The sequence below is a fragment of the Mycolicibacter senuensis genome (genome assembly GCF_002101885.1).
GTDB lineage: Bacteria > Actinomycetota > Actinomycetes > Mycobacteriales > Mycobacteriaceae > Mycobacterium > Mycobacterium senuense.
Window position 1 is genome coordinate 1 of record NZ_LQPS01000054.1, and the last position, 112745, is coordinate 112745.

The following is a 112745-nucleotide window of genomic DNA, read 5'->3' on the forward strand; positions in this document are numbered from 1 at the left end:
CCCCGGAACCGCCGCCTCCGCCGCAGCCGGGTACCGCAACGCAGCCCTGACCTCCTAGAGCTTGCGCAGCCGCAGCCGGTTGATGGAGTGATCGGCATCCTTGCGCAGCACCAGCGTCGCCCGTGGCCGGGTGGGCAGGATGTTCTCGACCAGGTTGGGCCGGTTGATCGAGCGCCAGATGTCGCGCGCGGCCGCCACCGCCTGCTGGTCGTTGAGGCCCGCGTAGTGGTGGAAGTGCGATTCGGGATCGGCGAACGAGGTGGACCGCATCGCCAGGAACCGGGAGACATACCAGTGCTCGATGTCTTCCACCCGGGCATCGACGTACAACGAGAAGTCGAACAGGTCCGAGACCATCAGCGTGGGCCCGGTCTGCAACACATTGAGGCCCTCGAGGATCAAGATGTCGGGGTGACGGACCACTTGTTTGGCGCCCGGGACGATGTCATAGCTCAGGTGTGAATACACCGGCGCGCACGCGTAGTCGGCGCCGGACTTCACCGAGGTGACGAAGCGCATCAGCGCGCGCCGGTTATAGCTTTCCGGAAATCCTTTGCGATGCATCAGGTTCCGGCGTTCCAACTCCTGGTTGGGGTAGAGGAACCCGTCGGTGGTGACCAGGTCCACCCGCGGGTGGCGGTCCCAGCGGGCCAGCAAGGCCCGCAGCACGCGGGCCGTCGTCGACTTGCCGACGGCCACGCTGCCGGCCACGCCGATGATGAACGGCACCGGGCGGTCCGGGCTCTGGTCGTTTTCGCCCAGGAACTCCGCGGTGGCGGCGAACAACTGCTGGCGGGCGGCGACCTGCAGGTGCAGCAGCCGGGCCAGGGGCAGATAGACCTCTTCGACTTCGAGCAGGTCGACCTGCTCGCCGAGGCCGCGCAGCGCCACGACCTCTTCTTCGGTGAGCGGCATCGGCGTCGACATACGCAGCGTCCGCCATTGACGTCGGTCGAACTCCACGTAGGGACTCGGCTCGCTAAGCCGCCGCATGACCATACAGTCTTGCAGCAGGCTCGACCGTTAGCCTGATCGGGTATGGAGCCCGCCGCATTGATCCGTGAATACCTGCTGCTCGGTCTGCGCTTCGACCGGATCGAGCCGGGTTATGTCGACGCCTTCACCGGTGACCCGGCACTGCGCCGACTCGTCGAGAACGAGCCGATGCCCGACCCGGCCGTGCTGTCCCAGCAGGCCGAGAAGCTGCTCACCGAACTGCCGAGTGGTCTGGAGCCGGAGCGCGCCGACTACCTGCGGGTGCACCTGCGGGCGCTGTCGTGCGCGGGGCGCAAGTTCGCCGGGGAGCAGGTCGGTTTCGTCGACGAGGTGCGCGACTACTTCGATCTGACCGCCATCGGCAAGGGCGACCCCGACCGCTACCGGCAGGCGCACGCCCGGCTCAGTGAATTGCTGGGTGGCGCCGGGCCGCTCGCCGACCGGTTGGCCGCCCACCGTCGCGCCGAGGAGATTCCGCCCGAGCGGTTGGAAGCGGCTATCCACGCGTTCTCCTCGGCGCTGCGTGACCGGGTGCGCATGCAATTCCCGCTGCCGGAGTCCGAGGTCATCACCTACGAGGTCGTCACCGACAAGCCGTGGTCGGGGTTCAACTACTACCACGGTGACTACCGCTCCACGGTCGCCGTCAACGCCGACCTCAAACAGCTGATGTCGAATCTGCCCAGACTGGTCGCCCATGAGTCCTACCCGGGCCATCACACCGAGCACTGCCGCAAGGAGGCCGGGCTGGTCGCGCACCTGGGCCAGGCCGAGCAGACCATTTTTCTGGTCAACACCCCGCAATGTCTGATGGCCGAGGGTCTGGCCGACCTGGCGCTGCACGCCGCGGTCGGACCCGGCTGGGGAAGTTGGGCCGAAGAGATCTACGCCGACCTGGGGCTGCGGTTCGACGGCGAACGGGCCGAGGAGGTGTCGGAGGCCGCCGCGGCGCTGGCCGAGGTGCGCCAGGATGCGGCGCTGATGCTGCACGACGAGGGTCGCGACGTCGACGAGGTGGTCGACTATCTGCGCCGCTGGCTGCTGGTCACCGACGAGCGGGCCCGCCAGACGTTGCGGTTCTTGTCGTCACCGCTGTGGCGGGCCTACACCTCGACCTACGTGGAGGGCTACCGGCTGCTGCGTGCCTGGCTCGACGTCCGGCCGGCGGGGTCGAGCCTCGCCGAGCGGTTCGGGCGGCTGCTCGACGAGCCGCTGATCCCGTCGTCGCTGCGGGCCGAGCTGCCTCTATAGACTGACCGGCGTGACTGCCGCACCGGATTCCCGCCCCGCCTCCACGATGTCTACGCCGCTGGCCGAGCTCGACCCGGACATCGCCGAGCTGCTCGGCAAGGAGCTCGGGCGCCAGCGCGACACCCTGGAGATGATCGCGTCGGAGAACTTCGTGCCGCGTGCGGTGCTGCAGGCGCACGGCAGCGTGCTGACCAACAAATACGCCGAGGGGCTGCCGGGCCGGCGTTACTACGGCGGCTGCGAGCACGTCGACGTGGTGGAGAACATCGCCCGCGACCGCGCCAAGGAACTGTTCGGCGCGGAGTTCGCCAACGTCCAACCGCACTCGGGCGCACAGGCCAATGCCGCGGTGCTGCAGGCACTGATGGAGCCGGGGGAGCGGCTGCTCGGCCTGGACCTGGCCAACGGGGGACACCTGACCCATGGGATGCGGCTGAACTTCTCCGGCAAGCTTTACGAGAACGCCTTCTACGGCGTGGACCCGGTCACCCACCGCATTGACATGGACGTGGTGCGCGCCCAAGCGCTGGAGTTCAAGCCGAAGGTGATCATCGCCGGCTGGTCGGCCTACCCGCGCATCCTCGACTTCGAAGCCTTCGCAGCCATCGCCGCCGAGGTGGACGCCACCTTGTGGGTGGACATGGCGCACTTCGCCGGGCTGGTCGCCGCCGGGCTGCATCCGTCGCCGGTGCCGCACGCCCAGGTGGTCTCGACCACCGTGCACAAGACCCTCGGTGGGCCGCGATCCGGGCTGATCGTCGGCAAGAAGGAGTTCGCCAAGCAGATCAACTCGGCGGTCTTCCCCGGTCAGCAGGGCGGTCCGCTGATGCACGTGATCGCCGCCAAGGCCGTCGCGCTGAAGATCGCCGGCACTGCCGAGTTCGCCGAGCGCCAGCAGCGGGTGCTCTCCGGCGCCAAGATCATCGCCGAGCGGCTGCTGGCCGCCGACGTGGCCAAGGCCGGGGTGTCGGTGGTCAGCGGCGGCACCGACGTGCACCTGGTGCTGGTGGACCTGCGGGACTCGCCGCTGGACGGCCAGTTGGCCGAGGATCTGCTGCACGAGGTCGGGATCACCGTCAACCGCAACGCCGTCCCCAACGACCCGCGCCCGCCGATGGTCACCTCCGGGCTGCGGGTGGGCACCCCGGCGCTGGCGGCCCGCGGTTTCGGCGACACCGAGTTCACCGAGGTCGCCGATATCATCGCCACCGCGCTGGCCGCCGGGTCGGGCGCCGATATCGCGGCGCTGCGGGCCCGGGTCACCAAGCTGGCGCGGGACCTCCCGCTCTATGACGGCTTGGAGGACTGGAAGCTCGCCTGAGCGGCTGCGCGCGGTTTCCGGACACGCCGGTTACCCGAGTTGACAAGATAGTGTGAATTCGGGTTACAGTTACTTTCATGGCTGAACGTCCCGTTGCTAACGCGCTGATTCGCGAGCTGGAGCCGGTTGTGGCCGCGAACATGGTCCGCCACATCGACACCGTGGACCCCTGGTACGCGCACGACTTCGTGCCGTTCGAGCAGGGCGAGAACTTCGCCTTCCTCGGCGGCAAGGACTGGGACCCGTCGCAGGTCAGCCTGCCCAAGGTGATCACCGACGCCTGCGAGGTCCTGCTCATCGAGAAGGACAGCCTGGCCGGCTACCACCGCGAATTCGTCGAGCACTTCATCCTCGAGGACAAGTGGGGGCGCTGGATCGGTCGGTGGACCGCCGAAGAGCACCTGCACGCCATCGCGCTGCGCGAATACCTGATGGTCACCCGGGAGATCGACCCGGACACCAACGAACGCGTCCGCATGGAGCATGTGCAGAAGGGCTACCGCGCCGACCAGTACAGCCAGGTCGAGACCCTGGCGTTCATGGCCTTCTACGAACGCGCCTGCGCCGAGTTCTGCCGCAACCTCGCCGAACAGATCGAGGAACCGGTGCTCAAGGGTCTGATCAACCGGATCGCCGGTGACGAGGAACGCCACGAGGAGTTCTTCGCCAACCTGATCGCGCACTGCCTGGAGTACGTGCCCGACGAGACGGTGGCCGCCATCGCCGCCCGCGCCGCCGAACTGAAGGTGGTGGGCGCCGAGATCGACGCCTACGCCGACCGGCAGGCCGGAATCGCCGAAGCCGGCATCTTCGGCGATGACCAACTGCGCCGGGTGATCTCCGACCGGATCAGCGCCTGGGGTCTGACCGCGCACCCCGATCTGAAGGCGTTCGCCATCAGCTGACGAGCTCCGGCGCGTCTGCGCGGCGCGCAGGCGCCGACGGGGGTACCGTCGCAAGCGATGGCTAGCCACACGCTCTGCCGTCTAGGCGGCACCACCGGTCGTGATTACGACAGGACCGGCCCCGGTTCTGGTGCTGCGTTCCCCGTCGATCTGCTCGCGCGGGGTCGCGCGCGCCCTCACCGCTGGAGCGCTCAGTGCCTGATATCCGGACGTATGTGCTCGACACCTCTGTGCTGTTATCGGACCCGTGGGCCTGCACCCGGTTCGCCGAACACGAGGTCGTCGTCCCGCTGGTGGTGATCAGCGAGCTGGAGGCGAAACGCCACCATCACGAGCTCGGCTGGTTCGCCCGCCAGGCGCTGCGCCTGTTCGACGACATGCGATTGGAGCACGGCCGTCTTGATCAGCCCATTCCCGTTGGGACGCAAGGCGGTACGCTGCACGTCGAACTCAACCACAGCGATCCTGCGGTGCTGCCCTCAGGGTTTCGCACCGAGGACAACGACTCGCGGATCCTGACCTGCGCCGCCAACCTCGCCGCCGAGGGACGGCGAGTTACCTTGGTGAGCAAGGACATCCCGTTGCGGGTCAAGGCAGCTGCGGTGGGTCTGGCCGCTGACGAATACCACGCCCAGGACGTCATCGTCTCCGGCTGGACCGGTATGGACGAGGCCGAGGCATCCGTCGACGACATTGACGCCTTGTTCGAGGACGGGGAGATCGACCTGGCTGCCGCTCGGGATCTGCCGTGCCATACCGGAGTACGGCTGCTCGGTGGCAGCTCGCACGCCTTGGGCCGGGTCAATGCCGCCAAGCGGGTGCAGTTGGTCCGGGGCGACCGGGAGGCCTTCGGGCTGCGCGGACGCTCCGCCGAGCAGCGGGTCGCGCTGGATCTGCTGCTCGACGAATCGGTCGGCATCGTCTCGCTGGGCGGCAAGGCCGGCACCGGTAAGTCCGCCCTTGCGCTCTGCGCCGGCCTGGAAGCAGTCCTGGAGCGGCGGACCCAGCGCAAGGTCGTGGTGTTCCGACCGCTCTACGCCGTCGGCGGCCAAGAGCTGGGCTACCTGCCGGGCAGCGAGAACGAGAAGATGGGGCCGTGGGCCCAGGCGGTGTTCGACACCCTGGAGGGTCTGGCCAGCCCGGCGGTGCTCGAGGAGGTGCTGTCGCGCGGCATGCTCGAGGTGCTGCCGCTGACCCATATCCGGGGCCGCTCACTGCACGACTCGTTCGTGATCGTCGACGAGGCCCAGTCGCTGGAGCGCAACGTGCTGCTGACGGTGTTGTCGCGGCTGGGCACCGGGTCGCGGGTGGTGCTCACCCACGACGTCGCCCAGCGTGACAACCTGCGGGTCGGCCGCCACGACGGGATCGCCGCGGTGATCGAGAAGCTCAAGGGTCACCCGCTGTTCGCGCACATCACGTTGCTGCGCAGTGAGCGTTCGCCGATCGCCGCGCTGGTCACCGAGATGCTCGAGGAGATCAACGGCCCCGATCTGCGTTGAGGCTGCGTCCAGGGCGGGGCCTACTCGCACTTCTGCGCATTCGTGTCAGCATAAAAGACTTGGCGGCGCGCGCCTGGGCACACGTTGGGCGGGCACCCGTTGGAAATGCGATCATAGGGCCCAACGATCCGTTTCCGTGCGGGGCAGACGCGTAAATGGCTCCGACCGCTCGCTGCCGGACCAATGACTAACGGAGGCTGCATGGCCCGGTCTGACATCAAGCATCGACTGGGCCCTTACCGCGACCCGGAGATCGACCCGGCGGTGTTCGCCGCGACGCGCCGACTGCTCATCGAACGCGGTTACCGCGGAACCTCGATCGATGCAATCGCCGATGCGGCCGGGGTCAGCCGACCGACGATTTACCGCCGGTGGCCGTCAAAGGCCCATGTGGTATATGACGCTGTATACCCTCCCAGTGCGCCGAAGGTGGAACCCTCAGCGGAGCCGTTCTCGGAGATCACCGGCGCGATTGCCGGCATTCTCGCTTTCATGTCACAACCGGAGGCAAGAGAGGCGTTTCCGGGCCTCTTGGCCGACATGCGCTCCGATCCTGAGTTGAAGTCCAAACTCGGTGAGCGACATTCGGTTGGCGTCAGCGCCGCCTTCGAATCGCTCGTGGAACGCAACTCCGACACGCTACGCCACGTTGACGCCGGCACGTTGCTCGACGTCGTCTCCGGTGCGGCGATCCATGCGATGTGTATTCGGGATGTGACCGATCTGGATGCCTACATCGAATCGCTGACGGACCTTCTCTTGTACGGCATCTTGAAACGGTGAAGCAATGGTGCGGCACATCGCCTCCGAGTCGCCAGGTGCTCTAGAAGCCGAGCAACTGGTCCACGAGGTCCATGCCCATCGCAAAATCATGGCTGGCCATCGCGGCGATCTGAGCTAGGGATTCCTGCGCTGCCGTCGCCAGTTGCCAAAGGTCGGGGGTGTCGTGCACTCCCGTCACCAAAGCGAACTGGATAGCGTCGCGCGCGTTGAGAAGACCCGCCGTGATGCTGGTACCGGGATCGAAGATGGTCTGTGCGAACACCGACGCCAAGCCATCTGGAGCCGCGAAAGGCTGAGCCAAAGCGGAGAACAACTCGACGCTGTTGCCGGATGACATACCGTTGTCTATCGACTGCAAGGTTTCGGCGAGTGCTCTCGCGCCTCGTGCCATAGCTAAAATCAGCGAGTACTCCACCTCTTTGAAAGCCTGCGGCAGTGCCTGCACGACCGCGCTCATACTGCCGAGCGGGTTGCTGATGATGTTCTGGATGGCTGTCGAGGGATCGAAGATATCGGTGAATCGTTCGGCCAGTGAGACGTAGGAATCCTGCGTCCCGAACAGCTGATCGAAGGTTCCAGAACCTATCGCGGCCTTGATGTCGTCGATCTGGAGATTTGTAGTGATCCAGCTGGAGTCCTTACTCAAGGAAAGAAGATTGTCCAGCGAGAAGGCGCGCAACTCGAGTTGTGCGGCGAACTCCTCCGGTGTGACAACCGGAGTGTCGGCCGGCAAATAGTCTCTGATGTCGCCGACTGGTACTACTTCGGCTTGGAGCGGGTCAGAAGGTATCGGCCCCTCCGGCCCCTGTATGCGAAGGAATATCCCGCCACTGCCCAAGCCCCCTGTGTCGAGCCAGTTCGGGACACCGGGATTAGTCGCACTGATTACATAGTAGGTATTTCCATCGGTGGCTTGGAACGACTGGATATCGTTGAGACTGGTCTGCGAGTACTGGAACGGTAACAAACGGCCCACCGGGTCGGAGAGCTGGATGTTGTAGTACGTGGCATCAATCTCAGGGGCTTTGAGGATGAGCGCTTGCCCCGGTTCCAGATTGAAATTTCCAAATGACATGAATTGCCCTGGAAGGCCGCCATTGATGTTTGTCGGTATAAACGGGATGACTCCGTTGTCGGGCGTCGGCAAGTTAGGTGGCGGGGTGTAGAAGACCTGCGAATTGAGGTTATGCTCCGGCAGTTCATCGGCAATCCGGCCGAGTAGCGTCGCGACATCGCTGTCAGACAGCGGGGTGTACAGGGGATCGGATGGAGCGATGTCGGTGCGTTCGATCGTTAGTGCGCCGGGGCTGGCAGTCCAGTCGTGGACGGTGTCGCGAATCCAGATCCCGGTGGCGCCGTCCGAGTCGATCCAGTTGCCCTCTGTTGGTATGGGGCTGACGGTTATCGTATAACTTCCGTCGGAATTCGGTGTCAGGTCCGCGAGCTGAAGCCCATTGCCGGGCGGCGAATTTACGTTACTCGGGGAGAAGTCATACTGCGAAGTGATATTGAAGTCGACGGTACCGGACCCCGGCGCGAAGTGGATGACATAGGTTCCGTCAGGCTGAGTGAAGACGAAGTTGAATATGTTGTCAGGGTTCGCTTGGCCTTCGATCTGGATGGGGTTCCCGCCAACTTCGGTGGTCATGTAAGGGAACCGTACCGTCGGGTCGGTCGGATTCATTTGGGCCAAAGTGCCCAGCAGTTGGAAATACGATATGTCCTGGATGTAGCTGGGGAGTTGGGCGATGCGATCGGGCGTCATGAACGGCAGCGCACCATTGACGCCGATGAGCTGGTCCTGTATCTCTGCGATCAGATTGCTCACGTCGATTGCGGACATCGAGCCCGAGTCTGCCGACGTCAACATGACTGCCGGACTGCTGGTCTGGCCGGCCAACGCCGATGGCGGACTCACGAGCGCGAGGGAGCCGACCGCTATGGCTACCAGGGTGCTTCGGCTGCGACTACCGCCGCGGGTTCTCGCCTCTGCCGCTCGTAGGACTGCCATGGCCGCGACCTCCTGCGCAATAGTGTTAGCGTGTTGTCATTACAGGTTGTAACGTCATGTGACTCTAGCCACACCTCAGTTCGCGGCGCAAGAGGAAGCTGAGGAAAATATCGGAACCTCCCATGAGGTAGGGGACCTGTGGGCTCATGGCTGCGGCCGGTACCGATCTGCGCCAGGAGATTCAGTCGCCGGGATCTTGGGCCTCGGTAGGCTGCCGGAGTGGCAAAACGTGCGCGTGCCGGTGTCATTGCGATCGTCGTCGCGTTGCTCGGTGCCTGCACGAGTCACGCGCAGGAGGCCGCGGCGAACCCCGTGGACTGCGCCGTCGTCAAGTGTGTGGCACTGACCTTCGACGACGGGCCCTCGCCCTACACCGACCGGCTGTTGCGGATCCTCAACGACGCCGACGCGCGCGCCACGTTCTTCCTGATCGGCAACAAGGTGGCGGCCGATCCCGGCGAAGCCGCGCGGATCGCCGAGGCCGGCATGGAGATCGGCAGCCACACCTGGGAACACCCGAACATGACCGAGATCCCGGCCGCCGACGTGCCCGCGCAGTTCGCGAAGGCCAACGACGCCATCCACTCGGCCACCGGTGTCACACCGACGCTGTGGCGCCCACCGGGCGGGCTGACCGACGGTGCGGTGAATGCCCAGGCCGCCAAGTTCGGGCTCGCCGGCATCCTGTGGGACGTCATCCCCTTCGACTGGATCAACGACGCCGACACCGCCGCCACCCGATACATGCTCATGACCCAGATCAAGCCCGGCTCGGTGGTGCTGTTCCACGACACCTATTCGTCCACGGTCGATCTGGTTTACCAGTTCCTGCCGGTGCTCAAAGCCAATGGCTACCACATGGTTACCGTCGGCGAGTTGCTCGGCCCGCGAGCACCGGGCAGCGTGTACGGGGGCCGGGAGAACGGGCCGCCGGTCAAGGAGCTGCACGACATCCCGGCCGGCGACATCCCGGGCTTGCCGGCCACGCCGTCGCCGCCGCCCATGCCGAACTTCCCGATCACCGACATCGCCGGCGCGAATTCGGGGGGACCCAACAACGGAGCGTGACAGAATCGGCACGCATGACTGACTTCACCAGACGTGCGATTCTCGGTCGATTCGCTGCCGTCGGCGTCACCGCCGCGGCCACATCCGCGCTAGCCGCTGCATGCGAGGACAAATTATCTGTCGGCGGGGCCGTGACGACCGACAACAAGGTCAAGCCGGCCACGGAGGCGACCAAGGCCGCCAACGCCGGGGTCAGCAACGCGCTGCCGTTCAACGACCGCGGCGACTTCGAGGACGCCCAGCGCAATCTCATCGCGCGCCCCGAAACCCTGACCATCAAAGATGCCGACGGCAAAGTCGTCTGGGAGTTGGAGAGCTACAAGAAATTCATCGGTGACGACAAGCCGGCGCCGGACACCGTCAACCCCAGCCTGTGGCGCAATGCGCAGCTGTGCATGAACTACGGCCTGTTCAAGGTCGTCGACCGCATCTACCAGGTGCGCGGCTACGACCTGTCGAACATCACCTTCATCCAAGGCGACACCGGCTGGATCGTGTTCGATACGTTGATCTCCCCGGAGACCGCGCATGCCGCACTGGATCTGGCGAACCAGCACCTGGGGGAGCGGCCGATCGTCGCCGTCGTGCACAGCCACTCGCACACCGATCACTATGGAGGGGTGCGCGGCATCATCAGCCAGGGCGACGTCGACACGGGCAAGGTCAAGGTGATCGCGCCGGCGAACTTCGTCGAAGACGTCGTCGACGAGAACGTGATCGCCGGCAACGCCATGTCCCGCCGCGCGGTCTACATGTATGGTGCGTTGCTGCCGCGCGACGCCCGGGGCGGGGTCAATGCAGGCCTGGGGCAGACCATTTCGACCGGCAAACCCACCTTGGTGATCCCCACTGACATCATCAGCACGACCGGGACGAAGCTGACCGTCGACGGCGTCGAGATGGTGTTTCAGATGACGCCCGGCACCGAGGCGCCCACCGAGATGAACACCTTCTTCCCACAGTTCAAGGCGATGTGGATGGCGGAGAACACCACCAACACCATGCACAACCTGCTCACGTTGCGTGGCGCGCAGGTGCGCAACCCGCTCATCTGGGCGGCGTACATCGACGAGACCATCCGGCTGTACGGGCCGCAGACCGAGGTGAAGTTCCAGAGCCACCACTGGCCGATGTGGGGCAACGCCAAGATCATCGACTACTTCAAGCGCCAGCGTGATCTGTACAAGTACACCCACGACCAGTCGGTGCGATTGATGAATCAGGGCTATGTCGGCTCCGAGATCGCCGAGGATATCGCGCTTCCGCCCGAGCTGAACGACTTCTGGCCGAACCGCGGCTACTACGGCACGCTGCGCCACAATTCCCGCGCCGTCTACCAGCGGTACATGGGCTGGTACGACGGCAATCCGTCCTCGCTCGACGACCTTCCGCCAGCCGACGCCGCCGTCAAGTACCTCGAATACATGGGCGGGGAGGACGCGGTGCTCCGGAAGGCCAAGGGCGACTTCGACGCCGGCAACTACCGCTGGGCCGCGATGGTGCTCAAGCACGTCGTGTTCGCCAACCCCGACAGCGTCGATGGCAAGAACCTGCTGGCGGACTGCTACGAGCAACTCGGTTACCAGGCCGAGTCCGGGCCGTGGCGTTCTGAGTATCTGCAGGGGGCGGCCGAACTACGCGCCGGGGTACCCGACATCGCCGCCACCGACACCGCCAGCCCGGACACCATCCGGGCGATGCCCCCGGAGAAGTTGTTCGACTATCTGGCGGTCCGCCTCAACGGGCCCAGGGCCGCCGGCAAGAAGATCACCCTCAACATGAAGTTCACCGATCTGAAGTCCGAGTACGGCCTCACGGTGGAGAACGCGGTGCTCAACTACGCGCCCGAACCGGTACCCGGTGCCGACGCCAACTTGACCCTGACCAAAACCACGCTCGATGACATCGAACTCAAGAAGCTCACCTTCGACGAAGCCCTCTCAACGAACAAGATCACCATCGACGGCAACCGCGGCGCCTTCGACGAGTTCATGGGGCTGCTGGATACGTTCCCGTTCTGGTTCAACATCGTCACGCCTTGATCCCGCTAGCATCGCGCGGTTCTTGACACGGTGACACAAAAATATAGTCTTTGTGTCAACGGAGTCGAGGAGGCCTCACATGACGGCAGTGGCCGACAACGTCACCAGCATCGACCGCGCCACGCGCGTTCGCCCCAAAGTGATGGCCGAGTTCCGCAGGCATTCCGGCAGCGTGCTCACCGGCCTGTTCGGCGCCGCCGCCTTCGACGAGGTGGCGTTGGTCCCGGTGGCCGCCGCGGTGGACAAGACCGGGCGCTTCGAGCGCAATTTCACCGACCGGGCGATCCGCAGCGGATTCTCGGCGCTGCTCGCCATTTGGGGTGACGCCGAAGACCGCGCCGCCGAAGGCGAACGGCTCAAGCGGATGCATCGCGACGTTCACGGCCACGGCAAAGGCGATTTCGCCGACGTCCGTTACAGCGCACTGAGCCCGCGGCTGTGGAACTGGATCGCCGTCAGCGGCATGTTCGTGACGCTCAATTCGTTCACCCCCGTCACCGGAATCGAGTGGAACGACGCCGAACGGGAGGCCGCCTACCAACAGTTGCTGGAGGCGTTCCGGGCCATCGAGCTACCCGGCAAAGCCGCCAAGTTCCCGCCGACCTACGCCGAGGCCGCCGCCTACTACGACGAGATGGTGCGGACCGGCCTGCAGGCCAACCCATTCCTGGACCGGGTCACCGCCGGCCTGGGCAGGCTGCCGCTGCCGTCGGCGCTGCCGGCCCCGGTCCGGGCCGCCGCAGGCCCGCTGTGGTCGGTGGTCAGCGCGGGAGCCGGCCGGGTGGTGAAGATCTGTTCGTTCGGGATCATGCACCCCGGCGTCCGCGAGCTGACCGGCTTCCGTTGGCAGCCCCGCCACGACGTGGAATTCGACTTCTACACGCACTTGGCGCAATTGGCGTGGCGGGTGCTGCCCGATCGACTCGTGCTGGTGCCGCTGGCCTACAACCGTTTGCAGTACGAGAAGCTGGTGAAGCTGCACCGGTCGGTCGCGCTGGACTCTTTCGCGCCCTCCGGCTGCCCGATGGGATGACACACTGGTAGCGATGTCATCGCGACGAAGTACCGCGAGCCCGGCCGAGCAGGAGGCCGCCATTCTCAAGGCGGCCGCCGAGGAGGTGGGCCTGGTCGGGGTGGGGCGGGCCAGCCTCGACGTCATCGCCCGCCAAGCCGGAGTCAGCCGCAGCACCCTGTACCGGCGTTTCCCGACCCGGGACGCGCTGATCACCGAGCTGGGCCGCCGGGCTTTCGACAATGCGATGACTCGGTTGCGCACGGTCGCGGTGGATTCCGGGCCGCGCGATGCCGCGGTGGCGGCGTTCTGCGCCGGATTGCGATTGCTCACCACCGATCCTGTGGTGCGAAAGCTGCTCCGGCTCGACGGCGGCGTACCGATGATGGCCGGGATGTACCGGGAGGCGGAGACCTTCCTGTCCGGCGCCTCGAGCGCGATGGCCAAGGCGTTGCGCGCCGCCGGTGCCACCATGCCCGACACCGACCTGGTGGCCGCCGCCGAACTGCATGTGCGCCTGGCCGCGTCGATCGCGCAGGTGTCGACGTCGGTGCTCGATCCGCGGGATGACAAGGCGGTCAGCGGTTACGCGAGGAAGTTTCTGGCACCGCTGGTCTGGTAGGGGAGGAACCGAGCGCAACGACCATCCCGGCCGCGGCGAGGGACATCGCCCCGATCACCCACAATCCGGCTTTGCTGTCGCCGGTCAGATCGGTCAGCCAGCCCGTCACATACGGGCCGCCGAAACCGCTGAGGTTGCCCAGCGAGTTGATCAACGCGATGCCCCCGGCCGCTGCCGCTCCGGTCAGGAACGTCGACGGCAGCGCCCAGAAGACCGGCATGGCGCACATGATCGCGCACGTCGACACCGTTATCGCGGCCATCGCCAGATACGGGTTGGCCATGTAGAGCGCCGCGGGGATGCTGACGCCGCCGATGATCGCCGGGATTGCCACATGCCAGACGCGTTCGCCGGTCCGGTCGGCGTGGCGTGCCCACGGCACCATCACGACGGCGGCCACAGCCCAGGGAATCGCGGTCACGATACCGCGCCCGATCAGGCTCAGTCGGCTGCCGTACTGCTGCTCGAACCCGGCGACAATGCTGGGCAGAAAAAACCCGACGGCGTATAACCCGTAGACGATCCCGAAGTAGACGAATGCCAGCGCCAGCATCCGGGGATGACTGAGTGCCTTCTTGAGCCCCCAGTGCCGACCGGCCTCAGTCGTTGCGCGCTCGTTCGCCAATGTCGTTTCCAGCCATTGCTTCTCGTCGTTGGAGAGCCAGTGTGCGTCCGCCGGGCGGTCGGTGAGATAGAACCAGCACACGAACGCAAGAGCGATCGCCGGCAGGCCTTCGGCCAAGAACATGAAACGCCACCCGGCGAGACCGAAAACCCCGTGCCCCCAGTCGATGACAAGCGAGGACAAGGTCGAGCCGATCGCCGTCGAGACCGGCACCGCCACCATGAAAAGCGAGATGGCCCGCGACCGCTGTTTCTGTGGGAACCAGAACGTGAGATACAGGATGATCCCCGGGAAGAAGCCGGCCTCGGCCACCCCGAGCAGGAACCGCAACACCACGAGCGTTGTCGCGTTGGGGACGAAAGCGATTGCGGTGCTCACGATCCCCCACGTCAACATGATCCGGGCCAGCCACCGGCGGCCGCCGAACCGGTGCAGCGCGATATTGCTGGGAACCTCCAGCAACAGGTAGCCCAGGAAGAAGATCCCCGACGCGAACCCGAACATCGTCGCGGTCATGCCGAGTTCGTCGTTCATGCCGTTGGGGCCGGCGAAGCCGATGTTGACGCGGTCGAGGTAATTGACGAAGTAGAGCAACGCCAGAAACGGGATCAGGCGACGAGTCACCTTCGCCATCGCCGCCCGGCCCACCACGGGCCCAGCGGACCCGACCGGTTCGGCGGCCATGAGGTTGCTTAGGCGTCCTTCACCTTGGCCATCGCCAGCACATCGAGACGCTTGTCGAGCTCGGCCTCCGAGAGGTTGTCGCCGATCAGCCCGCGGTCGATCACGGTCTGGCGGATCGTCTTGCGCTCCTTGAGCGCCTGCTTGGCCACCGCGGCGGCCTCCTCGTAGCCGATCGCGGAGTTCAGCGGCGTCACGATCGACGGGCTCGACTCGGCCAGCTCGCGCAAGTGCTCCTCATTGGCGACCAGCCCGACGATGCAGCGCTCGGCGAACAACCGCGAGACGTTGGTCAGCAGCGTGAAGGACTCCAGCGTGTTGCGGGCCATCATCGGGATGTAGACGTTGAGCTCGAAGGCGCCGTTGCCACCGCCCCAGGCGATCGCCGCGTCGTTGCCGATCACCTGCGCCGCCACCTGGGTGACCGCTTCGGGCAGCACCGGATTCACCTTCCCCGGCATGATCGAGCTGCCCGGCTGCAGGTCGGGCAGCTGAATCTCGGCCAGGCCGGTCAGCGGGCCCGAGCCCATCCAGCGAACATCGTTGGCGATCTTGGTCAGCGACACCGCAATGGTGCGCAGCGCCCCGGACGCCTCGACCAGGCCGTCGCGCGCCGCCTGGGCCTCGAACGAGTTCGCCGCGGTGCGCAGCTCGGGGATCCCGGTCTCGGCGACCAGCACCTCGACCACCTTGGCGCCGAAGCCCTCCGGGGCGTTGAGGCCGGTGCCGACGGCGGTGCCGCCGATCGCGAGCTCACCCAGCCGGGGAAGGCAGGCGCGCACCCTTTCGATGCCCGCCTCGATCTGGCGGGCGTAGCCGGAGAACTCCTGGCCCAGCGTCACCGGCACCGCGTCCATCAGGTGGGTGCGGCCCGACTTCACCACGGTGCGCCACTGCGTGGCCTTGGCAGCCAGCGCGTCGTGCAGCTCCTGCAGTGCCGGGATCAGGTGGCGCACCGCGGCTTCGGTGGCCGCGATGTGGGTGGCGGTGGGGAAGGTGTCGTTGGACGACTGCGACATGTTCACGTCGTCGTTGGGGTGCACCGTCACCCCGTTGGCGGCCGCGATCGAGGCGATCACCTCGTTGGTGTTCATGTTGGAGCTGGTGCCCGAACCGGTCTGGAACACGTCGATGGGGAACTGGTCGTCGTGTTTGCCGTCGGCGATCTCGGCGGCCGCGGCCTTGATCGCGTCGGCCTTCTCCCGGTCCAGCAGGCCCAGGTCGGCGTTGACCTGCGCGCACGCGCCCTTCAGTAGGCCGAGCGCCCGGATCTGGGTGCGCTCCAAGCCGCGGCCGGAGATCGGGAAGTTCTCCACCGCGCGCTGGGTCTGTGCGCGCCACAATGCGTTCACCGGCACCCGGACCTCGCCCATGGTGTCGTGTTCGATGCGGTATTCGGTGTCGCTCATAGGTTCTTCAGTCCTCGCTTGACGTCGTCAGGGCAGGGGGTAGGCGGCGTGGGCGTCGCCGGTGAAGTCGACCGCCGAATACTCGTTGAGCTTCGACAGCCGGTGATAGGCCTCGATCATCCGGACGGTGCCGGACTTCGAGCGCATCACGATCGATTGGGTGGTGCAGCCGCCGGGGTAGTAGCGCACCCCGTTGAGCAGGTCGCCGTCGGTGACCCCGGTGGCGCAGAAGAACACGTTGTCGCCGGAGACCAGGTGTTCGGTGGTCAGCACCTCGTCGAGGTCATAGCCGGCATCCAGGGCCTTCTGGCGTTCGGCGTCGTCGGTGGGCGCCAGCTGGGCCTGGATCTCCCCGCCCATGCAGCGGATCGCCGCGGCGGCGATGATGCCCTCGGGGGTGCCGCCGATCCCGGCCAGCATGTCGGTGCCCGACTCGGGCCGGCACGCCGCGATCGCCCCGGCCACGTCGCCGTCGGTGATCAGCCGGATCCGCGCCCCGGCGGCCCGCACATCGTGGATGAGCTGCGCGTGTCGCGGCCGGTCCAGGATGCACACCGTCATATCGCGCGGGGACAGGCCCTTGACCTTGGCGACGGCCTTGATGTTCTCGGCGATCGGTTTGGTGATGTCCAAGACGTCGGCGGCTTCGGGGCCGACCGCGATCTTGTTCATGTAGAACACCGCCGACGGGTCGAACATCGCGCCGCGCTCGGCCACGGCCAGCACCGAGATGGCGTTCGGCATGCCCTTGCTCATCAAGGTCGTGCCGTCGATCGGGTCGACGGCGAAGTCGCAGTCGGGTCCGTCGCCGTTGCCGACCTCTTCGCCGTTGTAGAGCATCGGCGCGTGGTCCTTCTCGCCCTCGCCGATGACCACCACGCCACGCATCGACACCGAGTTCACCAGTTCGCGCATCGCGTCGACGGCCGCGCCGTCGCCGCCCTCCTTGTCGCCGCGACCCACCCACCGGCCGGCGGCCATGGCGCCGGCCTCGGTCACCCGCACCAGCTCCAAGGCCAGGTTGCGGTCCGGAGCTTCTCGTCGAGATGGTCCCGTCATGCCAGTCACGGCTGTTGATTCTCCCAGAGCCGGATCAACACCACTGAGCTGGGATACTGGCAACGTGACCTCTGAGCCCCCGCAGCCGGCCGTTCCGGCATCCCGCCCTGGCCCAAGGCCCGCCAAGCCCCGTCTGTTGCAGGACGGCCGCGACATGTTCTGGTCGATCGCCCCGCTGGTCCTGGCCTGCTTGCTGCTGGCCGGACTGGCCGGGACCTGCTCCTTTCGCCCCGGTGGCATGTCGGCCGGACCGGTGCCGTCCTACGACGCCGTCGCCGCGCTGAACGCCGACGCCCAGACGCTGGGATTCCCGGTCCGGCTGCCGGCGCTGCCGGAAGGCTGGCAACCCAACTCCGGCAGCCGCGGCAGCATCACCGACGGGCGCACCGACCCGGCCGGCCAGCGGCTGCGGGCCGTCACCTCGCGGGTCGGTTACGTCGGCCCGACCGGGATGTACATCAGCCTGACCCAGAGCAACGCCGACGAGGCCGCGTTGGTCGAGTCGATCCGTCCGGGGCTGCACCCGACCGGCACCGAGGACGTCGACGGCACCCGCTGGGTGGTGTACCAGGGTGACGGCGACCCGGTGTGGACCACCCGACTGACCGGAAAGGCCGGAGCCGCCCAGCTCGCGATCACCGGCGCGGGGGGAGCTGAGCAGTTCCGCGTGCTGGCGGGCGCCACCCAGTCGCAGGCACCGTTGTCCGACCACCGAAGGGATCGCCCGTGACCGCACCCGAAGCCGACCTGACCGGCTGGACCCCGACACCGTTCACCGGCGGCGGGTTCACCCACGACGTGTACCGCAAGGGCACGGGGCCCGGCGTGGTGCTGATCCCGGAAGTTCCCGGAATTCACCCGGCGGTGCTGGGGCTGGGCAACCACCTGGTCGACAACGGGTTCACCGTGGCGATCCCGTCACTGTTCGGTAAGCCCGGTAAGGCGATCACGCCCGGCTACGCGCTGGGCACGATCGCCCGCCTGTGCGTGACGCGCGAATTCGCGGCACTGGCCACCAACGCGCAGCGCCCGGTAACCGGCTTCCTGCGGGCGCTGGCCCGCGACCTCAACGAGCACACCCCCGGCAAGGGCGTCGGGGTGATCGGACAGTGCTTCACCGGGGGCTTCGCGTTGGCCGCCGCCGTCGACGACGCGGTGTTGGCGCCGGTGCTCAGCCAACCGTCGGTACCGTTTCCGTTGACACCCAAGCAGCGCCGTGACGCCGGACTCTCCGACGTCGAGTTGGGGGTCATCGCCGACCGCGCCGCCAATGAGGGACTGTGCGCGATCGGGTTGCGGTTCAGCGAGGACTGGATGGTGCCGCGGGACCGCTTCGGCACGCTGAAGGCCCGTCTCGGTGACGCATTCGAAGTCATCGAGATCGATTCGTCACCCGGCAACCCGGACGGTATCTCCCGGTTGGCGCACTCGGTGCTCACCGATCAGGTACGGGAGGTCGAGGGGCACCCGGCGTACGAGGCCCGCAAGCGGGTCGTCGAGTTCCTCACCGAGCGGCTGGCTCCGTAGCGGCCTTGCGTCGCAGCCGCCACTTTCGGCGGCTCTTCGGCTCCTCGTCGCCGGTCTGCATCTCCACACCGTGATACACGGCCAGATAGACGTCGATGGTGGTGACGATGATGATCATCAGCACCGGACCGATCACGATGCCCCAGAAGCCGAACATGCCGATCCCGGCGAACACGGCCAGCAGCATCAGCGCCGAATTGAGCCGGGCATCGCGCGGCACCAGGATCGGGCGCAACACATTGTCGATGTTGGTCACCACGATCAGGTGGAACGCCACCACGAACACCCCGCCGACGACGTTGCCGAACAGCGCCATGCCGATACCGAACGGCATGGTCACGATGCCCCCGCCCAGCGGAATGACCGACAACGCGGTCAGCAGGATCGCGAAGATGAAGAACGCCTGGTGGAATCCGCCGATGTAGATCGAGGCCGCCCCGGCCACCCCCTGGCAGAACGCGATCACGAACTGCCCGCCGACGGTGCCGCGCACCATCGACCCCATCTTGGCCAGGTACAGATCGGTGACCTCGGCGCCGAGCGGGTTGAGTTGGCGGATCAGGGTCTGTAGTTCCTCCCGGTGGGTCAGCAACGCCAGGAACACGTACAAGAAGATGATCGCCGCGGTGATCGCCCCGACGACGCCCCCCACGGCGCCCTGCAGGACCTGCAGCAGCAGCTCCCCGCCGCGCTGCGCCACGTTCACCATCGCCTCACGCAACGTGTCCATCGTCAGCTGGACGTGCACGAACGGAATCCGCTCCAGCAGACCGTTGACGAACTTCAGCACCTTGTCGCCGAGCGCGTTGGGGTCGGTGGCCTGCACCCAGTCCGCGACGTCATTGGCGGTGCGGGTGATCTGCACGACGGCCAAAAAGATCGTCAGCCCGACCGGCACGATGACGGCGACCAACGCCGCCAGCAGCGTTCCGGTGGCCGCCAGCCCCGCCGGCAGTCGCCGGCACAGCACCCGGAACAGCGGAGTGAACAGGTAGGCGCCCACCGCGGCCACCACGATCAGCACGAAAAAAGTGCGCAGGAAATACGCGCCGAACGCCAGCGCGATGACGGTGAAGACCGCCAGCGCACGTCGCTGGGTGGGACTGAAGTCGGAGTTCACGGGCGCGGGTCGCCCCATTTCGCGGTGATGGCGCCCCACGGGTCGGCGAACTTCTTGCCGGTGCGGAAGTAGGGGGCGCGCCACCCCAGCACCAGCCGGGCCAGTGGGGCGACCACTCGCAGCAGGTACCGCGCCGGGCCGGCCTGCGCCGCCGTCTCGGTCAACATCTGCGGCCACGAGTGGTGCTGGAAGCCGAGCGCGTCCTGGGCGCGTCCGGAATCCATCCAGTCGGTGCTGAACCAGTCGTCGTCGCTGTCGGGGTCGCCGGGCAGGCCCGCGGGCAGCCCGTTGACCAAGCCCATCGCGGCGGCCATCGCCGGCGCCACATCGCGCTGCAGCCGGCGGTGCGTGTCGTCACCGCCGATCAGCAGGGTCTCGCCGATGACGGGTGCGGTGGTGGCCGCGACGAAAGCCGCGGCGACGTCACGGACGTCGACGGTTTGCAGCCGGCCGTCGGCCGGCAGCAACTGCTCGAAGTAGAGGCTGTCGAGCTTGGCGTAGGGCCCGGGGTCGGTGGTGAGCACTCCGCCGAGCCGCAGGATCACCCAGTCCAGCTGCGAGTCGCGCACCAGCCGCTCGGCCTGCACCTTGTGGTCGCCGTAGATGTCGGCGGGGTTGGTCGGGGTGTCGGCGGTCAACACCCCCGCGACCGTGTGCGGATTGCGGGAGCCATACACCGCGATGCTGGAGGCCTGCACGAAGCGGGGCGGGTCGGGCTGGCGGGCCGCCGCGGCCAGCAGATGGCCGGTGGCCTCGACGTTGACTTTGCGGGCCAACTCGCGGCGCAGATAGATCAGCGGCGGGATCACCGCGGCCAGATGGATGATCGCCACCGGGTCGACGGCGCCGACGAGCTCATCGACCGCTGCCGGGTCGGTGAGGTCGGCGTAGCGCACCGTTACCGACTTCGGCAGCTTGGCCGCGGCTTCGCGGTTGGCCGGTATATCCAGATCGGTCGCCACCACGTCTCGCCCGTCGGCCACCAGCCGTCGTACCACCGCCGAACCGACCAGACCGAATGCGCCGGTCACCAGCACCGTATTCACGGGCACCTCCTCAACCCCCGCGATCTTTCCGTGAAAGTGCGGTCCGCGGTACCCCTTGGGAAAAACCGGCTGGCGACCCGACGGGGGTTACTCCGGATGCGGCTCGGCGACCACGGTCGCCAGGTGCGGATGCGCTTCGGACTTGACCCGCTCGAAGAGTTCCTTGTAGTAGGGCAGGCAGGCGGTCATCGCCTGCTCGGTGGTGAACAGCGGCTGATAGCCCAGGTCGCGGCCAGCCTTGGCGATCGAGAAGTAGTTGTTGAGGTAAAGCCGTTCCACCGCACCGGGTTCCAGCAGCGGTTCGGGAAACCCGAACCGGAAGTGCAGCCACTGCCACGCCACCATCACGTCGCGCACCATCCGCCCCGAGGCCCGCAACCTCGGCCAGCGCTCGCCGCACGCCTCCATGACCGGCCGGGCGAACTCGAACATGTTGATCGGTTCACCGTCGTTGATGAAGTAGGCCTGGCCGGGTGCCGTTCCGCCCGGGACCAGATGTTGTGCGGCCAGGATGAATCCGTGAATCAGGTTGTGCACGTAGGAGTTGTCGAGTTTGGCGTTCTTGCTGCCGATGAGCACTTTGACGTGGCCGGCCACCACACTTTCGAACAGCTTGCGGAACATGGTCTGGTCGCCGTTGCCCCAGATGCCCGACGGCCGGATCGAACACGTCAGCATGCCGTCAACGCCGTTCTCGCCCAGCACGAACTTCTCGGCGACGACCTTGGTCTCGGTGTAGAGGTCGTTGTACTTGGTGGTGTAGGCCATGTTCTCGTCGCCACCGGAGATGGCTTTACCGCCCATCACCACACTGTTGGATGCGGTGTAGACGAAGCGCTTCACCCCGGCCCGCTGACCGGCCTGAACCAGATTCTTGGTGCCGTCGACGTTGACCGCGAAGCTGCGCCGCCGGATCTCATCGGTGACCTTGGCGCCGCCCTGCAGATCGATGATCGCGGCGGTGTGGAAGACGGTGTCGATGTCGGTGACCGCCCGGGCGACGGTCTGCGGGTCGCAGATGTCGCCGTCCAGCTTCTGCAGGTTGGGGTGGTCGGGCAGCGGTGACGGCGCCCGGTCGAAGGACCGCACCTGGTAGCCCTGGTCGAGCAGCGTCTTGACGAAATTGGTCCCGACGAAACCGGAGCCCCCGGTGACCAGGACCCGGCCGAGCTCAGTCGTCAGTGATGGATCACCCATCGGGCGAGCATAACTGAACGTGTTTCAGTTCCGGTGGGCTTCCAAGGGTGCACGTCATGCCCGTTCGTCCTCGCCGGTCTCGGCGGCCAGGGCCTCCTGCACCCGGCGGCGGGCCCCAGCCAGGTGCTCTTCACATCGCTTAGCCAGCTGTTCGCCTCGCTCCCAGAGGCTCAGCGAGGCGTCGAGATCCAATCCGCCCTGTTCCAGTCGCTGCACCACCTCGATCAGCTCGTCGCGACAATGCTCGTAGCCGAGATCACTAACGGGCCTCGTGGGGGCGGGGTCGTCAGTTGCCATCGTGGTGCCCTTCACTGGTAGCGGCGATTGCTCCGTCGGCGACCCGGATCCGCAGCTGGGTGCCGGCCGGAGCGCCCTGCACCGACCGCAGCACCTGCGGCGGCCCGTCGGTGCCGACGGTCTGGACGACCGCGTAGCCGCGGGCCAGGGTGGCGGCCGGGCCCAGGGTAGCCAGCCGCGCCGACAGGTGCCCGACCCGTTCGGCCTGTACGGCGATCAATCGGGTGATGTCGCGGCGTACCGCGGCCAGGGCACGCCCAACCTCCTCGGCGCGCTCGGTCAGCGCCCGCAGCGGATCGGCCAGCACCGGGCGACTGCGTAACTGGGCCAGCACGCGCTCCTCGCGCACCACCCAGTTGCGCACGGCTTGTGCGCTGCGCCGGCGCAGGTCGTCGACCAGTGCCTGCTCGGCCGACGCGTCCGGAACGATCTTCTTCGCCGCGTCGGTGGGGGTGGCCGCGCGCAGGTCGGCGACCAGGTCACACAGCGGGTTGTCGGGTTCGTGGCCGACCGCGCTCACCACCGGGGTGCGGCATGTCGAGATGGCCCGGCACAGGGTCTCATCGGAGAACGGCAGCAGGTCCTCCACGCTGCCACCACCGCGGGCCAGCACGATCACGTCCACGTCGGGATCGGCGTCCAATTCGTGCAGTGCCTCGACGATCTGGGCCACCGCGTTGGGCCCCTGTACCGCGGTGTTGCGCACCGCGAAGCGCACCGCCGGCCACCGTGCGCCGGCGACCGTCATCACGTCCCGCTCGGCGGCGCTGGCCCGGCCGGTGATCAGCCCGATGGTGGCCGGCAGGAACGGCAGCTGCCGTTTGAGCCGCGGGTCGAACAACCCCTCGGCGTCCAGCAGTCGGCGCAGCCGTTCGATGCGGGCCAGCAGCTCGCCGATTCCGACAGCGCGAATCTCGCTGAGCCGCAAGCTGAACGTGCCCCGCGCGGTGTAGAAGTTGGGTTTCCCGCAGACCACCACCTGGGTGCCCTCGGTGAGTTTGACCGGGGCGCCGGCCACCAGCTCGGGGGTGCACGTCACCGTCAGTGACATGTCGGCGGCGGGATCGCGCAACACCATAAAGACCGTGCGGACCCCGGGGCGCAGGTTGATCTGGGTCAGCTGGCCTTCCACCCACACCGAGCCGAGCCGGTCGATCCAGCCTTTGACCCGGATCGCGACCGCGCGAACCGGAAACGGGTTCTCGGCGGAGTTGCCCGGTGCGGGGGCACTCACTTCGTGGTAGTGCGGGTGATCCTGTTGGCCAGCAGCGTCTGGAACGGTGCCCGCGCCTTGGTGGCCTCCTCGTAGCCGAGCAGGGTCTCCAGCTCGTCGATGCTGAGCGAGGCCAGCCGGGCCCGCAGCTGGGCCAGGGTCAGGTTGCCGTAGTCGAGCTCGTCGACCAGGTCGGGTGTGGGCACGGCCGCGTCCGTCTTGCCCACGCCCGGTGTGACGTCGGTCTCGTCGCGGGGAGCGGGCCGGTCATCGCCGCCCTCGCTGAACGAGTACAGCGCGAAGCGTCCCTCACTGCGCGGGCCGGAATCGGCGTCATCGAAACCGTCGAAAGCCGCCGTGTCGGCGAAATCTGCGCCGTTGACGCCGTCGTCGGTGTCTTCGTCGAAGGTGGCCCACTCCGGCTGCTCGTCCTTCGGCGGGAACAGTGACTCAAGGGTGGTGTCGCCCTTGTTGACCAGCTCAGCGATGTTCTGCTGCCAGCGCATCACAGCGTGCGCGGCCTGGCTGGCCAGTGTCATCGGGTAGGTCAGGATGGTTTGCGGCAGCTTCATCGTCTCCTCGACGGCGACAGTTGCCGCGCCGACCAGAAGCCGGACGCCAAAGGGTGCAGTAGCCATGGCCACCAGCCTGCCTTACCTGCCGTTCATCGCCAAGTACCGAGGGGGGCGTGCGTGAGCTGGCGGTCGCCCGACGCCAGACCGTACCCTGGGTGCCATGTCCCCCACCCTCGATTTGGAGACCGTTAATAGTCCAGGCAGGTCCGCCGCGTCGCTGGGCGCCGCCCCGGCCGGTAAGCGGGTGCTGCTGGCCGAGCCCCGCGGCTACTGCGCGGGCGTCGACCGGGCCGTCGAGACGGTGGAGCGGGCGCTGGAGAAGCACGGTGCACCGGTGTATGTCCGCCACGAGATCGTGCACAACAAGCATGTGGTGGACACGTTGACCAACAAGGGTGTGGTCTTCGTCCACGAGGCCGACGAGGTGCCCGAAGGCGCGATGGTGGTGTTCTCCGCGCACGGTGTCGCACCCAGCGTGCACGATTTGGCGGCCGACCGCGGCCTGCGCGTCATTGACGCGACCTGCCCGCTGGTGAACAAGGTGCACAACGAGGCCAAACGGTTCGCCCGGGACGGCTACGACATCCTGCTGATCGGCCACGCCGGCCACGAAGAGGTCGTCGGGATCATCGGTGAGGCCCCCGACGACGTCCAGCTGGTCGACGGTCAAGACGCGGTGGCCTCGGTGCAGGTGCGCGACGAGAACAAGGTGGTGTGGCTGTCGCAGACCACGTTGAGCGTCGATGAGACGATGCAGACCGTGGTCAAGCTGCGCGAGCGGTTCCCGAAGCTGCAGGACCCGCCCAGCGACGACATCTGTTATGCCACCCAGAACCGGCAGACCGCGGTCAAGGCGATGGCCCCGGAGTGCGAGCTGGTGATCGTCGTCGGATCGCGCAACTCGTCGAACTCCAACCGGCTGGTCGAGGTGGCGCTGGGCGCCGGCGCCGACGCGGCCCATCTGGTCGACTACGCCGACGACATCGACCCATCGTGGCTCGACGGGGTGGAGAGCGTCGGGGTCACCTCCGGGGCTTCGGTGCCCGAGATCCTGGTCCGCGGCGTGCTGGAGCGGTTGGCCGGGTACGGCTACGAGACGGTGTATCCGGTGACGACCGCCAACGAGACGCTGGTGTTCGCGCTGCCCCGGGAGATCCGGCCCGACCGACGCTAGCGCCGATCGCTGGTGTCGCGCCGACCGGGCGCAGCTCAGATGTCGTACTCCCAGGAGTCGAATTCCCCGGTCCGGGGCTGGCGGGATCGGGTGCGGGGCTCCCTGCCAGTTTCGTCGTCGCCGCCGGTCCGGTAGCGCACCCGCGAGACCGGGTGGTGCGTGCTGCCGGCGCCGTTGCCGCGACCGGCCGGTGGTGGCTGGCGCCGGCGGGGTAGCGACTCGGGTGCCTCGGAGGGCTGATAGCCGCGCGCCCGGGGATCCCGGTCGGCTCTCGAGCGCGGTTCAGGGCGTCGTCGCGGCGCCTCGTCCTGCCAGTCAGGAGCTGGGCGCCGCCGCCGCGGCAGCGGTTCATCGCGCAGGTCGGGTGCCGGGCGCCGCCGGCGCGGGCGTTCGGTCGCCGGCACGTCGTCCATCGGCGGCCGCACGTGGCGGGAGCGCGACGGGACAGCTCCGTTCGCTCCACGGCGACGCTCGCCGGAGCGGGCGGCCGGACGGCCCGAGGTGGTCTTTCGGGCGGCGCGCCGTGCTTCCGGGGTGGCCCGCCGCGGACGGTCGCCGGGGCGTCGTTCGCGCGGGGCCCGGGCTGCCGGCGGCTCGATGGCGTGGGCGGGATTGCGGCTCAGAGCCGCGGTGAGCAAGGCACTCAGCTTCTCGACGACCGCGGGCCGCCGGCGTGGGGCGGCATCGTCGTCGGACACGGGTGTCGTCGCGCCGCTCAGCATGCCCAGGTACCAGCGGACCATCCCGAGCAGCAGCACGGCTGCGGCCGTGAACAGCATCAACGGGAATCGCTCGATCAGCGGGTATCCGCAGTTGATGAGGATGGCCTTCACGCCCGGGAATCCGCCGCCGCGGAACAGCCAGTAGGCGGCCGGCACCGTGCAGAACAGGATCAACGGGGGTTGGACGACGGCGGTGAACACCGCCGATTGCCGCACTGTGAGCACCGCGGCGATGCAGCCCATCGCATACAGTGCGGAGAAGACGATGCTCAGTTCCTTATCGCCGGAGCCGGCGTCGAAGGCCACTCCGACCGCGGTCGCGACTACCGCCACCGCCACCGCGCCCCACCACGGAAAACCGGCGGCATTGGGCAGGATCGAACGGTGGTCGGCCGCTACCGCCGACGTGTCCCGCTGCGCTGCCACACACTGACGGTACCGGCTGGCGTCGGCGGCCGTGCATCGTGGCACGCTCTACACTTGGCTCCCTGTGAGCTTGAGCCTGGGAATCGTGGGGTTGCCCAACGTCGGGAAGTCGACCCTGTTCAATGCGCTGACCCGCAATGATGTGTTGGCGGCCAACTACCCGTTCGCCACCATCGAGCCGAACGAGGGCGTGGTGCCGCTGCCGGACCCGCGGCTGGCCAAACTGGCGGAGATCTTCGGCTCCGAGCGGATCCTGCCGGCGCCGGTGACCTTCGTCGACATCGCCGGGATCGTCAAGGGTGCCTCGGAAGGGGCCGGACTGGGCAACAAGTTCCTGGCCAACATCCGCGAGTGCGATGCGATCTGCCAGGTGGTACGGGTGTTCTCCGACGACGACGTGGTGCACGTCGACGGCAAGGTGGATCCGGAAGCCGACATCGAGGTGATCGCCACCGAGCTGATGCTGGCCGACATGCAGACCCTGGAGAAGGCGGTGCCGCGCCTGGAGAAGGAAGCCCGCAACAACAAGGACCGCAAGCCGATGCTGGAGGCGGCGGTGGCCGCCCAGCAGATCCTCGACAGCGGCAAGACGCTGTTCTCGGCCGGGGTGGACCCCGCGCCGCTGCGTGAGCTGAACCTGCTGACCACCAAGCCGTTCCTGTATGTGTTCAATGCCGACGAGTCGGTGCTCACCGATTCCGCGCGGGTGGCCGCGTTGCGTGAGCTGGTGGCGCCGGCCGACGCGGTGTTCCTCGACGCCAAGATCGAAGCCGAGCTGGCCGAGCTGGACGACGAGTCGGCGATGGAGCTGCTGGAGTCGATCGGGCAGACCGAGCGCGGCCTGGATGCGCTGGCGCGGGCGGGTTTTCACACGCTGAAGTTGCAGACCTATCTGACCGCCGGGCCCAAGGAGGCCCGGGCCTGGACCATCCATAAGGGCGACACCGCGCCCAAGGCGGCCGGGGTGATCCACACCGACTTCGAGAAAGGCTTCATCAAGGCCGAGGTGGTGTCCTACGACGACCTGGTCGAGGCTGGTTCGATGGCCGCCGCCAAGGCCGCCGGCAAGGTGCGCATGGAGGGCAAGGATTACATGATGGCCGACGGGGACGTGGTGGAGTTCCGGTTTAACGTGTAACGTTATTGACGTTGGTCGTTATACGATGACGTGGTGATCAGATCGTTCGGCGACAAGAGCACCGAACGAATCTGGCACGAGCAGTACGTGAAGGGAATTGATCGACCGCTTCAGCGGGCGACGCTGCGCAAGCTCGAACTGCTTCATGCGGCCAGCGACTTGGAGGATCTGCGGATCCCACCGGGGAACCGCTTGGAACGACTAGTCGGGGGCCGTCGCGGCCAGCACAGCATCCGGGTGAACGCCGAGTGGCGCGTCTGTTTCGTCTGGAGAGAAGGAGGTGCAGATGATGTCGAACTCGTCGACTATCACTGAGAGCGATCTGATCGATCCGATCCACCCGGGGGAGATCCTGCTGGAGGATTTCATCGAGGGGTTCGGCATCACGCAGAACAAGCTCGCCGTCGCGATCGGCGTGCCGCCACGCAGGATCAACGAGATCGTGCACGGCAAGCGAGGCATCACCGCTGATACGGCAATCCGTCTTGCGCGGTACTTCGGGACGTCGGACGAATTCTGGATGAATCTGCAGTCCAACTACGAACTGAGGCTCGAACGGAAAGCGCTGCGCGACAAGGTCGCCGCGATCACTCCGTTTAAGTCGGGGTAGTGGTGCCCGTATCTGCCGCGTCGAATCCGTGGCCGGTATGGGCTCCGTCTGTGACCTGAGCGCGACGGCGGCAGGGCAGGCTCGTGGTCATGACAGTGGTTGAGCTGATCTATCTGGTGGCAGCGCTGCTGTGGATTTTCGTGGTGGTCGCAGCGCTGTGCGTCGGAGGCCACTACCTGCTCAAGCTCCGGGCCAGGCGGCGTCGCGTGAACGGCTTGATCGACGGTGTGCGGCTGTTCATTGCGGGCGCCGTCGGCCCATACCGAGCTGTGGCAGCGGGTAGCGCAGCCATTCTCCAGAGGCTGGTTGGTGGATTCGCAGCGGATGACCGGGGCAGGATCAGTTGATGATCTCGTCGAGCCCGGCCGCCCGGAGCGCGGCCAACCGGACCCGCCACTCCTGAAGTGCGTCCGGCGTCAACCGTGGCCAGTCGTCGATCTCTTCGACGATTCGGAGCGGGTGGCGGCTGCGATAGGACCGAGTGGGATTGCCAGGGAACTTCTTGTCGGTGACGTTCGGGTCGTTCTCGAACTCGCCGGTCGGCTCGACCCGAAACACCCGCGGCGTGCCGTTGCCGGCCGCGAGCTCGGCCGCTAGCCCGGCGCCGTCGAGCAGTGCGGTGAAATAGATGTGGTTCATGATGATCGTCGGACGGTAATTCGACGCGAACCCCGCGGTTAGCAGGTCGTCGAAGCGAAGATCGGCTTTGGTTCCGTGGAAGAAGGGACCCTCGTCGAGTACGTCGCTCATCGTCTCCGAGAATATCGGCTTGCGTTCGCCGGGCGTCGTTGTCGGACGTCGGGACTAACCTGCATCGGGTTATCGCACCCAGAGCCGCCCGGAGGACCGAATAAGTTCATGTCGACGCGCATCATCACCGCCGACGTCCAACGACTGGTCGGCTTCTACGAGCTGATCACCGGTGTGGCCGCGGTGTGGGGCAACGAGCTGTTCGCCGAGATCCCGACGCCGGTCGGCACGCTGGCCATCGGGAGTGTCAAGACGGTGCCGTTGTTCGGCGACGGATCCGCCGAGCCGGGAGCCAACCGCAGTGCGATTGTGGAGTTCCTCGTCGAGGACGTCGACGCTGAATACCAGCGGCTACGCGAACACCTGACCGAGGTCGTGACCGAGCCGACGACCATGCCCTGGGGGAACCGGGCGTTGCTGTTCCGGGATCCGGACGGCAACCTGGTCAACTTGTTCACCCCGGTCACCGACGCGGCCCGGGCCAAATTCGGGTGCTGAGCCCGGCTACCAGATGACGGCGAGACCCGCGGCGGTCAGGGTCAGCGCGCCGGCCGCGTAGAACAGCGCCCGCGGCGCGTCACCACCCGAGCGGCGTTGCCGGGCCCGCCCGATGCCGAGCACGGCGCCCAGGGCGACCAGGATCACCAGTTTGGTCCCGATCTTGGGGTAGTTGAGCACCACGTCGGCCGGCCAGGGTGCTGCCAGTGCGAGCCCGGTCAGCAGCGACAGCACCACGCCGTAGTCCATCAGCGGGGTGAGCTGGAAACGCCGCTCGAAGCCTTGAGCGGCCAGGGCCCCGAAGATCACCGCGAATCCGACGATGTGCAGAAGCACTATTACGTGCCGTAGTACGTCCACGCTGCCCAGGTTAGCCCGTGGCGGAGGCAAAAGACATTTCGATCTCGGCGACGGCAACGGTTTCGTTCGCCGGTGCCGTCACTATTGTTGGCTGGCATGACTGCTTCGACCACCCGGCTGGCCGCCGTCGTCGCCGCCACCAGTGATCCCGCCGCCGCCGATCCGGCCACCTCCCAGGTCGTGTTCCAGGCCTCCGCCGTCGCCCATGATGCGGTTGCCAGCACCATCACCATGGGCCGCTACAGTGCCGAGGTCGACGAGCCGCCGACGCTCGGCGGTGAGAACACCGCGCCTAACCCGGTCGAGTACTACCTGGGCTCACTGTTGTCCTGCCAGATCGTCACCTGGCGGTACTGGGCCGAGAAGCTGGGCATCACGGTCGACGAGATCACCGGGCGCGCCGAGGGCGATCTGGACGTGCGCGGCTTCTTCGGCCTCGACGACTCGGTGCGGCCCGGCTTCAGCGAGGTGCGGGTGGTCATCACGGTGACCGGCCCGGAAACCGAAGAGCGCTACCGAGAGCTGCATCAGGTCGTCGAAAAGCACTGCCCGGTGCTGGATTTGACCATTAACGTCACACCGGTGCGCAGCAGCGTCGAAGTCGGCGGCAGCCGGTGATCTTCATCGTGGTCAAATTCCGGACCAAACCGGAGTGGGCTGAGCGCTGGCCGCAATTGGTCGCGCAGTTTACCGAAGCCACCCGGGCCGAAGAAGGCAACCTGTGGTTCGAGTGGTCTCGCAGCCTGGATGACCCTGATGAGTACGTGCTGGTCGAGGCGTTCCGCGACGGCGACGCCGGCAGCTCACACGTCAACAGCGACCACTTCAAGAAGGCCATGGCCGAGATGCCGCAGGCGCTGGTGTCGACACCGAAGATCATCAGTCAGCAGATCGAGGCGACGGATTGGTCGCCGATGGGTGAGCTGACGGTCGACTGACAGCGGCCTCCGCGACGCGCTGCGGCGCCACCTGGCCGCGCTCGCTGCCGACGATGACCTACAGGCGTACGCCAGGCAGCCCGTTACGGACGAGGAGAACGCCTTCGCCGAGGTGGCCGACTGGGGGCCGGCGGAGGATTGGGCGGACTGGGCCGATGCGAAACGGTGAACTGTGGTTCGCCGCGACACCCGGCGGCGACCGACCGGTGCTCATTCTCACCAGGGACCCGGTTGCCGAGCGGATCGGATCGGTGGTGGTTGCGGCACTGACCCGCACCCGCCGCGGCCTGGTGTCGGAATTGGAATTGACCACCGTCGACGATGGCGTGCCCAGTGACTGCGTCGTCAACTTCGACAACATTCACACGCTGCCGCGTTCCGCGTTCCGTCGCAGAATCATTCGGCTTTCCCCAGTGCGTCGGCAGCAGGTGTATCGCACGCTGCGGGTGAGTACGGGGTGTTGATTCAGGGAACGACGACGATCTCGCGGCCCAGCTGGTATCCGGGTGTCAGCGGCAGGATGTCACCGCTCCAGAACTTGCCGGGGTCGAACCAGTTGGCGTCCTTGTCGGTCGAGAGCAGACCCATCTCCTCGTAGGTGATGGCCACCGTCTCGGCGCAGTAGGCGGTTTGCAGCGCGACTCGTGACTTACGGGCTCTGCGGCGCTGGCTGACTTCGCGAACCTTGCGGTCCAGCACCGGGATTCCGCGGGTCCAGTCGCCCGCGGTCGGCAGCCGGCCGCGCAACCACCGGCCGGTGAGCCGCGCCGTGGTGGGAAACGCGGTGCCGTCCATCCGGGCGATCACCTGCAGTAACCGGTCCTCCTGTTTCCGGGTGATGGTTCCGTTGAGCTGACGGAACCAGCAGCGCTGCTGGTAGCGGCCCGTCCACTGTTCGACGGAGGCCCGCGCGTCGTTGAGTTGCACACCGCGATGGTTGGTGCCCGTCCAGTAGTCGAGCAGCTTGTCGCCGAGTTCGGCATGCCAGATCAGCGGCGGCAGGTCGTCGAGCGCCACTGTCATCCCGACGTGATTGACCGGGGCGTTGGACAGGGTTTGGATGGCGCGATCCGGGCCGGAGCGGCCACGGAACAGCCAGATGTCACCGGTGCGGGTCTCGGCCAGTGCGCGTTCCAGAGTCACCGTGTGTTCGTCCACGACAGCACCATAAGGTGTGTTCGTGCGCAGCATTTGGAAATGGATCGGCCTGGCGGGCGCGGTCGGCGTCGCAGCCGGGGGAGTGCTGGTGGTGCGGGATCAGCGCCGCAGAAGGGCCTACACACCGGACGAGGTACGTGCGCGGCTGCATCAGCGGCTGGCCGAAGCCGGCGGTTCAGCGAGGCTCGACGGAGGAGAGCTGGAGCTGGGACCGCCGCATGAGCCCGGCGGCGACGACTGATTGCAGCTGTAAGGAGCGCCATGAGAATGACCGCGGTTCTGACGCAGATTGCGATCACCGGCGTGATAGCGGGCGGGTTGCTCGCAACGCCCGCCGGCCACGCCACCCGAGCCGCGGTGACTCCGCTGTCACACACCGCGATCATCGTCGGGGGCACCACCCAGACGACGCCGTCGGCGACACTCGCACAGACCGCCGCGGAGCTGTTCCTCAAACCGCTGGGCTTCGACGTGGACGGCAATTCCGCGGTATGCGTGATCGGCACCGACGCGTGTGACGCCCCACTACAAGTCCTGACGACTCCGGCGCTCGTCCAGCAGGGGCACAGCAGCTTCGCGGCGGCAGCCGAGATCGTCCGAGCTGTTGAGGCGCACTTCGCCGCCGATTCGGACACCTACGACGCCGAGAACCCGCTGTTTGTATTCGGCTACTCGCAGGGCGCGACCGCCGTCACGATCGCGATGTCGCAACTGGCTCACAACGGAATCGACTCCGACGCGGTGCATTTCGTGACCATCGGTGACCCCTACACGCCCAACGGCATTCTGTCGCATCTCGAACCGGCCCTGGAATCGCTGGTCGGCCCGCAGCTCGCCCCCGGCATCATCAAATTCTTCGACTACTTCATCGATTTCATGATGCTGCCCGAGCTCGACAAGACACCTGCGGATCTCTTCCCGGCCACCGTCTACACCCTCGACAATGACGTGATCGGCGACTTCACCGGCGCTTTCGGCCAGGGTGGCCTGTGGGGCGCGTTGCAGGGTTACCTTGTCAACCACGTCGAATACCTGGGTTTGACACCGGAACAGATCGCCGACGCGACCACCACGGTCGACGGTGACGTGACCTATGTCAACATCTCCGGCGACATCGACCACTCCGCCGCCTGGCTCAACGCCGTGGATCACGGCATGTTCGACAGCGGGCTCTGGGAGAGCCTGTACAACACCGCAGTCGCCTTCGCCTACAACCTCTTCGGCGGGATGGAGCAGTTCTTCACCGACTGGCTCGGGATCGATTGGGGCGGAGTCGAAGAGACACTCAACGTCTGGTTCTGAGCCGGCTCGGCTCGGTTCGCCTAACCGATATCCACTGCGTAGAGCCGGTGGGTTCCGGCGAAGCCCTTCAGCTCGGCGTCGCGGCCGGCCCCGACGGTGATGTCCTCGCAGTCCTGGACGGCGTCGCGCACCGGTCCGCTGATCAGGATCTGGGCGCCGTCGGCGGCGGCGGCCACCCGGGCGGCCATTGCGACGTTGCGCCCGAACAGGTCGTCGCCGCGGCGCACCGAGCGGCCCATGTGGACGCCGATCCGGACCCGGATCGGGTGCTGCGGTTTGCGGCCGCGCCGCTGCTGCAACGCGCGTTGAATGTCGATGGCGCAGCGCACCGCGGGCTCGGGTTGGGCGAACGCGATCATGTACCCGTCGCCCTGGCTTTTGACCACGTGCCCGCGGTGCTCAGCTACGGTGCGCTGCACCATGTCGTCATGCCGGGCGATCAGCTTCACCCACGCCCGGTCACCGATCCGCTCATTGAGGGCAGTGGACTCCTCGATGTCGGTGAACAGGATCACCACATGCCCGTCTGGCGTGAGACGGGCCAGATCAGGGCGTTCCACCTCCGCCCAATCGGCGAGTTCTTCGATCGAACTGCGCACCGCGGCGCCGAATCCCTGCTTACGCACCAGGTTCGCGGTCTGCCACACCGTTTTGACGGCTTCGCGTCCACCGGACAGCAGCAGGTTTCGGGTGTCGACCCGTTGGCGCAGTGCCTCGGCCTCGGCCCGGGTTGCCCGCAATCGTGCGGTCAGCACGACCAAGGCGAGTGCTTCGGCGACCGCCACCGCTGCCAGCACGCCGGCCGCGAGCAGCGGCGGCGTCAGCCAGTCGATGCCGAACATTCAGCTGGACACGAACTCGACGACGGCCGCGCTGAACGCATCGTTGTCGTCACCGGCCGCGGTGTGCCCGGCCCCGGACAATTCGACGAAACGCGCACCGGGAACCTTGGTCAGAAAGTCCGCCACGCCCTCGGCGCTGACCACGTCGGACAGCTTGCCGCGGATGAGCAGGATCGGGATCCGCAGCGCGATGGCAGCCGACTCCATCTTCTCGGTGCGCAGCGCCGGGTCGTCGCCGGGCTTGGTCATCAGGGCCGGATCCCAGTGCCAGTACCAGCGCCCGTCGCGGAACCGCAGATTCTTCTTCAGGCCCTCCGGGCTGCGGGGCTTGGTCCGGTGCGGCAGGTATTCGGCCACCGCGTCGGCGGCCTGCTCGAGCGAGTCGAAGCCGTCGACGTGGCTGAGCATGAAGTCACGGATCCGGGCGCTGCCGTCCTTCTCGTAGCGCGGCACCACATCGACCAGCACCAGCTTGACCACCCGCTGCGGCCCGGCCTGCTCGGCGACCAGGATTCCGGTCAGGCCGCCCATGCTCGCCCCGATCAGCACCACCGGTCGGCCGATCGCGTCGATCACCGCCAGCGCGTCGGCGGTCAGCGTCTCGATGGCGTAGTCGGCATCGGGTGCGCGGTCGCTGTCGCCGTGGCCACGGGTGTCGAGGGCGACGACGTGATAGCCCCGGTCGGCCAGGATCTGGCCGGTCTTGTGCCAGGAAAGCCGATTCTGGCCGCCCCCGTGCAGCATCATGATCGTCGGGGTCGCTGCAGCGGCATCCCGGTTCCACTCATCGGCGATCAGCGTGACTCCGTTGACGCCGTCGAATTCGACGGTCTGGGCTGTGCTCATCAGGAGATGGTAGACAGTTTGGGTAATGGTGGGTGATGACAACGCGGACGTCGGGCAGCGTCGCGCACTGATCGCCGGGCTGATCGGGGTGCTGATGACGGCGGGCGTGCTCGGCTGGCTCGGGTTCCGCGCCGAAGCGGCCCACAGCGCCGTCGCGCAGCGGGAGATGTTCCTACAGGCGGCCCGGCGGACGGCGATCAACCTGACTTCGGTCGATTACCAAGACGCCGAAGGTGATGTGCAACGCGTCCTCGATTCGGCGACCGGCGAGTTCCACGAACGGTTCGCCGCCCGGGCGCCGTTGCTGATCGAGACGGTCACCCGGGAGCGGTCACTGGCGGTCAGCGCGGTGAGTGAGGCGGGCCTGGAATGGCAGTCCGACGACGAGGCGCAGGTGCTGGTGGCCGTCAGCGTCGCATCCACCCACCTGGGCGGTCTGCGCGAGCGGCCGCATGAACTGCGGATGCGGATGACCGTGCAGCGGGTGGGCAAGCAGGCCAAGGTTTCCGACATCGAGTACGTCACATGAGGCGGCTGGTCTATGGCGTGCTGCCGGGACTGATCCTGGTCGCGGCGCTAGCGGCCGGGTGGGCCAGGTGGTACGAGGGATCGCACCGCTCCGACGAGCTGATCCGTGACGAAACCATCGCGGAAGCAACCGAATTCACGGTTGCGGTGCTGTCGTTTCGGTCCGACACGGTAGAGCGTGACCTGTCCGGCGCCGAGTCGTTGATGACCGACGGTTTCCGGGAGATCTTCGCGGCGCGGGCGCGCGACCTGATCATCCCCGACGCCAAGGCGCGCAAGGTCACCGCGGAAGCCGAGGTTCTCGCTGCGGCGTCGGTGTTCGCCACACCGAGACGCGCTGCGGTGCTGGTCTTCGCCGACCGTACCGTCACCGTCGGCTCGGACGAGGCCGTCGAGGTCGAGTCGAGCTACCGGGTGGCATTGCAGAAGGTCGACGGCCGCTGGCTGGTCGCAGATTTCGAGCCGGTCTGAGGGGCAGACGATGAGTGAACCGCGCTGGATCGACGTGACGGCGCCCGGGGTGTCGCTGCGGGCACTGAGTTGGGGTGAGCCGGGAAATCCGGTGGCATTGTGCCTGCACGGTTTCCCCGACACCGCCTACGGATGGCGCCGGGTGGCGCCCCGCCTGGTCGCGGCCGGATGGCACGTGGTGGCGCCGTTCATGCGGGGCTATGCCCCGTCGTCCATTCCGGACGACGGCAGTTATCACATCGGGGCGCTGATGCATGACGCGCTGCGGGTCTACGAAACGGTCGGTTCGACCGGCCGTGATGTGGTGATCGGTCACGACTGGGGTGCGATGGCGGCCACCGGACTGGCGGCGTTGCCGGACAGCCCGTTCACCAAGGCGGTGATCATGTCGGTGCCTCCGGCGGCGGCGCTTCGCTCGGTCGGGGCGGCGGACGGCGTCGTCATGGCCGGTCTCCTGCCGGCGCAGCTGTTGCGCAGCTGGTACATCGGCTACTTCCAACTGCCGTGGCTGCCGGAGCGATCCTCCTCCTGGATACTGCCGCGGCTGTGGCGGCGATGGTCGCCGGGCTATGCCGCCGAGGAGGACCTGCGCCACGTCGACGCGGCCATCGGGACACCCGAAGGCTGGCGGGCGGCGCTCGGACCCTACCGGGCGTTGCGCAGCGTCCGGGTGCCCGATCGCTATGCCGAGCTGCACCGGCACTGGCTGGAGCTGCCGCGGTTGCCCAGCTTGTATCTGCACGGGCGCACCGACGGCTGCATGACACCGGCCTTCACGCGGTGGGTGGATCAGGCGCTGCCGGCCGGCAGCGCGGTGGCCGTGGTCGAACACGCCGGGCACTTCCTGCAACTCGAGCGGCCCGACGAGGTGGCCGACCGGGTGCTGCACTTCTTCACCTGATGAGCGGGGGCCCGCGCGGACACCGGATGGCCGCGGTCGACGCCCAGTTCTACTGGATGTCGGCGGCGATCCCCAGTGACCAGTTTCTGCTGTACGCCTTCGCCGGAGTCCCGGCCGACCTCGACGGAGCCGTCGCCCAGCTGGCCGGCCGTGCCCGGCAGAGCCCGCACCTGACCCAGCGGGTCGAGGAGGCCGGTGCGCTGGGCTACCCGCGGTGGGTGCCGGCGTTCGATCACATCGGGGGTGTTCGGCACCGCGCCCCCGAGGACAGCTGGGCCGGCTGCCTGGACGCGGTGGTGGGCCTCACCGGCGACCAGCTCGACGTCCGCGCGGCGCCCTGGCGCCTGCATGTGTTCGCGCCGGTGCACGGTATCCCGGGCCACCGCGGCGCCGGCACGGTCGCGGTGCTGCAGGTGGCGCACGTACTCGCCGACGGCGCGCGGGCCTCGGCGTTGGCCGCGTGGCTGTTCGGGCGCGCCGCGCCGGTCGCGGCGGTCGACACACCGGGCTCCCGACTGCAGCCGGGTTCGCTGCCCTGGCGCGCCGTCGTCGCGGCACGCTCCCACCGCCGCCGGGACCACGACACCCGCGCCGGCCTGCTGCCGCCCCCCGTCGGAGACCGGCCCCCGCTGGTCACCAACAACCCGCCGGCCGGCCGTCGCGCGGTGCGCACGCTGGTGCGACGGCGAGCCGAACTGAACGGGCCGACCGTCACCGTGGCGGTGCTGTCGGCGGTGTCGGCGGCGCTGTCGGGGTATCTCGACGAGCCGTGCGACTCGCTGGGCGCCGAGGTCCCGATGGCCAAGGCCGGTGTTCGCTTGGCGAACAACCACTTCGGAAACCTCAGGGTCGGGCTCTATCCGGGTCACGACCGGGCCGCCCGGATGGCGGCCATCGCCGCCGACATCACCAACGGTCGGCTTCGCAGCGGGCATCCCGCTTCGGTCGCCGCCGACCGGGCGTTCGCCGCGACGCCGGCGGCGCTGTTGCGCTGGGGCGTCGAGAAGTTCGACCCGCAGACCCGGCCGGTGCGGGTGTCCGGCAACACCGTGGTGTCCAGCGTGTATCGCGGAGCGCCCGACCTGCGTTTCGGGGAGGCACCGGTGTTGCTGACCGCGGGGTTTCCCGCGCTGTCCCCGGCGATGAGCCTCACCCACGGTGTTCACGGCATCGGTGAGACCGTGGTGATCAGCGTGCACGCCGCCGAGTCGGCGATCAACGAAATCGACGTATACCTACGATTACTGGATGCGTCGTTGTAGTTTGGGGCACATGGTCACTGCTGCAGATGTCGCGTTGCTGATCCTGCGCCTGGTGCTGGGCCTGACGCTGGCGGCGCACGGTTTCAACAAGTTCTTCGGCGGCGGACGTATCCCGGGAACCGCGGGATGGTTCGAGAGCATCGGGATGAAGTACGGCAAATTCCAGGCGGTGACCGCCGCCACCGCCGAGATCGCGGCCGGCCTGGGATTGGCTGCCGGCCTGCTCACCCCGGTCGCTGCCGCCGGCTTCGTGGCGCTGATGTCGGTCGCGGTATGGACCGTGCACCGCGCCAACGGGTTCTTCGTGCTCAACGAGGGCTGGGAGTACAACCTGGTGTTGGCCACCGGCGCCGTCGTGGTGGCGATGCTCGGTCCCGGCCGGCTCAGCCTGGACCACCAGATCTTCTGCCGCTGTTGGCTCAACGGCTGGACGGGTCTGCTGATCGCGGTCGGCCTGGGGCTGGCCGGAGCGATCGGCCAGCTGCTGCTCTTCTACCGGTCGCCGACGGTCACCGGCGAGTAGGGCAGTCCGCTGCCGGCGTTCTCGTCGACCACCACCCGCCGGCCGAGGAACGGGAACGCGCGCTGCGGACAGGCCTCTCGGTCGCAGATCTTGCATCCCGCGCCGATCGGCACCACCGTGGCCTGGTCGTCCAGGGCGACCCCGGTGGAATACACGAGTTTGTCGGCATGCGCCAGATCGCAGCCCAACCCGACCGCGAACGTCTTGTGCTGCCCCAGATAGCCGCGTCCCTCGGGCGGTGTGGTGGTCGCGATCCAGAAGTATTTGCGCCCGTCGGGCATCTGCGCGACCTGGGTGATGATCCGGCCGCGCTGGCTGAACGCATCGTGCACCACCCACAGCGGGCAGCTGCCGCCGACCCGGCTGAAATGAAAGGCGGTGGCCGACTGCCGCTTCGAGATGTTGCCGGCCTTGTCGGTGCGGACGAAGATGAACGGCACCCCGCGCCGGCCGGGTCGCTGCAACGTCGAGAGCCGGTGGCACACCGTCTCGAATCCGACCTCGAAGCGGCGCCCCAGCAGGTCGATGTCATAGCGCAACTCGGTTGCCGACCGGTGAAACTGCCGGTACGGCAGCAGAAAAGCGCCGGCGAAGTAGTTGGCCAACCCGATCTTGGCCACCCCGCGGGATTCCGGGCTCAGCGACTGGTCTTGGGCCACGATGTCGGACATCAGCTCCTGCTGCGTCAGCAGTGCGAGCTGGGTGGCGATCTGGAAGGCGCGCTGGCCCGCCAGCAGCCAATGCGCGATGCGCAGTACCCGGGTGACCGGGTCGAAGACGCGTTTGGTTCCCGCCGGCAGGTCGTCGGCGATGGCGACCGTGATGCCGAAGTGTTCGGCGAGCAGCGTCGACAGCTGAATATCCAAGCCGCCGAAACGCATTCCGGTCTCTTTGAACAGCTTCTCGGCCACATCGTCGAGCTCGGCGATGTAGTTGCTGCGGTCGTAGAAGAAGTCCCGGACCTCCTCGAACGGCATCGGGTGGGCCACGGCCTGGGCCACCTCGCCCGACATTCGTGACCGGTAGGATTCCAATTCCTCGGTGGCGCTACGTAGTTGACGGTGCATGGTCAGCAGGCTGGTGCCGATATCCGGCATGCGCGCGACCAGTTCCTCGATCTGGCCGTCGCTGGCGGCGTGTTCGCCGGCGGTGGCGGTGAACATGTCCCGCAGGTCGGCGACCAGCCGGGCATCGGAGTCCCCGGAGAAATACTGGGCGGGCAGGCTGAACCGGTCGGTGAGCGCCAGCAGCACCGGAACGGTGATCGGCCGCTGGTCGTTCTCGAGCTGGTTGACGTAGCTGGTCGACAGGTTCAGTGCACGCGCCAGCGCAACCTGGGTCAGGCCGCGCTCCTCCCGCAGGCGTCGCAGCCGAGCCCCGGCGAACGTCCGGGTGGTCGAGGGTGCCATGTGCCGCAGCTTAGCCCGTCGGGTATTCGCAAGGTTTGCAAAAAACGTGGCGAAGGGATGCATTAGTACGCATTTACGGTGCCTTTCGGCAGATAGACACTGTGCGTAGGGTGTGGATTATGCAGCTTCACGACGTCAAATCCCGCCGCAGCGCCGAAGACTTCCCCCGCTCCGAGCACCTCGCCACCAAGATCGCGCAGGTGGCCGCCGACCCGGTGGCCGTCCCCGACGACACCGCGGCGATGGTGATCAACCGGATCATCGACAACGCCGCCGTCAGTGCGGCCTCGGTGCTGCGCCGGCCGGTGACGGTCGCCCGCCGGCAAGCGCAGGCGCACCCCTCGACCCCGGGCGCCTCGGTATTCGGTGTCGAAGGCAGCTACTCGGCCGAATGGGCAGCCTGGGCCAACGGCACCGCCGTGCGCGAACTCGACTTCCACGACACGTTCCTGGCGGCCGACTACTCCCACCCCGGCGACAACATCCCGCCGCTGGTGGCGGTCGCCCAACAACTCGGGATCTGCGGGGCCGACCTGATCCGCGGTCTGGCCACCGCCTATGAGATCCAGGTCGACTTGGTCAAGGGGATCTGTCTGCACGAGCACAAGATCGACCACGTCGCGCACCTCGGCCCGTCGGTGGCCGCCGGAATCGGCACCATGCTGAAGCTGGACTCCGAGGTGATCTACCAGGCGATCGGTCAGGCGCTGCACCTGACGACCGCGACCCGGCAGTCCCGCAAGGGCTCGATCTCCAGCTGGAAGGCCTATGCACCGGCTTGGGCCGGCAAGGTCGGCATCGAGGCCGTCGACCGGGCGATGCGCGGTGAAGGGGCTCCGGCCCCGATCTGGGAGGGCGAGGACGGGGTCATTGCCTGGCTGCTGTCCGGACCCGATCACACCTACCGGGTTCCGCTGCCCGGCCCCGGTGAGGCCAAGCGCGCCATCCTGGACACCTACACCAAGGAATACTCCGCGGAATACCAGAGCCAGGCGCTGATCGACCTGGCCAAGCGACTGCGGGAACGGATCGGCGACCTGAGCCAGGTAGCCACCATCAAGTTGCACACCAGCCACCACACCCACTACGTGATCGGCACCGGCTCCGGCGACCCGCAGAAGTTCGACCCCGACGCCTCGCGGGAGACCCTGGACCACTCGCTGATGTACATCTTCGCCGTCGCGCTGCAGGACGGCAGCTGGCATCACGAACGTTCCTACGCTCCGGAACGCGCCCACCGGCCCGACACCGTCGCGTTGTGGCACAAGATCTCCACCGTCGAAGACCCGGAGTGGACCCGCCGCTACCACTCGATGGACCCGAATGAGAAGGCCTTCGGGGCGCGCGCCGAGATCACCATGGCCAGTGGGGAAGTCATCACAGACGAGCTCGCGGTCGCCGACGCACACCCGCTGGGCGCCCGGCCGTTCGAGCGCAAGCAGTACGTCGGCAAGTTCACCGAGCTCGCCGAGGGCGTGGTGACCACCGCCGAACAGGAGCGGTTTCTTGCCGCAGCCGAGGGCCTCGCCGGTCTGAGCGGCAGTCAGCTCCGTGAACTCAACATCGTCGTCGAGCCCGCGGTGTTGAACCGGGCGCCGTCGACCCCTGCGGGGATCTTCCGGTGAGTGGGCTGCTCGGGTCAACCGCGACCGCCTCGGACAAACGCGCGGCATTCCGGTTCGGTCTGCAATCGGGTCAGCTGCAACGAATCCCGGGTGCCTTCTCACCTCTGGTCGCCAAGCTGGTCGCCGAGATCGGGTTCGACGGCGTCTACGTCTCCGGGGCGGTGCTCTCGGCCGACCTGGGGCTGCCCGACATCGGGCTGACCACGTTGACCGAGGTGGCCGGGCGCGGTGCGCAGATCGCTGCCGCCACCGACTTGCCGACCTTCATCGACGCCGACACCGGCTTCGGCGAGCCGCTGAATGTTGCGCGTGCGGCGTCGATATTCGAAGACGCCGGGTTGGCCGGTTGTCATCTCGAGGACCAGGTCAACCCCAAGCGCTGCGGGCACCTCGACGGTAAAGCGGTGGTGCCGACCGCCGACATGGTCAAGCGGCTGCGCGCCGCGATCGCCGCCCGCCGGGACCCGAACTTCATCATCTGCGCCCGCACCGATGCCGCCGGGATCGAGGGGCTTTCCGCCGCGATCGACCGGGCAAAGGCCTACGCCGACGCCGGCGCGGACATGATCTTCACCGAAGCCCTGACCGGGCCGGCCGACTTCGAACGGTTCCGGGCCGCAGTCGATGTCCCGCTGCTGGCCAACATGACCGAGTTCGGCAAATCGGAGCTGCTGACCGCTGCTCAACTGACCGACCTCGGCTACAACGCCGTCATCTACCCGGTGACCACGCTGCGGCTGGCGATGTTCGCCGTCGAAGTGGGCCTGCGGGAGATCGACACGGCAGGAACACAATCCGGGCTGCTGGGCCAGATGCAGCACCGCAGCAGGCTCTATGAGCTGCTGCGCTACGCCGAGTACAACCAGTTCGATGACGACATCTTCAACTTCACGTTAGAGGGAGGCCACCGGTGACCACTGCCGAGATTCGCAAAGGACTCGCCGGGGTGGTCGTCGACACCACCGCCATCTCCAAGGTGGTGCCGGAGACCAACTCGCTGACCTACCGGGGCTACCCCGTGCAGGATCTGGCCGCGCGTGTGACCTTTGAGCAGGTCGCCTACCTGTTGTGGCACGGTGAACTGCCCACCGACGCCGAACTGGCGTTGTTCTGCCAGCGTGAGCGGGCGGCCCGGCGGGTGGATCAGTCGCTGCTGTCACTGATGGCCAAGCTGCCCGACAACTGCCACCCGATGGATGTGGTGCGCACCGTGATCAGCTACCTGGGCGCCGAGGATCCGGAAGAGGACGACAGCGCGGAGGCGGCGAATTTCGCCAAGGCGCTGCGGATGTTCGCGGTGCTGCCGACCGTCGTCGCGGTGGACATGCGCCGCCGGCGCGGCCTGGCGCCGATCGCGCCGCACAGCCATCTCGGCTACGCCGAGAACTTCCTGCGGATGTGCTTCGGCGAGGTGCCCGACCCGGTGATCGTCGCGGCGTTCGAGCAGTCGATGATCCTCTACGCCGAGCACGGCTTCAACGCTTCGACGTTCGCTGCCCGGGTGGTCACCTCCACGCAGTCCGACATCTACAGCGCCGTGACCGCGGCGATCGGCGCCCTCAAGGGCTCGCTGCACGGCGGAGCCAACGAGGCGGTCATGCACGACATGATCGCGATCGCCGAACCGGCCCGGGCCGCGGAGTGGCTGCACGCCAAGCTGTCCCGCAAGGAGAAGGTGATGGGTTTCGGTCACCGGGTGTACAAGAACGGTGACTCGCGGGTACCGATGATGAAGCAGGCGCTGGCCCGGGTCGCCGCGGCGCGTGCCGGCGGGCGCTGGCTGCAGATCTACCAGGTGCTGGAGACCGAGATGTTCGCCGCGACCGGCCTCAAACCCAATCTGGATTTCCCCACCGGCCCCGCCTACCACCTGATGGGGTTCGACATCGCGATGTTCACCCCGCTGTTCGTTATGAGCCGGGTGGTCGGGTGGACCGCGCACGTTATCGAACAGACCGCCGCCAACGCGCTGATCCGACCACTGAGTGCCTATTCCGGCCGATCGCAGCGCGCGCTCGACGTCGGCTGAGCCCGTTCACGCCACGATGATCTAGAACGCGTTCTAGTCTGTCGGTCATGGGATTCCTCAAGCCCGAACTGCCCGTCGTCGACTTCGCCGAATGGAGCAAGGGCAGTCGTAGCGAGAAGATCCGCCCGATGGCCCGGCATTGGGCCGAGGTGGGCTTCGGCACGCCGGTGGTGCTGCACCTGTTCTATGTCGTCAAGATCGCGCTCTACGTCCTGGGCGCCTGGCTGGTCGCGCTCAGCACCACCGGCATCGATGGGTTCACCGAGGTGCGGCAGTGGTGGAGCGAACCGATCGTCTTCGAGAAGCTCGTGCTCTACACGATGCTGTTCGAGGTGATCGGCCTGGGCTGCGGGTTCGGACCGCTGAACAACCGGTTCTTCCCGCCGCTGGGCTCGATCCTGTACTGGCTGCGGCCGAACACCATTCGGCTGCCGCCCTGGCCGCGCCGGATACCGCTGACCGCCGGCACCAACCGCACGCCGGTCGACGCCGCGCTGTATGCGGCCCTGCTGGCGATGCTGGTCGGCGCGCTGTTCTCCGACGGCACCGGCCCGATCCCCGCACTGAACACCGACGTCGGGGTGTTGCCGCACTGGCAGATCCTGACGATCCTGACGATCCTTGCGGTCACCGGACTCCGCGACAAGGTGATCTTCCTGGCCGCCCGCGGTGAGGTGTACGCACCGCTGGCGGCGGCCTTCCTGTTCACCGGGGTCGACATGATCATCGCGGCCAAGGCGATTTTCATGGTGATCTGGGTGGGTGCCGCGACGTCGAAACTCAACCGGCACTTCCCGTACGTCATCTCCACGATGATGAGCAACAACCCGTTGGTCAGGCCGAAAGCGCTCAAACGCCGCTTCTTCCGCGACTTCCCCGAAGACCTGCGCCCCGGCGTGGCGTCGAAGGCGCTGGCGCACCTGAGCACCGCGATCGAGATGGGCGTGCCGCTGGTGCTGTTCTTCTCCCACGGTGGCTGGCCGACCGCGATCGCGGCCTTCGTCATGGTCTGCTTCCACCTGGGCATCCTGGCGGCTATCCCGATGGGCGTGCCGCTGGAGTGGAACGTGTTCATGATCTTCGGGGTGCTGTCGCTGTTCGTCGCACACGCCGATCTCGGGTTGCGCGACGTCAACAACGCCTGGGCGGTGGCGCTGCTGTTCGCGATCAGCGCGGGCACCGTGGTGCTGGGAAACCTGTTCCCGCGCAAGGTGTCATTCCTGCCCGGGATGCGGTACTACGCCGGCAACTGGGACACCACGCTGTGGTGTTTGAAACCGTCCGCCGAGGAGAAGATCGCCCGCGGAATCGTCGCCATCGCCAGCATGCCCGCCGCCCAGCTGGAACGCTTCTACGGCAGTCCGGAGGCCGCGCAGATCCCCATCTACATGGGATATGCGTTCCGCGGCTTCAACACCCACGGCCGAGCATTGTTCAGCCTGGCGCACCGGGCGATGGCCGACGGCAGCGAGGACGATTACTCCCTCACCGACGGCGAGCGGATCTGCTCGACGGCGGTCGGCTGGAACTTCGGTGACGGCCACATGACCAACGAGCAGCTGATCGAGGCGCTGCAGCAGCGCTGTGGCTTCGAACCGGGGGAGGTGCGGGTGGTGATCCTCGACGCTCAGCCGATCCACCGCCAGACCCAGGCCTACCGGCTGGTGGATGCCACCACCGGGGTGTTCGAGCGCGGCCACGTCAAGGTGGCCGACATGGTGGCGCGCCAGCCCTGGGAAGACGACCTGCCGGCATATGTCGACGAGAACGGAGCTCGCTGACCCGCTCAGGCTGCCTCCGGGCTACGCGATAGGAAGCGGGGCGCGATGGCCGCGGCGGTCGTGGCGACCGCAGTCGATCCCAGTGCCTGCGCCCAGCCGACCGGGCCGAGCGGCGTGCACCCCATGAACTGGCTGACACCCGGGGTGCTGATCAGCAGTGCCATGGCCGCGAACGAACCGCCCGCGGTGACCGCCACCAGCGGCGAGCGTGACTCCAGCAGCGTCTGGCTCAACTGGGTGGTCACCAGCGCGACCAGGGCCACCGTGGCGGCGCGCCGCGGGAAGCCGGTGAATCGCGCCATGAACCACGCCGCCAGCGTGGCGCCGGCGGTGGTGGTACCACGCAGTGCCACCGCGCGCAGCAGGGCCTTCTCGTCGGGCCCGCGCCCGCTGAAGGGCATCGGCCGGCGGGGTTGGCTCATCGCCAGTGCGGTCGCGGGGAACGCGTCGGTCACGATGTTCACCAGCAGCAGCTGCCGGGTGTTCAGCGGTGCCTGACCGGTCAGTGCGCTGCCGATGATGGCGAACACAGCGCCACTGGCGTTGCCGCCCAGCAGCACCGCCACCGCGGCCTGCACCCGCTGCCACAATTGGCTGCCCTCGTTGAGGGCGTCCAACAGGGTCTCGATGCGCCCGTCGAGCAGCACCACGTCCGCGGCGGTGTGGGCGGCGTCGCTGCCCTGGGCGACGATCCCGATGCCGACGGTGGCCGCGCGGATGGCGGCGGCGTCGTTGGCGCCGTCGCCGACCATCGCCGACACCTTGCCGCTGCGTTCCAGTGCCTGCACCACCTGCACTTTGTTCGCCGGTGACATCCGGGCGAACACCACCCGCTCGGCGACGGCGCGCTCCTGCTCCTTGCCCGACAGGCTCTCCCACTCGGTGCCGGTGATGACCTGCTCTTCGGTCACCGGCAGGCCCATCTTGCGGGCGATCGCGCGGCCGGTGGTCGGGTGATCGCCGGTGATCATCCGGACCGGCACCTCCCGACGGTGCAGCTCGGCCAGCAGGCCGGCCGACCCCGCGCGCGGGGTGTCGGAGATACCGACGAATCCGACCAGCTTCAGTCCGTGGGCGCACTGCCGGGCCATGGCGGCCAGTTGGTCCTCCGGGTCGGCGGAATCCGAAAGTGACTGCGCCTGCTCGGCGCTGAGCTCGCGCCGGGCCACGGCGAGCACCCGCAGGCCGTCGTCGGCAAGTTGCTCCACCAGGTCGTAGATGTCGGCCGCAACGTCTCCGCAGGCGCCGAGTACCACTTCGGGTGCGCCCTTGATGCTCAGTTCGGTCCCGGTCACCGACGCCGCGAACGGGCGTCCGGAACGGAACGGCAGGTGGATGTCGGCGGCAGCCGGCGGGCAGTCGGCGATCACCGGCTCAGCCGCCGCAATGATCGCGGCGTCGGTGGCGTCGACATGGCCTTCCCTGCCCGACGGTGTCGCTTGTATCGCGCAGCGCAGCACCGCGTCGGGGGCATGACCGGTGGCAGGGCGCACCTCGGTGACCTGCAGCCGGTTCTCGCTGAGCGTGCCGGTCTTGTCGAAGCAGATCACGTCGACCCGGCCGAGTGCCTCCACGGAACGCGGCACCCGCACCAGCACACCGGATTTGGTCAGCCGTTGCGCCGAGGCATGCTGGGCCAGCGTCGCGACCACCGGCATGCCTTCGGGGACGGCCGCGACCGCGACCGAGACACCTTGGGCCACCGCGTCTTGCAGTCTGGTGGCGCGGAGCACCCCGAGCAGGCTGACCAAACCGCCGGTCATCAGGCTCAGCGGCCATATCCGGTCGGTGATCTGGCCGAGCTGATGGCCCAACCCGATGTCGCCATGGCGACTGGCGACCATGTCGGCTGCCCGGCGCACCTCCGTGTCGGGACCCACCGCGGTCACCAGCGCAAGGCCCCGCCCGGCCGCCACGGTGGTGCCGGCAAAGAGCATGCAGCGCCGCTCGGCCAACTCCGTGCCCGGGGTGGCGTCGATCTGCTTGGTCACCGGCAGCGACTCACCGGTCAGTGACGCTTCGTCGACTTCGAGCTTCTCCGGCTCGACCACGCGGGCGTCGGCCGGTACCACGTCGTCGGGTCCCACCTCGATCAGATCGCCACGCTGCAACTGATCTGGGCGCACCTGGACCCGTTCGCGGCTGCCGTCGGGCCGGATCGTGACCTTCCACGCCGGCGGGATCTGGTCGGCGAGCAGCCGATTCAGCCGCAGCTCGGCACTGAGCCGCTGTCCGGCGGCCAGCACGGCGTTGCTGGCCAGCACCGAGCCGACCAGCAGCGCATCCAGCGGCGAGCCCAGTATCGCGGTGGCCGTGGCGCCCAACCCCAGCACCGGGGTCAGCGGGTCGGACAACTCGTCACGCACCGCGTCGATGAACTGCCAGACCATGTGACGCTGCGTGTCGTCGGTTGCGTCCGGCGCAGTTGTGACATCCGTCGGCGACGCCAGCACGGCCCGAACCTGGTCGACCGACATGGCGTGGAACTCATCGACGGGGACCGGTCGTGGCACGGGTGTGTTGACCACGTTGCGCGCCATCCGGTAACCGGAGAACACCCCCGACGCCGCGCCCAGCACGACCGGTCCGGGGCCCCGGCCCCGAACGGTCGGTATCAGCAGCAGCGCGCCCATCGCCGAAGCGCCGATGGACAGCTGGACGCCGCGGCGGCTGGCCGCCTTGGCCGCGGGCAGGGCATGCAGCACCCGCCACACCCCGGCCAGATCGTCGACGATCAAGTCCGTGCCCAGCGGCTGCGGCCGGCCGCTACCCGCGGGCCAGATGGCCACCCCGAGATCGGCGGATGAAAGCGCCTCGGTGGCAGCCGAGGAGATCACTGCGACGGTGTGGCCCTCCTCCTGGTAACGGACCAGTGCGTCGAGCAGTGCGTCATCGATCGAAGTTCCGGTCATCGGAGCGATCTCGTCGAACGTCGGTCGCAGTTCGCCCAATCCGGTGGGGTCCTCGACGGAAACCACCTGCACCTCGGCCCGCTGTGTCTCGGCGAGTGTTGCGGCCGCCAGCGGATGAGGCGCCGGTGCGAAAAGTGCCTCCGTTCTGGATCGGCTCTTGCCGCCGCGCGTGCCGGCGACCGGGTGCCAGCCCGGTCGCAGATCGTCGTCGGCGAGCATCGCCTGGGCGCGCTCCCAGACGGCCAGATCCTTTTCGCCGGCGCCGCGAAGCCGTACCAGGCGCAATTCGTCGCTGCGGAGCACCCGCGGGTCGAGGATCACCACGTCGACCCGGTCCAGTCGGCGCAAGCTGTCCGGGCGCACCGGCAGCGCCTCGTTCTTGTCGGCCAGCCCTCGGCCCAACGTCGCCGCGAATGATTCCAGGGTGGAGCGGGCGGCCTTCGGCACGGCTACCAACGCTGCGGTGCCGGCCAGGTTCGGATCGCGGCTGACCGCACCGACCACGGCGGCGCCGACCGCCTGAATCCAGGTGCCGCGCTGCAGGTGTTCCTCGACGGGTCCGGCCGGCGGCGGTACCGGTCTCGGTGCCGACTCCGCGCCTGCTTCGCCGGACGCGCGGGACAATTCCGGTTCGCGCCGAGACCACGACCGCGCCACGGCGCGGGCTTCAGCGGTCTTGAGCGTGTTGATCGCCAGGTCCACGGCCAGAATCGACGGTGCCAGCGCGAGCGCATTGGCGGTGGTGGATGCCAACCCCAACGCAGTGTCGGTGGCGCGCTTGCCGATTCGTTCCTCGAGTAGTCGGCGCAGCCGCGGCTGATGGTCCAGCGCGACCACCGCGCCTTGCACACTGGCCGGCAACCGCGGAAACCGCAGGGCGCGCCCGGCCAGCGAGATGCCCAGGCCGACGGCGGTGATACCGGCCATCGCGGCAGTGCTGACGGCCAACAAGCCGTCGCCGGGAGCCGGAGCGGAACGAGGTGGTTCACCCTCGGCGTCGTCGTGCTCGTCGTCGGGAGGTTGGCTCTCGACCGCGGCGAGCGCGTTGTACCACGAATCTGGTTCGGGTTCAGCCTCGTCGATGAGAGCGGCTATCGAGGGGGGCATCGGTCTCCTTCGTTCGGCGACCGAATCTGCCCATGGAACCCGGCGAGAACTCTCGGTCGACACGGTTCATCGTCCGAAGGTCTCGCTCACGGAAAGTGATAGGCCCGCTGAATGACCGGGCGGGTGGCCCGCCGTACTGACGACCATTCACATCCGCCTGGCGGCGGTTAGGAACTACTCCCCTTCGCCAGCGAAGGTATACGCGCATAGCGGCCTGTGGCTGAACGGAGTCAGGACCGGACTTGAAATGCGGGTGAACTCAGTAGATTTCAGCCGGCCGGCGCTACCGGTTACCGCTCGCCGAGCCATTCGTCGTAGAACGGCGGCATCGCCGAGGCCCGAGAGGTGAAGTGTGGGTCACGCTTCTCCAGGAAGGCGCGCACCCCGTCGGCGCCGTCGCCGATGCTGGTGTAGAACATCGCCAGCGAGTCCACCCGGTGCGCCTGTACCGGGTCCGGTTGCGCGGAGTTGCGATAGAGCATCTGGCGCATCAACGCGAACGACACCGGGGAGCGGCCCTTGGTCCACGAGTCGGCCAGCGCGCGGGCGTCGCCGAGCAATGCGTCCGGTTCGTGCAGGGAGCGGGCGATCCCGGCGGCGTGTGCCGCCTCGGCATCGAGTATGTCGGCGCGATACAGCAGATCCAGCGCCGTCGGCATCCCGACGATCCGGGGCAGGAACCACGTCGAACATGCCTCCGGGGTGATGCCCAGCTTGCCGAACACCAGCCCGAACCGCGCCTTGGTGGAGAACAGCCGGGCGTCCATCGCCAGCATCATGGTGGCGCCGATCCCGACCGCGGGCCCGTTGACCGCGGCGATCACCGGCTTGCGGCAGTTATAGATCGCCAGCGTGACCTGCCCGCCGGTGTCGCGTACCCGAACCAGCTCCGGGTCGTCGAGGTCGGCCATATCGGCCAGCGTCGGAGACTTGGTTTCGTCGAGGCCGAAGACGTTGCCGGTACTGGACAGGTCCATCCCGGCGCAGAACGCGCGACCCGACCCGGTGACGATCACCGCGCGGACCGCGTCGTCGTCGTTGACCTCGACGAAGGTGCGCTCCAGTTCGTCGGCCATCTGCACGGTGAACGCGTTGAGGTTGTCCGGGCGGTTCAGATGAACGGTGAGGATGCCGTCGGTGACCTCGTGGCGGATCGTGGTGAAGTCCATGTCTACTCCTGTGCCGGGTTCAATGGCCCGAGATTATCGGTCAGCTTGTGGCGGGTCGCCTCGGCGTCGGTGGAAGGATGGAGTTTCGACGAGCGAAAGGTAGGTCGATGAGCGAGACGTTGCGTGCCTTGGCCGGATTGCCCGCTGAACCGCCGAGTCTTCGAGATTCCACGCTGATCCTGGTTGATTGTCAGGTCACCTACACCCAAGGGGTGATGGAACTCGACGGTGTGCAGGCGGCACTCGACGAAGCAGCGGCGCTGCTGGACCGCGCCCGCACCGCGGGAATTCCGGTGATCCACATCCAGCACGACATGGGGCCGGGGTCACCCTATGACATCACCGGCGAATCCGGCGCGATCGTTGATCGGGTGGCACCGCGCGGCAATGAACCCGTCGTGGTCAAGGGCTACCCGAATTCTTTCATCGAGACCGATCTGGATCAGCGCCTCAAGGGGTTGCAGGCCAAGAACCTGATCCTGGCCGGCTTCATGACCCACATGTGCATCAATTCGACGGCACGCGGGGCGTTCAACCTCGGCTACGCCCCGACCATCGTCGCCGCTACTACGGCCACCCGGCCACTGCCCGGGGTGGACGGCACCGTGTCGGCGGCGACGGTACAGGCCGGCAGCCTGGCTGCTGCCGCCGACCTGTTCGCCGTCGTCGTCCCGGGAGTCGGGTCCGTGCCGGATTAATGCCGGATCTAGACGCCGGCGCGGGCTTCCTTCGCCGCCGCTACCAGGTTGGCCAGCGAGGCGGTCACCTCGTCGGTCTTGCGGGTCTTCAGCCCGCAGTCCGGGTTCACCCACAGGCGTTGCGCCGGAACGGCGTCAAGCGCCTCACGCAATGAGGTGGCCATCTCGTCGGTGGACGGCACCCGCGGGGAGTGGATGTCGTAGACGCCCGGCCCCACCCCGTTGGAGAACCCGATCGCGTTGAGGTCGTCGAGCACCTCCATGTGCGAGCGGGCCGCCTCGATCGAGGTGACGTCGGCATCCAGGTCGGCGATCGCGCCGATCACCTCCCCGAACTCCGAGTAGCACAGGTGGGTGTGGATCTGTGTCGCGTCCGACACCCCGGACGTCGACAGCCGGAACGCGCCGACCGCCCAGTCCAGGTAGGCCTGCTGGTCGGCCCTGCGCAGCGGCAGCAGCTCCCGCAGCGCCGGCTCGTCGACCTGGATCACCGCAATGCCGGCCGATTCCAGATCCACCGTCTCGTCGCGGATGGCCAGCGCCACCTGGTTGGCGGTGTCGGCTAGCGGCTGGTCGTCGCGGACGAACGACCACGCCAGGATGGTCACCGGCCCGGTCAGCATGCCCTTGACCGGCTTGTCGGTCAGCGACTGGGCGTAGGTGGCCCACGCAGTCGTCATCGGGTGCGGGCGCAAGACGTCGCCGAACAGCACCGGCGGACGCACGCAGCGGCTGCCGTAGGACTGCACCCAACCGTTGGCGGTGGCGAAGAAGCCTTCCAGTTGCTCGGCGAAGTACTGCACCATGTCGTTGCGCTCCGGCTCGCCGTGCACCAGCACGTCCAGCCCGAGGCCCTCCTGCAGCTTGATGACGTCGGCGATCTCGGCCTTCATCCGGCGGGTGTACTCCGCCTCGTCGATGTCACCGGCGACCAGCGCGGCGCGTGCCTTACGGATGTCGACGGTCTGCGGGAACGACCCGATGGTGGTGGTAGGCAGCGGCGGCAGGTGCAGCCGCTCGGCCTGCGCGGCGCGGCGTGCCTCGGCGCTGCCGCGGTGTGCGCCGGAGGTGGTGATGGTCGCGATCCGGCCGCGGACGTCGGCGTTGTTCAGCCGCGGATCGGACTTGCGGGACGCAACCGCGGCATTGGACGCGGCGATCTGGTCGGCCACCGCTTCGCGGCCGTCACGCAGCGCGCGGGCCAGGGTGGCCACCTCACTCAGCTTTTCGGAGCCGAATGCCAGCCAGCTGCGCAGGGCGTCGTCGAGCCCGGTCTCACCGTCGAGTGTGTAGGGCACGTGCAGCGTCGAGCAGGAGGTGGACACAGCGACGGCCTCCGCCGAACCCAGCAGCGACGCCAGCTTGGCCAGCGCGGCCTGCAGGTCGGTGCGCCAGATGTTGCGGCCGTCGACCACACCGGCGACCAGCGTCTTGGAGGCTAATTCCGGCACCGACGCGATCTTGGTGTTCGGGCCGTAGACCAAATCGACACCGATCGCCTCGACGGGCGTGCGTGCGAGTGCCGGCAGGGCCGCACCCGGGTCGCCGAAGTAGGTGGCGACGAAGATCGCCGGCCGCTTACTCAGCCCGCCCAGCCGGGCGTAGACCTGCTCGGCCAGGGCGGGGGCGTCGGCGGCGACGTCGGTCACCAGCACCGGTTCGTCGATCTGCACCCACTCGGCCCCGGCGTCTGCCAGCTTGCCCAGCAGTTCGGCGTAGACGTCGGTCAGCTCGTCGAGGCGGAAGATCGGCGCCGGTGCTCCGTCGACGGCCTTGCTCAGCAGCAGGAACGTGACGGGTCCGATGATCACCGGCCGGGCCACGTTTCCGCCGATGCCCTGCTCGGTGGCCTCGGCCAGTTCGGCGAGCACCTTGGCCGGGTTGAGTGTGAACGTGGTGTCCGGGCCGATCTCCGGGACGATGTAGTGATAGTTGGTGTCGAACCACTTGGTCATCTCCAGCGGGGCGATCTCGGCATTGCCCCGGGCCGCGGCGAAGTAGCGGTCCAGCTCGTCGGCCACCCCGGCGACCCGAGCCGGCAGTGCACCGAGCAGCACTGCGGTGTCGAGCATCTGGTCGTAGTAGGAGAAGGTGTTCACCGGTATCGAGTCCAGGCCGGCTTCGGCCAGCTGCGCCCAGCCGTCACGGCGCAGGCCGGCTGCGACGTTTCGCAGTTCGTCTTGTCCGATCCGGCCGGCCCAGTAGCTCTCGGTGGCGCGCTTGAGCTCGCGGCGCGGACCGATCCGCGGTGAGCCGAGAATGGTGGAGGTAAAAGGTTGAGCGGTCACGATCTGATCCTTTGATTTGCGAGGGTGGGCCACCGCCGGCGGTCGTCCAGCTCATCCGGTTCGGTGCGATTTAACGCACTATAACCCTCAAAACCAGGCGCCCATTCCGCGAGGCGATGGTCCGCCGGGCGCGGCGCGCCCGGCACAACAGGCAGGTCTTCGGACTCGCAGGCACGCACCGACGGTGCTCCTAGTGGCCGTCGCTTCCCAGTCAATCGTGACCAGTGCCGTTGACGGCGGTCGTTCCTGCATACCGCTGCGGGACAGTCCCGGATTCTCACCGGGTTCCCTCTCGCGCCCCACAGAAAACTACGTAAACCATGGTGCGCTCGACGCCGACGCCGCCTTGCGGCGATGTCGACAAACCAGTTGCATGACCGAGATTACCTGGTCAACCGGCTTGCAGGGCCTCTGGGATGGGGGTCTCGCCATCGTTGAACTCGATGGTGCGGCGACTCGTCGAGGGATCGGCCAAGCAGGCCGCGATCGCTAACGCGACGTTGCCGCGGGAGACCTCGCCTTTGCCGGCAGGTGGCTTCACCTCTATCCGGCCGGTAGCCGGCTCGAGGGTGAGGCGGCTCGGCCCCAGCACCGTCCAGTCCAGGTCGCTGGCCCGAAGGTGAGCGTCGGCGGCGGCCTTGGCCTGCGCGTACGGGAAGAACGCATCGTCCTCGGGCACGCCGTGCGCGGGGCCGGCGCCGAAATAGGACACCATCACGAATCGGCGCACCCCGGCCTGCCCGGCGGCGTCGATCACCCGGATCGCGGCATCGCGGTCCACCGCGTAGGTCCGGGCGGGGTTGCCGCCGCCGGCGCCGGCGGTGAACACCACCGCGTCGTGGCCGGCCAGCAGTTTCGCCAGGGCGTCGGTGTCGAGCTGTTCGATGTCTGCGACCACGGGGACCGCGCCTGTCACCGCCACCTCTTCGCTGTGGTCGGGGTTGCGGAACACCGATGTCACCTGGTCGCCGCGTTCGGCCAGCAAGGGGCTGAGTAGCAGGGCGACCTGGCCGTGGCCGCCGATGATAACGATGCGTGCCATGGTTTCGACCGTACCTGCCGGCCGCGCCACGCGACTGACTTCGTCGCCGCCGATAGGAACAAATATTAGGTTATAGTCTGCTGGATGCTCACTCTGCGCTTCGATATGCGAGCGCCCGCATCGGGTGCACCCAGCCGGGAGCTCTATGCCGCGGCTCTCGACATGTGCGCCTGGGCCGAGACCCGCGGTGCGATCGCCGCCGTGCTCTCCGAACACCACGGCACCGAGGACGGGCACCTGCCGTCGCCGCTGCTGCTGGCCGCGGCGATCGCCGCCCGAACCGAGACCTTGGCGATCATGCTTGCGGCGGTGATCCTGCCGTTCCGGGATCCGGTCCGGCTGGCCGAGGACATCAGCGTGCTCGACAATCTCAGCAACGGCCGCATCGCCTACGCCTTCGGGATCGGTCACCGCGCCGAAGAATACGAGCACTTCGGCATCGACAGCCGTACGCGCGGGCGGCTCGCCGACGAGAAGCTGGCATTGCTGCTAGGGCTATTGCGTGGCGAGCCGGTGCAGCACCAGGGCCGCCGTATCCATGTGACACCGGCGTGCGTGGGCCGGCCGCACATCATGGTTGCCGGCGCCAGCCGGGCAGCGGCGCGGCGGGCCGCCCGTCACGGGCTGGGACTGCTCGCGCAGGCGAACCCGCCTGGCCTGAAAGACTTTTACGACGCGCAGTGTCGCGCTCACGGACGTGAACCCGGGCCGTGCCAGTTCCCCGACGCCGATGCGCCGACGACGGTATTCGTCACGGACGACGTGGACCGGGCCTGGGACGAGCTGGGACCGTACCTGCTGCACGACGCCGTGACCGCTGCCGCCTACCGGCACGATGACGCGCCGGTCGTGAGCATCTCCCGGGCCACCAGCGTGGCCGAACTGCGGGAGACACCCGGCCCCTACCGCATCGTCACGGTGGATGACGCCGTCGCGCAGCTGCGCTCCGGTCGCAGCCTGCCGCTGCTGCCGTTGTGCGGCGGGCTGCCGCCTGTGCTCGCCTGGCCGTATCTGGAACACGCCGCCGCGGCGGTCGCCCGATCCACCGAAGGGACGAGATGAATCCGAAGACTCGAGTCGTGGTCTGGTCGACCGGTGGCGTCGGTTCCATCGCGATCGACGCGATCCGGCGCCGGCCCGATATGGAACTGGTGGGCGTCTGGGTGCATTCGCCGGACAAGGTGGGGCGTGATGCCGGTGAGCTCGCCGGCGGAACCGCGCTGGGGATCAGCGCGACCGACGACGCCGACGCGCTGATCGGGTTGCGGCCCGACTGCGTCGTGTACGCGGCGAGCGGCCCCGAACGCGACGCCGCTGCCGTGCCGGACTACCTGCGGCTGCTGGATGCCGGAATCAATGTCGTCTCCACGACGTCGACCGGTCTGGTGTACCCGCCGGCCTACTTCCACCCCGAGTGGCGCAAACAGCTCGAATCAGCCGCCGAAGCCGGTGGTGCCTCGTTCTACGCATCGGGTGTCTTTCCCGGCTTCGGCTCCGACCAGCTGGCACTGCTGTTGGCGACGCAGTCCAAGACCATCCGGTCGGTGACGGTGAGCGAGGTATCCCTCAACGACCACTACCCGGTCGCCGACGTCATGATGGACGGGATGGGTTTCGGCCGGCCGCTGGACTTCGACCCGATGCTGAGCACACCTGGCTTCATCGAAATGGCTTGGGGTGCCCCGATTCACCTGATGGCGCAGGCGTTGGGTGTACATGTTCAGGAGATTCGCGAATCGCTGGATCGGCGAGTCACCCATCACGACATCGTGGTCGCGTTCGGAACCATCGCGGCCGGCACGTGCGGCGCGGTGTGCACCCGCGCCGCCGGAGTCGTCGACGGCCGCGAGGCCATCGTGGTCGAGCACATCATCCGAATGGCCCGTGACGTGGCCCCGGACTGGAAGACGTCGGACTGCGACGCCACCTACCGGGTGGACATCGACGGTGACCCCGAGATCCACTGCGCGATGACGCTGGGGGATGCAGAAGGTCACGGTGCCGGCCGGGGCGCGATGGCCGCGACCGCGATGCGCGTCGTCAACGCCGCACCCTACGTGGTCGACGCCGCGCCGGGACTGCTGAGCTCGCTGGATCTGCCGATTACGTTGCCGCGGCACGCGATCTGAGACTATCCGCCCGGTCCGTTGGGCCACTTGAGCAGCGAGCCGGCGTCGACGCGGATGTGCTGGCCGGTGATGTAGCGGGCGTCGTCGCTGGCCAAAAAGACCCCCAGGTTGGCCATGTCCTCGGGCTCGATGTAGGGGATGGGCATGGCCTGGAAGAGCGTGAACAGCGGTTCGGCGTCCTCGCGGGTGGCCTTCTTTCCTGCGTTGGTCAGGTCCGGACGGAACATGGAGTACATCCCGTCGTTCTGCAGCAGGTGGGTGTTGCAGTTGGTCGGGTGGATGGCGTTGACCCGGATCATCCTGGGCGCCAGGTGCAGCGACATCTCGTCGACGTACTCCATCACGATGCGCTTGCTCCAGCCGTACCCGGCGCCGCCGGGTCCCATATTCGGGTTGTCGGTGGTGCCGCGGATCATGCCGGCGGTCGAACCGGTGACGATGACGGATGCGCCGTCGGGCAGGTGCGGAATGGCAACCGCGACAGTGTTCATCACACCGACCAGGTCGACATCGGAGGCGTCGACGAACTGCATCGGGTCCGGCTTGCCCATCGCCATCGGCAGGATGCCCGCGTTGGCGACGACGATGTCGACCCTGCCCAGATCCGCCAGGCCCGCCTCGAGCGCATCGCGCAACTCGTGGCGCTCGCGGACATCGGCGATGCGGGCGACCACCCGGCGGCCCAGTTCCTTGACCGCTCGTTCGGTCTCGGCCAGATCGTCGGGTGTCGCCAGCGGGTAGGGGTTCGACTCGATCTGGCGACAGATGTCGACGGCGATGATGTCGGCGCCCTCCCTGGCCATCGCGAGGGCATGGGCACGACCCTGACCGCGGGCCGCGCCGGTGATGAATGCGACTTTGCCGCTGAGCTTTCCGGACATGGACCGAACCTATGTGACGAGCCCGCCTTAATCAATAGGTTTCGGAACAAAACTTTGGTAGCGCCAGTTCGGCGGCGGCTACTCCGGGCTGCGTTCGGCGGCGCCGCGGATCAGGGTGTCGCGTGCCAGCGTCAGCGCCGTACGGGTGCCCGCAGAGCGCACGATGTTCTCCGGCATCCACAACAGGTCCATCACGCATCGCGACAGCATCTCCATGGAGGGCGCATCGATGTGGACATCGCCGGATCGAGTCCCTTCGGACAGCAGTGATTTGAGTTGCCGCAGTCGCATGGTGAACGCCAGGCCCGGATTGGGGGTGTCCGGCGGGGAGTGGCGCATCCAGGCCAGCTGGATCTTCCACTCGTCCGGGAACTGGTCCAAGGCGTTGATATTGACCCAGCTCAGGGCGTCGAACTTCTCGATGGGGCTCGCGTCGGCGCGCAATACCGCCGCGAACCCGCCACCGGCCTTGGCGCCGAACGACGCCATGATCGAGGCCAACAGCTCGTCCTTCGAGCCGATCAACCGGTAGACGGTGCCGGTGCCCATTCCCGCCGCGGAGGCGATATCGCGGACGGTGGTGACCTCGTAGCCTTTACGCCCGAACTCGGCGCGGGCCACTGCGCGGATGTGGGCGGCCTTGTCATCGGCCGCGTTCTCGTCGGCCCAGGTCTTGATCGCGTCTTCTGCCGCGGCGAATGCGGGGGAGCGGTCCAACTCCTCGTCGGAAGGAGGACGGCTGGCCAGCCCCTGCAACATGATTCGGCACAGCACCGTGGCCGTCCGATCGGCCGCCGACTTGTTGCGGATGACGTCGAGCCCCACGTGCATCATCGACTGGCACATCCGGTCGGCCAGCGTCGCCAGGTCGAGGTCTTCCCGGATGTAGCCGCTCCACCGGCCGGCCCGCAGGGCCTGCAGCATGGCCCGCTGCACGCTGGTGGGTGGCTCCTTGAGCAGTTTGACCAGCTCCGGATTCGCGCTCGGCGCCTCGTAGAACGACATCTGCAACGCGGCCCGGTGCGCCACCGCGCACCGCGCGATCTCCGACCCCAGCTCGACGATCACCTCGGCGGGAGGTTGCGAACCGGGGGCGTCCAGCCTGTCATCGGCGGCCTCGCCGATGCGTTCCAGGTCGGCGTGATAGCGGCGTACCAACTCGACCAGGATGGCTTCTTTGGAGTCGAAATGGTGGTAGAGGCTGCCCGGCAGGATCCCGGCCGCGTCGGCGATCTCCTGCAGCGAGGTCCGCAAACCTGAGGACGCGATCAAGGTGGCGGCGGTTTGGAGGATCTCGCTGCGGCGGGTCCCGTCCTCGTACGCATCGGTGAGGTTCGCGGAAGTTGCCGTTCCGGCTGGCTTTTGCCGCCCCACCGCACCTCCACTGCGCCCGTGATCAGTCGGGATTCGCCCGAGCACCTAAAGACCGAACATTTGGTTGAACGCTACCAGAAAGTAGCTATCGTTCCGGACAGTCAGGGCCGGGCTCCGATCAGGTTCCGGTCGGTAGTTTGGCGGCGAGGTCGAGGACGGTCACGGTGTCGGTGCCGGTCTTCTTCAGTCGTTGCGAGGAGCGGTAGCCCAGGTCCACGTCGCGCGACTGCGCCCGCAGCGCGCCGACGGTGACCTGTTCCCTGGCCAGCTTTCCGAACATGTCGAAGGAGAAGAGCCGCAGTGCGTTCTGATGGGTGATCTTGTCGATCTCGTCGTCGGGCACCCCGTCCAGGTAACCGGCGAGTGATTCGGGTGCCAGCGGCCACGTCGAGTCGGAGTGCGGGTAATCGCACTCCCAGGTGATCATGTCGAGGTTGAGCTTGTGCCGGTTCTCGATGCCGAAGCCGTCGTCGATGAAGCACGTCACAACGCGCTCCAGGAAGACCTCACTGGGCAGTTTGTCGCCAAAGTTCTGGTGGGTCCAGGCTCGGTGCATCTTGTAGACCCGGTCGACTCGTTCCAGGAAGTACGGGATCCAGCCGATTCCGCCCTCGGAGAGCGCGAAGGTCAGATCCGGGAACTTGCGCAGCGTCGGTGACCAGACCAGGTCCGCGGCCGCGTTCACGATGCTCATCGGTTGCAGGGTGATCATCGTATCGACGGGTGCGTCGACCGACGTGATCACCACCGATGACGACGACCCGATATGCAGGCAGACGACGGTGTTCTCGTCACTGCAGGCCCGCCAGAACGGATCCCAATGCGGGTCGTGCAGCGACGGATAGTCGAGCTTGGTGGGGTTCTCGGAGAAGGTGACCGCGTGGCAGCCCTTCTTCGCCACCCGCCGGACTTCGTCGGCCATCAGATTCGGGTCCCAGATCGGCGGTAGCGCCAACGGGATCATCCGCCCTGGGTAGGCGCCGCACCATTCGTCGATATGCCAGTCGTTATAGGCCCGCAGCACCGCCAGCCCCAGGTCCTTGTCCTGGGCGCGCGCGAAGTACTGCCCGCAGAACTGCGGATAGGACGGGAAGTTCATCGCGGCGGCAACGCCGTTGGCGTTCATGTCCCGGATCCGCTCGTGGATGTTGTAGCAGCCGTCGCGGATCTCGCTCAACTTGGTCGGTTCGGCGCCGTACTCGTCCGGTGGGCGGCCGGCCACCGCGTTGAGGCCGACGTTGGTGGCCTCTTGGCCCTCGAAGACCCAGGCGTCGGTGCCGTCGGCGCGCTGGATCAGTTTGGGCACATCGTCTTGGTATTTGGCGGGGATGTGGCCGTCGAACATGTCGGGCGGCTCGACGAGGTGATCGTCGACGGAGACGAGGACGAAGTCGTCCATGTTCATTCCGGGCTCCTTGTGCTGTGTGGGCATTCCACCGGCGTCGCGTGTCCGACCCTACGGCGGAACAAGTATTTGGTCAACCATCGAAGATGGCTTGGAACTCCGGCGCGATCTGATCCTCGATCGTCGACCACGGCACGGTCACGACCTTGATTCCGGGGCCGAATTGGACCGGGGGAAAGTGGAACTCAATGCCGGCGCGGGTCGGTATCCAATGCTTGAAGTTGACGTCAACCGGGGCGAACTGGCCGGCGCGGCGCCAGTCGCGCAACTGCGTCGCCGAGGCCACCGTGGCCAGCCTCGCCTCCACCTGCTCGCCGAGACGGGACAAACCCGCGGTCTTGTCCGGAAACACGGTGTCCCAGGTGATGATGTCGCCGCTGCGGGCGTCGCAGACGACCGTGCCGACGGTCTGCATCGGCATGTGCGGCTCGGCGGTGTCATAGGACCCGACGAACACCTCGGACACCGTCGTGGGCCGAACGCTGATCGTTCCGGTCGCATCGAATGTCCAGGGCCGCCTGGTCGATCCGTCCCACGTCGCCTGGGTGACCTCCCGGTTCGCTTCGGCGTCGATGCGGTCGTTGATGGCCTCTGCCACCGGCGAGTCACCGGGGTCGAGGCGTTGATAGTGCACCGCCCAGGTTCCCAGCCCGTCGGGGCTGGTGCCGGCGATCACCGCGGCAGTGGGTTCGGCCCGGGCCGGAGTCGTCACGATGGCGCTGCCCAGCGCGAGCAGCATCAGCAGCGATGCGCTTCGTCTTGCAACGGTCATCATTTCAACTCGACGCGACTGGCCAGCCAGCGGCCGTCGGTCAGCTCCATCGTCATCGCCACTCGACTGCGGTCGAGGCGAGCAGCCGGATTGGCGACGTTGGTGATCGCCTGGTCGATGAACAGCAGCACCTCGACTCTGCTGGTGGACGCCGACTTGACCGCGGCGTCCACCACCACGCCCTTGCTCATCGCCTTGTTGTCGATGAGCACCTGACGCAACTGTGTCGCCGACTGGGTGTACATGTCCTTGAATCCGGCTGTGGCGCCGTCGATCACCTTCGTGAAGTTGTCGTCGACGTTCTTGGCGTCGATGCTGGTCAGGGTCACGGCATAGTCCTGCGCTGTGGCGAGCGCGGCGCTGCTCGCCTCGGCGACGACGTGGTGTCGCTGGTACTGCCAGCCGAGGAAAACCAACGCCGTCAGCACGGCGGCGGACAAGACTGCCACGGTCGCGAGTGCGGCACGGCGCTGCCGGTGCGCCGGCCCTGCCGGCTCGGGAGCCTCGGCCGCCGCTACCGACTCGGTTGCGGTTTCGTCCTCGCAGAGCTGTGTTGCCATGATTGCCCTTCTCCTCAGTTCGGCGGGTCCGGCGGCAGTTGCACGTCCATCGGCACCCCACCGAACGGGGTGAGCAGGGTGTGCGGGCCGGGCGGAACCGGATCGGTCTGGGCGTGCGGGTCATAGCCCGGCGGCGGACCAGCGGTGTCGTCCCCCGGCGGACGTGGTGCATTGCGGGCGCCGCGGACCAGCACGGACGGGTCCGGGTTGTGGCAATAGGTATGCAGGTACGGCTCGGGATAGTTCGGGATGGCCGGTGGCAGCGGCGGAAGCCCGTAGTCGCAGCTGTAGCGCGGGTACAGATCCGCGATCACCCACACCGCCCCGTCCCGCACCACACTGCTCAACGCCTCCACCGCCGAGCCGCCACGGTCGGAGTTGACGATCTCATTCAGGGCCGGGATCCGCGCGGAGGACAGTTGTGCGGTGGTGACGAGATTGCCCAGCAGTCCGACCATGGTGTCGGAGTTGTCCTCGATGATCTTGTCCAGCACGGTCAATGGGCGCTCACCCTGATCGACCAGAGTGCGGAACCCGCTGTCCATCGACTGGGCGCCCGCCATGATGTCGTGCAGGTTCTGCGAGGCCCGCACCAGGCCGGTGTTGCTGTCGACGAGAGTGGTCAGTACGGTCCGGCTGGTCCGCAGCACGCTCACCGTCTGGGGCAGCACCGAGTCGAGAGTCGATATCAGAAACGCCCCGCCGTCGAGCAGGGCTGCCAGCTTGGCCGGTCCCTGATTCGATACCCGAAGTTCGGTGGTGATGGCCGCCAGCTGCTGCGGATCCGCTTGGGCGAGCAGTCCGTTGGCGTCAGCCAACAGTTGAGCCAGGGATACCGGAATGGCGGTGCGGTCCTCGTCGATCACCGCGCCGTCGGCCAGGGCCGGCCCGCCGGCCTGCTCGGGACGGAAGTCGAGGTACTGCTCGCCCGCCGCAGACAAGGCCGACACCCGGACGCGGCTGTTCGCCGGCACCCGCTGCCGGCCGTCGATCTCGACGGAGGCGACCACACCGGTATCGGCGAGTCGCACCGAGCTGACCTTACCGACCCGTACGCCACGCAGCGTGACGTCCTGGTTGGGCAGCAGGCCCCCGGATTCGCGCAGGTGTACCTGCACGGAGATGGTGGAGCGCAACGGACTGATCCCCAGGGTTCCGCCGACGATGTAGACGGTCACGGCAATCAGTGTCACGACGATACCGGCCACCGACATCGCGACGCGGTGTCGGTTGCACGCCCTGGTTGCATCGACCAGCAGCCGGGCCGGCGCTTCCAGGAGACGTAGGGCGTTGTTGGTCATCGCGGCTGATGCTCGGGTCCGTAGATGCGGCCCAACAACAGGTTCCACTCGTACCGAAGGCTTCCGATCATGGCGTGCCAGTCGGTGCCGTCCGGACCGTGGATGCCGGGATCGCCCGGATAGTTCTTGTCGGGCAACGCGCCGAGCGCCAACTGCGTGACGATTCCGACGGCATGGATGTCGGGTCCGCTGGTGATGTGGGTGATCCCGGTGATCATCCGATTCCAGATGTTCAGATTGAGTTCGGGGTCGGTGGAGATCTGGTTGAAGACATCCGAGAGCCGGTTGAGATCATGGATGCTGCTGCGGGTGTCGGTGCCCTGCATCGAGGGAAAGCGGTTGAGCTGGCCGGTGATCCGGCCGGCCGCAGCGACCATGTCGGCGATGTTCGTGGCGCTGTCGGCGAGTGTCTCCGTCGCCGGTGCGGCCGCTGCGAGAACCGTGGTGAGGCTGTCACGGCGGGCCGTCAGGGTGGCGGCCAGGTCGGAGGTGTTGCGCAGCGCGGTGTCGATCTGGCTCGAGCGATCGGTGAGCCGCGCCAGCAGCGTGTTCGAGTCACGCAGCAGGGCGGCGACCTTCGTTCCGCGTCCGCCCACCGCCGCGCCCGCGCCGTTGACCGCCCCGACCAGTCGGCGGATCGAGCCGCCGTTGACCAGCAGTGCGGCCGAGCCGAGGACGTCTTCGATGGTCGCGGCGGAAGCCGTATGGTCCAAGGTGATGGTGTCGCCGTCGCGCAGTCGTGCGGCGTCGGTGGCGGCGTTCGGCCCGCGTCGCATGGCGATGAAGATGTCGCCGAGCGGGGTCGCCGAGCGCAACTCGGCGACGGAGTCGGTGAACAGCGGTGCGCTGCTGCTGAGCTTCATCGTCACGTGGGCGGCGAAGTCCTCAGCGCGAATCGATTCGACCTCGCCGATGTCGGCACCGTTGAGCTTCACCTTCGCCTTCACCGGGAGGCTCAGCGCGTTGGTGAACACGGCGCTGACAGTGATGTCGCCGTCGATGCGGCCCGGTGCGGGCAGCGGAATGCTCGCCAGTCCGCCGCCGCCGCAACCGGCCAGCGTCGCGGCCAGGACGGCAGCGGTCACGGCCCGCATCATTTCTCGGCTCCCGCCATGCGTTCGAGCAGTCCCGTCATGCCCGCCACGAAGAAGGTGGTGCCGAACTCGGGCGCATTGTCGGCGACCGTCCCGGTGGCACAACCCAGGTCTTTGATGCCGGCGAGATTGCAGACCTCCTTGGCCATTTGGCCGTTGAGCATGAGCTTGTCGAGAGTGGGATGGATCCGCAGGGTGCGGCCGCTGGGATCGACGGCGTTGTAGATGTTGGTGCCCACCAGCGGCAGCACATCGAGGATCTCTTCGACTTGGCGGCGGTTGTCGGTCAGGGCGGTGGTGAGGTCACCGAAATCGCCGACGGTGCTTTTGAGGGTGCCGCGATTCTTCTCCAGCAGGGCCGTCGCCTGGTCGAGGATCTGGTTGACCTTGGCGCCGGTGCTGCCGGCGCCGAGGTTCTCGGCGGCGACCAGGTCGCTGAGCGCGCGGACGTTCGAACCGAATTCCCTGATCGCGGTGTCGTTGTCGGCGGCGGCCTGGGTCAGGTCGGCGAGGCTGGCGGCGATCGAGGCAACGGTCTTGCCGGTGGCGGCTCCGTTGTCCTCGCTGAGGCGCAACGCCTGCGAGAGTTGATCGAGGGCGGACTTGATGTCGGGGCCGCTGCCGGCGGAGATCTTGGCGCCGATCCCGATCAGGTTGGCGAGCGGGCCGTGGCCCCGGCCGTCTCCCTCCAGAGCGCGAGACAGCTTGTCGGCCATGGCCAGGGTGCGGTCGAATTCGACGGGCGTTCTGGTGCGGGCCAAACCCACCACGTCACCGTCGCGCAGCTTGGACCCACCTGCGTACGGCGGGGTCAGTTCGACATGCCGGTCGGTCAGGATAGACGTGGCGACGGTGACGGCCTGCACGTCGGCGGGGATGTCGACGTTCTTGTCGATGATGAGTTTCACCTCGACGTAGCTGTCTTTCGGCGTGATCTCGGTGACCTTCCCGACCGGCATGCCGAGTATCGACACCGCGTTGCCCTCGTACAGCCCGACGGCTTCTTCGAACTGCGCCGTGACGGTCAGCGGGCGGTGCCGTTCGTTCGAGGTGACGTACCAGATCAGCACTCCGGCGAACGCGAGGACGGCCAGCCCGATCGCGATCGACCTGCTGCGAGTGAGGTGTCGGCTCATCCGGGCAGCCTCGCCGGATCCGGTGGCGGCCAACCGGGAAACGGGTCGCCGGAGGGTTGACAGTCGGTGAAATACTGCGTCAGCCCGAATTGCTTTCCGCGCCCGCTCAGCGCGCACATCCAGGAGTCGATGAGTACGCCGGCCGGCAGGTTGATATCCAGTGCGGTGCCGCTGCCGCTGGCGTTGGCCAGGTTGCGGAACGCGATCGGCATGGTCTGCAGCGTGTTGCGCACCAGCGCGTCGTGGGTGGCGGCCATCTGCGCGAACTGCTGCAGGTTGGCCAGTAGTTGGTTGATCGCGGGCTCGTCGTTGAACAGCGTCTTCAAGATGTCGACCAGGGCCGTGGTGCCGTCGAGCAATCGGTGCACCGCGGCTTGCCGGGCGTTGACCGTCTGGAGCAGGTCCCGGCCCTGAATGACCAACGCGCCGAGGTCGGCCTTCTGGTCGCGGATGATTCCGGTGACGGTGTCGACGTTCCTCAGCAGGGAGCCCAGCTGACCGCGTCTTTCGCCGATCACACCCGCCAGGGTCCGCACGTTGCGCAGCGCCTCCGGCAGCGCTTCGGGAACCCCCGCGAGGCCGTTGCTCATCTCGGCCATCGATTCGGCGATGCGGTCGGCGTCCACCTGCTCGAAGGTGGTGGTCGCGTCGGCCAGCGTGGCCTGCAGGTTGTAAGGGACCGATGTGTTGGCCAAACCGATGGTGCGGGAAGGCAGTTCGCCCTCGCCGGCGGGGGACAGCTCGAGGTAGCGCCGACCCAGCAGGGTGGTCAGCTTGATCGCCGCCCGTGATGCCCCGCCCACTCGCACCTTCTTGCCGACAGTGAATTTCACCGTCACACGGTCGCCGGTCAGCGCGACGTCCTTCACGGTGCCGACTTCGATTCCGGCCACGGTGACCTGGTCCCCGGGACGGAGCTGGGCGGCCTGTGCGAATTCGGCCCGATACCCCCGCTGCCCCAGCGACAGCGTGCCGATACCGACGATCGTCATCACGACGACCGCCATGACCGCCACCGAGACGGTCCCCACCCAGATCGGGTGGTAACCCTCGATCGGGCGCCTGGGTCGCAACGGCATCGTTTCCCTACCTGCAGATCGGTGAATGCTCGACGACATTGCCGGGCGAGGCGAGTTTGACGGTGCCCGGGATCACCCGGCCCAAGAACGCGAACACCGTGGCGTTGATGTCGCAGATGTAGCCGTCGATGTAGCTTCCGCTCTGGGTTGCTCGGGCCAGGCCTTTGAGGACGAGCACGAGATTCCCGCCGTAGTGGGCGAACCGTTGCCGTCCCTCGCCGGTGAGATGGCCGACGAATCCGGGCTCGCGCGCCAGGAACTCGTCGAGCTCGGGGTAGACGGCGTTCAACAGCACCGACAACCGATCCGTCGCCTGGGTGATGGAGCCGGCCGACCTCACCAGCTCGTCGCGCCGAGCGGCCAGTGTGGCCAATGCGGTGCGGGAGTGGCCGATCACGGCTTGCAGTTCGCGATCCTGTTGGGCCAGTACACCGGTGACCTCGTCGAGATTGGCGATGACGTCGCCGAGAACCTGGTCGGGCCCCGCGAGCGACTCGGCCAGCGCCGAGGTCTGGCTGATCAGCGTCACCACGGACGCGGAATCACCTTGTAAGGCTTGGATGATGCCGCCGGTGAGATTGTCCACCTGCGCTGGGCTCAACAGGGTGAACAGCGGCTCGAATCCGCTGAGCAGTCCGGAGATGTCGAACGAGGGGGTGGTTTGCTGCACCGGGATGCTGCCGCGATCGGGTAGCGGGCTGTGGGAGGGGGCGGTGCCGGGGGACAGGCCGACATAGCGCTGGCCGATGATGTTCTGATACGTCACCGCGGCGGTGGTGTCGTCATAGAGGACGTAGGACTTGGGGATCCGGAACGTGACCCGCGCGAGGGTTCCGTCGAGTTCGACGCTGTCGACGCGTCCCACCCGCACTCCCGCGGTGCGTACGTCGTCGCCGCTGTGCAGGCCGGATACGTCGGTGAACACCGCGCTGTAGGTGTTCGTCGGCCCGGTGACCTCGCGGCGCAGCGTGACGAAGACCAGCCAGGTCGCCGTGGTGGAAACCACCAGGAACAGGCTCAATCCCAGCAGGGCCTTGCGGTATCTCATCGGCCACCGCCGGTGCTCGCCGTCAGCGCTACCGTGGTGCCGCGCAGCAGCGGGGCCAGCAGGAACTCGCTGGCGATGTTGGCGTGATCGCCCATGATGATCTCCAACTGCTGCTTCTCAGTGCTGCTGCCGACCGGTCCGACGTTGCCGCCGATCACCGCGGACTGCGGCTGGACCGGCATCGCGGGTTCGGGCTCGGGCTCCGGGGCCGGTTCGGGGGCGCCCGGCGGCAACACCGACCCTCGCGGCGGTGCGAAGTTGGGGCGGTTCTCGGTGATGCCGGGCGGCAGTGGAAATCCCCGGGATTCGAGTGCCGGGGTCAACGCCGGCGCGGTCGGTACCTCGGGGGCGGTGAAGCAACTGGGCCCGAGCATGTCGCCGTAGCGCGGGCAGTCGGCGCGCACGTAGGTCCGGGTCGGGTTCAAGGAGATGACGGCTTTGGCCTGCAACTGATTCGTGTCGTAGTTCCAGGCGATCTCCATGACCCTGCCGACCAGCGTCGTCAGCCGGGTCGAGATCGCGTGCAGTGTTTCGGCGTGATCGCCCAGCACGCCCAACACCGGTGTCAGCTTCGTGGAGATGTCGATCATCCGGTCGGTGTTGTGGTCGAAGGCGTCGCCGAGAACTCCGGACGTGCCCAGTCCGGCCGACAGCAGATTGGTTAGCTCCGAGCGCTTTTCGGCTAGCGTGCGCATGGGTTGCACCGCACCGTCGAGTGCGTCGAGTAGCTCGGGTGCGGCCCGGCCCAGCGCGGCGGTGGCCGCGGTGAGCGCGGACATCGTCGAGGGACCGATCGTGTCGCCGGTGACGACGGTGTTGAGCTGGTTGACGATCTCGTTGAGATCGCTGCCGGCGCGCTGCAGCCGATCACCGCGGCCGCTGGTGGCGTCCCCCAGCGCGGTGAGCCAGCCGACATTGTCGGCGGTGGGCTGGCGGCCGACCGCCGCGAGCACCTGGCGGAACTTGTTCAGGGTGGTCTGGAAGAGCACGGTCGGTAAGGTCTGGTCTTCGCCGATTACGGCGCCGGACCGCACCGGTCCGGTCGGTGTGCCGTTGTCGACCAGTTGCACCGAGGACACCGCGAAGACGTTCGACGGCACCACCCGGGCGGTGACCGTGCCGGGAATACCGGGAGCGTGTTCGGGGCTGAGATCGAGCCGCACGATGTTGGGACGGCCCGCGGCCGCGGGCGTGACGGCCGACACGAAACCCACGAGCACACCGCGGAATTTGACGTCGGACTTCACCGGCAGGCCGTCTCCGACGTTGGTGAGCTCGGCGCTGACCCGTACCGAATGTTGCAGCGCGCCCTGAGACTGCGCGATCATCAGTACCGCGGCGGTCGCCGCGATCGCGAGGAACGCCAGCCCGTTGACGAACAACCGGGGGTTGGACGGGCCACGGTCGTTGGCGTCGAAGGAGTTCGGCATCCTCAGCCACCGAACCTCGCGCCGGCGTTGACGCCCCACATCGCCATGGTCAGCAGTGCGTTCAAGATGATCACCACGGTGATGGTGGCCCGCATCGCATGGCCGGCGGCGACACCGACACCCTGCGGGCCGCCGGAGGCGAAATAGCCGTAGTAGCACTGGATCACGGCGGCGAAGAAGATGAACACGATCCCTTTGATCGTCGCGTAGAACACGTCACGCCCGCTGCTGAACAGGGAGAAGTAGTGTTCGTAGGTGCCCGCGGAGGTGTCTGCGATGATGCCGACCACGAACTGCGCGGACACATATGCCGCCGCCAGGCACACCAGGAACAGCGGTATGGCGGCCACCACCGACGCCGCGACCCGTGTGGTCACCAGGTACGGAATCGGTTTGATCGCCAGCGCATCCATCGCGTCGATCTCTTCGGCGATCCGCATTGCCCCCAGCTGCGCGGTGAAGCGGCAGCCTGCCTGGGTGGTGAACGCGATCGCGATCATCACGGGCACCAGCTCGCGGGTCGAGCCCCACGAGGACAACAGGCCGGTGGCCGGACCCAGCCCGAGCAGGTTCAGCGCGTTGTAGCCCTCGATCGCGAGCAGCGCGCCGGCGGTGATCCCCAATACCAGGGCCACCCCCATCGTTCCGCCGCCCACCACGAGTGCCCCGTTGCCCCAGGCGATGTCGGACAAGTTGCGCACAAACTCCCGGCGGTAACGCGCCAGCATGACCGGGACCGCCAGCACGACACGGCAGATGAAGTCCAGCATGTGGCCGGCCTTGGCGACGGGTTGCCAGATGGGGGCCCACACCACCTCGGCCGCTCGAAGGAGGTGGTGGACCGCGCGGGGACGGTAGACGGCTACGGTCATTGCGGTTACAGGCTCGCCTTGGGAAACAGCAGCAGGTAGAGCTGGCTCATTCCGACGTTGACGATCATCAGCAGCAGAATCGATTCGACCACCGCGGCGTTCACCGAGTTCGCCACGCCGGCCGGCCCCCCGCGGGTGTCCAGCCCCTTATGGCAGGCCACCACGGCGACGATCGCCCCGAAGGCGATGGCCTTGGCCAGGGCCAGCACGAGATCGTCGACGGTCGCGAACGAGGCGAAGGTCGCGACGAACGACCCCGGTGTCCCGCTCTGCACATACACGTTGAACAGGTAGCCGACGAAAAAGCCGGCACATGTCGCCAGCCCGGTCAAGGCGACTCCGACCAGAATGAGTGCGGCGAAGCGGGGAACGACCAGTCGGCGTATCACCGACACCCCCATCACCTCCATCGCGTCGACTTCCTCGCGCATCGTCCGCGATCCCAGGTCCGCGCTCACCGCCGAGCCGACGGCCGCCGCGAGCAATATCGCAGCCACCAGGGGAGCACCTTGGCGGATCACCACCAGCCCGTTGGCGGCGCCGGACAGCGACTCGGCGCCGACTTGTCCGGCGAGTACGGCGAACTGGATCGACAGCGTGACCCCGACGGGAATCGTCACCAGCAGTGTCGGCACCAAGGCGGTGCCCGCCATGAACGCCGCCTGCTTGATGAACTCCGACATCGCGAAGCGTCCGGTGAACAGGTCGACGAACAGGTACTGCGCGGTGCGCAGACCCAAGACCGTCTGACCGCCCACCGTTCCCAGCGACCGCAGGGGATGCGACCAGGTGTAGGACCGAACCCACGACCCGACCTCGGCAAGGGGAGACCCGACGGCGGTAGCGTCTTCGCGCTCCGATGAGACAGTCAGCGGACCCTCCCCGTTCTGCTCGACGATCGCGACCCGAAGGTCACCATCGGACGCGAGGCCGATGACCGACCCGCGAACGAAACCGACACCAGGGTGCGCCGTCGACCGGTCCGGTCGACGAAGCGGACCCAATATTTGGTTTCGTCAGCGGAGCCTATCGTGCGGTGTGGGCGTGGTCAACGATTTGCGCGTGCCCGTCGATTTCGACAGGTCAGCGGCCGTGCAGCGGCTGATTCGGCACGCCTGGGTAGAACTGTTCGCTGGGTCCCGAATTCACCCAACCGCCGAGCTTGGTCACCAGATGGGGCGCGAAGACCGATCCGTAGAGGGCATTCCCGATCACGACGACGGCGACGATGGACAGCACCGAGGACTGCAGCCGACTTGTCGAGCGCTTGTCGGCCCACATCTCGATGACGTTTCGGCCCTGCGCGTCCGTTCGTCCGAGCAGGTAGGTGAAGACCATCATCTGCACACCCATGGCCAGTGCGTCATACAGCGGGTACTGCTGCGGGGTGCCCTCCCGCAGGGCCAGTCCGGGTATCACGTAGCCGTAGACGAAGTTGCCCAGCTTGGCGCCCAGGATCGCGTTGAACATGAACGCCCAGCAGAACCCGACGACCAGGCCGACGGTCAGCAGGGTGTTGGGCCGGCGCCAACCGAATCTCGCGGCCACCCGTCGCCCGAGCCAGGATCCGATCAGAGCGGGCAGCACGAAGTAGGAGATGTATCCGATGGGTACCGCCAACGGCAGGCCGCCCCAGGTCATGTTCAGCGGCCACCACGACGGCATGCGCGGCAGCGCCGGCGGAAACTGTGCGTATACCGCCCAGTCATAGGGAGCCTCGATCCAGGAGAACGAGATGGCGGAGATGCACAGCAGCAGCAGTGGGTGCAGATGGCCTCGCCGAACACTCAGATAGACGCCGATGGCGAAGAACGCGATTCCGCTGATGTAGGAGAAGCTTTGGGCGACCTGCAGGGAGGGCGCCAGCCCGGCGCTCATCGGCGGGCTTCCGGGTCGAGGCGCAACACCACGCCGTAGATCAGTGCAATCAGTCCGAACAGCGTGCCCAACATGATGACCGCGCCCATGGGTGCGCCTCCTCCGTCAGCGACTCCGGTAGATAGTGGATACTATCCAATCAAGATAGTGGAGACTACCCTAAAGTTGTCCGGTGGAAAGTGGAATCGACAAGGGAGACGACGGTGACCCAGCGAACGACCAACACCCGTCGGCGCGCCGCGGTGGTGCGCCGGCCCCGCGGTGAGCCGCGTCGGTTGCTGCTCGACGCCGCCCGAGACCTCTTCGCCCGCCAGGACTATCGCGCCACCACGACGCGGGAGATCGCCCAGGCGGCCGGCGTCACCGAAGCCCTGCTGTTCCGCCACTTCGGCTCCAAGGCGACGCTGTTTCGTGAGGCGCTGGTCGAGCCTTTCACCGGCTTCATCGACGAATTCGGCCGCACCTGGTCCTCGCTCGATCCGGAGCAGACCGGTGAAGAGGACCTGGCCCGGCACTTCGTCGGGCGGCTCTACGACGTGTTCGTCGGTCATCAGGGTCTGCTGCTGACGCTCATGTCGTCGGAGTCGCTGACCGAGGACGAGCTGGTCGAAACCGGCATCGCCGATGTGCGGCGGGCGATCGCGCTGCTCGGCCAGATCAGCGCGGAGGGAATGAACATGCGGTCTATCGGGTCCGCGCACCCGAACCTGCCGGCGCACTCCACGGTAGCGATGATCGCCGGAATGGCCGCGCTACGTTCGACCTACTTCGGATCCAGGCCGCCGTCGCGAAAGGTGATCGTCGAAGAGCTCACCCAGGCGACGCTGCACGGATTCCTGCACCGGAACGACTGATTCGTTGACAGTCCACTGCTCGACCGAAGGGACACGACCATGACAGGTGCCAGCGCGATCCAGCTCTACTACGATCCGTTCGACCGGGACATCGACGACGATCCGTACCCGGTGTGGAAACGCATGCGCGAAGAAGCGCCGTTGTATTACAACGAGAAATACAACTTCTACGCGCTGAGCCGCTACGAAGATGTGGTACGCGAACTGCCGAACTGGCAGACGTATCGCTCCGGGCGCGGGACCACCGCAGACATCTTGTTCAACAACCTCGAGGTCCCGCCGGGCATCCTGTTGTTCGAGGACCCACCACTGCACGACCTGCACCGCAGCCTGCTCTCCCGGGTGTTCACCCCGCGGCGGATGCTGGCCGTGGAATCGATGGTCCGGGAGTTCTGCGTCAAGGAGCTGGATCCGCTCGTCGGCGCCGGCGGGTTCGATTTCATCGCTGACCTGGGCGCAGTGATGCCGATGCGAACGATCGGTTATCTGCTGGGCATCCCGGAGAAGGACCAGGAGGCGATCCGGGACCGCAACGGCTCCTTCATCGAGATGGCGGAGGGGCGCGAACCCGGCGACATCACCCAGCAGGTGTTCGCCGACACCATCGTGATGTTCGCCGAATACATCGAGTGGCGGGCCGAGCATCCCTCCGATGACCTGATGACCGACCTGCTGCGGGCCGAGGTCGACGAGCCCGACGGCACCCGGCGTCCGTTGTCGCGCACCGAAGTCCTCGCCTATACCGCCATGATCGCCGGCGCCGGGAACGAGACCACGGCGCGGCTGATCGGCTTCATGGCACAGCTGCTGTCGGATCATCCGGACCAACGTCGCGAGCTGGTCGCCGACCCGTCGCTGATCCCAGGTGCGATCGAGGAGACGCTGCGCTTCGAACCGCCGTCACCGGTGCAGGCGCGCTACGTCGCGCGCGACGCCGAGCACTACGGCCGGCTGGTGCCGGAGGGGTCCTACATGTTGCTGCTCAACGGTTCGGCCAACCGCGACCATCGGCACTTCGCCGACCCGGACCGGTTCGACATCCACCGTGAAGGCGGCCATCTCAGCTTCGGCAAGGGAGTGCACTTCTGCCTCGGATCGGCGCTGGCCCGGTTGGAGGCCCGGGTGGCCTTCGAGGAGGTGCTCAAGCGCTGGCCGGACTGGGAAGTCGACTACGCGGGCGCCGAACGCGCGCATACCGCGAGTGTGCGGGGCTGGGCGCGGCTACCCGTCATCGCGCGCTGATCCGCCGGCTGATCACATCGCGATGCCGAGCCGATCGCAGACGCCGAACACCTCGTCGAAGATGGAGCCGGGAACGGTGAACGGTTCGGTCGCGCTCACCTGCGCCAGTCGGGCCGCGATGTCGTCGGCGGTGGGTGCGTCATCGGCCTCGGAGACCCAGCCTTGCCCGAGGCCGACGAAGACCCGCGCGAACCGGCCGGCGCAGGCCGAGTAGTTCTGATGGGTGAGCTCGCAGTCCCGACTGGCCAGGTAGACCACGATCGGCACCACCAGTTCGGGACGGATCGCCTGGAGGAATCCGGCATCCTCAATCGCTGCGGCATCGTCGACGGTGTCGGTGACCATCCGGGAAAAGCCGAACGGCAGCACGGTATTGGACGCGATGCCGTGCGGAGCGCCCTCGATCGCAATGCTGTTGAAGATCCCGGCGTTGCTGATCACCGCATCGAGGCGGCCGAATCGCTCGACGGCCCCGGCGACGATCGCCGCGCCGCCCGCGGGGTCGCCCACCGAGTCATGCGACGCGACGGCGACCCCGCCGGCGGCGGTGATCTCGTCGACCACCAGCTCGGCGACGTGCGCGTCGGCGCCGTCGCCGTGCATCGACCCGCCGAGGTCGTTGACCACTATCGAGGCGCCGCGTCGAGCCAGCTCCAACGCGTAGAGCCGGCCCAGGCCGCGTCCTGCCCCGGTGACGACGACGACCTGGTCGGTGAATTCGATCATCCGCGGCGCCTACCCCTCGAACTGATTGACTGCGGTCCCGGCGGACTCTACGGTGGAACAGATATTTGGTCAACTAGCGGATGAGGGAGTCCGTGACGAGCCTCCACGAAGCAGCCGCATCGGTGCAGCGCTGGAACCTGTTGGCGTCCGCGCTTTCCGGGCGCCCGGTTCAGGTGATGGCCGCCGGGTCCGGTGAGCCCGCGTGGACCGACGGCAAGACCGTCTACGTCGACCCGGGTGCCACAGCGGCTCGCCAACTGGAGGCGGTCGCCGTTCAAGCCTGCCTGCTCTCAGCCGGAAGCCTGGAGCCCGCCCTGGTGCGCAGACTGCTCCGGCGCCGGGCGCTCGCCTCCCGCTACCTGGCGGTCGAGGGGCACCGGGCACTGGCGGCCGGCGCCGAGCTGCTGCCACCCGCGCTGGCGTCGCTGATCAACCACGAGCTCGCCGCCCGCACCGCGACACCGGCCGCATCACTGGCACTGGCCGGTACCGTCGACGACGATCCGCCGCTCGCCTTCGGTGTGATCCGCCCGGGAAAGTTGCTGGCCGAGCACAAGAATGCGGACAAGGCGAACGCCGGTGATGCCCACCGGCCGCGCCACCAGCGCAGGCCGCTGGCAGACCTCGACGACGAGGGCGACGCCGAGAGCGCCGACGACACGGCGGACATCTTCTCGAGTCCGGTCGGGGGCAGCGGCGCTCTGGGCCGGCTGGTCGCCAAGATGCTCCAAGTCACCCGCCGGCTCGGCGGCAACGGCCCGCCCGGTGCGGATTCGCCCACGCACCGGACCCGGTCCGGGCGGCGGGGCGGCAGCGCGGTGTCGTCGGCTGCTGTCGGGGCGCTCGACGACGACACCGCAGCCGGCGGCGCCGCGGGCGCGACGTATCACGAATGGGATGTTCATCGCCGGTGTTACCGGCAGAACTGGTGCACCGTAACCGAAGTCGTGCCGACCCCGGATCTCAACCCGGTGCTGCGGTCGGCCGAGTACGGATTGCGCAGGCCGCTGGCCCGGCTCGGGGTCGGCCTGGACCGCTACCACCGGCAGCCGCAGGGCGACGACATCGATCTGGATGCGGCGATCGAGGGCCGGGTCGAAGTGCTGGCCGGTTCCGCGCCTGACGAGGCGGTCTACCTGGACAGCCTGCGCCGCCGCCGTGATCTGTCCGTGCTGATACTGCTGGATGTCTCCGGCTCGGCGGCCGAACCCGGAACCGCCGGTCAAACCGTGCACACTCAACAGCGCGCGGCGGCCGCGGCATTGGCCACCGCGCTGCACGACCTGGGGGATCGCCTGGCGCTCTACGCGTTTGCCTCCCAGGGCCGTTCGGCGGTGCACCTGCTACCGGTGAAACGCTTCGACGACCCACTCGACGTGCTGGCGATGCGGCGCTTGCAGGGGCTCAAACCCGGTGCCTACTCGCGGCTGGGGGCGGCGATCCGGCACGGCTCGGCCGTGCTGGAGCGCCGCGGTGGTACCCCGCGGCGGCTGCTGGTTGTGCTCTCCGACGGGTTGGCCTACGACCACGGCTACGAACGCGGCTACGGCGCCGCCGATGCCCGCCGGGCTCTCACCGAGGCGCGCCGCTCCGGGACCGGGTGTCTGTGCCTGACGGTCGGGGCGGCCACCGACGTCGCGGAGTTGCGCCGGGTGTTCGGCAGCGCCGCACACGCCACCATTCCGCGGCTCGACCAACTCAGCCGGGTGATCGGACCACTGTTCCGCTCAGCCCTGTGTTCAGCCGATTTTCGACGGCGTGTGGCATGAAGAGAAGGGTATGAACGACATGGCAGCTGCGGCCCGCGGTCCGCGTCCCTACTATGTGTCCACCGGCAACGAGGAGCAGGTCTTCAAAGCCTCCTACCGGCAGGGGTTGTCGATCGTCCTCAAGGGCCCGACCGGGTGCGGGAAGACCCGCTTCGTCGAGGCGATGGCCCATGACCTGGACCGTCCGCTGATCACCGTCGCCTGCCACGATGATCTGACCACTGCCGATCTGGTCGGCCGGTTCTTGTTGCGCGGCGGGGAGACCGAGTGGGTCGACGGGCCGTTGACGCGGGCCGTTCGCGAAGGCGCGATCTGCTATCTCGACGAGGTGGTGGAGGCCCGCCAGGACACCACCGTGGTGCTGCACCCGCTGGCCGATCACCGCCGCCAGCTGCCGATCGAGCGACTTGGCGTGACCCTCGACGCGGCACCCGGATTCGGGTTGGTGGTCTCCTACAACCCCGGATATCAGAGTGTGCTCAAGGACCTCAAGGACTCGACCCGACAGCGCATGGTGGCCATCGAATTCGGCTTCCCCGCAACCGACGTCGAGGAGAAGATCGTTGCGTGCGAGGCCGCTGTGGACCACGAGCGCGCCGCTGAACTGGTCCGGCTGGGCCAGGCCATCCGGCGGGTGGAGACCGGCGGGTTACGCGAGGTGGCCTCGACACGGGTGCTGATCGCCGCCGGGCGGCTGATCGCGGAGGGCCTGGCACCCCGCGAGGCCGCCCGTGCCGCCATTGCCGGACCCCTCACCGACGACTCCGTGGTGACCGGCGGTCTGGTGGAGATGATCGACGTGTATCTGCCACCAGAGGTGATTGACGCCCAGCCGACCGCACGCTAGGGTCTGAACAAATATTAGGTTCGTCACGGAGGCGCGATGTCCTACGAGAGCACGGCGGAACCGATCAAGATCGGTTACCTGATGGACTTCCGGCTCCCCGAGGGCTTCCCGAAGACCTATTTCGAGGACCTGACCCAGCCGTTCGACCTGATCTTCAAGCAGGCGACCGAACAGGGTCTGCTGGACCGGCCGATCGAGATCGTCTACCGCGAGGTCGAGGGCCTGCCCAAGGGCTCGGTCAAGGCCGTCATCGACGCCTACGGCGAGCTGTGCGACGAAGGTTGCCTGGCCGTGTTCGGCCCGCACATCACCGACAACGCCGTGCCGACCCGGGAGGCGATCGAGGACCGCTTCAAGGTGCCGTGCATCAGTGTCACCGGCTCGGATGAGGCGCTGGGGGAGTGGTTCTTCGCGTTCCCGCAGGGATCACTGACCGACGAGCCGATCTTCTGGACGGATCTGCTCGCCAAAGGCGGGCACACGGAAGTCGGGGTGCTCAAGGAGCAGTCCCTGGTGGGCGAGACCTATCTGAAGAACTTCCGCGAGGCGTGCCGGCGCAAGGGCATCCGGATCGTGGCCGAAGCGACGATCGCGCAGACGGCACAGGACGTCTCGGCGGCGGTGCGCACGCTGCACGAGGCGAAGGCACCGGCGATCGTGCACTGCGGCTTCGGATTCGGCGTGGTCTTCATCAACCCGGCGTTACAGGAGCTCAACTGGGACCCGCCGCGATTCACCAGCACGGCGTTTCAGAACGCCTGGATCAACCCGGTCATGTGGAACGCGTTCATGGGCTGGGTCGGCATCGACCAGTACGACGAGGGCAACCCGGTCGGCCAGGCGTTCCTCGACGAATACCAGCGGGCCTACGGTCGGCGCACCGAGTGGTGCGTGTCAGTGGTGAACCGGGATGTGGCAATGACATTGGTACGGGCGCTGGCCGACGCGCATCCGCTGAGCCCGCGCGGCGTCAAGGAAGCCCTGGAGCGGGTGAAGATGATGCCCGCCGCCTCCGGAGCGCCGGGCACCCGGGTGTCGTTCGGGAACTGGACCCGCCGGGCCTGGATGGGCGCCGGATACCTGGTGGCCCGCAGGCTCGACGCCGACGGAGTCAACTCCCATCTCGTCGACCGTTTCGGAGAGGAATGACCGATGACCGCAGAACAGACGGCGCCGTCGCCGACACATCCGACATCCGCTGAACCCCGTAAGGGATCGCCGTGGGTATGGGCGTGGGCCGCAGCCGCGTTCGGCTTCCTCGCCTTCCTGCTCGCCAACGCCGAAACCGGCCTGAGCTCGGATCGGGTCCGTAACCCGGCGGTCACCGAGACGCCGCCGCCGCGGCCGGTGCCGGTGTTGTTCGGGTTCGAACACTGGCTCGGCGTCCTGGAGGCCTTCACCGTCGTGGTGATGCTCGGCATCACCATCACCTACGTGATCGCCTGGCGCCGCCATCCGTACCACCCGGTGTTGCTGATGGGCATCGTCACGACGTTGATCGTCTGGCAGGACCCGATCATGAACTGGGCGCCGTTCGCCGTCTACAACCCAGAGTTGCATCACCTGCCCGAGGACTGGCCGCTGGTGTCGCTGTCACCGACTGTGGAGCCGTTCGTGGTGCTGGGCTACATCATGTTTTACCTGCTGCCCTATTTCCCGGGGATCTGGCTGCTGCGCCGGATTCAGGTGCGCCGGCCCGTCGACTCCTTCGTGTGGCGCCACCCGCTGATCAGCCTGGGGCTCTGCATCCTGCCCTTCGGGATGCTGCTGGACGCGGCTCTGGAGATCACGCTGGTGCAGACCGGGATGTACATCTACTCGCAGGTGCCGTTCGGCTCGATCTTCATGGGCCAAACCCATCAGTTCCCGTTCATCTTCGAGATCCTCGCGGTGAACTTCGTGATGGTGCCGGCCGGGGTGCTGCTGTACCGCGACGACACCGGCCGCACCGTGGCCGAGAAACTGGCCCAGCGGGCGAAGATCTTCGCCAGCCGCCCCACCCTGGGCATGTTCATGGTGATGCTGGTGCTGATCAACCTCGGCTACTTCTGCTACGGAAGTACGTTCGCGCTGGTCAAGGCGTCGCACCTGTCCCGGACGGTGGCCTGCCCGTGGCCCTACCCGGAAGCGAAGATCTATGACCCCCAAGGCCTCTACGAGAAGCAGGGCCAGCCCGGACCGTACTCGGTGGGCATCTGGTCAACCTGGCTGAGCGGCCAGCCCGACGGGCGGCCGGAGGTCGAACTGGGTGCGGACGGCGAACGCTGCGGACCGGCCAATGGGTGAGCCCCGCAGTGTCGTCATCACCGGCGCCTCGCGCGGGCTCGGGTTGGCGTCGGCGGCGCACCTCTATCGCAGCGGCTGGCAGGTGGTGGCCGGGATGCGGTCACCGGAGAAGGGATTGAAGACGCTGCGCGACGCCACCGGCGCGTCCGACGGCGACCCGCGGCTGATCGGGATCCCGCTGGACCTGACCGATGCCGCGTCGGTGACCGCGGCGGCCAAGGCGATCGAAGCAGCGGTCGGGGCCCCGGACGCCGTGGTGCACAACGCCGGGATATCGGCGGCGGGAATGGCCGAGGAGACACCGGCCGAGCTGTGGGAGCGGATGTTCGCGACGTCGGTGTTCGGGCCGGTGGCGCTGACCAACGCGCTGCTGCCGTCGATGCGGGCGGCCGGGAGGGGCCGGATCGTGCTGGTCTCGAGTCAGGGCGGTGTGCGCGGCATGCCCGCCACGGCGGCGTACTCGGCGGCCAAAGGCGCGTTGGAGCGGTGGGGAGAATCGCTGGCCAGTGAGATCGCCCCGTTCGGCCTCGGCGTCACTGTTCTGGTGACCGGCACCTACGACACCGAGATCATCACCGACGCCGGCACCACCGACTGCCGTGATCTGACCGGCGTCTACGCCCGCCATCACGCCACCATGGACAAACGCGGCCGCTTCGCGATGAAGGTGGCCGCCCGCTCACCGCAGCGGTTCGCGGCCGGGCTGGCCAAGGCACTGGAGTCCCGCGCTCCGTTCGTGCGCCGACCGGTCGGGCCTGATGCACGAATGCTGTTGATCGCCAACCGGTTACTGCCCGCTGCGGGGTTGCATCAGATGATCCGGGTGATGATGGGGCTACCGCGCTTCGGCGCGCTGAGCAAGGACCGGCATGGCTGAGCACCCGCGCTTCGAATCCAGAATGCTGATCGATGGCAAGCTCGTCGACGGGCAGGGCGGCACGTTCGCCAACGTCAACCCGGCCACCGAGGAGATCCTCGGCGAGGTCGCCGACGCGTCCGCGGCAGACATGCACCGGGCCATCGACGCCGCGCGGCGCGCGTTCGACGACACCGACTGGTCGGCCGACCACGCCTTCCGGCAACGCTGTCTGCGGCAACTGCAGGACGCCCTGGAAGCCGAGCGCGAGGAACTGCGCGAAGAACTCATCCTCGAAGTCGGCTGCCCGCGGGCCATCACCCACGGCCCGCAGCTCGACGCGCCGCTCTCGGATGCGCTGAACTATCCGGCGCGGCTGATCGACAGCTATCCGTGGGAGACATCGCTGGGTGACGCGTTCGTCTCGGTGACCGGTGCCAACACCACCCGCAAGGTCTGGCGGGAGGCCGTCGGTGTGGTCGGGGCGATCGTGCCATGGAACTTCCCGTTCGAAGTGACGATCCACAAGATCGGGCAGGCGCTGGCGACCGGCAACACCGTCGTTCTCAAGCCGGCACCGGACACCCCGTTCAACGCCACCCGGCTGGGCCGGCTGATCGCCGAGAACACCGATATTCCAGCCGGTGTCGTCAACGTGGTCACCGCCTCCGATCCCTTGATCGGCGAAGAACTGACGCTGTCGCCCAAAGTCGACATGATCTCCTTCACCGGCTCCACCGCGGTGGGCCGGCGCATCATGGCAAAGGGCGCGGCGACCATGAAGCGGCTCTTCCTGGAACTCGGCGGCAAATCCGCGACGATCGTGCTGGAGGATGCCGATCTGGGGCTGGGCTGCATGATGGGCATCGCACCGTGCATGCACGCTGGCCAGGGCTGCGCCAACCCCACCCGGCTGCTGTTGCCGCGCTCGCGCTACGCCGAAGGCGTCGCCATGCTGCAGGGCATCTACGAAGGGGTGGCCCCGGGCGACCCACAGGATCCGGCGACGTTGTGCGGCCCGGTGATCTCGGCCAAACAGCGCAGCCGGATCCGCGGCTACATCGACAAGGGCATTGCTGAAGGCGCCAGGCTGCTCGTCGGCGGAGCCGAGGCGCCCGACGGGCTCGACCGCGGATTCTTCGTCAAGCCAACACTGTTCGTCGACGTCGACAATGCGATGACGATCGCCCAGGAGGAGATCTTCGGCCCGGTGCTCGCCGTCATTCCCTACGACGACGAGGACCACGCGATCCGGATCGCCAACGACAGCCCCTACGGGCTGGCCGGCAACATCATGTCGGGCTCGCTGGATCACGCGCTGGCCGTGGCCAAACGCCTGCGCGCGGGCTTCCTGGGCATCAACGGCGCCGCAGGGTACGGCGCCGACACCCCGTTCGGCGGCTACAAGGCCAGCGGCGTCGGCCGCCAGAACGGCACCGCGGGGTTCGACCAGTACACCGAGATCAAATCGGTCGCCTACCCGGCGGTTAGCGAGGCTCGACGGAGGAGAGCCGAAGCTGGACCGCCGAATCAACCCGCCGTCTAAAGGGGGCAATTGTGCAGCTATTTGATGACCTGGAGGATTTCGGCGCCTTCGACGACGTGGTGTCCGGGGACGTCCGGGACCCCTACACCGAACTGGCCCGCCTTCGCCGCGAGGAGCCGGTGCAGCGCATCGACATGTCGGGGATGCCGCATGAGGAATCCAAGCCGGTGTTCATGGTGTACCGCCACGAAGACGTGATAAAGATGTTGCGCGACAACGAGACCTTCTCGTCGTCGATCATCATCGACACCTTCGGTGACGTGCTCGGCGAGCAGGTGATGCTGGGCATGGATGAACCCGTGCACGGCCGGCACCGCGCGCTGGTGTCCAAGGCGTTCTCGCCCCGGGCGGTGGCCGGCTGGGAACACGAGTTGGTGATACCGGTGGCGAATCTGCTGATCGACCGGTTCGCCGACCGCGGCCACGCCGATCTGGTCAAGGAGTTCAACTTCGAATACCCGACCCGGATCATCGCCCGGATACTGGGCCTGCCCGAGCAGGACTACGAGCAGTTCCAGCGCTGGTCCATCTCGCTGCTGTCATTCACCATCAACCCCGAGCGGGGACGGGCGGCGTCGCTGGCGCTTCGCGACTACTTCACCCCGATCCTGGCCGCCCGCCGGGTCGATCCGCGCAACGACTTGATCAGCCGGCTGGCCGACGCGGAGATCGACGGTGAGAAGCTGTCGAATGAGGAGATCTTCTCGTTTCTGCGGTTGCTGCTCCCGGCCGGCATCGAAACCACCTACCGTTCACTGGGCAACCTGCTGTTCGCGCTGCTGACCCACACCGACCAGCTCGACGCCGTGCGCGCCGACCGGTCGCTGCTGCCGCAGGCCATCGAAGAGGGGGTGCGCTGGGACGCACCACTTTTGACCATCACCCGGGTGGCCAGCTGCGACACCGAGTTGGGCGGAGTGCCGATCCCGGCCGGCTCCGCGGTGATGCCGATGCTGGGGTCCGCCAACCGCCAGGAGGACCGCTACGCCAACCCGAACCTGTTCGACATCTTCCGCGAGTCCAAAGTCCATGCGTCGTGGGGCCATGGCGCCCACGTGTGTCTGGGCAGTCACCTGGCCCGGATGGAGATGCGCGACGCGCTCGGGGTGATGTTCGACCGACTGCCGAACCTTCGGCTGGACCCCGACGGGAGTGATCCGCACATCCGCGGCCAGGTGTTCCGGTCACCGACGTCGCTGCCGGTGCTCTTCGATGCCCCATGACCGAGCTGCGATTCGACGGCCGGGTCGCCGTCGTCACCGGCGCGGGCCGGGGCGTGGGGCGTAGCCACGCGATGCTGCTGGCGGCCAAGGGCGCTCGCGTGGTCGTCGCCGACTACGGGGCCGGCATCGACGGGGACGGCTCGTCATCGGCACCGGCTGACGAGGTGGTGCGCGAGATCACCGAGGGTGGCGGCCGGGCGGTGGCCTGTCACGCCTCGGTCGCCGAACCGCAGGGCGCACAGGGCATCGTCGACACCGCGATCGAGGCGTTCGGCCGGATCGACGTGCTGGTCAACAACGCCGGCATCCACGACCCCGGACTGTTCGAGGCGCTGTCGGTCGAAAAGTTCCGCCGCATGCTCGAGGTGCACTTTTTCGGCAGCCTGCTGGTGACCCGCGCCGCGTGGCCGCATTTCGTCGCGGCGGGATACGGCCGCATCGTCAACACGGTCTCCGAAGCCATGCTGGGCGGCATCTCCGAGCTGACCAGCTACGGCGCCGCCAAGGGAGCGGTGTTCGGGCTGACCCGCAATCTGGCGACCGAGGGCATCGCACACGGCATCCGGGTCAACGCCGTTGCGCCGCGCGCCTACACCCGCATGTCCGCGTCGCACTCGGACTCGGTGGCCGCGCAGCTGGCCATTCCCCAAGCGGTGATGGACACCATCAACGCCAGCATGCCGCCGGAATTATGTGCTCCCGCAGCGGCATTCCTTGCCCACGAGGACTGTCCACTCAACGGGGAGATGCTGCAGATCGGGATGGGCGGGGTGGCGCGCATCGCGGTGGTGCGCACCGCGGGCATCTCGAAAACACCGCTGACCGCGGAGGACATCGCGGAGAACATCGAGACGATCATGAACATTTCGGACGCCCAGGTGACCGCGGTCACCGAGATGGTGCAGTGACGAGCGTAGGAGGCGCGCAGTGAGTGATTTCGACTCGGTTGACTTCTTCACCGACCAATCGTTGATCCCGGACCCGTACCCGTACTTCGACCATCTGCGGGCCAAGTGCCCGATCGTGCACGAGTCACATCAGGGAACTCTCGCCGTCACCGGGCACGCCGAAGCCCTTACCGTGTACAAGGATCCGGCCTTCTCCGCATGTGTCTCGGTCGCGGGCCCGTTCTCCGGGCTGTCGTTCGACGCCGTCGGTGACGACGTCAGCGACCTGATCGAGGCGCACCGGTCCGAGATTCCGATGAGTGAGCACATCGTCACCCAGGACCCTCCGGAGCACACCCGGACGCGGGGGCTGTTGAGCCGGCTGCTGACTCCCAAGCGGCTCAAGGAGAACGAGGAGTTCATGTGGCGGCTGGCCGACGAACAGCTCGACAAGTTCGTCGCCCGCGGCAGCACCGAGTTCATCGAGGACTACGCCAAACCGTTCTCCATGCTGGTCATCGCGGACCTGCTCGGGGTGCCCACCGCCGACCACCAGGAGTTCCGCCGGGTGATGGCCGGCGAGCAGGTGGGCTCCCTGGATGACGACCCGGTCTCCCACAACCCGTTGCAGTGGCTGGACGACACGTTCTACGCCTACATCGACGACCGTCGTAAGCAGCCGCGCGGCGATGTGCTGACCGATCTGGCCCAGGCGAAATACGACGACGGCTCGACGCCGGAGATCATCGACGTGGTGCGCGTCGCGACTTTCCTGTTCGCCGCCGGCCAGGAGACCACCGTCAAGCTGCTCAGCGCCGGACTGCGGGTGATCGCCGAACGGCCCGATATTCAGGCGCTGCTGCGCGGGGACCGCAGCCGTATCCAGGTTTTCCTGGAGGAGACGCTGCGGACCGAGTCTCCGGTCAAATCGCATTTCCGGATGGCGCGCACCACCACGACCGTCGGCGGCGTCACCGTTCCGGCCGGCACCACGGTGATGCTGTTGCCCGGAGCCAGCAACCGGGACCCCCGCAAGTTCGACGAACCCGACGAGTTCCGCGTCGACCGCGCCAATGTGCGCGAGCATGTGGCGTTCGGGCGCGGGGTGCACTCGTGTCCCGGCGCGCCGCTGGCCCGCGCCGAGGGCAGGATCTCGCTGAACCGCATCCTGGACCGGATGGCCGACATCAGGATCTGCGAGGAGCGGCACGGCCCGCCCGAGGCGCGGCGGTACAGCTACGAACCGACCTTCATCATGCGGGGGCTCCAAGAGCTCCACCTGGAGTTCAACCCGGTCGGCTGAGGCGGGGCTGGCCACCCCCGCCCGCAGGTGTCATCGGTGGGTTGGTCGACAATCGACGTCAAGAACCCTCGTTGATGAAGGAGAGCACCATGGCCGAAGCAGTCATCGTAGAAGCGGTGCGTTCGCCGATCGGCAAGCGCAACAGCGGTCTGTCGGGGGTGCACCCCGCGGAATTGTCCGCCCAAGTGCTCAACGGGCTGGTCGGCCGGGCCGGGGTGGATCCCGAACTGGTCGACGACGTGATCTGGGGCTGTGTCATGCAGGCCGGCGAGCAGGCGCTCGACATCGGGCGCACCGCGCTGCTGACCGCCGGCTGGCCGGAGACGGTGCCCGGGGTGACGGTGGACCGCCAGTGCGGATCCAGCCAGCAGTCGGTGCACTTCGCCGCCGCCGGCGTGGTCGCCGGACACTACGACGTCGTCGTGGCCGGCGGCGTCGAGTCGATGTCGCGCACCCCGATGGGTGCCTCGCTGGCCAACGGCGGACACCCCTATCCGGAGGCGTTCCGGGCCCGTTACACCCAGACCCCCAATCAGGGCACCGGTGCGGAGATGATGGCCGAGAAGTGGGGACTGAGCCGCACCGCGCTCGACGAGTTCGCGCTGGCGTCGCACGAGAAGGCCGCCGCGGCACAGGATTCCGGCGCGTTCAAGGACGAGATCGTCTCGATCAAGGACGCCGAGGGTAGTGTCGTCAGCGACGACGAGGGCATCCGGCGTGGCACCACCATCGAGAAGATGGCCCAGCTCAAGCCGGCGTTCAAAGAGGACGGCGTCATCCACGCCGGCAACTCCAGCCAGATCTCCGACGGTTCGGCGGCGCTGCTTTTCATGTCGGCGGCCAAGGCGCGCGAGCTGGGGCTGACCCCGCTGGCGCGGGTGCACACCGCGACGCTGGCCGGCGCCGACCCGGTGATGATGCTGAGCGCACCGATCCCGGCCACCCAGAAGGCGCTGCAGCGCTCTGGCCTGAGCCTCGATGACATCGGGGTGTTCGAGGTCAACGAGGCGTTCGCCCCGGTGCCGATGGCATGGCTGGCCGAAATCGGCGCGGACTCCAAGAAGCTCAACCCCAACGGCGGGGCGATCGCGCTGGGTCACCCGCTGGGCGGTTCCGGCGCCCGGATCATGACCACCATGCTCTACCACATGCGCGCCAACGGGATCCGCTACGGCCTGCAGACCATGTGCGAGGGCGGCGGCCAGGCCAACGCCACCATTCTGGAGCTGCTGTGAGTGATGGGGCCGTTCTCGTCGAACGGCGCGACGGTGGCGTACTGCTGGTCACGATCAACCGGCCCGACGCGCGCAACGCGATCAACGGCGCCGTCAGCACCGGTATCGGCGACGCGTTGGCACAGGCGCAGGCCGACGACGAGGTGCGTGCGGTGGTGCTCACCGGCGCCGGCGACAAATCGTTTTCTGCCGGAGCCGACCTCAAGGCGATCGCCAACCGGGAGAACATCTACCACCCCGAACACCCGGAGTGGGGTTTCGCCGGCTACGTCCAGCACTTCATCGACAAGCCCACCATCGCGGCGGTCAACGGCACCGCGCTGGGCGGCGGCACCGAGATCGCACTGGCCAGCGACCTCGTGATCGCCGAGCAGCGCGCCCAGTTCGGGCTGCCCGAGGTCAAGCGGGGCCTGATCGCCGGCGCCGGCGGCGTGTTCCGCATCATCGACCAACTGCCCCGCAAGGTCGCCTTGGAGCTGCTCTACACCGGCGAGCCGATGTCGGCCGCCGACGCCGGGCGCTGGGGGCTGGTGAACCGGGTGGTCGACGACGGCGCGGCGCTGGAAGCCGCGCTGGAACTGGCGGAACGGATCACCGGCAATGCGCCGCTGTCGGTGCAGGCCAGTAAGCGGATCGCCTACGGCGTCGATGATGGTGCCATGACCGGCGAGGCGGCCGATTGGGCCCGGACCGGCCGGGAGTTCTCCTCGCTGCTGCGGACCGAGGACGCCAAGGAGGGGCCGCGGGCGTTCGCTGAGAAGCGCGCGCCGGTGTGGAAGGCCCGTTGAGCCGGTGGCCGAGCCGCTGATCATCCCGATTCGCGGGCACGCCCCGCAGCTTCACCCGGAGTCGTGGGTGGCGCCCAACGCCAGCCTCATCGGCCTGGTCAGCCTGGCCGCCCGAGCCAGCGTCTGGTACTCGGCCACGCTGCGCGCCGAGGTGGAGCCGATCGAGATCGGCGTCGACACCAACATCCAGGACGGGGTGACCATCCACGTCGACAAGGAGTTCCCGGCCCGGGTCGGGGCCCGCGTCAGCGTCGGACACAACGCGGTGCTGCACGGCTGCACCGTCGAGGACGACTCGCTGATCGGGATGGGAGCCATCATCCTCAACGGCGCCGTGGTGGGTGCGGGCTCCCTGATCGCGGCCGGCGCGGTCATCCCGCAGGGCACCGTGGTGCCGCCGCGGTCGCTGGTGTCGGGGGTGCCGGGGCGGGTGCGGCGGGAGCTCAGCGAGGCCGAGATCCGCAACAACCGGCACAACGCCGCGGCCTATCGGCGGCTGATCGAAGTCCACCGGGCGAACTGACGCAATCAGGCCACCGAACGGTGTTGGGCCGCTACGTTCTAGGGCATGACCCAGACCAGTTCGGCCCGGCCCGGCCTGCTGCGCGAGTTCACCAACATCTTGTCCAAGGTCTCGGCGCCGTACCACGAGTCACGGGCCGTCGTGCAGCGCCGCCGTGTCGTCGTCGCGGTGGTGGTGCTGCTCGGCGCCGCGGTGCTGGCGTTCATGCACACCAAGAACCCCGGTGACGCGGCGTTCTACCAACTGTCGCTGGCGTTGGCCGTGATCTGGTCGGTGGGGGCGGTGGTGGCCGGTCCGCTGCACCTGGGCGCGGTGCGGTTCCGGGGCCGCAACGAGCGGCCGGTGTTCACCGGCACCGGCGTCGGCCTGGTGCTCGGCGGGGTGTTCCTGCTGGGCGGGCTGGTGGTGCAGCAGATTCCGCCGCTGGCCGACCAGGTGCTCGCGATCCTGGACTACACCACCCACGTGTCCTGGCGGCTGGTGGTGCTGATCGCCATCGTCAACGCGATCGCCGAGGAGATGTTCTTCCGCGGTGCGCTTTTCAGCGCGTTCGGCCGCCGCTACCCGCTGGTCTTCTCGACGCTGCTCTACATTGCGGCGATGATGGCCGCCGGCAACCTGATGATCGGGATCGCGGCGCTGGTGCTCGGCACGGTCTGCGCCATCGAGCGCCGCGCAACCGGCGGGGTGTTGGCGCCGGTGCTCACGCATCTGGTGTGGGGCCTGGTGATGGTGCTGGCACTGCCGTCGATCTTCGGGATGTAGCGGCGCCCCATGGCGCACGTTCGCCAGGTCAGGAGTCGGTGAACTTCGGCGTGCGCCGGTCCTGAAACGCGCGGGTGCCTTCCCGGAAGTCGTGGGCGTTCAACAGGATCGACTGGCCGACGTACTCGCGGTCCAGCGTCGCGTCGAGCTCGCTGAGCGTCGCGGTGTTGATGGCGTGTTTGGTCTTGGCGAATGCCGCCGCCGGCCCGGCCAGCAGCCCGGCCATGGCCTTGTCGACCTCGGCGTCGAAATCCTCGGCCGGGTAGACCGCGCTGATCAGCCCCCAATCGAGGGCGTCGGCGGCCGACAGCCGTTCGGCCAACAACGCCAGCCGCATCGCCCGGATCCGGCCGACCGCCGCGGCGACCAGAGCCGAAGCGCCGCCGTCGGGCATCAGCCCGATCTTGGTGAACGCCAACAGGAAAAACGCTTTGTCGGAGGCCAGCACCAGGTCGCAGGCCAGGGCCAGCGACACCCCGATGCCGGCGGCCGGACCTTGCACCACGGCCACCACCGGCCGCGGCAGCGCCACGATCGCCCGGATCGCGCGGTTGGCCTCGACGATGATCTCCGTCGGCACCCCGTCGGTGGCATCCTCGGCGCTGATCCCGGCGCCCGAGCAGAAGCCACGTCCGGCACCGCCGAGCCGCACGGCCCGCACCCGCGGGTCGCGGGCGGCGCCCTCCATGGCGTCGGCGATTCCGGCCAGAACGCCGGTGGTCACCGAGTTGAGGCTGTCGGGGCGGTCGATGGTCACCGACAGCACGCCGTCGGCCAGGGTCACCGACAACCCCTCCACCGGTGCCAGGGTGTCGATGCCGGAGTCGATAGTCGTCATGGGTGTCACCTTAGGATGCACATCACAGGCGCAGACGACGAGGAGGCGGTTATGGCGGGACCACTGGCGGGCTTGCGGGTCATCGAACTGGCGGGGATCGGGCCGGGACCGCACGCGGCCATGATCCTCGGTGATCTGGGAGCCGAGGTGGTGCGCGTCGAGCGGCCGCCCAAATTCGGCGCCGAGGCGTCGAAGGACACCATGCTGCGCAACCGGCGTTCGGTGACCGCCGACCTGAAGTCACCGGAGGGCCGCGACCTGGTGCTCAAGCTGGTCGCCAAGGCCGACGTGCTGATCGAGGGCTTCCGTCCGGGCGTCACCGAGCGGCTCGGACTGGGCCCGGAGGACTGCGCGAAGGTCAACGACAAGCTGATCTACGGCCGGATGACCGGCTGGGGGCAGACCGGTCCCCGCGCCCTGCAGGCCGGTCACGACATCAACTACATCTCGCTCAACGGGACGCTGCACTCGATCGGCCGCAAGGGCGAGCGCCCGGTGCCGCCACTGAACCTGGCCGGCGACTTCGGCGGCGGATCGATGTTCTTGTTGGTTGGGATCTTGTCGGCGCTGTGGGAGCGCCAGACCTCCGGCACGGGGCAGGTGATCGACGCGGCGATGGTCGACGGCTCGAGCATGCTCGGGGCGATGATGTGGAGCTTCCGCGCGCAAGGCCTCTGGAGCGACGAGCGCGGTGTCAACATGCTCGACACCGGCGCCCCCTACTACGACACCTACGAGTGCTCCGACGGCCGCTACATGTCGGTGGGCGCCATCGAACCGCAGTTCTTCGCCGAACTGCTGGCCAAGCTGGGGCTGGACCCGGCCGAGTTGCCCGCGCAGAACGACACCAGCCGCTGGCCGGAACTGCGCGAGGTGTTCACCAAGGCGTTCGCCGCGCACGACCGGGACCACTGGGCGAAAGTGTTCGCCACCTCCGATGCCTGTGTGGCGCCGGTGCTGGCGTTCGGCGAGGTGTTGGCCGACTCGCACATCGCCGAGCGCGACACCTTCTACGACGTCGACGGTTATCTGCAGCCGATGCCGGCGCCGCGGTTCTCCCGCAGCGTGCCGGATGTCCCGACGCCGCCGGCGGCACTGGGGGCCGACAACGACACCATCCTGGGGGACTGGGTATAGTCCCGACCAACTAGGTGGTTGGTTCACGAGAGGGATTCCTGTGCAGATCAAGGATGCGGTGGCGGTAGTCACCGGAGGCGCTTCCGGGCTGGGCTTGGCGACGACGAAACGCCTGCTCGACGCGGGTGCGCAGGTGGTGGTGATCGACCTGCGGGGCGCCGACGCGGTCGCCGAACTCGGTGACCGGGCCCGGTTCGCCGAGGCCAACGTCACCGACCCCGAGGCGGTCACCGCGGCCCTTGACGTCGCCGAGTCGCTGGGCCCGCTGCGGATCAACGTCAACTGCGCGGGCATCGGCAACGCGATCAAGACGGTGAGCAAGAACGGCGCGTTCCCACTGGATGAGTTCACCAAGGTCGTTCAAGTCAACCTGATCGGCACCTTCAACGTGCTGCGGCTGGCCGCCGAACGGATTGCCAAGACGGAGACCATCGGGCCCGAAACGAGCCCAGAACGCGGCGTCATCATCAACACCGCGTCGGTGGCCGCGTTCGAGGGCCAGATCGGCCAGGCCGCCTACTCGGCGTCCAAGGGCGGGGTGGTCGGTATGACACTGCCGATCGCGCGGGACCTGTCCCGCGAGCTGATCCGGGTCTGCACCATCGCGCCCGGCCTGTTCAAGACGCCGCTGCTGGGTTCGCTGCCCGATGAGGCGCAGAAGTCGCTGGGTGGGCAGGTGCCGCACCCGTCCCGGCTCGGTGACCCCGATGAGTACGGCGCGTTGGCCGAGCACATCATCAGCAACCCCATGCTCAACGGCGAGGTGATCCGACTCGACGGGGCGATCCGAATGGCCCCGCGCTGAGCGCTTGAGCGAAGAACGTCAAACAGAACGAGGAGTTCACATGTCACTGACCACGAAGTTCACCGAAGTGTTCGGGGTCGAGCACCCCATCGCCCAAGGCGGCATGCAGTGGGTGGGCCGCGCGGAACTTGTTGCGGCGGTCGCGAACGCGGGCGCCCTGGGTTTTCTCACCGCGCTCACCCAGCCCACCCCGGCGGACTTGGCCAACGAGATCGCCAAGACCCGGGATCTGACCGACAAGCCGTTCGGGGTGAACCTGACCATCCTGCCGGCGATCAACCCGCCGCCCTATGACGAGTACCGCCAGGTGATCGTCGACGCCGGCATCAAGATCGTCGAGACCGCCGGATCCAACCCGGCGCCGCACCTGCCGATGTTTCACGACAACGGCATCAAGGTGCTGCACAAATGCACCTCGGTGCGCCACGCGGTCAAGGCGCAGAGCCTCGGTGTCGACGGCATCAGCATCGACGGCTTCGAGTGCGCCGGGCATCCCGGTGAGGACGACATCCCGGGCCTGGTGCTGATCCCGGCCGCCGCTGCTCAGATCGAGATCCCGATGATCGCCTCCGGCGGCTTCGCCGACGCCCGCGGTCTGGTCGCCGCCTTGGCGCTGGGTGCCGACGGCATCAACATGGGCTCGCGGTTCATGTGCACCGTCGAGTCCTGCATCCACCAGAACGTCAAGGAAGCCATCGTCGCCGGCGACGAGCGCGGCACCGAGCTGATCTTCCGGCCGCTGCGCAACACCGCGCGGGTGGCGTCCAACACCGTCTCGCGTGAGGTCGTCGACATCCTCAACAAGGGTGGCCAGTTCCCCGACGTGCAGGAGTTGGTGGCCGGCGTGCGAGGCCGCAAGGTCTTCGACGACGGCGACGTCGAGGCCGGCATCTGGTCGGTGGGCACCGCGATGGGGCTGATCAACGACATCCCGACCTGCGGTGAGTTGGTGTCGCGGATCGTGGCCGAGGCCGAGGAGCTGATCTCCGATCGGCTGGTCGGCATGATCGAGGCCGACGACGAGGAGAACGTCGCCTGATCGCCATAGCGGTCGGGCCCGCCGCCTGACCGTTCGATAACGCACGCTCGGCGATGTCGTGACCGGGGTTGCTGCGAGGGCATGCAGCGGCCCGGCCCCGATTTCAGGAAAAGGATGACTGAGGGATTGCGGTCGGCCCGGATGCGGGCGGCCGCCGACGCGGAGGGGCGCGCTAGTGAACGGCGCCGGCTACGCGGCGCCGATCAGTCAGCTGGCGAGCGGGCGCCAGTCTTCGAGCTGCTCCGAGGTGTCGCCCTCGACCAGAAGGTCGCCGTGGTAGAGAGCCTCGAAGTCAACCTTGATCACGTCGGCACTTGAGTCGTCGATCCACATGACACTGAGCGTATGGGTCACTATTAAGGGATCTTTGAGTCACGATTCGGGAAATGGTGGCAATCCTACTGACGAGTAGCGTTTGCCAGACTTTTCGGCTGAGACGGGCCCGATTGCCTGACTCGCGGTGTGATGGATGTCACATCGACCGGTAGGAACCCCGGTGGCGGTGTCCCGCTTCGCCCGGCTCCGCCGCCCTCGCGATCACCGCTAAGGTGGCGGCATGGCATCACCGGTGACTCTGGACAACCCGCTGTTCGCTCGAATCTGGACGTTCATGTCCAGCCGCGAGACCGACTGGCTGCGAGACCGGCGCCGGGAAAACCTTGAAGGGCTGTCCGGGCGGGTGCTGGAAGTCGGTGCCGGCACCGGGAGCAACTTCGGCTTCTACCCCGACACCGTGACCGAGGTGGTGGCCCCCGAGCCGGAGTCGCGATTGCGCGAGGCCGCCCGGGAGGTCGCTGCCGCCGCACCGGTGCCGGTGACGGTAGTGGCGAGCACCGTCGAGGCCTTGGACGCCGGCGAACCGTTCGACGCGATTGTTTGCTCGCTGGTGCTGTGTTCGGTGGATCAACCTGAGCAGGTGCTGCGCCAGCTGTACACGTTGCTCAAGCCCGGCGGCGAGCTGCGCTACTTCGAGCACGTCGCCAGCAGGGGAGCGCGCGGCGGGCTGCAGCGACTGGCCGACGCCACCATCTGGCCGAGGCTGTTCGGCAATTGTCATACCCATCGCGACACCGAGGCGATGATCACCGCCGCGGGCTTCACCGTCGCCACCTCACGGCGCGGGCACCAGTTCCCGGCGTGGGCGCCGGTGCCGGTCTCGGAGTTCGCGCTGGGCTGCGCCAGCCGGCCGGCCTGAGCCGCGCTGACGCCGACCGGCCCGGAGTCGGGTTAGCGCTGCCCCAGCAGGAAGGGCAGCCGCTGCACCATTCCCGGTAGTGCCGCCGACGCGGTGGTGCGCAGATACGTCGTGGCCCGCTCCGACAGCGGGGTCGGCTCGGGGTTGACCTCGATGACGACCTTGCCTAGGTCCAATGCCCGCTCGGGCAGGCCCGCCGCCGGATAGACCACGCCGGAGGTGCCCACCACGATCAGCGCGTCAGCGTTGTCGATGGCCTCGACCGCGGCGTTCCACGGACCCGCGGGCAGGTCCTCGCCGAACCAGACGACATCCGGGCGGACCAATCCGCCGCACTCGCACACCGGCGGCGCCACTTCGAGCACCGGCTCGGTCATCACCGGCACCTCCGGGTACTGCGGCTGATCGCAATCCCCGCAACGGAACGTGAACATCCGGCCGTGCAGATGGTGGACGGTGGAACTGCCGCCGCGCTCGTGCAGATTGTCGACGTTCTGGGTGATGACGTGGACCTCGGCGTGCTGCTCCCAGTCGGCGACCGCACGATGGCCGAGGTTCGGTTGGACGTGGCGGGCCAGCTGGCAGCGCCACAGGTACCAGGCCCAGACCAGTTCCGGCTGACGGTTCCAGCCGTCGATGCTGGACACCTCGTAGGGGTCGTACTGCGACCACAGCCCCTTCTCGTCATCACGAAAAGTGGGCACCCCGCTCTCCGCCGAGATCCCCGCACCGCTGAACACCGCCACCTGCACGCCACCAACATAGCTGGATACTGGGCGAATGAACTTCACCAAGCTGCTGCGGATCGACGCGCAGCCGGACGGGCCGTTGTTCGAGCAGGTCAGGATTCAGTTGATCGATGCGGTGCGGCAAGGAGTGCTACCGGCGGGAACCAGACTGCCGACCGTGCGCGAGCTGGCCGGGCAGCTCGGTCTGGCGGCCAACACGGTCGCCCGGGCCTACCGGGAACTGGAGGCGGCCGGTGTCGTCGAAACCCGCGGCCGCTTCGGCACATTCGTGGCGAGCAGCGATCCGGCGGAAGCGGCCATGACAGCGGCCGCGAGTGCCTTCGTCGCCGCGACCCGCGCAGTAGGCCTGGACAAGGCCGACGCGCTGCGCTATCTCGACGCGGCGTTCGGCAACGCCGGGACGAGTGGTGCTCAGCCGAATTCCAGCATGGTCAGCGACGGGCGCGCGTCGGCCAGCGACCGCAGTCGGTAAGCGTTCGGCAGCACCGTGTTGAACAACCACCCGCGGCCCCGCGGCAGCTGCAGGTCGTGGACTGCCCGGATGCCCGGCACGGTGTGCACCAGTTTGGCGGTGTCGGCAGCAGACAGTGTGAACGGCATCGAGGGCGCCCGGTAGCGCAGCGATGTCGGCACGCCGTGGCGGATCAGCCAGCCGATCCAGGACGGCGGCAGGTCGAAGATCATCCGGCCCCCCGGAAAGCGGCGCGCGCACTCGGCGATGAGCCCCAGCGACTGTTCGGGCTGCAGGTACATCAGCAGGCCCTCGGCGGTGATGAACACATCGTCGGAACTGTCGACCTGGTCCATCCAGCTGTAGTCCAATGCGGACTGCGAGCACACCGACACCCGCGACTCCTTCGGCAGCAGTCGCTGCCGGATCTCGATGATCGGGGGCAGATCCACGGTCAGCCACCGGAATTGCGGATCCGGTACCGCTTCGCTGAGCCGCCAGAAGCTGGTCTGCAAGCCTTCGGCCAGGGCCACCACGGTGCCCGTCGGGTGTTGCCGAAGGAAGCGCTGGGCCTCGGTGTCGATGCCCAGCGCGCGTACCGCGATGTCTTGGCGCGTCGATCCGAATTTCGCGAAGTCGAAGTCGATCGAATCCGCCAACCGCACCGCCATCGGATCGTTGATGATGCGGTCGGGACGGCGGGCCTCGGTCGCCCGGGCGTTCAGTGTCAGCAGCGCGGTCTCGGAGACGCCGGTCAGGGAAACATTCTGTGCCTGGCTCACCTGAGCGACTTTACCGGTGGCGTCTCAGCGCAGCATCTTTCGCAGGGTGCGCAGATTGCGGGTGGTCGTCGACGACGCGTAGCGCTTGTGGCCCATGGTCTTGCCCATCGTGCCGCCCAACGTGTTGCCCTTGGGGATCTGCCAGTAGATCACCCGGTCGCCGGGCGCGATCTTCTCGTCCGGGCCGCGCCGGGCCGGCGCTGACAATTCGGCCAGCACCGCCGGGTCGGTGACGAACGTGACATAGGAGTGCGCGCCGGGCACTTCCGGTTCGAACGGAAAGGCCGCGACGATCGCGCGCACCGCCTCGACGTCGTAGACCAGCACCCGGGCCGGGTAGCCGAAACGCTCCTGCAGCGCGGCCTCGGCGGTGGCGCGCACCGCCTGGGTATCGTTCGGCGATTCGAGCAGCACGTTGCCGCTGGCGAGTACGGTGCGGACCCCGGCGAATCCGGCTCGGGTCAGTGCGGCGGCGACGTCGGCCATCTTGAGGTTGACTCCGCCGACGTTCACTCCGCGCAGAAACGCCGCGTACCCCGCCATCTGCGCGATCGTAACGACGGCGCGCCCCTGCATCAATCGGTACGCTTCGAGGATGGGACGCCAGGTGTTCGACGACAAGTTGCTGGCCGTGATCAGCGGAAACTCGCTCGGCGTTCTTGCCACCATCAAACGCGATGGACGCCCCCAACTGTCGAACGTGCAGTATCACTTCGACCCGCGCGCCGTGACGGTGCAGGTGTCGGTCACCGAACCGCGGGCCAAGACCCGCAACCTGCGCCGCGATGCGCGGGCGTCGGTTCTGGTCAGTTCCGACGACGGGTGGTCTTATGCCGTCGCCGAGGGCGACGCTCACTTGACGCCGCCCGCCGCCGCTCCCGGGGACGACACCGTCGAGGCGCTCGTTGCGCTGTACCGCAACATCGCCGGGGAGCATCCGGACTGGGACGAGTACCGCCAGGCGATGGTCACCGATCGTCGCGTGCTGTTGACGCTGCCGATCACCCACCTGTACGGCATGCCGCCGGGCATGCGCTGACGTCGGTTCGCCAACACCGCTCCGCGGCGACGGCTAGGCTCCGGGCATGCCCGAAACAGATTCCGCCGCAGCCGAGAACAAGCGCAAGTTCCGCGAGGCGCTGGAGCGCAAGAACGCGAAATCGGCGGGGGGTTCTGAGCACAAGGACGCCGGCGCCAAGCAATCGCGGTCGCACGGCCCGCTGGAGAGCCGCCGGGAGTTCCGCCGTAAGAGCGGGTAGTTACTGCACGGGACAGGCGTACTGGCGGGCCACATCCATCAGGCGCTGGCCCGCTCCGGGGCCGATGACTCCCTGCGCGGTGAGTTCCCACCCGATAAGGCCCGGAAGACCGCCTTCACACGCTTGGTGGGCGACGCGCCACGCGGTGTCGGGATTCAGGTTGAACCCGTTGCGTTCCAGGCCCTGCATGTAGGTGTCGAACTCGGGGGTGCCCTGCTCGGGTATCGCACCGGCCGTGGCGGCTAAGGCGAGCGCGGTAACCATCGCTCCGACGAGAGCTGTCACTACACGGCTCATGGCTGCCTCCTGCACGTCGGTTGTCGTTAATACCGTTCCACAATCCACCGACACAGACGCACGCACCGCGGAATCGGGTTCGTTCTACACTGACGGCGTGCCGAAACTGCAGCTGGTGGGTGACACCGACGCCGATGCGTTGTTGGGCGCCGACCCGTTCGCGCTGCTGGTCGGCATGCTGCTCGACCAGCAGGTCCCGATGGAGGTCGCGTTCGCCGGGCCGAAGAAGATCGCCGAGCGGATGGGTGGGCTGGACCCGCACGACATCGCCGGCCGCGACCCCGAACAGTTCGCCGCACTGTGTGCGGAAAAGCCTGCGGTGCACCGCTTTCCGGGATCAATGGCGGGCCGGATCCAAGCCCTGGCTCGCGCGGTCATCGATCAGTACGGCGGCGACACCACCGCGCTGTGGACGGCCGGTGAGCCCGATGGGGCCGAGGTGCTCAAACGGCTCAAGGCGTTGCCCGGCTTCGGCGAGCAGAAGGCGCGGATCTTCCTGGCGCTGCTCGGCAAACAGTATGGCGTGACCCCGCCGGGTTGGCGGGCCGCCGCGGGAGCTTACGGTGAGGACGGTACTCATCTGTCGATCGCCGACGTCGTCGACGAGGCGTCGTTGCAACAGGTGCGGTCCACCAAGAAGGCCCAGAAGCAGGCTGCAAAGCAAGCCCGGGACAGCTGAGAGCGCAAACGAAAGGCGGCGGCAATGAAGACCCACCTGAACTGCCCGTGTGGCGAGGCGATTGTCGGCAAGGACGAGGACGACCTGGTCGACCTGGCCCAGAAGCACCTCGCCGATGCGCACCCCGGGATGAGCTACGACCGGGACGCCATCTTGTTCATGGCCTACTGACGGCTCAGGGCACCACCGTCGAGCCGATGGTGGGCAGGAAGTTGCACTGGTGATCCTTGGTGCTGACCTGCCCGAAGATCGTCGACATGATGCTGCCCGAGCCGGTGTCGACGATCGCGGTCAGCGTCGTCGGCCCCTCGGCGTTGATGTCTGAACGCGGTTGCAAGGTGGCACTGCCGGACTTGCCGGTGGTCAGGTTCACCCAGGTGACGTTCAACGGCAGCTTCTGGGTCTCGGCGGGGCCGGGCGTGCCGACGGCGGTGAACACGTAAGCGGTCTGGCCGGCCTTGGGGCCCGGGGTCGGAATGGTGGCCGGGCCGGCCACTGACAGCGCGGTCGCGATGACGTTGCCGCCGTCGGCCAGGCAGTTCTGGCCGATGGACGGGTACATGAAGTCCTGGGTCGGCGGCGCGTCCGGACCGAATCCCGGGTTGGCGGCGGCCGGTGTCGCCTCGGGTGCGGCAGCATCGGCTGGGACGGCTTCGGCAGGCGGTGCCGTGACAGCGCCGGCGGCGGCCGCTGCGCTTTCCGGGGGTGCGGGAATCGCTTCGGCGGGACCCGGGACGGCTTCCGGTGCGCTCGGTGCGGCCTGGGGAACCGGTCCCACCGACTTGGCGGGGTCGACGCCGCTGGGCAGGTGGGCCACCAGGCCCGGCGCTGATCCGGCCGTCGGCACGTGCTGGCCCGGCAGCGTGGCCGGCGCTTCGGGCGGCGACTGCACGAACTGCGCCACCGAGTCGGCCACCTGCCGGGACCCGGCGGGGGCCGAGGAGTTCCCGGCGAACGCCGCGGCCGCGGCCATCAGCAACTGGGACGCCCCGGCCGGGTCGGCGGCGGCCTGCTGGATCACCGGGCTCAGCTGTTCGATCGCGGGAAGGCCGGGAAACCCTGCGGCCGGCAGCGGCAGGGCCGGGACCGCCGGGTCGGCGGCGGCTATCGCGCCGAAGCCGGGGAGTCCGCCGAAGAGCAGCGCGGCTGAGGAGCCGACCGCGACGGTCGCGGTGGCGGTCGTGTTGAACAGTGTCCGGAAGCGCGACATGGGTTCCCCAATTCCTCGGCGGTGGCTTCTACGAAATTTGACGCTAGCGTGTTGCTGGTGAGGCTCAAGTGACACCAGTGTCATTTATGGGACTGTTACGGACCCGAGCCGCGACGGTGATCGGACCGCTGTTCGATAAAGTCGTGGCGGTAGACACCACCCTCGATCCCCCCGCCGCGCGTTCCTGGGCGAACCGATTGACCGCCGCGGCCCCGCTGCTGCTGGCGGTCAGCATCGTGGCGCGAATCGCGTGGACCTACCTCACCCCGCACGGCGCCAACTTCGTCGACCTGCACGTCTACATCAGCGGCGCGGCCGCGCTGGGCCAGCCCGGCGAACTGTATGACTACGTTTACGCCGACCAGACGCCGGACTTCCCGCTGCCGTTCACCTATCCGCCGTTCGCCGCGGTGGTGTTCTACCCGCTGCATTTTCTGCCGTTCGGATTGGTCGCCTTCGTGTGGCAGATCGGGACGATGGCTGCGGTGTACGGCGTGGTGCGGCTGTGCCAGCGACTACTCGGTGAGTCGGCCACCGCGGGCCGGCGGGTCGCGATGCTGTGGACGGCGGTCGGGATCTGGACCGAACCGTTGCGCAGTACTTTCGATTACGGCCAGGTCAACGTGATTCTGGTGCTGGCGGTGCTCTACGCGGTCTACAGCAGCCGGTGGTGGGTATCGGGTCTGTGCGTCGGACTGGCCGCCGGGGTCAAGCTGACACCGGCGATCGCCGGGGTCTACCTGGCCGGCGCGCGGCGCTGGGCCGCCGCGGTGTTCTCGGCGGTGGTCTTCGCCGGGACCGTCGCGGTGTCGGTGTGGGCCACCGGTGACCAGACCCGCCGCTACTTCACCGAGTTGCTCGGCGATGCCCACCGGGTGGGGCCGATCGGAACGTCGTTCAACCAGTCCTGGCGCGGTGGAATCTCCCGGATCCTCGGCCACGACGCGGGCTACGGCCCGGTGGTCCTGATCGCGATCGCCGTCACCGCGGTGCTGGCGGTGCAGGCCTGGCGCGCGCTGGACAGCAACCCCGCCCGGCCCGATCCGCTCGGCCTGCTGCTGGTGGTCGAGCTGTTCGGGCTGTTGGCTTCGCCGATCTCCTGGACCCATCACTGGGTGTGGCTGTTGCCGCTGATGATCTGGCTGCTGCAAGGCCCGTGCTCGGATCGCCGGGGCGCGCGGGTGCTGGGCTGGGGCTGGCTGGCGGTGACCCTGATCGGGGTGCCGTGGCTGCTCAGTTTCGCGCAGCCGACCATCTGGCAGGACGGCCGGCCGTGGTATCTGGCGTGGGCCGGGCTGGTCTACATCGTCGGCGTGCTGGCCACCCTCGCCTGGATGGCCACCACCCGTGTCAGCTCGCCAGAATCCGGTTGATCTCGCCCGCCATCGTCACGTCCTTGTCGGTGATGCCGCCCTCGGAGTGCGTCACCAGTGCAAACGTCACGGTCCGCCAGCGGATGTCGATATCGGGGTGGTGATCGGCCGCCTCGGCGCGTTCGGCGACCCGCCGTACCGCCTCGATGCCGGCCAGAAACGAGTCGAACTTGACCGAGCGGCGCAGCGCACCGTCGGCCCGCTCCCAGCCGTCGAGGTCGGGTAGTGCGGCATCCACCTGGTCATCGGTTAACAAAGCCATACCCGACGGTAGGACGGTATAGCCTCACACGCCATGCCCACCCAGATCGTCGTGGCCGGTGCCGTGATCGTCGGGTCTGCGGTGTTGATCGCGCAGCGTCGCCGGCCGCCGGAGCTGGCCGGGCGCTGGGAGCTGCCCGGCGGCAAGGTCATGCCCGGCGAGAGCGAACCGGCTGCGTTGGCCCGTGAGCTCGCCGAAGAGCTGGGCCTGGAGGCCGCGGCGATCACGGTGGGCGAACGCCTCGGCGCCGACGTGGTGCTGGCCAACGGCATGACATTGCGCGCCTACCTGGTCAGCCTGGCGCGCGGTGAGCCCCGCCCCGACGACCACCAGGCGCTTCGCTGGGTGACCGCTGTGGAGTTGCCTGATGTTGACTGGGTACCTGCCGATAGAGCTTGGCTCCCCGACCTGGCTCGGGCACTGTAGGTGAAACAGCTCTGTTAATTCTGCCGAAGAATTCGGTCGCTAGGCGATATATCCCACTACGCTGGGGTTTTGTCCTGAGACGGTGTGTGTCGCGGCCCCGTCCTGCCACTTGAACCGATCGAGTGCGGCGACCCGCTAAGGAGTACCCGATGACACTCGCCAAGCCGCCCACCCCCCGTATCGGCGGACCGCTTGAAGAACTGCTGGAACGCAGCGGCCGATTCTTCACGCCGGGCGAGGTCTCCGCCGACCTGCGCACCGTGACCCGTCGCGGCGGCCGCGAGGCCGACATCTTCTACCGGGACCGCTGGAGCCACGACAAGGTGGTCCGTTCCACCCACGGGGTCAACTGCACCGGCTCGTGCTCGTGGAAGATCTTCGTCAAGGACGGCATCATCACCTGGGAGAACCAGGCGACCGACTACCCCTCGGTGGGGCCGGATCGGCCCGAGTACGAGCCCCGCGGCTGTCCGCGCGGCGCCTCCTTCTCCTGGTACTCCTACTCGCCGACCCGGATCCGCTACCCCTACGCCCGCGGACCCCTGGTGCAGATGTTCCGGGAGGCCAAGGCCCGCCTGGGCGATCCGGTGCTGGCCTGGGCCGACATCCAGGCCGACCCGGAACGCCGCCGGCGCTACCAGCAGGCCCGCGGAATGGGCGGGCTGGTGCGAGTGACCTGGGCCGAAGCCACTGAGATGATCGCGGCCGCCCACGTGCACACCATCAAGACCTACGGCCCGGACCGGGTGGCCGGGTTCTCGCCGATCCCGGCGATGTCGATGGTGTCGTTCGCCGCCGGGTCCCGGTTCATCCAGATGCTCGGCGGGGTGATGACGTCGTTCTACGACTGGTACGCCGACCTGCCGGTCGCCTCCCCGCAGGTGTTCGGCGACCAGACCGACGTGCCGGAATCCGGCGACTGGTGGGATGCGGCCTACCTGATGATGTGGGGCTCCAACGTCCCGATCACCCGCACCCCCGACGCGCACTGGATGGCCGAGGTGCGCTACCGCGGCACCAAGGTGGTCAGCGTCAGCCCCGACTACGCCGACAACACCAAGTTCGCCGACGAGTGGATGCCGTGCGCTGCCGGCACCGACGGCGCGCTGGCGATGTCGATGGGCCACGTCATCCTCTCCGAGTGCTACGTCAAGCAGGAGGTGCCGTTCTTCACCGACTACGTGCGCCGCTACACCGACCTGCCGTTCCTGATCAAGTTGGAGGAGCGCGACGGCCGGCTGGTGCCCGGCAAGAACCTGACCGCCGCCGACTTGGGCGGGGCGGCAGCGGAATCGGAGAATTCCGCGTTCAAACCGGCCCTGCTCGACGAGGTGACCGACAGCGTCGTCGTGCCGAACGGTTCGCTGGGCTTCCGCTGGGGTGACGAGGGAATCGGCAAGTGGAACCTCGACCTCGGCGAGGTGCGACCGGCGTTGACCGTGCTGGACCCGAGCGCCCACAACGGGCACCGGCGCGCTGCGTTGGTGTCGCTGCCCGGCTTCGACACCGTGGACGGCCACGGCACCGTCGTCGAGCGCGGAGTACCGGTCCGTCAGGTCGGCGACCACCTGGTCTGCACCGTCTTCGACCTGATGCTGGCCAACTACTCGGTGGGCCGGCCCGGGCTGCCGGGCGAATGGCCAGGAGGATACGACGACGGCACCCAGGTCAACACCCCGGCCTGGCAGGAGCCGATCACCGGGGTCTCGGCCGCCCAGGCGATCCGGATCGCACGCGAATTCGCCCGCAATGCAGAAGAATCCGGCGGGCGGTCGATGATCATCATGGGCAGCGGGATCTGCCAGTGGTTCCACGGCGACGCCACCTACCGGGCGGTGCTGGCGCTGCTGATGCTGACCGGGTCGATGGGCCGCAACGGCGGCGGCTGGGCGCACTATGTCGGCCAGGAGAAGGTGCGGCCGCTCACCGGCTGGCAGACCATGGCCGCGGGCAACGACTGGTCGCGGCCGCCGCGCCAGGTGCCCGGCACCTCCTACTGGTATGCCCACACCGACCAGTGGCGCTACGACGGCTACGGTGCGGACAAGCTGACCACCCCGGTCGGCCGCGGCCGGTTCGACGGCAAGCACACCATGGACATCCTGGCCTCGGCCACCGCCATGGGCTGGAGCCCGTTCTACCCGCAGTTCGACAAGTCCAGCCTGCAGGTGGCCGACGAGGCTGAGGCCGCCGGCCGCGACGCCGGAGAGTACGTCGCCGAGCAGCTCGCCGCCGGTGAGCTGAAGCTGTCGGTGACCGATCCGGACAACCCGGTGAACTGGCCGCGGGTGCTTACGGTGTGGCGGGCCAACCTGATCGGCGCCTCCGGCAAGGGCGGGGAGTACTTCCTCAAGCACCTGTTGGGTACCGACGCCAGCGTGCTGGGCGAACCGCCGTCCGACGGTGTGAAGCCGCAGCATGTCCGATGCGACAACGACATTCCCGAAGGCAAGCTCGACCTGCTGATGTCGATCGACTTCCGGATGACCTCGACCACGCTGATGTCGGACGTCGTGCTGCCGGCGGCGACCTGGTATGAGAAGGCCGACCTGTCCTCGACCGACATGCACCCCTACGTGCACTCGTTCAGCGCGGCGATCGACCCGCCGTGGGAGACCCGCAGCGATTACGACGCGTTCGGCGCGATCGCCCGGACCTTCAGCGGGCTGGCCAAAGAACACCTGGGCGTGCGCAATGACGTGGTGCTGACCGCGATGCTGCACGACACCGCCGACGCGATGGCCTATCCCGACGGGACCGAACGTGATTGGCTGCGCACCGGCGAGACGCCGGTTCCGGGCAAGACGATGCCCAAAGTCACCGTGGTGGAACGCGATTACGCAGCGATCCACGACAAGTGGCAGACGCTGGGCCCGCTGGTCGAGAGCCTGGGGCTGACCACCAAGGGCTACACCGTGTTCCCGCACGAGGAGGTCGAGGACCTGGCCGGCCGGTTCGGGGTGATGAAGTCCGGTGCCGGACAGGGGCGCCCGGCACTGACCACGGCCACCCGGATGGCCGACACCGTGCTGGCGTTGTCGGGCACCACCAACGGCCGGATCGCCACCGAGGGTTTCCGTGAGCTGGAGAAGCGCACCGGCCAGCGGCTGGCGCACCTGTCGGAGGGCAGCGAGGAGAAGCGGATCACCTACGCCGACACCCAGGCCCGTCCGGTGCCGGTGGTCACCAGCCCGGAATGGTCCGGCAGTGAGACCGGTGGCCGGCGTTACGCGCCTTTCACCATCAACATCGAGTGCCTCAAGCCGTTCCACACCCTGACCGGACGGATGCACTTCTACACCGCGCACGACTGGATCGAGGAGCTCGGCGAGCACATGCCGGTGTATCGCCCGCCGCTGGACATGGCGCGGCTGTTCGACGCCCCCGAACTCGGCGAGGTCGGCGACGGCATCGGGATCAGCGTGCGGTATCTGACCCCGCACTCGAAGTGGTCGTTCCACTCCACCTACCAGGACAACCTGTACATGCTGTCGCTGTCGCGGGGTGGGCCGACCATGTGGATGAGCCCGGGTGACGCCGCGAAAATCGGTGTGAAAGACAATGATTGGATCGAAGCGGTCAACGTCAACGGTATCTTCGTCGGCCGGGCTATCGTGAGCCAGCGGATGCCGGACGGGGTGGTGTTCGTCTACCACGTCCAAGAGCGCACCGTTGACACTCCGCGCTCGGAGACCAACAACAAGCGCGGCGGCACCCACAATTCGCTGACCCGGATCCGGGTCAAGCCCAGCCATCTCGCCGGTGGCTACGGCCAGCATGCGTTCGCGTTCAACTACCTGGGCCCGACCGGCAACCAGCGCGACGAGGTGACGGTGGTGCGCCGCCGCCGCAACCAGGATGTGAGGTACTGAGCGATGAAAGTTATGGCTCAGATGGCCATGGTGATGAACCTGGACAAATGTATCGGCTGCCACACCTGTTCGGTGACCTGCAAACAGGCCTGGACCAACCGCGAGGGCACCGAGTACGTGTGGTTCAACAATGTCGAAACCCGCCCCGGCGGTGGGTATCCGCGCACCTACGAAGATCAGGACCGCTGGAAGGGCGGCTGGACGCTGGACCGCAAGGGTCGGCTGCGGCTGCTGGCGGGCGGACGCGTCCACAAACTGCTGAACATCTTCGCCAACCCCAACCTGCCCGGCCTCAAGGATTACTACGAGCCGTGGACCTACGACTACGAGAACCTCACCTCGGCGCCGCTGGGGGACACCATCCCGGTGGCCGCACCGCGGAGTTCGATCACCGGCGACCCGATGAACATCGAGTGGGGGCCCAACTGGGATGACAACCTCGCCGGCTCGCCGGAGAACCTGGTCAACGACCCGATCCTGGCCAAGGTCAGTGACCAGGTCAAAAGTGAGCTCGAAGAAACCTTCATGTTCTACCTGCCGCGGATCTGCGAGCACTGCCTGAACCCGTCGTGCGTGGCGTCCTGCCCGACCGGCGCGATCTACAAGCGCGAGGAAGACGGCATCGTGCTGGTCGACCAGGACCGCTGCCGCGGCTGGCGGCTGTGCGTGTCGGGCTGCCCGTACAAGAAGGTCTACTTCAACCACAAGACCGGCAAGGCCGAGAAGTGTCACTTCTGTTATCCGCGCATCGAAGTCGGGCTGCCGACGGTCTGCTCGGAGACCTGTGTGGGCCGGCTGCGCTACATCGGGCTGGTGCTCTATGACGCCGACAAGGTGCTCGAGGCGGCGTCGGTGGAGTCCGACACCGACCTCTACGAAGCGCAGCGCGGCGTGTTCCTGGATCCGACCGACCCCGAGGTGATCGCCGGCGCGCGCGCCGAGGGGATCTCCGACACCTGGATCGAGGCCGCGCAGCGGTCGCCGATCTACGCGCTGATCAACACCTTTCAGGTGGCGCTGCCGCTGCACCCGGAATACCGGACCATGCCGATGGTCTGGTACGTCCCGCCGCTGTCGCCGGTCGTCGACGCCGTCAGCCGCGACGGGCACGACGGCGAAGACCTGGGCAACCTCTTCGGGGCGCTGGAGGCGCTGCGCATCCCGATGGCCTACCTCGCCGAGCTGTTCACCGCCGGCGACACCGCCGTCGTCGAAGACGTGCTGCGCCGGCTGGCCGCGATGCGCTCCTACATGCGCGACATCAGCCTGGGCCGTGACACCCAGCCGGACATCCCCGCCTCGGTCGGCATGACCGAAGAGGAGATGTACAACATGTACCGGCTGTTGGCGATCGCGAAATACGAAGAGCGATATGTGATTCCGACCGCCTATAGCCAGAAGGCGCACGAGCTCGAGCACATGGGGTGCTCCATCACCGGCGGGCCCAACGGACACGAGGACGACCCGTTCGTCGGCGCCGACGAGGGATCGTCGTTCCACATGGTGGAGAACGGTGGACACGCGCAGCGGCCGCGGGGCCGGACCAACCTGCTCAACTGGGGCGGCGGCGACCGTGCGGTTCCCGAGATGTTCCCGGAGCACCAGTGAAGCGTTTCCTCCGGTCGCTGCGACGGCAGCCAGGCGGGCCCGCCGAGCGGGCGGTGTGGCAGGCGGCGTCGCTGCTGCTGGCCTACCCCGATGAGCAGCTGCACCAGCGACTCGACACCGTCGACGCCCTGCTCGCCCACGCCGATGCGGCACCGGCGGAGCTGTTACGGCGCACCGTGGTCGCGCTGCGCGACTCGGACCCGATGGCCGCTGCGGTCGACTACGTCGAAACCTTCGACATGCGGCGGCGTTCGACGATGTTTCTGACCTACTGGACCGGTGGGGACACCCGCAACCGGGGGATGCAGATGCTGGCGTTCGCCACCGCCTACCGCGAGGCCGGCGCCGAGCCGCCGCCGGGGGAGGCGCCCGATCATCTGCCGGTGGTGCTGGAGTTCGCCGCGCAGGTCGACCCGGAGGCCGGACGACGGCTGCTGCTGGCGCACCGGGTTCCGCTCGACGTCCTGCACAAGTCGCTGACCGACGCCGGGTCACCGTATGCCCACACCATCGCCGCGGTCTGTCAGACACTGCCGGCGGCAACCGATCAGGAGGTACGGAACGTGAGCGAGCTGATGTCGTCCGGCCCGCCGGCCGAAGCCGTTGGGCTGCAGCCGTACTCGGCGGTGGTTTCGCTGGGCATGCCGAAGGTGCCGACGCGATGACCGACGTCGCCGTCGTCAGCACGGCGGAGCTGTGGTGGGACATCGTGCCCTACTTCGTGCTGGCGATCGCCGGCGTCGCCACCTGGTGGCGCTACAAGTACGACAAGTTCGGCTGGACCACCCGCTCGTCGCAGCTGTATGAGTCCAAGCTGCTGCGCATCGGCAGCCCGATGTTTCACTTCGGCAGCTTCGTGGTGATCATGGGCCACATCATGGGACTGTTCGTCCCGGAGTCCTGGACCCGCGCGCTGGGAATGAGCGACCGGGTCTATCACCTGCAGGCGTTGATCCTCGGCCTTCCCGCCGGTATCGCCACCCTGGTCGGCGTCGGGTTGTTGATCTATCGCCGCCGCACCGAACGGTCGGTGTTCAAGGCGACCAGCGTCAACGACAAGCTGATGTACGCGGTTCTGGGGTGTGCGCTGGTGGCCGGCATGTGTTGCACGCTGTTGGGCACCACCGCCTACGGTGAGGAGCACGACTACCGGCAGACGGTGTCGGTCTGGTTCCGGTCGATCTTCACCCTTGACCCGCGAGGAGACCTGATGTTGCAGGCCCCGATCTACTTCCAGGTGCACGTGCTGATCGCGTTTACCCTGTTCGCGCTGTGGCCGTTCACCCGCCTGGTGCACGCGTTCAGCGCGCCGATCGGTTACCTGTTCCGGCCTTACATCGTCTACCGCAGCCGCGACTACGCGAAGAAGAATCAGCCGATGGGCTCGCGGGCGCCGAGGCGGGGCTGGTGAAGGCCCTCGCCGCGCCGCTGGGGGCGCTGCTGATGCTGGTGGCGGCCGGTCCCGCGCAGGCCGATCCGGCCGATGTCGACACCGACTTCCTGGCGGCCCTGCAGGCGGCCGGCATCACCTACAAGCGCCCCGACCAGGCCATCGTCACCGCGAAGATGGTGTGCGGGCTCATCAAGGAGGGCAAGCCGAGCCCGGAGGTGCTCGACGGGCTCAAGGCCCGCAATCCGGGCCTGACGACCGAGCACGGGAGCATTTTCGTCGGGATCGCGGCGCACACCTACTGCCCGGACCAGTTGGTGCAGAGCGACGCCGGGAGCATGCCGTAACGGCAGCGGCGCGCGCGAGCCGGTCGGTCGGCATAAAGTTACCGGCGTGGCCCTGCCTGACGACGTCTACACCCGGCTGCTCACCTTTCGGACGCGGCTGCGGCGCTTCGAACGGTGGAGCGCCGACCAGGCCCAAGCCGCCGGACTCACCCCGGCGCAGCACCAATTGCTGTTGGCGATCCGGGGGCATGCCGACTCGCGGGGGCCGACGGTCGGCGACGTCGCGGAATACCTGCTGTTGCGCCACCACAGTGCCGGGGAGCTGATCCAGCGTGCCGAAGCGGCGGGCTTGGTCATCCGGGTCCGCGACAACGACGACCAGCGGATGATCCGGCTGCAGCTCACCGAGGCGGCCGCGCAGTGCCTGCAAGCGCTGACCGAACTGCACCTCGAAGAGCTGGAGAGGTTCAGCGCCGAGTCCCCGCTGGCGCCGTGACCGGCTGTGACATAGCTTTCACGTTTTCGCGATTGGCAGGTTGCGCTGGCAGAATCGCCCGGTGAACTTTCGTAACGTCGCCATCGTCGCGCACGTAGACCACGGCAAGACCACTCTGGTCGACGCCATGCTGCGCCAGTCCGGCGCCCTGGCCGAACGTGGCGAGGCCCAAGAGCGGGTGATGGACTCCGGAGACCTGGAGCGCGAAAAGGGCATCACGATCCTGGCCAAGAACACCGCCGTGCACCGTCACCACCCCGACGGGACCGTCACCGTCATCAACGTGATCGACACCCCGGGCCACGCCGACTTCGGTGGCGAGGTGGAGCGCGGGCTGTCCATGGTCGACGGGGTGGTCCTGCTGGTCGACGCCTCCGAGGGTCCGCTGCCCCAGACCAGGTTCGTGCTGCGCAAGGCGCTGGCCGCTCACCTGCCGGTGATCCTGGTGGTCAACAAGACCGACCGTCCCGACGCCCGAATCGCCGAGGTGGTCGAAGCCAGCCACGACCTGTTGCTCGATGTGGCCAGTGACCTCGACGACGAGGCGCAGGCCGCCGCCGAGCACGCGCTGGGATTGCCGACGCTGTACGCCTCGGGGCGTGCCGGGGTGGCGAGCACCACCGCGCCGGCCGACGGCTCGGTGCCGGACGGCGATAACCTCGACCCGCTGTTCGACGTGCTGTTCGAGCACGTGCCGCCGCCGTCGGGGAACCCCGACGCACCGTTGCAGGCACTGGTCACCAACCTCGACGCCTCGGCCTTCCTGGGCCGGCTCGCGCTGATCCGCGTCGCCAACGGCCGCATCCGCAAGGGCCAGCAGGTCGCCTGGATGCGTGAGGTCAACGGCGAGCCGGTGACCACCACGGCCAAGATCACCGAGCTGCTGGTCACCGAGGGGGTGGAGCGCACCCCGACCGAGGAGGCCTGCGCCGGTGACATCGTCGCCGTCGCCGGGATCGGCGAGATCATGATCGGCGACACCCTGGCGGACCCGGCCGATCCGGCCCCGCTGCCGCGCATCACCGTCGACGAGCCGGCGATCTCGGTGACGATCGGCACCAACAGCTCACCGCTGGCGGGCAAGGTTTCCGGGCACAAGCTGACCGCGCGCATGGTCAAGACCCGGCTGGACACCGAGCTGATCGGCAACGTCTCGGTGCGGGTGGTCGACATCGGACGCCCCGACGCCTGGGAGGTGCAGGGCCGCGGCGAGCTGGCGTTGGCGATCCTGGTCGAGCAGATGCGTCGGGAGGGCTTTGAGCTGACCGTCGGCAAGCCGCAGGTGGTGACCAAGAAGATCGACGGCAAGGTGCACGAACCGTTCGAGCACCTGACCGTCGACTGCCCCGAGGAATATGTGGGTGCCATCACCCAGCTGGCGGCGGCGCGCAAGGGCCGGATGACCGAGATGGCCAACCACACCACCGGTTGGGTGCGGATGGAGTTCATCATCCCCAGCCGCGGCCTGATCGGCTGGCGCACGGACTTCCTGACCGAGACCCGCGGCACCGGGATCGCCAACGCGGTCTTCGACGGCTACCAGCCGTGGGCCGGCGAGATCCGCGCCCGGCACACCGGCTCGCTGGTCTCCGACCGTCCCGGGTCCATCACGCCGTTCGCGCTGATCCAGTTGTCCGACCGCGGCCAGTTCTTCGTCGAGCCGGGCCAGGACACCTATCAGGGCATGGTGGTGGGCATCAATCCCCGCGCCGAGGACCTGGACATCAACGTCACCAAAGAGAAGAAGCTGACCAACATGCGGTCCTCGACGGCCGATGTGATGGAGACGCTGGCCCGCCCGATCGAGCTGGATCTGGAGCAGGCGATGGAGTTCTGCGCCGTCGACGAGTGCGTCGAGGTCACCCCCGAGGTGGTGCGGGTGCGCAAGGTCGAGCTGGATTCGACGTTGCGGGCGCGCAGCCGCGCCCGGGCCAAGAACCTATAGATTTGGGCCGCCCGGATACCCTGGTGGCCGTGCCGAAGCCCCTCCGTCGTCCCCGTGTGATGGCGGGAGCACTGGCTTCGGCGATGTTGCTGGTGTTGACGCAGATCACGGCGGCGTGCACCGTCAACCCGCCGCCGGCGCCGCAGAGCACCGAGACGCCGAAAAGCACCGCGCCGCCGCCGAAACGGGTCAGCCAGATCATCATGGGCATCGACTCCATCGGCGCCGGCTTCAACCCGCATCTGCGCTCCGACCTGTCAGCGGTCACCGCGGCCATCAGCGCACTGGTGTTGCCCAGCGCCTTCCGGCCGATCCCGGATGCCGGCACGCCGACCGGTTCACGCTGGGAGATGGACCCGACGCTGCTGGTGTCGGCCGCGGTGACCGCCGAGGCGCCGTTCACGGTGACCTACCGGATCCGGCCCGAGGCGTCCTGGACCGACAACGCACCGATCGCCGCCGACGACTTCTGGTACCTGTGGCAGCAGATGGTCAGCCAGCCGGGCGTCGTCGACCCGGCCGGTTATGACCTGATCACCGGGGTGCACTCCGTCGAGGGCGGCAAGCAGGTGGTGGTCACCTTCGCCAAGCCGTACCCGGCCTGGCGGGAGCTGTTCAGCAACATCCTGCCCGCGCACATCGTCAAGGACGTGCCCGGCGGCTTCCCGGCCGGGCTGGCCCGGGCGCTGCCGGTCACCGGCGGCCAGTTCCGGGTGGAGAACATCGATCCGCAGCGCGACGCGATCCTGCTCGCCCGAAACGACCGCTACTGGGGCCCGCCGGCCAAGCCGGACCTGGTGCTGTTCCGCCGGGCCGGGTCGCCGGCCGCGCTGGCCGACTCCATCCGGAACGGCGACACCCAGGTGGCCCAGGTGCACGGCGGCTCGGCGGCCTTCGCCCAACTGTCGGTGATCCCGGGCGTGCAGACCTCCCGGGTGGTCACGCCGCGGGTGATGCAGCTGGCGTTGCGGGCCGCTGAGCCCAAGCTGTCCGACGTGCGGGTCCGCCGGGCGATCCTGGGATTGCTCGACGTCGGGCTGCTGGCCACGGTGGGCGCCGGCAGCGACAACACCGTCACCCTGGCCCAGGCCCAGGTCCGTGCTCCCAGCGACCCCGGCTACGTGCCGACCGCCCCGCCGGCCATGTCCGATTCAGCGGCGCTCGCGCTGCTGCAGGCGGCCGGCTACCGCGTCGAGAAGGATGCGCCACCGTCCGCGCTGGTGCCCCCGGCGGGCACCGACCCCGCCCCGCCGCATCCGCCCGAGATCACCCGCGGGCGGATCAGCAAGGGCGGCGAACAACTGTCGCTGGTCATCGGGGTGGCGGCCAACGATCCGACTTCGGTGGCGGTCGCCAACACCGCCGCTGACCAACTGCGCAACGTCGGCATCGCCGCGACCGTGTTGCCGCTGGACCCGGTGAAGCTCTACCGGGAGGCGCTGGTGACCCATCAGGTCGATGCCATCGTCGGCTGGCAGCAGGCCGGCGGCGATCTGGCGACGCTGCTGGCGTCGCGATACGGCTGCATCGCGCTGGAGTCCACCACCGTGCCGACGTCCACCGGCGCGGCGCCCGCCCCGGTTCCGGCGCCATCGTCACCGCCGGTCGCAGGATCGCCGACGCCGACGTCGAAGGCGCCGCCGCGCCCGGCCGGCGCCGGGGCGTTGGTGCAGGCGCCGTCGAACATCACCGGTGTCTGCGACCACGGCATCCAGACCGAGATCGACGCGGCGCTCGACGGCAGCAAGACCATCAGTGAGGTGATCTCGGCCGTCGAGCCCCGACTGTGGAGCATGGCGACGGTGCTGCCGATCTTGCAGGACACCACGATCGTGGCCGTGGGCCCGAGCGTGGCGAACGTCAGCCTGTCGGGAGCGGTGCCGGTCGGGATCGTCGGTGACGCCGGAATCTGGGTGAAGCGGCCCTGACGCGTCGGCGGCAGCGGGTCCGGCGGTTCGGAGCCGGAATTAGTCGAAGCAAATACTTCTGATTCGCTGAGAGTGAGGTCCGCGGGGGGTGCGAACCGGCGTTCCGGAGTTAGGGTCTCTGCACGGGAAGTCGGTCA

Annotated in this window: 112 protein-coding genes, 2 pseudogenes and 1 riboswitch; of the genes and pseudogenes, 69 read left to right on the forward strand and 45 right to left on the reverse strand. The window is 67.8% G+C overall.

Features of this window, described 5'->3' with window-relative positions; translation table 11 throughout:
• Positions 1-54: 54 nt before the first annotated feature.
• Positions 55-993, reverse strand: coding sequence for a type I pantothenate kinase (gene coaA / locus AWC24_RS20080; RefSeq protein ID WP_085089099.1), 939 nt, complete (start codon positions 991-993; stop codon positions 55-57).
• A gap of 45 nt (positions 994-1038) precedes the next feature.
• Here coaA and AWC24_RS20085 point away from each other — a divergent pair, with 45 nt between their 5' ends.
• From AWC24_RS20085 to AWC24_RS20105, 5 genes are all read left to right on the forward strand, one after another.
• Positions 1039-2247 carry a DUF885 domain-containing protein gene (locus AWC24_RS20085; RefSeq protein ID WP_085088614.1) on the forward strand — a complete coding sequence of 403 codons (1209 nt, stop codon included), beginning with the start codon at positions 1039-1041 and terminating at the stop codon, positions 2245-2247.
• Positions 2248-2293: 46 nt separating this feature from the next.
• Positions 2294-3568 carry a serine hydroxymethyltransferase gene (glyA, locus tag AWC24_RS20090; protein WP_085088617.1) on the forward strand — a complete coding sequence of 425 codons (1275 nt, stop codon included), beginning with the start codon at positions 2294-2296 and terminating at the stop codon, positions 3566-3568.
• A gap of 77 nt (positions 3569-3645) precedes the next feature.
• On the forward strand, positions 3646-4473 hold the full coding sequence (locus AWC24_RS20095) for an acyl-ACP desaturase (RefSeq protein ID WP_085088620.1): 828 nt from the start codon (positions 3646-3648) through the stop codon (positions 4471-4473).
• A gap of 194 nt (positions 4474-4667) precedes the next feature.
• Entirely contained in the window at positions 4668-5975 is a 1308-nt protein-coding gene (gene phoH2 / locus AWC24_RS20100) for an RNA 5'-3' helicase PhoH2 (protein ID WP_085088623.1), read from the forward strand.
• A gap of 201 nt (positions 5976-6176) precedes the next feature.
• Complete coding sequence (locus AWC24_RS20105) at positions 6177-6758, forward strand: TetR/AcrR family transcriptional regulator (protein ID WP_085088626.1); 582 nt, start codon at positions 6177-6179, stop codon at positions 6756-6758.
• 40 nt (positions 6759-6798) lie between these two features.
• Here AWC24_RS20105 and AWC24_RS20110 read toward each other — a convergent pair whose 3' ends face one another.
• Positions 6799-8601: a hypothetical protein gene (locus AWC24_RS20110; RefSeq protein ID WP_133055744.1), complete on the reverse strand. Its 1803-nt coding sequence runs from the start codon at positions 8599-8601 to the stop codon at positions 6799-6801.
• A gap of 387 nt (positions 8602-8988) precedes the next feature.
• On the opposite strand from AWC24_RS20110, the gene AWC24_RS20115 reads away from it, so the two are divergent.
• From AWC24_RS20115 to AWC24_RS20130, 4 genes are all read left to right on the forward strand, one after another.
• Positions 8989-9837, forward strand: a complete 849-nt coding sequence (locus AWC24_RS20115; RefSeq protein ID WP_109560579.1) for a polysaccharide deacetylase family protein — start codon at positions 8989-8991, stop codon at positions 9835-9837.
• A 131-nt stretch (positions 9838-9968) separates the two neighbouring features.
• Complete coding sequence (locus AWC24_RS20120) at positions 9969-11879, forward strand: alkyl/aryl-sulfatase (RefSeq protein WP_085089103.1); 1911 nt, start codon at positions 9969-9971, stop codon at positions 11877-11879.
• 79 nt (positions 11880-11958) lie between these two features.
• Positions 11959-12912: an oxygenase MpaB family protein gene (locus tag AWC24_RS20125; protein ID WP_085088631.1), complete on the forward strand. Its 954-nt coding sequence runs from the start codon at positions 11959-11961 to the stop codon at positions 12910-12912.
• A 13-nt stretch (positions 12913-12925) separates the two neighbouring features.
• Positions 12926-13513: a TetR/AcrR family transcriptional regulator gene (locus tag AWC24_RS20130; protein ID WP_085088633.1), complete on the forward strand. Its 588-nt coding sequence runs from the start codon at positions 12926-12928 to the stop codon at positions 13511-13513.
• Here AWC24_RS20130 and AWC24_RS20135 read toward each other — a convergent pair.
• From AWC24_RS20135 to glpX, 3 genes are read right to left on the reverse strand one after another with little or no spacing between them, the layout of a single operon-like run.
• Positions 13470-14822: an MFS transporter gene (locus AWC24_RS20135; protein WP_085088636.1), complete on the reverse strand. Its 1353-nt coding sequence runs from the start codon at positions 14820-14822 to the stop codon at positions 13470-13472. The genes AWC24_RS20130 and AWC24_RS20135 overlap by 44 nt on opposite strands.
• Before the next feature lie 8 nt (positions 14823-14830).
• Complete coding sequence (locus tag AWC24_RS20140; RefSeq protein ID WP_085088638.1) at positions 14831-16228, reverse strand: class II fumarate hydratase; 1398 nt, start codon at positions 16226-16228, stop codon at positions 14831-14833.
• 27 nt (positions 16229-16255) lie between these two features.
• The gene (gene glpX / locus AWC24_RS20145) at positions 16256-17287 is read right to left on the reverse strand and encodes a class II fructose-bisphosphatase (protein ID WP_174813628.1); all 1032 of its coding nucleotides are present in this window, start codon (positions 17285-17287) and stop codon (positions 16256-16258) included.
• 64 nt (positions 17288-17351) lie between these two features.
• On the opposite strand from glpX, the gene AWC24_RS20150 reads away from it, so the two are divergent.
• Both AWC24_RS20150 and AWC24_RS20155 read left to right on the forward strand, forming a co-directional pair.
• Complete coding sequence (locus AWC24_RS20150; RefSeq protein WP_083039362.1) at positions 17352-18017, forward strand: DUF4245 domain-containing protein; 666 nt, start codon at positions 17352-17354, stop codon at positions 18015-18017.
• On the forward strand, positions 18014-18814 hold the full coding sequence (locus AWC24_RS20155) for a dienelactone hydrolase family protein (protein WP_085088640.1): 801 nt from the start codon (positions 18014-18016) through the stop codon (positions 18812-18814). Before AWC24_RS20150 ends, AWC24_RS20155 begins: the two co-directional genes overlap by 4 nt.
• Here the strand turns inward: AWC24_RS20155 and AWC24_RS20160 are convergent.
• The 6 genes from AWC24_RS20160 to AWC24_RS20185 all read right to left on the reverse strand — a co-directional run bounded on the left by AWC24_RS20160 (position 18792) and on the right by AWC24_RS20185 (position 24325).
• Positions 18792-19934, reverse strand: coding sequence for an AI-2E family transporter (locus AWC24_RS20160; protein WP_083039359.1), 1143 nt, complete (start codon positions 19932-19934; stop codon positions 18792-18794). The two genes, AWC24_RS20155 and AWC24_RS20160, sit on opposite strands and share 23 nt — an antisense overlap.
• Positions 19931-20980, reverse strand: coding sequence for an NAD-dependent epimerase/dehydratase family protein (locus AWC24_RS20165; protein WP_085088643.1), 1050 nt, complete (start codon positions 20978-20980; stop codon positions 19931-19933). The genes AWC24_RS20160 and AWC24_RS20165 overlap by 4 nt, the downstream gene beginning before the upstream one ends.
• An 87-nt stretch (positions 20981-21067) precedes the next feature.
• Positions 21068-22177 (reverse strand): 3-beta-hydroxysteroid dehydrogenase, encoded by a 1110-nt coding sequence (locus tag AWC24_RS20170; protein WP_085088646.1) that lies wholly within the window; start codon positions 22175-22177, stop codon positions 21068-21070.
• Between the two features lie 54 nt (positions 22178-22231).
• Positions 22232-22474, reverse strand: a complete 243-nt coding sequence (locus AWC24_RS20175; RefSeq protein WP_085088649.1) for an exodeoxyribonuclease VII small subunit — start codon at positions 22472-22474, stop codon at positions 22232-22234.
• Entirely contained in the window at positions 22464-23708 is a 1245-nt protein-coding gene (xseA, locus tag AWC24_RS20180) for an exodeoxyribonuclease VII large subunit (protein WP_085088652.1), read from the reverse strand. The genes AWC24_RS20175 and xseA overlap by 11 nt, the downstream gene beginning before the upstream one ends.
• Positions 23705-24325, reverse strand: coding sequence for a lipid droplet-associated protein (locus tag AWC24_RS20185; RefSeq protein WP_085088655.1), 621 nt, complete (start codon positions 24323-24325; stop codon positions 23705-23707). Before AWC24_RS20185 ends, xseA begins: the two co-directional genes overlap by 4 nt.
• Positions 24326-24422: 97 nt before the next feature.
• On the opposite strand from AWC24_RS20185, the gene AWC24_RS20190 reads away from it, so the two are divergent.
• Positions 24423-25436, forward strand: a complete 1014-nt coding sequence (locus AWC24_RS20190; protein ID WP_085088658.1) for a 4-hydroxy-3-methylbut-2-enyl diphosphate reductase — start codon at positions 24423-24425, stop codon at positions 25434-25436.
• A 35-nt stretch (positions 25437-25471) separates the two neighbouring features.
• Here the strand turns inward: AWC24_RS20190 and AWC24_RS20195 are convergent, their stop codons facing one another.
• A complete protein-coding gene (locus AWC24_RS20195; protein WP_085088661.1) occupies positions 25472-26584 on the reverse strand; it encodes a DUF6542 domain-containing protein in 1113 nt (370 codons plus the stop codon).
• 64 nt (positions 26585-26648) lie between these two features.
• Between AWC24_RS20195 and ychF the strand changes: the two genes are divergently transcribed.
• The 4 genes from ychF (at position 26649) to AWC24_RS20215 (ending at position 28679) form a co-directional block, all read left to right on the forward strand.
• A complete protein-coding gene (gene ychF / locus AWC24_RS20200; RefSeq protein ID WP_085088664.1) occupies positions 26649-27722 on the forward strand; it encodes a redox-regulated ATPase YchF in 1074 nt (357 codons plus the stop codon).
• Between the two features lie 33 nt (positions 27723-27755).
• Positions 27756-28037 (forward strand): type II toxin-antitoxin system RelE/ParE family toxin, encoded by a 282-nt coding sequence (locus AWC24_RS20205; protein ID WP_085089105.1) that lies wholly within the window; start codon positions 27756-27758, stop codon positions 28035-28037.
• Positions 28009-28332 carry a HigA family addiction module antitoxin gene (locus AWC24_RS20210; RefSeq protein ID WP_407663431.1) on the forward strand — a complete coding sequence of 108 codons (324 nt, stop codon included), beginning with the start codon at positions 28009-28011 and terminating at the stop codon, positions 28330-28332. The genes AWC24_RS20205 and AWC24_RS20210 overlap by 29 nt, the downstream gene beginning before the upstream one ends.
• A gap of 89 nt (positions 28333-28421) precedes the next feature.
• Positions 28422-28679 carry a hypothetical protein gene (locus AWC24_RS20215; RefSeq protein WP_085089107.1) on the forward strand — a complete coding sequence of 86 codons (258 nt, stop codon included), beginning with the start codon at positions 28422-28424 and terminating at the stop codon, positions 28677-28679.
• On the opposite strand, the gene arr is transcribed toward AWC24_RS20215, so the two are convergent.
• Complete coding sequence (gene arr / locus AWC24_RS20220; protein ID WP_085088670.1) at positions 28672-29082, reverse strand: NAD(+)--rifampin ADP-ribosyltransferase; 411 nt, start codon at positions 29080-29082, stop codon at positions 28672-28674. The genes AWC24_RS20215 and arr overlap by 8 nt on opposite strands.
• Before the next feature lie 108 nt (positions 29083-29190).
• Between arr and AWC24_RS20225 the strand changes: the two genes are divergently transcribed.
• Positions 29191-29580 carry a VOC family protein gene (locus AWC24_RS20225; protein WP_085088673.1) on the forward strand — a complete coding sequence of 130 codons (390 nt, stop codon included), beginning with the start codon at positions 29191-29193 and terminating at the stop codon, positions 29578-29580.
• A gap of 6 nt (positions 29581-29586) precedes the next feature.
• Here AWC24_RS20225 and AWC24_RS20230 read toward each other — a convergent pair whose 3' ends face one another.
• Complete coding sequence (locus AWC24_RS20230) at positions 29587-29940, reverse strand: Fe-S protein (RefSeq protein WP_085088675.1); 354 nt, start codon at positions 29938-29940, stop codon at positions 29587-29589.
• A 96-nt stretch (positions 29941-30036) separates the two neighbouring features.
• Here AWC24_RS20230 and AWC24_RS20235 point away from each other — a divergent pair, with 96 nt between their 5' ends.
• From AWC24_RS20235 to AWC24_RS20250, 4 genes and pseudogenes are all read left to right on the forward strand, one after another.
• Positions 30037-30558, forward strand: a complete 522-nt coding sequence (locus tag AWC24_RS20235) for an OsmC family protein (protein ID WP_085088678.1) — start codon at positions 30037-30039, stop codon at positions 30556-30558.
• Positions 30555-30878, forward strand: coding sequence for a putative quinol monooxygenase (locus tag AWC24_RS20240; RefSeq protein WP_085088681.1), 324 nt, complete (start codon positions 30555-30557; stop codon positions 30876-30878). The genes AWC24_RS20235 and AWC24_RS20240 overlap by 4 nt, the downstream gene beginning before the upstream one ends.
• Positions 30879-30885: 7 nt before the next feature.
• Positions 30886-31047, forward strand: a pseudogene (locus AWC24_RS20245) (antitoxin); the annotation flags it as partial.
• The gene (locus AWC24_RS20250; protein ID WP_085088684.1) at positions 31034-31342 is read left to right on the forward strand and encodes a type II toxin-antitoxin system PemK/MazF family toxin; all 309 of its coding nucleotides are present in this window, start codon (positions 31034-31036) and stop codon (positions 31340-31342) included. The pseudogene AWC24_RS20245 and the gene AWC24_RS20250, both read left to right, overlap by 14 nt.
• A 1-nt stretch (position 31343) precedes the next feature.
• On the opposite strand, the gene AWC24_RS20255 is transcribed toward AWC24_RS20250, so the two are convergent.
• Complete coding sequence (locus AWC24_RS20255; protein ID WP_085089111.1) at positions 31344-32036, reverse strand: guanylate cyclase; 693 nt, start codon at positions 32034-32036, stop codon at positions 31344-31346.
• A 22-nt stretch (positions 32037-32058) separates the two neighbouring features.
• On the opposite strand from AWC24_RS20255, the gene AWC24_RS20260 reads away from it, so the two are divergent.
• A complete protein-coding gene (locus AWC24_RS20260; RefSeq protein WP_085089109.1) occupies positions 32059-32277 on the forward strand; it encodes a hypothetical protein in 219 nt (72 codons plus the stop codon).
• Positions 32278-32303: 26 nt separating this feature from the next.
• Positions 32304-33338 carry a PE-PPE domain-containing protein gene (locus AWC24_RS20265; RefSeq protein ID WP_109560581.1) on the forward strand — a complete coding sequence of 345 codons (1035 nt, stop codon included), beginning with the start codon at positions 32304-32306 and terminating at the stop codon, positions 33336-33338.
• Between the two features lie 20 nt (positions 33339-33358).
• Here the strand turns inward: AWC24_RS20265 and AWC24_RS20270 are convergent, their stop codons facing one another.
• Both AWC24_RS20270 and AWC24_RS20275 read right to left on the reverse strand, forming a co-directional pair.
• The gene (locus tag AWC24_RS20270; protein WP_085088689.1) at positions 33359-34180 is read right to left on the reverse strand and encodes an adenylate/guanylate cyclase domain-containing protein; all 822 of its coding nucleotides are present in this window, start codon (positions 34178-34180) and stop codon (positions 33359-33361) included.
• Positions 34181-35026, reverse strand: coding sequence for an alpha/beta fold hydrolase (locus tag AWC24_RS20275; protein ID WP_085088691.1), 846 nt, complete (start codon positions 35024-35026; stop codon positions 34181-34183). It lies immediately after the preceding gene.
• Positions 35027-35051: 25 nt separating this feature from the next.
• Here AWC24_RS20275 and AWC24_RS20280 point away from each other — a divergent pair, with 25 nt between their 5' ends.
• Genes AWC24_RS20280 through AWC24_RS20300 form a run of 5 tightly spaced genes read left to right on the forward strand, consistent with a single transcriptional unit; the run spans position 35052 to position 38711 of the window.
• Positions 35052-35555, forward strand: coding sequence for an Rv1363c family protein (locus AWC24_RS20280; RefSeq protein ID WP_085088694.1), 504 nt, complete (start codon positions 35052-35054; stop codon positions 35553-35555).
• Positions 35552-36025, forward strand: coding sequence for a hypothetical protein (locus AWC24_RS20285; RefSeq protein WP_085088696.1), 474 nt, complete (start codon positions 35552-35554; stop codon positions 36023-36025). The genes AWC24_RS20280 and AWC24_RS20285 overlap by 4 nt, the downstream gene beginning before the upstream one ends.
• A gap of 10 nt (positions 36026-36035) precedes the next feature.
• Positions 36036-36926, forward strand: coding sequence for an alpha/beta fold hydrolase (locus AWC24_RS20290; RefSeq protein WP_085088698.1), 891 nt, complete (start codon positions 36036-36038; stop codon positions 36924-36926).
• Between the two features lie 26 nt (positions 36927-36952).
• A complete protein-coding gene (locus AWC24_RS20295; protein ID WP_085089113.1) occupies positions 36953-38188 on the forward strand; it encodes a DUF1298 domain-containing protein in 1236 nt (411 codons plus the stop codon).
• 10 nt (positions 38189-38198) lie between these two features.
• A complete protein-coding gene (locus tag AWC24_RS20300) occupies positions 38199-38711 on the forward strand; it encodes a DoxX family protein (RefSeq protein ID WP_085088701.1) in 513 nt (170 codons plus the stop codon).
• Here the strand turns inward: AWC24_RS20300 and AWC24_RS20305 are convergent.
• Complete coding sequence (locus AWC24_RS20305; protein ID WP_085088704.1) at positions 38681-40120, reverse strand: short-chain fatty acyl-CoA regulator family protein; 1440 nt, start codon at positions 40118-40120, stop codon at positions 38681-38683. The two genes, AWC24_RS20300 and AWC24_RS20305, sit on opposite strands and share 31 nt — an antisense overlap.
• Positions 40121-40239: 119 nt before the next feature.
• Between AWC24_RS20305 and prpD the strand changes: the two genes are divergently transcribed.
• From prpD to AWC24_RS20325, 4 genes are read left to right on the forward strand one after another with little or no spacing between them, the layout of a single operon-like run.
• On the forward strand, positions 40240-41745 hold the full coding sequence (prpD, locus tag AWC24_RS20310; protein WP_085088707.1) for a 2-methylcitrate dehydratase PrpD: 1506 nt from the start codon (positions 40240-40242) through the stop codon (positions 41743-41745).
• The gene (prpB, locus tag AWC24_RS20315) at positions 41742-42659 is read left to right on the forward strand and encodes a methylisocitrate lyase (protein WP_085088710.1); all 918 of its coding nucleotides are present in this window, start codon (positions 41742-41744) and stop codon (positions 42657-42659) included. The genes prpD and prpB overlap by 4 nt, the downstream gene beginning before the upstream one ends.
• On the forward strand, positions 42656-43774 hold the full coding sequence (locus tag AWC24_RS20320) for a bifunctional 2-methylcitrate synthase/citrate synthase (protein ID WP_085088713.1): 1119 nt from the start codon (positions 42656-42658) through the stop codon (positions 43772-43774). The genes prpB and AWC24_RS20320 overlap by 4 nt, the downstream gene beginning before the upstream one ends.
• Positions 43775-43821: 47 nt before the next feature.
• Entirely contained in the window at positions 43822-45555 is a 1734-nt protein-coding gene (locus AWC24_RS20325) for a DUF3556 domain-containing protein (RefSeq protein WP_085088716.1), read from the forward strand.
• Between the two features lie 5 nt (positions 45556-45560).
• On the opposite strand, the gene AWC24_RS20330 is transcribed toward AWC24_RS20325, so the two are convergent.
• Together AWC24_RS20330 and AWC24_RS20335 are read right to left on the reverse strand one after the other, a co-directional pair.
• Entirely contained in the window at positions 45561-49574 is a 4014-nt protein-coding gene (locus AWC24_RS20330) for a cation-translocating P-type ATPase (protein ID WP_085088719.1), read from the reverse strand.
• A gap of 290 nt (positions 49575-49864) precedes the next feature.
• Positions 49865-50743, reverse strand: coding sequence for a crotonase/enoyl-CoA hydratase family protein (locus AWC24_RS20335; protein WP_085088722.1), 879 nt, complete (start codon positions 50741-50743; stop codon positions 49865-49867).
• 107 nt (positions 50744-50850) lie between these two features.
• Here AWC24_RS20335 and AWC24_RS20340 point away from each other — a divergent pair, with 107 nt between their 5' ends.
• Entirely contained in the window at positions 50851-51441 is a 591-nt protein-coding gene (locus AWC24_RS20340; protein ID WP_085088725.1) for a cysteine hydrolase family protein, read from the forward strand.
• 8 nt (positions 51442-51449) lie between these two features.
• Here AWC24_RS20340 and metE read toward each other — a convergent pair whose 3' ends face one another.
• Together metE and AWC24_RS20350 are read right to left on the reverse strand one after the other, a co-directional pair.
• The gene (gene metE / locus AWC24_RS20345) at positions 51450-53729 is read right to left on the reverse strand and encodes a 5-methyltetrahydropteroyltriglutamate--homocysteine S-methyltransferase (protein ID WP_085089115.1); all 2280 of its coding nucleotides are present in this window, start codon (positions 53727-53729) and stop codon (positions 51450-51452) included.
• 133 nt (positions 53730-53862) lie between these two features.
• A riboswitch (cobalamin riboswitch) is annotated at positions 53863-54068 on the reverse strand.
• A gap of 52 nt (positions 54069-54120) precedes the next feature.
• Positions 54121-54771, reverse strand: a complete 651-nt coding sequence (locus AWC24_RS20350; RefSeq protein ID WP_085089117.1) for an SDR family oxidoreductase — start codon at positions 54769-54771, stop codon at positions 54121-54123.
• Between the two features lie 84 nt (positions 54772-54855).
• Here AWC24_RS20350 and AWC24_RS20355 point away from each other — a divergent pair, with 84 nt between their 5' ends.
• Entirely contained in the window at positions 54856-55833 is a 978-nt protein-coding gene (locus AWC24_RS20355; RefSeq protein WP_085088728.1) for an LLM class flavin-dependent oxidoreductase, read from the forward strand.
• Positions 55830-56900: an NAD(P)H-dependent amine dehydrogenase family protein gene (locus tag AWC24_RS20360; RefSeq protein WP_085088730.1), complete on the forward strand. Its 1071-nt coding sequence runs from the start codon at positions 55830-55832 to the stop codon at positions 56898-56900. The genes AWC24_RS20355 and AWC24_RS20360 overlap by 4 nt, the downstream gene beginning before the upstream one ends.
• Positions 56901-56902: 2 nt before the next feature.
• On the opposite strand, the gene AWC24_RS20365 is transcribed toward AWC24_RS20360, so the two are convergent.
• The 14 genes from AWC24_RS20365 to AWC24_RS20430 all read right to left on the reverse strand — a co-directional run bounded on the left by AWC24_RS20365 (position 56903) and on the right by AWC24_RS20430 (position 71730).
• Complete coding sequence (locus tag AWC24_RS20365) at positions 56903-57781, reverse strand: mycofactocin-coupled SDR family oxidoreductase (protein WP_085088733.1); 879 nt, start codon at positions 57779-57781, stop codon at positions 56903-56905.
• A 78-nt stretch (positions 57782-57859) separates the two neighbouring features.
• Positions 57860-59155 (reverse strand): TetR/AcrR family transcriptional regulator, encoded by a 1296-nt coding sequence (locus tag AWC24_RS20370; RefSeq protein ID WP_085088736.1) that lies wholly within the window; start codon positions 59153-59155, stop codon positions 57860-57862.
• A 118-nt stretch (positions 59156-59273) separates the two neighbouring features.
• Entirely contained in the window at positions 59274-60560 is a 1287-nt protein-coding gene (locus AWC24_RS20375) for an amidohydrolase family protein (protein WP_085088739.1), read from the reverse strand.
• Positions 60561-60633: 73 nt separating this feature from the next.
• Entirely contained in the window at positions 60634-61332 is a 699-nt protein-coding gene (locus tag AWC24_RS20380) for a DUF3298 domain-containing protein (RefSeq protein WP_234807452.1), read from the reverse strand.
• The gene (locus tag AWC24_RS20385) at positions 61332-61892 is read right to left on the reverse strand and encodes an Rv1363c family protein (RefSeq protein WP_085088742.1); all 561 of its coding nucleotides are present in this window, start codon (positions 61890-61892) and stop codon (positions 61332-61334) included. The genes AWC24_RS20380 and AWC24_RS20385 overlap by 1 nt, the downstream gene beginning before the upstream one ends.
• A gap of 14 nt (positions 61893-61906) precedes the next feature.
• Entirely contained in the window at positions 61907-63193 is a 1287-nt protein-coding gene (locus AWC24_RS20390; RefSeq protein WP_085088745.1) for an MlaD family protein, read from the reverse strand.
• Positions 63190-64287, reverse strand: a complete 1098-nt coding sequence (locus AWC24_RS20395) for an MCE family protein (protein WP_234807461.1) — start codon at positions 64285-64287, stop codon at positions 63190-63192. Before AWC24_RS20395 ends, AWC24_RS20390 begins: the two co-directional genes overlap by 4 nt.
• Positions 64287-65423 (reverse strand): MlaD family protein, encoded by a 1137-nt coding sequence (locus tag AWC24_RS20400; RefSeq protein ID WP_085089121.1) that lies wholly within the window; start codon positions 65421-65423, stop codon positions 64287-64289. Before AWC24_RS20400 ends, AWC24_RS20395 begins: the two co-directional genes overlap by 1 nt.
• The gene (locus AWC24_RS20405) at positions 65420-66502 is read right to left on the reverse strand and encodes an MCE family protein (RefSeq protein ID WP_085088751.1); all 1083 of its coding nucleotides are present in this window, start codon (positions 66500-66502) and stop codon (positions 65420-65422) included. Before AWC24_RS20405 ends, AWC24_RS20400 begins: the two co-directional genes overlap by 4 nt.
• A 7-nt stretch (positions 66503-66509) precedes the next feature.
• Complete coding sequence (locus tag AWC24_RS20410) at positions 66510-67550, reverse strand: MCE family protein (protein WP_085088754.1); 1041 nt, start codon at positions 67548-67550, stop codon at positions 66510-66512.
• Positions 67547-68980: an MlaD family protein gene (locus tag AWC24_RS20415; RefSeq protein ID WP_085088757.1), complete on the reverse strand. Its 1434-nt coding sequence runs from the start codon at positions 68978-68980 to the stop codon at positions 67547-67549. Before AWC24_RS20415 ends, AWC24_RS20410 begins: the two co-directional genes overlap by 4 nt.
• Positions 68981-68982: 2 nt before the next feature.
• Positions 68983-69852 (reverse strand): ABC transporter permease, encoded by an 870-nt coding sequence (locus AWC24_RS20420; protein WP_085088760.1) that lies wholly within the window; start codon positions 69850-69852, stop codon positions 68983-68985.
• 5 nt (positions 69853-69857) lie between these two features.
• Positions 69858-70751 carry an MlaE family ABC transporter permease gene (locus AWC24_RS20425; protein ID WP_407663451.1) on the reverse strand — a complete coding sequence of 298 codons (894 nt, stop codon included), beginning with the start codon at positions 70749-70751 and terminating at the stop codon, positions 69858-69860.
• Positions 70752-70935: 184 nt separating this feature from the next.
• Positions 70936-71730, reverse strand: a complete 795-nt coding sequence (locus AWC24_RS20430) for a spirocyclase AveC family protein (protein WP_085088763.1) — start codon at positions 71728-71730, stop codon at positions 70936-70938.
• Positions 71731-71933: 203 nt separating this feature from the next.
• Between AWC24_RS20430 and AWC24_RS20435 the strand changes: the two genes are divergently transcribed.
• Together AWC24_RS20435 and AWC24_RS20440 are read left to right on the forward strand one after the other, a co-directional pair.
• Positions 71934-72584 (forward strand): TetR/AcrR family transcriptional regulator, encoded by a 651-nt coding sequence (locus AWC24_RS20435; protein WP_085088765.1) that lies wholly within the window; start codon positions 71934-71936, stop codon positions 72582-72584.
• A gap of 39 nt (positions 72585-72623) precedes the next feature.
• Entirely contained in the window at positions 72624-73826 is a 1203-nt protein-coding gene (locus tag AWC24_RS20440; RefSeq protein ID WP_085088768.1) for a cytochrome P450, read from the forward strand.
• A 12-nt stretch (positions 73827-73838) separates the two neighbouring features.
• On the opposite strand, the gene AWC24_RS20445 is transcribed toward AWC24_RS20440, so the two are convergent.
• Entirely contained in the window at positions 73839-74552 is a 714-nt protein-coding gene (locus tag AWC24_RS20445; protein ID WP_085088771.1) for an SDR family NAD(P)-dependent oxidoreductase, read from the reverse strand.
• 176 nt (positions 74553-74728) lie between these two features.
• Here AWC24_RS20445 and AWC24_RS20450 point away from each other — a divergent pair, with 176 nt between their 5' ends.
• From AWC24_RS20450 to AWC24_RS20510, 13 genes are all read left to right on the forward strand, one after another.
• Positions 74729-76321, forward strand: coding sequence for a nitric oxide reductase activation protein NorD (locus tag AWC24_RS20450; protein ID WP_234807462.1), 1593 nt, complete (start codon positions 74729-74731; stop codon positions 76319-76321).
• Between the two features lie 10 nt (positions 76322-76331).
• Positions 76332-77168 carry a CbbQ/NirQ/NorQ/GpvN family protein gene (locus AWC24_RS20455; RefSeq protein WP_085088777.1) on the forward strand — a complete coding sequence of 279 codons (837 nt, stop codon included), beginning with the start codon at positions 76332-76334 and terminating at the stop codon, positions 77166-77168.
• 36 nt (positions 77169-77204) lie between these two features.
• The gene (locus tag AWC24_RS20460; RefSeq protein WP_085088780.1) at positions 77205-78317 is read left to right on the forward strand and encodes an ABC transporter substrate-binding protein; all 1113 of its coding nucleotides are present in this window, start codon (positions 77205-77207) and stop codon (positions 78315-78317) included.
• Between the two features lie 3 nt (positions 78318-78320).
• Complete coding sequence (locus tag AWC24_RS20465) at positions 78321-79454, forward strand: spirocyclase AveC family protein (protein ID WP_085088783.1); 1134 nt, start codon at positions 78321-78323, stop codon at positions 79452-79454.
• Positions 79447-80331 carry an SDR family oxidoreductase gene (locus AWC24_RS20470; RefSeq protein WP_085088785.1) on the forward strand — a complete coding sequence of 295 codons (885 nt, stop codon included), beginning with the start codon at positions 79447-79449 and terminating at the stop codon, positions 80329-80331. The genes AWC24_RS20465 and AWC24_RS20470 overlap by 8 nt, the downstream gene beginning before the upstream one ends.
• Positions 80332-80353: 22 nt before the next feature.
• A complete protein-coding gene (locus tag AWC24_RS20475) occupies positions 80354-81856 on the forward strand; it encodes an aldehyde dehydrogenase family protein (protein ID WP_085089125.1) in 1503 nt (500 codons plus the stop codon).
• Between the two features lie 8 nt (positions 81857-81864).
• Positions 81865-83079: a cytochrome P450 gene (locus AWC24_RS20480; protein ID WP_085088789.1), complete on the forward strand. Its 1215-nt coding sequence runs from the start codon at positions 81865-81867 to the stop codon at positions 83077-83079.
• Entirely contained in the window at positions 83076-83987 is a 912-nt protein-coding gene (locus AWC24_RS20485; RefSeq protein WP_085088792.1) for an SDR family NAD(P)-dependent oxidoreductase, read from the forward strand. The genes AWC24_RS20480 and AWC24_RS20485 overlap by 4 nt, the downstream gene beginning before the upstream one ends.
• A gap of 19 nt (positions 83988-84006) precedes the next feature.
• Positions 84007-85269 (forward strand): cytochrome P450, encoded by a 1263-nt coding sequence (locus AWC24_RS20490; protein WP_085088795.1) that lies wholly within the window; start codon positions 84007-84009, stop codon positions 85267-85269.
• An 89-nt stretch (positions 85270-85358) separates the two neighbouring features.
• Positions 85359-86504 (forward strand): thiolase family protein, encoded by a 1146-nt coding sequence (locus AWC24_RS20495; protein WP_085089127.1) that lies wholly within the window; start codon positions 85359-85361, stop codon positions 86502-86504.
• Positions 86501-87292 carry an enoyl-CoA hydratase-related protein gene (locus tag AWC24_RS20500; protein ID WP_085088798.1) on the forward strand — a complete coding sequence of 264 codons (792 nt, stop codon included), beginning with the start codon at positions 86501-86503 and terminating at the stop codon, positions 87290-87292. The genes AWC24_RS20495 and AWC24_RS20500 overlap by 4 nt, the downstream gene beginning before the upstream one ends.
• Before the next feature lie 4 nt (positions 87293-87296).
• Positions 87297-87815 (forward strand): gamma carbonic anhydrase family protein, encoded by a 519-nt coding sequence (locus tag AWC24_RS20505; RefSeq protein WP_085088801.1) that lies wholly within the window; start codon positions 87297-87299, stop codon positions 87813-87815.
• 45 nt (positions 87816-87860) lie between these two features.
• Complete coding sequence (locus AWC24_RS20510) at positions 87861-88580, forward strand: CPBP family intramembrane glutamic endopeptidase (protein WP_085088804.1); 720 nt, start codon at positions 87861-87863, stop codon at positions 88578-88580.
• Between the two features lie 28 nt (positions 88581-88608).
• On the opposite strand, the gene AWC24_RS20515 is transcribed toward AWC24_RS20510, so the two are convergent.
• Complete coding sequence (locus AWC24_RS20515) at positions 88609-89418, reverse strand: enoyl-CoA hydratase (RefSeq protein ID WP_085088806.1); 810 nt, start codon at positions 89416-89418, stop codon at positions 88609-88611.
• Between the two features lie 51 nt (positions 89419-89469).
• Here AWC24_RS20515 and AWC24_RS20520 point away from each other — a divergent pair, with 51 nt between their 5' ends.
• The 3 genes from AWC24_RS20520 to AWC24_RS20530 are packed head-to-tail and all read left to right on the forward strand — an operon-like array spanning position 89470 to position 92399.
• A complete protein-coding gene (locus tag AWC24_RS20520; RefSeq protein WP_085089129.1) occupies positions 89470-90555 on the forward strand; it encodes a CaiB/BaiF CoA transferase family protein in 1086 nt (361 codons plus the stop codon).
• A gap of 40 nt (positions 90556-90595) precedes the next feature.
• Positions 90596-91360 carry a 3-hydroxyacyl-CoA dehydrogenase gene (locus AWC24_RS20525; protein WP_085088808.1) on the forward strand — a complete coding sequence of 255 codons (765 nt, stop codon included), beginning with the start codon at positions 90596-90598 and terminating at the stop codon, positions 91358-91360.
• Positions 91361-91400: 40 nt separating this feature from the next.
• Positions 91401-92399, forward strand: coding sequence for an NAD(P)H-dependent flavin oxidoreductase (locus AWC24_RS20530; RefSeq protein ID WP_085088811.1), 999 nt, complete (start codon positions 91401-91403; stop codon positions 92397-92399).
• 207 nt (positions 92400-92606) lie between these two features.
• On the opposite strand, the gene AWC24_RS23395 is transcribed toward AWC24_RS20530, so the two are convergent.
• Positions 92607-92732, reverse strand: a complete 126-nt coding sequence (locus AWC24_RS23395) for a hypothetical protein (protein WP_272937721.1) — start codon at positions 92730-92732, stop codon at positions 92607-92609.
• A gap of 223 nt (positions 92733-92955) precedes the next feature.
• Here AWC24_RS23395 and AWC24_RS20535 point away from each other — a divergent pair, with 223 nt between their 5' ends.
• The gene (locus tag AWC24_RS20535) at positions 92956-93594 is read left to right on the forward strand and encodes a class I SAM-dependent methyltransferase (protein WP_085088814.1); all 639 of its coding nucleotides are present in this window, start codon (positions 92956-92958) and stop codon (positions 93592-93594) included.
• Between the two features lie 32 nt (positions 93595-93626).
• On the opposite strand, the gene AWC24_RS20540 is transcribed toward AWC24_RS20535, so the two are convergent.
• A complete protein-coding gene (locus AWC24_RS20540; RefSeq protein ID WP_083038382.1) occupies positions 93627-94346 on the reverse strand; it encodes an NAD-dependent deacylase in 720 nt (239 codons plus the stop codon).
• Between the two features lie 28 nt (positions 94347-94374).
• On the opposite strand from AWC24_RS20540, the pseudogene AWC24_RS20545 reads away from it, so the two are divergent.
• Positions 94375-94734: pseudogene (locus tag AWC24_RS20545) on the forward strand (Rv1152 family transcriptional regulator); the annotation flags it as partial.
• Between the two features lie 20 nt (positions 94735-94754).
• Here AWC24_RS20545 and AWC24_RS20550 read toward each other — a convergent pair.
• Both AWC24_RS20550 and AWC24_RS20555 read right to left on the reverse strand, forming a co-directional pair.
• Positions 94755-95576: a class I SAM-dependent methyltransferase gene (locus AWC24_RS20550; protein ID WP_085088820.1), complete on the reverse strand. Its 822-nt coding sequence runs from the start codon at positions 95574-95576 to the stop codon at positions 94755-94757.
• Positions 95577-95600: 24 nt separating this feature from the next.
• On the reverse strand, positions 95601-96119 hold the full coding sequence (locus tag AWC24_RS20555) for a DUF1697 domain-containing protein (protein ID WP_085089131.1): 519 nt from the start codon (positions 96117-96119) through the stop codon (positions 95601-95603).
• A 52-nt stretch (positions 96120-96171) separates the two neighbouring features.
• Between AWC24_RS20555 and AWC24_RS20560 the strand changes: the two genes are divergently transcribed.
• A complete protein-coding gene (locus AWC24_RS20560; RefSeq protein ID WP_085088822.1) occupies positions 96172-96615 on the forward strand; it encodes a PPOX class F420-dependent oxidoreductase in 444 nt (147 codons plus the stop codon).
• Positions 96616-96661: 46 nt separating this feature from the next.
• Positions 96662-96835 carry a DUF5302 domain-containing protein gene (locus AWC24_RS22000; RefSeq protein ID WP_109560582.1) on the forward strand — a complete coding sequence of 58 codons (174 nt, stop codon included), beginning with the start codon at positions 96662-96664 and terminating at the stop codon, positions 96833-96835.
• Here the strand turns inward: AWC24_RS22000 and AWC24_RS20565 are convergent, their stop codons facing one another.
• Entirely contained in the window at positions 96836-97132 is a 297-nt protein-coding gene (locus AWC24_RS20565; RefSeq protein ID WP_085089133.1) for a DUF732 domain-containing protein, read from the reverse strand.
• 97 nt (positions 97133-97229) lie between these two features.
• On the opposite strand from AWC24_RS20565, the gene AWC24_RS20570 reads away from it, so the two are divergent.
• Both AWC24_RS20570 and AWC24_RS20575 read left to right on the forward strand, forming a co-directional pair.
• A complete protein-coding gene (locus tag AWC24_RS20570; RefSeq protein WP_085089135.1) occupies positions 97230-97811 on the forward strand; it encodes an HhH-GPD-type base excision DNA repair protein in 582 nt (193 codons plus the stop codon).
• A 24-nt stretch (positions 97812-97835) separates the two neighbouring features.
• A complete protein-coding gene (locus AWC24_RS20575; RefSeq protein WP_013828086.1) occupies positions 97836-97982 on the forward strand; it encodes a hypothetical protein in 147 nt (48 codons plus the stop codon).
• Positions 97983-97986: 4 nt separating this feature from the next.
• Here AWC24_RS20575 and AWC24_RS20580 read toward each other — a convergent pair whose 3' ends face one another.
• Positions 97987-99021, reverse strand: a complete 1035-nt coding sequence (locus AWC24_RS20580; protein ID WP_085088825.1) for an Rv1157c family protein — start codon at positions 99019-99021, stop codon at positions 97987-97989.
• An 86-nt stretch (positions 99022-99107) separates the two neighbouring features.
• Here AWC24_RS20580 and AWC24_RS20585 point away from each other — a divergent pair, with 86 nt between their 5' ends.
• Positions 99108-100394, forward strand: coding sequence for a mannosyltransferase (locus tag AWC24_RS20585; protein ID WP_085088827.1), 1287 nt, complete (start codon positions 99108-99110; stop codon positions 100392-100394).
• Here the strand turns inward: AWC24_RS20585 and AWC24_RS20590 are convergent.
• Positions 100372-100656 (reverse strand): 4a-hydroxytetrahydrobiopterin dehydratase, encoded by a 285-nt coding sequence (locus AWC24_RS20590; protein ID WP_085088830.1) that lies wholly within the window; start codon positions 100654-100656, stop codon positions 100372-100374. The genes AWC24_RS20585 and AWC24_RS20590 overlap by 23 nt on opposite strands.
• Positions 100657-100689: 33 nt before the next feature.
• On the opposite strand from AWC24_RS20590, the gene AWC24_RS20595 reads away from it, so the two are divergent.
• From AWC24_RS20595 to AWC24_RS20635, 9 genes are all read left to right on the forward strand, one after another.
• Complete coding sequence (locus tag AWC24_RS20595; protein WP_085088833.1) at positions 100690-101082, forward strand: (deoxy)nucleoside triphosphate pyrophosphohydrolase; 393 nt, start codon at positions 100690-100692, stop codon at positions 101080-101082.
• A gap of 149 nt (positions 101083-101231) precedes the next feature.
• Positions 101232-104954 carry a nitrate reductase subunit alpha gene (locus AWC24_RS20600; RefSeq protein ID WP_085088835.1) on the forward strand — a complete coding sequence of 1241 codons (3723 nt, stop codon included), beginning with the start codon at positions 101232-101234 and terminating at the stop codon, positions 104952-104954.
• A gap of 3 nt (positions 104955-104957) precedes the next feature.
• Complete coding sequence (narH, locus tag AWC24_RS20605; protein ID WP_085088836.1) at positions 104958-106562, forward strand: nitrate reductase subunit beta; 1605 nt, start codon at positions 104958-104960, stop codon at positions 106560-106562.
• Positions 106559-107227 (forward strand): nitrate reductase molybdenum cofactor assembly chaperone, encoded by a 669-nt coding sequence (narJ, locus tag AWC24_RS20610; protein WP_085088838.1) that lies wholly within the window; start codon positions 106559-106561, stop codon positions 107225-107227. The genes narH and narJ overlap by 4 nt, the downstream gene beginning before the upstream one ends.
• Entirely contained in the window at positions 107224-107973 is a 750-nt protein-coding gene (gene narI / locus AWC24_RS20615; protein WP_085088840.1) for a respiratory nitrate reductase subunit gamma, read from the forward strand. Before narJ ends, narI begins: the two co-directional genes overlap by 4 nt.
• Positions 107970-108299: a DUF732 domain-containing protein gene (locus AWC24_RS20620; protein ID WP_085088842.1), complete on the forward strand. Its 330-nt coding sequence runs from the start codon at positions 107970-107972 to the stop codon at positions 108297-108299. Before narI ends, AWC24_RS20620 begins: the two co-directional genes overlap by 4 nt.
• Before the next feature lie 46 nt (positions 108300-108345).
• Positions 108346-108735 carry a MarR family winged helix-turn-helix transcriptional regulator gene (locus tag AWC24_RS20625; protein ID WP_085088844.1) on the forward strand — a complete coding sequence of 130 codons (390 nt, stop codon included), beginning with the start codon at positions 108346-108348 and terminating at the stop codon, positions 108733-108735.
• A 61-nt stretch (positions 108736-108796) separates the two neighbouring features.
• Positions 108797-110680 (forward strand): translational GTPase TypA, encoded by a 1884-nt coding sequence (typA, locus tag AWC24_RS20630; protein ID WP_085088846.1) that lies wholly within the window; start codon positions 108797-108799, stop codon positions 110678-110680.
• Between the two features lie 23 nt (positions 110681-110703).
• Positions 110704-112608, forward strand: coding sequence for an ABC transporter family substrate-binding protein (locus AWC24_RS20635; RefSeq protein ID WP_165757773.1), 1905 nt, complete (start codon positions 110704-110706; stop codon positions 112606-112608).
• Positions 112609-112745 lie beyond the last annotated feature (137 nt).

What these genes read in the sequence shown, in the direction of transcription:
- AWC24_RS20565 (WP_085089133.1), bottom strand. Translation starts at nt 97,132, where the DNA reads ATGAGCCGTGTAGTGACAGCTCTCGTCGGAGCGATGGTTACCGCGCTC.
- AWC24_RS20485 (WP_085088792.1), top strand. Translation starts at nt 83,076, where the DNA reads ATGACCGAGCTGCGATTCGACGGCCGGGTCGCCGTCGTCACCGGCGCG.
- AWC24_RS20430 (WP_085088763.1), bottom strand. Translation starts at nt 71,730, where the DNA reads ATGAGCGCCGGGCTGGCGCCCTCCCTGCAGGTCGCCCAAAGCTTCTCC.
- AWC24_RS20520 (WP_085089129.1), top strand. Translation starts at nt 89,470, where the DNA reads ATGGCGGGACCACTGGCGGGCTTGCGGGTCATCGAACTGGCGGGGATC.
- AWC24_RS20495 (WP_085089127.1), top strand. Translation starts at nt 85,359, where the DNA reads ATGGCCGAAGCAGTCATCGTAGAAGCGGTGCGTTCGCCGATCGGCAAG.
- coaA (WP_085089099.1), bottom strand. Translation starts at nt 993, where the DNA reads ATGCGGCGGCTTAGCGAGCCGAGTCCCTACGTGGAGTTCGACCGACGT.
- AWC24_RS20290 (WP_085088698.1), top strand. Translation starts at nt 36,036, where the DNA reads ATGAGTGAACCGCGCTGGATCGACGTGACGGCGCCCGGGGTGTCGCTG.
- AWC24_RS20225 (WP_085088673.1), top strand. Translation starts at nt 29,191, where the DNA reads ATGTCGACGCGCATCATCACCGCCGACGTCCAACGACTGGTCGGCTTC.
- AWC24_RS20405 (WP_085088751.1), bottom strand. Translation starts at nt 66,502, where the DNA reads ATGCCGTTGCGACCCAGGCGCCCGATCGAGGGTTACCACCCGATCTGG.
- AWC24_RS20385 (WP_085088742.1), bottom strand. Translation starts at nt 61,892, where the DNA reads ATGGCAACACAGCTCTGCGAGGACGAAACCGCAACCGAGTCGGTAGCG.
- AWC24_RS20270 (WP_085088689.1), bottom strand. Translation starts at nt 34,180, where the DNA reads ATGTTCGGCATCGACTGGCTGACGCCGCCGCTGCTCGCGGCCGGCGTG.
- AWC24_RS20375 (WP_085088739.1), bottom strand. Translation starts at nt 60,560, where the DNA reads ATGAACATGGACGACTTCGTCCTCGTCTCCGTCGACGATCACCTCGTC.
- AWC24_RS20335 (WP_085088722.1), bottom strand. Translation starts at nt 50,743, where the DNA reads ATGGACTTCACCACGATCCGCCACGAGGTCACCGACGGCATCCTCACC.
- AWC24_RS23395 (WP_272937721.1), bottom strand. Translation starts at nt 92,732, where the DNA reads ATGTGGATCGACGACTCAAGTGCCGACGTGATCAAGGTTGACTTCGAG.
- AWC24_RS22000 (WP_109560582.1), top strand. Translation starts at nt 96,662, where the DNA reads ATGCCCGAAACAGATTCCGCCGCAGCCGAGAACAAGCGCAAGTTCCGC.
- AWC24_RS20415 (WP_085088757.1), bottom strand. Translation starts at nt 68,980, where the DNA reads ATGCCGAACTCCTTCGACGCCAACGACCGTGGCCCGTCCAACCCCCGG.
- AWC24_RS20475 (WP_085089125.1), top strand. Translation starts at nt 80,354, where the DNA reads ATGCTGATCGATGGCAAGCTCGTCGACGGGCAGGGCGGCACGTTCGCC.
- AWC24_RS20285 (WP_085088696.1), top strand. Translation starts at nt 35,552, where the DNA reads ATGAGGCGGCTGGTCTATGGCGTGCTGCCGGGACTGATCCTGGTCGCG.
- AWC24_RS20440 (WP_085088768.1), top strand. Translation starts at nt 72,624, where the DNA reads ATGACAGGTGCCAGCGCGATCCAGCTCTACTACGATCCGTTCGACCGG.
- AWC24_RS20390 (WP_085088745.1), bottom strand. Translation starts at nt 63,193, where the DNA reads ATGACCAACAACGCCCTACGTCTCCTGGAAGCGCCGGCCCGGCTGCTG.
- AWC24_RS20085 (WP_085088614.1), top strand. Translation starts at nt 1,039, where the DNA reads ATGGAGCCCGCCGCATTGATCCGTGAATACCTGCTGCTCGGTCTGCGC.
- AWC24_RS20135 (WP_085088636.1), bottom strand. Translation starts at nt 14,822, where the DNA reads ATGGCCGCCGAACCGGTCGGGTCCGCTGGGCCCGTGGTGGGCCGGGCG.
- AWC24_RS20420 (WP_085088760.1), bottom strand. Translation starts at nt 69,852, where the DNA reads ATGACCGTAGCCGTCTACCGTCCCCGCGCGGTCCACCACCTCCTTCGA.
- narI (WP_085088840.1), top strand. Translation starts at nt 107,224, where the DNA reads ATGACCGACGTCGCCGTCGTCAGCACGGCGGAGCTGTGGTGGGACATC.
- AWC24_RS20510 (WP_085088804.1), top strand. Translation starts at nt 87,861, where the DNA reads ATGACCCAGACCAGTTCGGCCCGGCCCGGCCTGCTGCGCGAGTTCACC.
- AWC24_RS20110 (WP_133055744.1), bottom strand. Translation starts at nt 8,601, where the DNA reads ATGTCCGCAATCGACGTGAGCAATCTGATCGCAGAGATACAGGACCAG.
- AWC24_RS20125 (WP_085088631.1), top strand. Translation starts at nt 11,959, where the DNA reads ATGACGGCAGTGGCCGACAACGTCACCAGCATCGACCGCGCCACGCGC.
- AWC24_RS20095 (WP_085088620.1), top strand. Translation starts at nt 3,646, where the DNA reads ATGGCTGAACGTCCCGTTGCTAACGCGCTGATTCGCGAGCTGGAGCCG.
- AWC24_RS20350 (WP_085089117.1), bottom strand. Translation starts at nt 54,771, where the DNA reads ATGGCACGCATCGTTATCATCGGCGGCCACGGCCAGGTCGCCCTGCTA.
- AWC24_RS20575 (WP_013828086.1), top strand. Translation starts at nt 97,836, where the DNA reads ATGAAGACCCACCTGAACTGCCCGTGTGGCGAGGCGATTGTCGGCAAG.
- AWC24_RS20465 (WP_085088783.1), top strand. Translation starts at nt 78,321, where the DNA reads ATGACCGCAGAACAGACGGCGCCGTCGCCGACACATCCGACATCCGCT.
- glyA (WP_085088617.1), top strand. Translation starts at nt 2,294, where the DNA reads ATGTCTACGCCGCTGGCCGAGCTCGACCCGGACATCGCCGAGCTGCTC.
- AWC24_RS20585 (WP_085088827.1), top strand. Translation starts at nt 99,108, where the DNA reads ATGGGACTGTTACGGACCCGAGCCGCGACGGTGATCGGACCGCTGTTC.
- AWC24_RS20455 (WP_085088777.1), top strand. Translation starts at nt 76,332, where the DNA reads ATGAACGACATGGCAGCTGCGGCCCGCGGTCCGCGTCCCTACTATGTG.
- AWC24_RS20210 (WP_407663431.1), top strand. Translation starts at nt 28,009, where the DNA reads ATGATGTCGAACTCGTCGACTATCACTGAGAGCGATCTGATCGATCCG.
- AWC24_RS20130 (WP_085088633.1), top strand. Translation starts at nt 12,926, where the DNA reads ATGTCATCGCGACGAAGTACCGCGAGCCCGGCCGAGCAGGAGGCCGCC.
- AWC24_RS20460 (WP_085088780.1), top strand. Translation starts at nt 77,205, where the DNA reads ATGTCCTACGAGAGCACGGCGGAACCGATCAAGATCGGTTACCTGATG.
- glpX (WP_174813628.1), bottom strand. Translation starts at nt 17,287, where the DNA reads ATGACGGGACCATCTCGACGAGAAGCTCCGGACCGCAACCTGGCCTTG.
- AWC24_RS20530 (WP_085088811.1), top strand. Translation starts at nt 91,401, where the DNA reads ATGTCACTGACCACGAAGTTCACCGAAGTGTTCGGGGTCGAGCACCCC.
- AWC24_RS20300 (WP_085088701.1), top strand. Translation starts at nt 38,199, where the DNA reads ATGGTCACTGCTGCAGATGTCGCGTTGCTGATCCTGCGCCTGGTGCTG.
- AWC24_RS20595 (WP_085088833.1), top strand. Translation starts at nt 100,690, where the DNA reads ATGCCCACCCAGATCGTCGTGGCCGGTGCCGTGATCGTCGGGTCTGCG.
- AWC24_RS20590 (WP_085088830.1), bottom strand. Translation starts at nt 100,656, where the DNA reads ATGGCTTTGTTAACCGATGACCAGGTGGATGCCGCACTACCCGACCTC.
- AWC24_RS20275 (WP_085088691.1), bottom strand. Translation starts at nt 35,026, where the DNA reads ATGAGCACAGCCCAGACCGTCGAATTCGACGGCGTCAACGGAGTCACG.
- AWC24_RS20215 (WP_085089107.1), top strand. Translation starts at nt 28,422, where the DNA reads ATGACAGTGGTTGAGCTGATCTATCTGGTGGCAGCGCTGCTGTGGATT.
- AWC24_RS20555 (WP_085089131.1), bottom strand. Translation starts at nt 96,119, where the DNA reads ATGGCGGGGTACGCGGCGTTTCTGCGCGGAGTGAACGTCGGCGGAGTC.
- AWC24_RS20450 (WP_234807462.1), top strand. Translation starts at nt 74,729, where the DNA reads ATGGCCGCCGGGTCCGGTGAGCCCGCGTGGACCGACGGCAAGACCGTC.
- AWC24_RS20580 (WP_085088825.1), bottom strand. Translation starts at nt 99,021, where the DNA reads ATGTCGCGCTTCCGGACACTGTTCAACACGACCGCCACCGCGACCGTC.
- AWC24_RS20250 (WP_085088684.1), top strand. Translation starts at nt 31,034, where the DNA reads ATGCGAAACGGTGAACTGTGGTTCGCCGCGACACCCGGCGGCGACCGA.
- AWC24_RS20105 (WP_085088626.1), top strand. Translation starts at nt 6,177, where the DNA reads ATGGCCCGGTCTGACATCAAGCATCGACTGGGCCCTTACCGCGACCCG.
- AWC24_RS20190 (WP_085088658.1), top strand. Translation starts at nt 24,423, where the DNA reads ATGTCCCCCACCCTCGATTTGGAGACCGTTAATAGTCCAGGCAGGTCC.
- AWC24_RS20325 (WP_085088716.1), top strand. Translation starts at nt 43,822, where the DNA reads ATGGGATTCCTCAAGCCCGAACTGCCCGTCGTCGACTTCGCCGAATGG.
- AWC24_RS20470 (WP_085088785.1), top strand. Translation starts at nt 79,447, where the DNA reads ATGGGTGAGCCCCGCAGTGTCGTCATCACCGGCGCCTCGCGCGGGCTC.
- AWC24_RS20235 (WP_085088678.1), top strand. Translation starts at nt 30,037, where the DNA reads ATGACTGCTTCGACCACCCGGCTGGCCGCCGTCGTCGCCGCCACCAGT.
- AWC24_RS20535 (WP_085088814.1), top strand. Translation starts at nt 92,956, where the DNA reads ATGGCATCACCGGTGACTCTGGACAACCCGCTGTTCGCTCGAATCTGG.
- AWC24_RS20400 (WP_085089121.1), bottom strand. Translation starts at nt 65,423, where the DNA reads ATGAGCCGACACCTCACTCGCAGCAGGTCGATCGCGATCGGGCTGGCC.
- AWC24_RS20330 (WP_085088719.1), bottom strand. Translation starts at nt 49,574, where the DNA reads ATGCCCCCCTCGATAGCCGCTCTCATCGACGAGGCTGAACCCGAACCA.
- AWC24_RS20515 (WP_085088806.1), bottom strand. Translation starts at nt 89,418, where the DNA reads ATGACGACTATCGACTCCGGCATCGACACCCTGGCACCGGTGGAGGGG.
- AWC24_RS20365 (WP_085088733.1), bottom strand. Translation starts at nt 57,781, where the DNA reads ATGTCCGGAAAGCTCAGCGGCAAAGTCGCATTCATCACCGGCGCGGCC.
- AWC24_RS20340 (WP_085088725.1), top strand. Translation starts at nt 50,851, where the DNA reads ATGAGCGAGACGTTGCGTGCCTTGGCCGGATTGCCCGCTGAACCGCCG.
- AWC24_RS20170 (WP_085088646.1), bottom strand. Translation starts at nt 22,177, where the DNA reads ATGGGTGATCCATCACTGACGACTGAGCTCGGCCGGGTCCTGGTCACC.
- AWC24_RS20175 (WP_085088649.1), bottom strand. Translation starts at nt 22,474, where the DNA reads ATGGCAACTGACGACCCCGCCCCCACGAGGCCCGTTAGTGATCTCGGC.
- AWC24_RS20360 (WP_085088730.1), top strand. Translation starts at nt 55,830, where the DNA reads ATGAATCCGAAGACTCGAGTCGTGGTCTGGTCGACCGGTGGCGTCGGT.
- AWC24_RS20445 (WP_085088771.1), bottom strand. Translation starts at nt 74,552, where the DNA reads ATGATCGAATTCACCGACCAGGTCGTCGTCGTCACCGGGGCAGGACGC.
- AWC24_RS20280 (WP_085088694.1), top strand. Translation starts at nt 35,052, where the DNA reads ATGGTGGGTGATGACAACGCGGACGTCGGGCAGCGTCGCGCACTGATC.
- arr (WP_085088670.1), bottom strand. Translation starts at nt 29,082, where the DNA reads ATGAGCGACGTACTCGACGAGGGTCCCTTCTTCCACGGAACCAAAGCC.
- AWC24_RS20355 (WP_085088728.1), top strand. Translation starts at nt 54,856, where the DNA reads ATGCTCACTCTGCGCTTCGATATGCGAGCGCCCGCATCGGGTGCACCC.
- AWC24_RS20305 (WP_085088704.1), bottom strand. Translation starts at nt 40,120, where the DNA reads ATGGCACCCTCGACCACCCGGACGTTCGCCGGGGCTCGGCTGCGACGC.
- AWC24_RS20410 (WP_085088754.1), bottom strand. Translation starts at nt 67,550, where the DNA reads ATGAGATACCGCAAGGCCCTGCTGGGATTGAGCCTGTTCCTGGTGGTT.
- AWC24_RS20560 (WP_085088822.1), top strand. Translation starts at nt 96,172, where the DNA reads ATGGGACGCCAGGTGTTCGACGACAAGTTGCTGGCCGTGATCAGCGGA.
- AWC24_RS20295 (WP_085089113.1), top strand. Translation starts at nt 36,953, where the DNA reads ATGGCCGCGGTCGACGCCCAGTTCTACTGGATGTCGGCGGCGATCCCC.
- AWC24_RS20140 (WP_085088638.1), bottom strand. Translation starts at nt 16,228, where the DNA reads ATGAGCGACACCGAATACCGCATCGAACACGACACCATGGGCGAGGTC.
- AWC24_RS20185 (WP_085088655.1), bottom strand. Translation starts at nt 24,325, where the DNA reads ATGGCTACTGCACCCTTTGGCGTCCGGCTTCTGGTCGGCGCGGCAACT.
- AWC24_RS20600 (WP_085088835.1), top strand. Translation starts at nt 101,232, where the DNA reads ATGACACTCGCCAAGCCGCCCACCCCCCGTATCGGCGGACCGCTTGAA.
- AWC24_RS20395 (WP_234807461.1), bottom strand. Translation starts at nt 64,287, where the DNA reads ATGCGGGCCGTGACCGCTGCCGTCCTGGCCGCGACGCTGGCCGGTTGC.
- AWC24_RS20380 (WP_234807452.1), bottom strand. Translation starts at nt 61,332, where the DNA reads ATGACCGTTGCAAGACGAAGCGCATCGCTGCTGATGCTGCTCGCGCTG.
- narH (WP_085088836.1), top strand. Translation starts at nt 104,958, where the DNA reads ATGAAAGTTATGGCTCAGATGGCCATGGTGATGAACCTGGACAAATGT.
- AWC24_RS20265 (WP_109560581.1), top strand. Translation starts at nt 32,304, where the DNA reads ATGACCGCGGTTCTGACGCAGATTGCGATCACCGGCGTGATAGCGGGC.
- prpD (WP_085088707.1), top strand. Translation starts at nt 40,240, where the DNA reads ATGCAGCTTCACGACGTCAAATCCCGCCGCAGCGCCGAAGACTTCCCC.